This window comes from Gaoshiqia sp. US2 (assembly GCF_059705485.1).
Genome location: NZ_AP048550.1, coordinates 5,997,398 through 6,112,740 on the forward strand (window position 1 = coordinate 5,997,398; position 115,343 = coordinate 6,112,740).

General features: G+C 47.1%; 89 protein-coding genes and 1 riboswitch (2 of these 90 running past the window's edge). Of the genes, 41 read left to right on the forward strand and 48 right to left on the reverse strand.

Going from position 1 to position 115,343, the window contains the following annotated elements:
• The 5 genes from AC6H3C_RS24035 to AC6H3C_RS24055 form a co-directional block, all read left to right on the forward strand.
• Nucleotides 1-1,114 carry the 3' portion of a RagB/SusD family nutrient uptake outer membrane protein gene (locus AC6H3C_RS24035; protein ID WP_497518226.1) on the forward strand. The gene continues 719 nt to the left of window position 1, outside the view, so 1,114 of the gene's 1,833 nt are visible here — the last part of the coding sequence; its start codon lies beyond the left edge, outside the window; the stop codon is at nucleotides 1,112-1,114.
• Between the two features lie 235 nt (nucleotides 1,115-1,349).
• Nucleotides 1,350-2,561, forward strand: a complete 1,212-nt coding sequence (locus AC6H3C_RS24040) for an exo-beta-N-acetylmuramidase NamZ family protein (protein ID WP_497518227.1) — start codon at nucleotides 1,350-1,352, stop codon at nucleotides 2,559-2,561.
• A 3-nt stretch (nucleotides 2,562-2,564) separates the two neighbouring features.
• Nucleotides 2,565-4,403, forward strand: a complete 1,839-nt coding sequence (locus AC6H3C_RS24045) for an outer membrane protein assembly factor BamB family protein (RefSeq protein ID WP_497518228.1) — start codon at nucleotides 2,565-2,567, stop codon at nucleotides 4,401-4,403.
• Between the two features lie 58 nt (nucleotides 4,404-4,461).
• Nucleotides 4,462-5,589, forward strand: a complete 1,128-nt coding sequence (locus tag AC6H3C_RS24050; protein WP_497518229.1) for an NlpC/P60 family protein — start codon at nucleotides 4,462-4,464, stop codon at nucleotides 5,587-5,589.
• Between the two features lie 61 nt (nucleotides 5,590-5,650).
• Nucleotides 5,651-6,805 (forward strand): dipeptide epimerase, encoded by a 1,155-nt coding sequence (locus tag AC6H3C_RS24055; protein WP_497518230.1) that lies wholly within the window; start codon nucleotides 5,651-5,653, stop codon nucleotides 6,803-6,805.
• 40 nt (nucleotides 6,806-6,845) lie between these two features.
• Here the strand turns inward: AC6H3C_RS24055 and AC6H3C_RS24060 are convergent, their stop codons facing one another.
• Nucleotides 6,846-7,820 carry a polyprenyl synthetase family protein gene (locus tag AC6H3C_RS24060; RefSeq protein WP_497518231.1) on the reverse strand — a complete coding sequence of 325 codons (975 nt, stop codon included), beginning with the start codon at nucleotides 7,818-7,820 and terminating at the stop codon, nucleotides 6,846-6,848.
• 227 nt (nucleotides 7,821-8,047) lie between these two features.
• On the opposite strand from AC6H3C_RS24060, the gene AC6H3C_RS24065 reads away from it, so the two are divergent.
• Complete coding sequence (locus AC6H3C_RS24065) at nucleotides 8,048-8,353, forward strand: ArsR/SmtB family transcription factor (RefSeq protein WP_497518233.1); 306 nt, start codon at nucleotides 8,048-8,050, stop codon at nucleotides 8,351-8,353.
• A 231-nt stretch (nucleotides 8,354-8,584) separates the two neighbouring features.
• Here the strand turns inward: AC6H3C_RS24065 and AC6H3C_RS24070 are convergent, their stop codons facing one another.
• Together AC6H3C_RS24070 and galE are read right to left on the reverse strand one after the other, a co-directional pair.
• Nucleotides 8,585-9,505 carry an RluA family pseudouridine synthase gene (locus AC6H3C_RS24070; protein ID WP_497518234.1) on the reverse strand — a complete coding sequence of 307 codons (921 nt, stop codon included), beginning with the start codon at nucleotides 9,503-9,505 and terminating at the stop codon, nucleotides 8,585-8,587.
• Between the two features lie 320 nt (nucleotides 9,506-9,825).
• The gene (gene galE, locus AC6H3C_RS24075; RefSeq protein WP_497518236.1) at nucleotides 9,826-10,854 is read right to left on the reverse strand and encodes a UDP-glucose 4-epimerase GalE; all 1,029 of its coding nucleotides are present in this window, start codon (nucleotides 10,852-10,854) and stop codon (nucleotides 9,826-9,828) included.
• 167 nt (nucleotides 10,855-11,021) lie between these two features.
• Between galE and AC6H3C_RS24080 the strand changes: the two genes are divergently transcribed.
• Entirely contained in the window at nucleotides 11,022-11,939 is a 918-nt protein-coding gene (locus AC6H3C_RS24080) for an HU domain-containing protein (protein ID WP_497518237.1), read from the forward strand.
• 49 nt (nucleotides 11,940-11,988) lie between these two features.
• Here AC6H3C_RS24080 and AC6H3C_RS24085 read toward each other — a convergent pair whose 3' ends face one another.
• Complete coding sequence (locus AC6H3C_RS24085; RefSeq protein ID WP_497518239.1) at nucleotides 11,989-12,639, reverse strand: NADPH-dependent F420 reductase; 651 nt, start codon at nucleotides 12,637-12,639, stop codon at nucleotides 11,989-11,991.
• Between the two features lie 185 nt (nucleotides 12,640-12,824).
• On the opposite strand from AC6H3C_RS24085, the gene AC6H3C_RS24090 reads away from it, so the two are divergent.
• The gene (locus tag AC6H3C_RS24090; protein ID WP_497518240.1) at nucleotides 12,825-13,721 is read left to right on the forward strand and encodes a S66 peptidase family protein; all 897 of its coding nucleotides are present in this window, start codon (nucleotides 12,825-12,827) and stop codon (nucleotides 13,719-13,721) included.
• A 43-nt stretch (nucleotides 13,722-13,764) separates the two neighbouring features.
• Here AC6H3C_RS24090 and AC6H3C_RS24095 read toward each other — a convergent pair whose 3' ends face one another.
• The 3 genes from AC6H3C_RS24095 to AC6H3C_RS24105 are packed head-to-tail and all read right to left on the reverse strand — an operon-like array spanning nucleotide 13,765 to nucleotide 19,325.
• Nucleotides 13,765-16,857 carry an efflux RND transporter permease subunit gene (locus tag AC6H3C_RS24095; RefSeq protein ID WP_497518241.1) on the reverse strand — a complete coding sequence of 1,031 codons (3,093 nt, stop codon included), beginning with the start codon at nucleotides 16,855-16,857 and terminating at the stop codon, nucleotides 13,765-13,767.
• A gap of 16 nt (nucleotides 16,858-16,873) precedes the next feature.
• The gene (locus AC6H3C_RS24100) at nucleotides 16,874-18,076 is read right to left on the reverse strand and encodes an efflux RND transporter periplasmic adaptor subunit (RefSeq protein WP_497518242.1); all 1,203 of its coding nucleotides are present in this window, start codon (nucleotides 18,074-18,076) and stop codon (nucleotides 16,874-16,876) included.
• Between the two features lie 13 nt (nucleotides 18,077-18,089).
• Nucleotides 18,090-19,325, reverse strand: coding sequence for a TolC family protein (locus AC6H3C_RS24105; RefSeq protein WP_497518244.1), 1,236 nt, complete (start codon nucleotides 19,323-19,325; stop codon nucleotides 18,090-18,092).
• Between the two features lie 131 nt (nucleotides 19,326-19,456).
• Between AC6H3C_RS24105 and AC6H3C_RS24110 the strand changes: the two genes are divergently transcribed.
• The 3 genes from AC6H3C_RS24110 to AC6H3C_RS24120 are packed head-to-tail and all read left to right on the forward strand — an operon-like array spanning nucleotide 19,457 to nucleotide 20,431.
• Nucleotides 19,457-19,819, forward strand: coding sequence for a YraN family protein (locus AC6H3C_RS24110; protein WP_497518245.1), 363 nt, complete (start codon nucleotides 19,457-19,459; stop codon nucleotides 19,817-19,819).
• 42 nt (nucleotides 19,820-19,861) lie between these two features.
• A complete protein-coding gene (locus tag AC6H3C_RS24115) occupies nucleotides 19,862-20,215 on the forward strand; it encodes an MmcQ/YjbR family DNA-binding protein (RefSeq protein ID WP_497518246.1) in 354 nt (117 codons plus the stop codon).
• Nucleotides 20,216-20,224: 9 nt separating this feature from the next.
• Entirely contained in the window at nucleotides 20,225-20,431 is a 207-nt protein-coding gene (locus AC6H3C_RS24120) for an RNA-binding S4 domain-containing protein (protein ID WP_497518248.1), read from the forward strand.
• Between the two features lie 215 nt (nucleotides 20,432-20,646).
• Here the strand turns inward: AC6H3C_RS24120 and AC6H3C_RS24125 are convergent, their stop codons facing one another.
• The 13 genes from AC6H3C_RS24125 to AC6H3C_RS24185 form a co-directional block, all read right to left on the reverse strand.
• Nucleotides 20,647-21,468 (reverse strand): mechanosensitive ion channel family protein, encoded by an 822-nt coding sequence (locus tag AC6H3C_RS24125; RefSeq protein ID WP_497518249.1) that lies wholly within the window; start codon nucleotides 21,466-21,468, stop codon nucleotides 20,647-20,649.
• Nucleotides 21,469-21,717: 249 nt separating this feature from the next.
• A complete protein-coding gene (locus AC6H3C_RS24130; protein ID WP_497518250.1) occupies nucleotides 21,718-22,518 on the reverse strand; it encodes an ABC transporter ATP-binding protein in 801 nt (266 codons plus the stop codon).
• Nucleotide 22,519: 1 nt separating this feature from the next.
• Complete coding sequence (locus AC6H3C_RS24135; protein WP_497518251.1) at nucleotides 22,520-23,542, reverse strand: FecCD family ABC transporter permease; 1,023 nt, start codon at nucleotides 23,540-23,542, stop codon at nucleotides 22,520-22,522.
• 25 nt (nucleotides 23,543-23,567) lie between these two features.
• Nucleotides 23,568-24,095 carry a cob(I)yrinic acid a,c-diamide adenosyltransferase gene (locus AC6H3C_RS24140; protein WP_497518252.1) on the reverse strand — a complete coding sequence of 176 codons (528 nt, stop codon included), beginning with the start codon at nucleotides 24,093-24,095 and terminating at the stop codon, nucleotides 23,568-23,570.
• Nucleotides 24,096-24,258: 163 nt separating this feature from the next.
• Complete coding sequence (locus tag AC6H3C_RS24145) at nucleotides 24,259-25,080, reverse strand: ABC transporter substrate-binding protein (RefSeq protein WP_497518253.1); 822 nt, start codon at nucleotides 25,078-25,080, stop codon at nucleotides 24,259-24,261.
• Nucleotides 25,080-25,727 carry a Dph6-related ATP pyrophosphatase gene (locus AC6H3C_RS24150; RefSeq protein WP_497518255.1) on the reverse strand — a complete coding sequence of 216 codons (648 nt, stop codon included), beginning with the start codon at nucleotides 25,725-25,727 and terminating at the stop codon, nucleotides 25,080-25,082. Before AC6H3C_RS24150 ends, AC6H3C_RS24145 begins: the two co-directional genes overlap by 1 nt.
• Nucleotides 25,728-25,809: 82 nt before the next feature.
• A riboswitch (cobalamin riboswitch) is annotated at nucleotides 25,810-26,012 on the reverse strand.
• A 665-nt stretch (nucleotides 26,013-26,677) separates the two neighbouring features.
• On the reverse strand, nucleotides 26,678-27,943 hold the full coding sequence (locus AC6H3C_RS24155; RefSeq protein ID WP_497521293.1) for an ABC transporter permease: 1,266 nt from the start codon (nucleotides 27,941-27,943) through the stop codon (nucleotides 26,678-26,680).
• Nucleotides 27,944-28,026: 83 nt separating this feature from the next.
• The gene (locus AC6H3C_RS24160; RefSeq protein ID WP_497518256.1) at nucleotides 28,027-28,854 is read right to left on the reverse strand and encodes an ABC transporter permease; all 828 of its coding nucleotides are present in this window, start codon (nucleotides 28,852-28,854) and stop codon (nucleotides 28,027-28,029) included.
• 65 nt (nucleotides 28,855-28,919) lie between these two features.
• On the reverse strand, nucleotides 28,920-29,579 hold the full coding sequence (locus AC6H3C_RS24165; RefSeq protein WP_497518257.1) for an ABC transporter ATP-binding protein: 660 nt from the start codon (nucleotides 29,577-29,579) through the stop codon (nucleotides 28,920-28,922).
• A 59-nt stretch (nucleotides 29,580-29,638) separates the two neighbouring features.
• A complete protein-coding gene (locus tag AC6H3C_RS24170; protein ID WP_497518258.1) occupies nucleotides 29,639-30,016 on the reverse strand; it encodes a GxxExxY protein in 378 nt (125 codons plus the stop codon).
• A gap of 65 nt (nucleotides 30,017-30,081) precedes the next feature.
• On the reverse strand, nucleotides 30,082-32,451 hold the full coding sequence (locus AC6H3C_RS24175; protein ID WP_497518259.1) for an ABC transporter permease: 2,370 nt from the start codon (nucleotides 32,449-32,451) through the stop codon (nucleotides 30,082-30,084).
• Nucleotides 32,452-32,635: 184 nt separating this feature from the next.
• Entirely contained in the window at nucleotides 32,636-32,995 is a 360-nt protein-coding gene (locus AC6H3C_RS24180; RefSeq protein ID WP_497518261.1) for a hypothetical protein, read from the reverse strand.
• On the reverse strand, nucleotides 32,985-33,545 hold the full coding sequence (locus AC6H3C_RS24185) for an RNA polymerase sigma factor (protein ID WP_497518263.1): 561 nt from the start codon (nucleotides 33,543-33,545) through the stop codon (nucleotides 32,985-32,987). The genes AC6H3C_RS24180 and AC6H3C_RS24185 overlap by 11 nt, the downstream gene beginning before the upstream one ends.
• Before the next feature lie 155 nt (nucleotides 33,546-33,700).
• Here AC6H3C_RS24185 and AC6H3C_RS24190 point away from each other — a divergent pair, with 155 nt between their 5' ends.
• Nucleotides 33,701-34,108 carry a DUF6249 domain-containing protein gene (locus AC6H3C_RS24190; RefSeq protein WP_497518264.1) on the forward strand — a complete coding sequence of 136 codons (408 nt, stop codon included), beginning with the start codon at nucleotides 33,701-33,703 and terminating at the stop codon, nucleotides 34,106-34,108.
• Nucleotides 34,109-34,321: 213 nt separating this feature from the next.
• On the opposite strand, the gene AC6H3C_RS24195 is transcribed toward AC6H3C_RS24190, so the two are convergent.
• Together AC6H3C_RS24195 and AC6H3C_RS24200 are read right to left on the reverse strand one after the other, a co-directional pair.
• Nucleotides 34,322-34,615 (reverse strand): endonuclease domain-containing protein, encoded by a 294-nt coding sequence (locus tag AC6H3C_RS24195; RefSeq protein WP_497518265.1) that lies wholly within the window; start codon nucleotides 34,613-34,615, stop codon nucleotides 34,322-34,324.
• 43 nt (nucleotides 34,616-34,658) lie between these two features.
• A complete protein-coding gene (locus AC6H3C_RS24200) occupies nucleotides 34,659-37,019 on the reverse strand; it encodes an ABC transporter permease (protein ID WP_497518266.1) in 2,361 nt (786 codons plus the stop codon).
• A 365-nt stretch (nucleotides 37,020-37,384) separates the two neighbouring features.
• On the opposite strand from AC6H3C_RS24200, the gene AC6H3C_RS24205 reads away from it, so the two are divergent.
• Entirely contained in the window at nucleotides 37,385-38,509 is a 1,125-nt protein-coding gene (locus tag AC6H3C_RS24205) for an ATP-binding protein (RefSeq protein WP_497518268.1), read from the forward strand.
• Nucleotides 38,510-38,668: 159 nt separating this feature from the next.
• On the opposite strand, the gene AC6H3C_RS24210 is transcribed toward AC6H3C_RS24205, so the two are convergent.
• The 11 genes from AC6H3C_RS24210 to AC6H3C_RS24260 form a co-directional block, all read right to left on the reverse strand.
• Entirely contained in the window at nucleotides 38,669-39,667 is a 999-nt protein-coding gene (locus tag AC6H3C_RS24210) for an ABC transporter permease (RefSeq protein ID WP_497518269.1), read from the reverse strand.
• Nucleotides 39,668-40,038: 371 nt separating this feature from the next.
• Entirely contained in the window at nucleotides 40,039-40,788 is a 750-nt protein-coding gene (locus AC6H3C_RS24215; RefSeq protein WP_497518270.1) for an ABC transporter permease, read from the reverse strand.
• 149 nt (nucleotides 40,789-40,937) lie between these two features.
• Nucleotides 40,938-43,334, reverse strand: coding sequence for an ABC transporter permease (locus tag AC6H3C_RS24220; protein WP_497518271.1), 2,397 nt, complete (start codon nucleotides 43,332-43,334; stop codon nucleotides 40,938-40,940).
• Nucleotides 43,335-43,738: 404 nt separating this feature from the next.
• Entirely contained in the window at nucleotides 43,739-44,032 is a 294-nt protein-coding gene (locus tag AC6H3C_RS24225) for an endonuclease domain-containing protein (RefSeq protein ID WP_497518272.1), read from the reverse strand.
• Nucleotides 44,033-44,073: 41 nt separating this feature from the next.
• Nucleotides 44,074-45,978: an ABC transporter permease gene (locus AC6H3C_RS24230; RefSeq protein WP_497518273.1), complete on the reverse strand. Its 1,905-nt coding sequence runs from the start codon at nucleotides 45,976-45,978 to the stop codon at nucleotides 44,074-44,076.
• A gap of 84 nt (nucleotides 45,979-46,062) precedes the next feature.
• Complete coding sequence (locus AC6H3C_RS24235; RefSeq protein ID WP_497518274.1) at nucleotides 46,063-48,423, reverse strand: ABC transporter permease; 2,361 nt, start codon at nucleotides 48,421-48,423, stop codon at nucleotides 46,063-46,065.
• A gap of 23 nt (nucleotides 48,424-48,446) precedes the next feature.
• On the reverse strand, nucleotides 48,447-50,912 hold the full coding sequence (locus AC6H3C_RS24240; protein WP_497518276.1) for an ABC transporter permease: 2,466 nt from the start codon (nucleotides 50,910-50,912) through the stop codon (nucleotides 48,447-48,449).
• A gap of 168 nt (nucleotides 50,913-51,080) precedes the next feature.
• The gene (locus AC6H3C_RS24245; protein ID WP_497518277.1) at nucleotides 51,081-51,779 is read right to left on the reverse strand and encodes an ABC transporter ATP-binding protein; all 699 of its coding nucleotides are present in this window, start codon (nucleotides 51,777-51,779) and stop codon (nucleotides 51,081-51,083) included.
• Between the two features lie 59 nt (nucleotides 51,780-51,838).
• Entirely contained in the window at nucleotides 51,839-52,213 is a 375-nt protein-coding gene (locus tag AC6H3C_RS24250) for a four helix bundle protein (RefSeq protein ID WP_497518278.1), read from the reverse strand.
• A gap of 103 nt (nucleotides 52,214-52,316) precedes the next feature.
• Entirely contained in the window at nucleotides 52,317-53,573 is a 1,257-nt protein-coding gene (locus AC6H3C_RS24255; protein ID WP_497518279.1) for an efflux RND transporter periplasmic adaptor subunit, read from the reverse strand.
• A 145-nt stretch (nucleotides 53,574-53,718) separates the two neighbouring features.
• Nucleotides 53,719-55,056 (reverse strand): TolC family protein, encoded by a 1,338-nt coding sequence (locus AC6H3C_RS24260; protein WP_497518281.1) that lies wholly within the window; start codon nucleotides 55,054-55,056, stop codon nucleotides 53,719-53,721.
• A 196-nt stretch (nucleotides 55,057-55,252) separates the two neighbouring features.
• Here AC6H3C_RS24260 and AC6H3C_RS24265 point away from each other — a divergent pair, with 196 nt between their 5' ends.
• From AC6H3C_RS24265 to AC6H3C_RS24275, 3 genes are all read left to right on the forward strand, one after another.
• Nucleotides 55,253-56,620 carry a sigma-54-dependent transcriptional regulator gene (locus AC6H3C_RS24265; protein WP_497518282.1) on the forward strand — a complete coding sequence of 456 codons (1,368 nt, stop codon included), beginning with the start codon at nucleotides 55,253-55,255 and terminating at the stop codon, nucleotides 56,618-56,620.
• Nucleotides 56,617-57,966 carry a sensor histidine kinase gene (locus tag AC6H3C_RS24270; protein WP_497518283.1) on the forward strand — a complete coding sequence of 450 codons (1,350 nt, stop codon included), beginning with the start codon at nucleotides 56,617-56,619 and terminating at the stop codon, nucleotides 57,964-57,966. Before AC6H3C_RS24265 ends, AC6H3C_RS24270 begins: the two co-directional genes overlap by 4 nt.
• Before the next feature lie 264 nt (nucleotides 57,967-58,230).
• A complete protein-coding gene (locus tag AC6H3C_RS24275; protein WP_497518284.1) occupies nucleotides 58,231-60,921 on the forward strand; it encodes a carboxypeptidase-like regulatory domain-containing protein in 2,691 nt (896 codons plus the stop codon).
• Here AC6H3C_RS24275 and AC6H3C_RS24280 read toward each other — a convergent pair.
• Nucleotides 60,909-61,658 (reverse strand): 5'-methylthioadenosine/adenosylhomocysteine nucleosidase, encoded by a 750-nt coding sequence (locus tag AC6H3C_RS24280; protein WP_497518286.1) that lies wholly within the window; start codon nucleotides 61,656-61,658, stop codon nucleotides 60,909-60,911. The genes AC6H3C_RS24275 and AC6H3C_RS24280 overlap by 13 nt on opposite strands.
• 83 nt (nucleotides 61,659-61,741) lie before the next feature.
• On the opposite strand from AC6H3C_RS24280, the gene AC6H3C_RS24285 reads away from it, so the two are divergent.
• The 9 genes from AC6H3C_RS24285 (at nucleotide 61,742) to AC6H3C_RS24325 (ending at nucleotide 78,853) form a co-directional block, all read left to right on the forward strand.
• Entirely contained in the window at nucleotides 61,742-64,645 is a 2,904-nt protein-coding gene (locus AC6H3C_RS24285) for a triple tyrosine motif-containing protein (RefSeq protein ID WP_497518287.1), read from the forward strand.
• Nucleotides 64,646-64,875: 230 nt separating this feature from the next.
• Nucleotides 64,876-67,944: a SusC/RagA family TonB-linked outer membrane protein gene (locus AC6H3C_RS24290; RefSeq protein WP_497518288.1), complete on the forward strand. Its 3,069-nt coding sequence runs from the start codon at nucleotides 64,876-64,878 to the stop codon at nucleotides 67,942-67,944.
• Between the two features lie 26 nt (nucleotides 67,945-67,970).
• Nucleotides 67,971-69,569, forward strand: coding sequence for a RagB/SusD family nutrient uptake outer membrane protein (locus tag AC6H3C_RS24295; protein ID WP_423129686.1), 1,599 nt, complete (start codon nucleotides 67,971-67,973; stop codon nucleotides 69,567-69,569).
• 42 nt (nucleotides 69,570-69,611) lie between these two features.
• Complete coding sequence (locus AC6H3C_RS24300; RefSeq protein WP_497518289.1) at nucleotides 69,612-71,378, forward strand: PKD domain-containing protein; 1,767 nt, start codon at nucleotides 69,612-69,614, stop codon at nucleotides 71,376-71,378.
• 131 nt (nucleotides 71,379-71,509) lie between these two features.
• Nucleotides 71,510-73,759 carry a beta-glucosidase BglX gene (gene bglX, locus AC6H3C_RS24305; protein WP_497518291.1) on the forward strand — a complete coding sequence of 750 codons (2,250 nt, stop codon included), beginning with the start codon at nucleotides 71,510-71,512 and terminating at the stop codon, nucleotides 73,757-73,759.
• A 3-nt stretch (nucleotides 73,760-73,762) separates the two neighbouring features.
• Entirely contained in the window at nucleotides 73,763-75,505 is a 1,743-nt protein-coding gene (locus AC6H3C_RS24310; protein WP_423129689.1) for a cellulase family glycosylhydrolase, read from the forward strand.
• A gap of 52 nt (nucleotides 75,506-75,557) precedes the next feature.
• Nucleotides 75,558-76,379, forward strand: a complete 822-nt coding sequence (locus AC6H3C_RS24315; protein WP_423129690.1) for a glycoside hydrolase family 16 protein — start codon at nucleotides 75,558-75,560, stop codon at nucleotides 76,377-76,379.
• Between the two features lie 6 nt (nucleotides 76,380-76,385).
• The gene (locus AC6H3C_RS24320) at nucleotides 76,386-78,170 is read left to right on the forward strand and encodes a family 16 glycosylhydrolase (protein ID WP_423129691.1); all 1,785 of its coding nucleotides are present in this window, start codon (nucleotides 76,386-76,388) and stop codon (nucleotides 78,168-78,170) included.
• 62 nt (nucleotides 78,171-78,232) lie between these two features.
• Nucleotides 78,233-78,853: an HAD family hydrolase gene (locus tag AC6H3C_RS24325; RefSeq protein WP_497518292.1), complete on the forward strand. Its 621-nt coding sequence runs from the start codon at nucleotides 78,233-78,235 to the stop codon at nucleotides 78,851-78,853.
• 4 nt (nucleotides 78,854-78,857) lie between these two features.
• Here the strand turns inward: AC6H3C_RS24325 and radA are convergent, their stop codons facing one another.
• From radA to panC, 3 genes are all read right to left on the reverse strand, one after another.
• Nucleotides 78,858-80,219 carry a DNA repair protein RadA gene (radA, locus tag AC6H3C_RS24330; RefSeq protein ID WP_423129694.1) on the reverse strand — a complete coding sequence of 454 codons (1,362 nt, stop codon included), beginning with the start codon at nucleotides 80,217-80,219 and terminating at the stop codon, nucleotides 78,858-78,860.
• A gap of 256 nt (nucleotides 80,220-80,475) precedes the next feature.
• Complete coding sequence (panD, locus tag AC6H3C_RS24335) at nucleotides 80,476-80,826, reverse strand: aspartate 1-decarboxylase (protein WP_423129695.1); 351 nt, start codon at nucleotides 80,824-80,826, stop codon at nucleotides 80,476-80,478.
• 6 nt (nucleotides 80,827-80,832) lie between these two features.
• Complete coding sequence (gene panC, locus AC6H3C_RS24340; protein ID WP_497518294.1) at nucleotides 80,833-81,681, reverse strand: pantoate--beta-alanine ligase; 849 nt, start codon at nucleotides 81,679-81,681, stop codon at nucleotides 80,833-80,835.
• Nucleotides 81,682-81,832: 151 nt separating this feature from the next.
• Between panC and AC6H3C_RS24345 the strand changes: the two genes are divergently transcribed.
• The 5 genes from AC6H3C_RS24345 (at nucleotide 81,833) to AC6H3C_RS24365 (ending at nucleotide 87,775) form a co-directional block, all read left to right on the forward strand.
• A complete protein-coding gene (locus tag AC6H3C_RS24345) occupies nucleotides 81,833-82,636 on the forward strand; it encodes a glycogen/starch synthase (protein ID WP_423129697.1) in 804 nt (267 codons plus the stop codon).
• 161 nt (nucleotides 82,637-82,797) lie between these two features.
• A complete protein-coding gene (gene glmS, locus AC6H3C_RS24350) occupies nucleotides 82,798-84,636 on the forward strand; it encodes a glutamine--fructose-6-phosphate transaminase (isomerizing) (protein WP_423129698.1) in 1,839 nt (612 codons plus the stop codon).
• A 114-nt stretch (nucleotides 84,637-84,750) separates the two neighbouring features.
• Nucleotides 84,751-86,592, forward strand: coding sequence for an Ig-like domain-containing domain (locus tag AC6H3C_RS24355; protein WP_497518295.1), 1,842 nt, complete (start codon nucleotides 84,751-84,753; stop codon nucleotides 86,590-86,592).
• On the forward strand, nucleotides 86,531-87,403 hold the full coding sequence (locus AC6H3C_RS24360) for a DUF3108 domain-containing protein (RefSeq protein WP_497518296.1): 873 nt from the start codon (nucleotides 86,531-86,533) through the stop codon (nucleotides 87,401-87,403). The genes AC6H3C_RS24355 and AC6H3C_RS24360 overlap by 62 nt, the downstream gene beginning before the upstream one ends.
• 78 nt (nucleotides 87,404-87,481) lie before the next feature.
• Nucleotides 87,482-87,775 carry a hypothetical protein gene (locus tag AC6H3C_RS24365; protein ID WP_423129701.1) on the forward strand — a complete coding sequence of 98 codons (294 nt, stop codon included), beginning with the start codon at nucleotides 87,482-87,484 and terminating at the stop codon, nucleotides 87,773-87,775.
• 82 nt (nucleotides 87,776-87,857) lie between these two features.
• Here AC6H3C_RS24365 and AC6H3C_RS24370 read toward each other — a convergent pair whose 3' ends face one another.
• From AC6H3C_RS24370 to AC6H3C_RS24380, 3 genes are all read right to left on the reverse strand, one after another.
• The gene (locus AC6H3C_RS24370; RefSeq protein WP_423129702.1) at nucleotides 87,858-88,811 is read right to left on the reverse strand and encodes a helix-turn-helix transcriptional regulator; all 954 of its coding nucleotides are present in this window, start codon (nucleotides 88,809-88,811) and stop codon (nucleotides 87,858-87,860) included.
• Nucleotides 88,812-88,972: 161 nt separating this feature from the next.
• On the reverse strand, nucleotides 88,973-89,425 hold the full coding sequence (locus tag AC6H3C_RS24375; RefSeq protein ID WP_423129703.1) for a GyrI-like domain-containing protein: 453 nt from the start codon (nucleotides 89,423-89,425) through the stop codon (nucleotides 88,973-88,975).
• 95 nt (nucleotides 89,426-89,520) lie between these two features.
• A complete protein-coding gene (locus AC6H3C_RS24380; RefSeq protein WP_423129704.1) occupies nucleotides 89,521-90,525 on the reverse strand; it encodes a bile acid:sodium symporter family protein in 1,005 nt (334 codons plus the stop codon).
• Nucleotides 90,526-90,731: 206 nt separating this feature from the next.
• Between AC6H3C_RS24380 and AC6H3C_RS24385 the strand changes: the two genes are divergently transcribed.
• The 3 genes from AC6H3C_RS24385 (at nucleotide 90,732) to AC6H3C_RS24395 (ending at nucleotide 94,009) form a co-directional block, all read left to right on the forward strand.
• A complete protein-coding gene (locus AC6H3C_RS24385; RefSeq protein ID WP_497518297.1) occupies nucleotides 90,732-91,736 on the forward strand; it encodes a c-type cytochrome in 1,005 nt (334 codons plus the stop codon).
• Between the two features lie 286 nt (nucleotides 91,737-92,022).
• Nucleotides 92,023-92,916, forward strand: a complete 894-nt coding sequence (locus AC6H3C_RS24390; RefSeq protein WP_497518298.1) for a prephenate dehydrogenase — start codon at nucleotides 92,023-92,025, stop codon at nucleotides 92,914-92,916.
• A 1-nt stretch (nucleotide 92,917) separates the two neighbouring features.
• Nucleotides 92,918-94,009, forward strand: a complete 1,092-nt coding sequence (locus AC6H3C_RS24395) for a chorismate mutase (RefSeq protein WP_497518299.1) — start codon at nucleotides 92,918-92,920, stop codon at nucleotides 94,007-94,009.
• Between the two features lie 88 nt (nucleotides 94,010-94,097).
• Here the strand turns inward: AC6H3C_RS24395 and AC6H3C_RS24400 are convergent, their stop codons facing one another.
• The 3 genes from AC6H3C_RS24400 to AC6H3C_RS24410 form a co-directional block, all read right to left on the reverse strand.
• Nucleotides 94,098-94,493, reverse strand: a complete 396-nt coding sequence (locus AC6H3C_RS24400) for a ribonuclease P protein component (protein ID WP_497518301.1) — start codon at nucleotides 94,491-94,493, stop codon at nucleotides 94,098-94,100.
• A 68-nt stretch (nucleotides 94,494-94,561) separates the two neighbouring features.
• Nucleotides 94,562-95,311: a uroporphyrinogen-III synthase gene (locus tag AC6H3C_RS24405; protein ID WP_497518303.1), complete on the reverse strand. Its 750-nt coding sequence runs from the start codon at nucleotides 95,309-95,311 to the stop codon at nucleotides 94,562-94,564.
• A 31-nt stretch (nucleotides 95,312-95,342) separates the two neighbouring features.
• Entirely contained in the window at nucleotides 95,343-96,308 is a 966-nt protein-coding gene (locus tag AC6H3C_RS24410; RefSeq protein WP_497518304.1) for a DUF4271 domain-containing protein, read from the reverse strand.
• A gap of 104 nt (nucleotides 96,309-96,412) precedes the next feature.
• On the opposite strand from AC6H3C_RS24410, the gene AC6H3C_RS24415 reads away from it, so the two are divergent.
• The 7 genes from AC6H3C_RS24415 (at nucleotide 96,413) to AC6H3C_RS24445 (ending at nucleotide 105,066) form a co-directional block, all read left to right on the forward strand.
• Nucleotides 96,413-97,357: a tRNA-dihydrouridine synthase gene (locus AC6H3C_RS24415; RefSeq protein ID WP_497518305.1), complete on the forward strand. Its 945-nt coding sequence runs from the start codon at nucleotides 96,413-96,415 to the stop codon at nucleotides 97,355-97,357.
• A 292-nt stretch (nucleotides 97,358-97,649) separates the two neighbouring features.
• Nucleotides 97,650-98,975 (forward strand): TolC family protein, encoded by a 1,326-nt coding sequence (locus AC6H3C_RS24420; RefSeq protein ID WP_497518306.1) that lies wholly within the window; start codon nucleotides 97,650-97,652, stop codon nucleotides 98,973-98,975.
• A 20-nt stretch (nucleotides 98,976-98,995) separates the two neighbouring features.
• Complete coding sequence (locus tag AC6H3C_RS24425; protein ID WP_497518308.1) at nucleotides 98,996-100,087, forward strand: efflux RND transporter periplasmic adaptor subunit; 1,092 nt, start codon at nucleotides 98,996-98,998, stop codon at nucleotides 100,085-100,087.
• A gap of 12 nt (nucleotides 100,088-100,099) precedes the next feature.
• Nucleotides 100,100-103,324 (forward strand): efflux RND transporter permease subunit, encoded by a 3,225-nt coding sequence (locus AC6H3C_RS24430; protein ID WP_497518310.1) that lies wholly within the window; start codon nucleotides 100,100-100,102, stop codon nucleotides 103,322-103,324.
• Nucleotides 103,321-103,629 (forward strand): hypothetical protein, encoded by a 309-nt coding sequence (locus AC6H3C_RS24435; protein ID WP_497518311.1) that lies wholly within the window; start codon nucleotides 103,321-103,323, stop codon nucleotides 103,627-103,629. The genes AC6H3C_RS24430 and AC6H3C_RS24435 overlap by 4 nt, the downstream gene beginning before the upstream one ends.
• 18 nt (nucleotides 103,630-103,647) lie before the next feature.
• Nucleotides 103,648-103,830, forward strand: a complete 183-nt coding sequence (locus AC6H3C_RS24440) for a YgaP family membrane protein (protein ID WP_497518313.1) — start codon at nucleotides 103,648-103,650, stop codon at nucleotides 103,828-103,830.
• A 207-nt stretch (nucleotides 103,831-104,037) separates the two neighbouring features.
• Nucleotides 104,038-105,066, forward strand: coding sequence for a PorP/SprF family type IX secretion system membrane protein (locus AC6H3C_RS24445; RefSeq protein WP_497518314.1), 1,029 nt, complete (start codon nucleotides 104,038-104,040; stop codon nucleotides 105,064-105,066).
• 33 nt (nucleotides 105,067-105,099) lie between these two features.
• Here AC6H3C_RS24445 and AC6H3C_RS24450 read toward each other — a convergent pair whose 3' ends face one another.
• Both AC6H3C_RS24450 and polA read right to left on the reverse strand, forming a co-directional pair.
• A complete protein-coding gene (locus AC6H3C_RS24450) occupies nucleotides 105,100-108,717 on the reverse strand; it encodes a PKD domain-containing protein (protein ID WP_497518315.1) in 3,618 nt (1,205 codons plus the stop codon).
• A gap of 83 nt (nucleotides 108,718-108,800) precedes the next feature.
• Nucleotides 108,801-111,587 carry a DNA polymerase I gene (polA, locus tag AC6H3C_RS24455; RefSeq protein WP_497518316.1) on the reverse strand — a complete coding sequence of 929 codons (2,787 nt, stop codon included), beginning with the start codon at nucleotides 111,585-111,587 and terminating at the stop codon, nucleotides 108,801-108,803.
• 268 nt (nucleotides 111,588-111,855) lie between these two features.
• Here polA and AC6H3C_RS24460 point away from each other — a divergent pair, with 268 nt between their 5' ends.
• Nucleotides 111,856-112,635, forward strand: coding sequence for a zinc metalloprotease (locus AC6H3C_RS24460; RefSeq protein WP_497518317.1), 780 nt, complete (start codon nucleotides 111,856-111,858; stop codon nucleotides 112,633-112,635).
• A 375-nt stretch (nucleotides 112,636-113,010) separates the two neighbouring features.
• Here AC6H3C_RS24460 and AC6H3C_RS24465 read toward each other — a convergent pair whose 3' ends face one another.
• The 3 genes in view from AC6H3C_RS24465 to AC6H3C_RS24475 are tightly spaced (at most 22 nt apart) and all read right to left on the reverse strand, a layout consistent with a single transcriptional unit that may run on beyond the window.
• Nucleotides 113,011-113,889: a carbohydrate kinase family protein gene (locus AC6H3C_RS24465; protein ID WP_497518318.1), complete on the reverse strand. Its 879-nt coding sequence runs from the start codon at nucleotides 113,887-113,889 to the stop codon at nucleotides 113,011-113,013.
• Between the two features lie 7 nt (nucleotides 113,890-113,896).
• Nucleotides 113,897-114,922: a zinc-dependent alcohol dehydrogenase gene (locus tag AC6H3C_RS24470; protein WP_497518320.1), complete on the reverse strand. Its 1,026-nt coding sequence runs from the start codon at nucleotides 114,920-114,922 to the stop codon at nucleotides 113,897-113,899.
• 22 nt (nucleotides 114,923-114,944) lie between these two features.
• Nucleotides 114,945-115,343: the 3' end of a sodium:solute symporter family transporter gene (locus tag AC6H3C_RS24475; RefSeq protein WP_497518321.1), read on the reverse strand. It continues 1,149 nt past the right edge of the window; 399 of the gene's 1,548 nt are visible here — the last part of the coding sequence; the start codon falls outside the window, past its right edge — the gene reads right to left on this strand; its stop codon occupies nucleotides 114,945-114,947.

A 115,343-nucleotide genomic window follows, 5' to 3' on the forward strand; every position in this document is an offset into this window, starting at 1 on the left:
GAACAATGCGGAAAAAGCAAAAAAATACCTGGAGTTGGCTTTAAGCGCTGCAGATTTCGTAATAGCTTCGGGTAAATATTCATTCACAAGTGATTTCCGTTCGTTGTTTGGCTCGCAGGACCTGGCCGGAAACAAAGAAGTGATTATGTATCGCCATTACGATGCTGCCTTAGGTGTAACACACCATGTTGCTTCGTACTCGAACCTCACCGAAAGTCAGAATCCCGCTCCAAATTTGAGTTTAGCTAAAGCATTTATCTGTAACGACGGCAAACCATATCAATTATCGGAAATTCCCAATGCAGACAAGCTGGATATCAGCAATGTGGTAGCTACCCGGGATCCCCGTTTTGAAGCAACATTCTGGGATGCACCTAAGAAAGAATCGTCGACTTTACTTTATGCCTGTAAATTTATTGACCGGGTTGGAGTGACCTACTATGGAAAAACCTATCCGTCCACCTATGGTTCAAACACCAATACCAACGATGCGCCGGTGATCCGTTTGGCCGAAGTGGTTTTAAACTGGGTTGAAGCGAAAGCTGAATTGGCGATTATGGGTGGCCCGGCCGTCACGCAAGCTGATCTTGATGCCTCCATCAATGCGATTCGCAACCGCCCGCTGGATGCAACTGCAACTTCGAAAGGGATTGTAAAAACAGCTCCTTTAACCATTGCCAATATCCCCGACGATCCGAACCGCGAAACTGATATTCCTGCACTTATCTGGGAAATCAGGCGGGAACGCCGGATGGAGTTTGTCTATGAACACACCCGTTTGATGGATCTTAAAAGATGGAAAAAGATCAATTATATGAGTGGCACGGCAAACCCGGACAACCTGCTTGGCTTATGGATTGATTTTCAGGCTGAGTTCCCTGAATGGTTGGTTACAGCAAAAGAAAATAAACTTAAGGTCAAAAAGGCAGACGGAACCGTTGTCACCTACAACGGTTCCAATGCTGCTAATATGGTCGGCTACTACATCCCGGAAAATGTTTCAGACAGGGACGCCTTTACGGAACGGGTCTACCTGGCCCCGGTAGGAAATACGCAGATCAGCGAATACCTGGACAAAGGTTATACGCTAACCCAGACTCCCGGCTGGAATTAAACAGAACGTTCTTCCCGTATTTCGTATATAGTAAAGAGGCTGCTGCAATCATGTTGCAGCCTCTTTTTAAAATTTCCGAACAATTACTTTCACCTGGCGATTCTTCGGACCAGTTGGCGTTTAACATGGAAAAACACAAAGCATAAAAGCTAAAGCTCATACCATCCGAAGATGTATAAATGGCTATTCCATGAGTACGTTCTGAAGTTCAACAAATTCAAAACGATTTATACGAATGAAATCTTTATTTTGGACTTTGGGGATGTTTCTGATACTAACCACATTTCCCCATTGTGTTTCTGAGAGTAAAACCAATGCCTCCGGCGATGTTGTTCCCGGAGCCGCCCGCGCCGAAATATATCTCCCTTTGTTGAAAAATCAGCGGGTGGGTGTGGTGGTAAATCAGACATCGGTCGTCGACTCGGTTCACCTGGTCGACTATCTTTTGTCAAAAAAAATCAACATTACGGCGATTTATGCACCTGAACATGGTTACATGGGAACCGTTGAGCGGGGAGAATATATCGAAAGCTCAATCGATTCCGTAACCGGTATCCCTGTTTTCTCCATCTACGGGAGAACACGTAAACCCAGTCCGGAAATGCTGCAGGGAATTGATGTGATGCTTTTTGATATTCAGGATATCGGGGTTCGCTTCTTTACAGTCGTTTCGACCTTGAGCAATGTGATGGAAGCATGCGCTGAAAACAATACCCCGCTCATCGTTCTTGACCGCCCCAACCCGTTAGGATATTATGTGGATGGGCCGGTGATGAAGCCGGAGTTCTCCAATTTTATCGGATTGCACCAGGTACCGGTGGTGCACGGGATGACCCTGGGTGAATATGCTATGATGGTCAATGGCGAAGGATGGCTCAAAAATTCGGTGAAATGTGATCTGGAGGTTATAACCGTTGATAATTATACCCATGAGACCAAATACCTGCTGCCGGTCGTCCCATCTCCAAATTTGCCTGACATGAAGTCCGTCTACCTTTATCCGATGGTTTGTTTCTTTGAAGGAGCTGAGGTCAATGAAGGCCGGGGGACCTATAAGCCTTTTCAGCAATTCGGCGCCCCCTGGTTCACACCCCGCGATCATGCCTATGTTCCGGTTTCCATCCCGGTTTTGAGCCTCCATCCGAAATTTGAGAACGATACCTGCTACGGCTATGATCTTTCGAACAAGGATATTGCCGAACTTCAGGAAATAAAACAGGTTCGACTGAATTATCTGATTGAGTTCTATCAAAAGTCTGATCAAAAAGAATTATTTTTTACTGACTTCTTCGAGAATCTGGCCGGCTCGGATACCTTGCGTAAACAAATCATGGCCGGACACACCGAGGAACAAATCAGGGAAAGCTGGAAAGCTGATCTTGAGGTTTATAAAGAAATGAGAAAGAAATACCTGCTTTACGAAGAAACAGTGGTCACAGAAAAATAAGTCATGAAACAAACCGGATTCATTTTATTCATCTTCCTTTTTATTTGCAACGCGCAATCGCAGCCCCTGCGTTTTGCCCATGTTACCGACACCCATATCGGCGGAAATCTGGCCGGCGAAGACCTGCTGCGGACGGTGGCTGACATTAACGCACAAGCCGATATTGATTTTGTAATTTTTTCAGGCGATGTCACCGAGTTTGGATCTGATGAGGAGTTACTGGAAGCCAGGCAAATCATAGATCAACTGAATAAGCCCTGGTATGTGGTTCCGGGAAATCACGATTCGAAATGGTCGGAGAGCGGAAACAACAGTTTTGTACGCATCTTTGGGGCCGAAGAATTTGTATTCGAGAAAAACGATTTTCTTTTTATCGGAACAACAAGCGGCCCAAATATGCGAATGGCCCCGGGACTGGTTCCCCACGAACAAATTGTCTTTCTTGATTCAATTCTTACAAACATGGCTGATCCGAAGCAACCCGTCATTTTTGTCAACCATTATCCGCTGGATGAATCGCTTTCAAACTGGTACAAGATCATTGACCTGTTGAAAACGAGAAATATCCGGGCAACTTTGCTGGGACACGGACACCAAAACAAATTATTCAATTTTGAAGGCATTTCGGGAATCATGGGCCGCTCGAACCTACGGGCCAAAGCCGATACCGGTGGTTATAATATCGCTTCCATCGAACGGGATACCCTGTTTTATGCCGAACGGACACCTGGCGGCAAAACACACAATGTCTGGTGTAAAATCCCGTTGAACCGGGACGATCTTCGAAAAGACACCACCGTTTGGCCACGTCCTGATTATTCAGTCAACGAGCGTTATCCTCAGGTTCGAAAAGTCTGGGAGCTTCAGGACCACAGCGATATCGGAACCGGAATCGCCAATCAGGAAAAATATGCCGTTTATGCCAATACCAAAGGAACGATTGCAGCGCTGGACAGCCGAACCGGAGAAAACATCTGGAAATACCAAACCTCAGGAAAGATCTATGCGACTCCTGCCATCGCCGACGGGAAAGTGGTCTGTGCGTCCACCGATAGTCTAATCTATTGTTTAAGCCTCGGTTCGGGCGAATTACTTTGGAAATTCAGCACAGGAAAGGCGATTGTTGCCTCTCCTGTTATCGATGGTAATGTTGTTTATATCGGTTCGTCAGAAGGGATTTTTCGTTCGCTCGATCTGAGAACAGGTATGCTTAACTGGCAGTTCAGTGAGGTAAATAATTTTGTGGAGTCACGACCTCTGGTTTACCACAACCAGGTTTATTTTGGTTCGTGGGGAAATACATTTTATGCGCTGGATAAAAACAACGGAGAACTAAAATGGAAACGGGAGAAATATTCCAACCGCATGCTTTCGCCGGCGGCTGTATGGCCGGTTGCCGCAAACGGCAAGATTTTCATTGTCGCTCCCGACCGGCGGATGACGGCGCTTGACGCCGCTACCGGGCAGGAAATATGGGACTCGGGAGAATACAGCTGCCGCGAATCCATTGGCATTTCCAACGATGGCGAACTGGTTTATATCAAAAATATGTACGAGGGAAACGTCAATGCTTTTTTCGCCAACTCCAATAAGCAGGAACTTGCCTGGGAATGTCGGGCAGAGCTGGGATATGAAATAGCCCCCTCTCCTATTACGGAATCGGATGAACTGGTTTTTGTCCCCACAACCAACGGAACGGTGTGTGCAATTGACAAAACAACACATCAGCTTGTCTGGAAACACAAGATTTCCAACGCCTTAATCAATCATATCCTTCCCATCGGGAACCGGCAATTACTGGTAACCTTACTGGATGGAAAGATCGCATGCCTGGCTTATTAATTTATCAGCGGATAAGGATGAAAACATTGCTTTCAACATCGTGATAAAACTCTTTCGGATGAATAAAACAACCAGATATCAATACCTGCAAAAAACAGCTGTTCTGTTGATTGTCCTGCAACTGTTCCGGTTCTGTTCGCCGGCTGAACACCCCGATTATACACAACTGATTACTTCCGTGAAATCACGATTTGCCCCGGATAGCCGTACCGCCTTGTTTGATATCGAAATCAGCAGCAAAAACAGCAAACTGGTCTTGACCGGCGAGACAACTGTCCCTGAAGCCCGGTTGGCCTTGCTCGATTCGCTGGGCAAACAATGCTGGCCTGTGACCGACTCCATCCTGGTTTTACCCGATGCAAGTGTAGGTGAGAGCTGTTGGGGGCTGATAAACCTGTCGTGCGCCAATATGCGATCGGGGCCGGTACATTCGTCAGAAATGGTATCGCAGGTATTACTGGGCGCACCGGTGAAAATTTTACAGCGTGCCAGAGGCTGGTACCGCATTCAAACTGCCGACGAATATATTGGCTGGCTCGATAGCAGTGCACTGAAGCCTGTCACAGGGCTGGAATTGGACAACTGGAAGTCAAGTAAACGTTACGTTTACATCAAAACAGAAGGATCTGCCTATTCGTTGCCCAATGAATCAAGTCTGCCTGTTTCCGATCTGGTATTGGGTAACTTATTCTCAGTTACAGACGAAACAGCTGGATTTCTGCACATGCAGTTTCCCGACGGACGGATAGGTTTTGTACTGAAGACAGATTGCCGTTTGTTTACGGAATGGGCCTCCGCCACTCCCAAAATCAGCCGAATCATCGAAACGGCATACAGCCTGCTTGGGCGTCCCTATTTGTGGGGTGGCACATCCGTAAAAGGATTGGATTGTTCCGGATTGATCAAGACGGCTTACTTATCGCAGGGAATAATTCTTGCCCGCGATGCCTCCCAACAAGCGCGGTACGGGGAGATGCTATCGGTTGGCGATTCTGCTGATTATGAAATCGGCGATCTCTTGTTTTTTGGCAGCAATCCGGACCGGATTACCCATGTAGCCATGTATATCGGCGATGATCATTATATTCATGCTGCAGGTTGTGTACGAATCAACAGCCTTAATCCGGAACATGACGATTTCAGCTTGTCACGAAAAATGAACTGGTATCGGCAAGCCGTGTTCTGAATGCCATCTGTCCAACACAAATCGGTTTAATTAAACACCATCCCTGGTATAATTAGAAAACATGACGCAAACACGGAGAAAATTTATTCGTACCACCGGATTGACGACCTTAAGCGGAATGATCGGGATAAATACCATATACGGCACTATGAGCAAACAAAATAAACAGCGAAACACCACAAAAAGCGGTTTGATACTTCGGTTTAGGCCCTATGAACTGCAATTAAAACATGCCTTTACCCTGGCCGGCAGTTCACGGTCGACAACTCCGGTTATGCTAACCGAAATTGAATACGATGGAATCATTGGTTACGGTGAAGCTTCTATGCCCCCCTACCTGGGTGAAAGTCACGAAACCGCCGACAGATTTCTGTCGTCACTCAAGCTGGGCCAGTTTAACGATCCGTTTCAACTGGAAAAAATACTGGATTATGTCGACGGAACAGCGCCGGGAAACTGCGCGGCCAAAGCGGCTGTCGATATCGCTTTGCATGATTTGCTGGGCAGGATCATGCAACAGCCTTGGTACAAAATCTGGGGTTTCGATCCGGCAAACACGCCAAATACTTCTTTCACGATCGGCATCGATACGCCTGAGGTAGTTCGTCTGAAGGTAAAAGAAGCTTCAGCTTATAAAATTTTAAAAGTGAAACTTGGGCGCGACAACGATCAGGAAATGATTGAAACCATCCGTTCGGTGACCGATGTCCCGCTTTGTGTTGACGTGAACCAGGGCTGGACCGACCGGCAACAAGCGCTGGATATGATTTACTGGCTAAAAGAAAAAGGGGTGGTTTTTGTGGAACAACCCATGCCCAAAACCGCTATCGACGATATGGCCTGGCTGAGCCGGCACAGTCCGCTACCAACAATCGCCGATGAAGCTTTGCAGCGCCTGTCCGATGTAAAAAAAGCCTGGGGCGTTTATTCGGGTATAAATATCAAGCTGATGAAATGCGCCGGCATGCGCGAAGCCCATAAAATGCTGACCCTGGCCAGAGCGTTGGATATGAAGGTGATGATCGGTTGCATGACCGAAACTTCCTGTGCGGTATCAGCTGCAGCCCAGCTTTCGCCTATGGCCGACTGGGCCGACCTGGATGGCAACCTGCTGATATCGAACGACCTGTACGAAGGCATTCGGATCATTAACGGGAAAGTGACCCTGCGTGACAAACCCGGAATCGGGATAGCGAAATTAACGATTGCCGATTAAAATTGTTTTTGACGATATACGCACAGCTCGCGGCCCAATATTATTTCCTCCGGGTTGTGATGTAATTTACCAACTCGACCATGGCGTCGCGGGCTTCCGACGGAGGAAATTCGTTTATTTTCGATACGGCCTGGTCGCGGTAAAAATTCATTTGTTCGGTGGCATATTCCAGTCCGCCCCGTTCAACAACCAGCCTGACCAGTTCCTGCACTTTGGCGGTGTTCTTATTTTTCTTTTTCACTTCCTGTAAAATGCGTCGTTTTTCCTTTTCACTTGAATTGCAGAGCACGTACAGCAGAGGGAGGGTAATTTTCTTTTCTTTAATATCGTTCCCGGTTGGTTTTCCGAGTATTCCTTTCGCCTGGTAATCAAAAATATCGTCTTTAATCTGGAATGCAATCCCGGCGTCGATCCCGATCTCAAACATACGTTCAATCACCTCCTGATCGTCGGTAACCGATGCAGCGCCAATGGCCATACTGGTAGCAATCAGCGAGGCCGTCTTTTTGCGAATAATTTCAAAGTAAGTGTCGTAATCAATGTCCAGCTTCCGGCTTTTGCGTAATTGCAGGATCTCGCCTTCACTCATGTCTTTCACCGACCGGCTGATCAGTTGTAAAAAGTTGTATTTGTTATTATCCAGATTGAGCAGGAGGCCTTTGGCCAAAATGTAATCGCCCACCAACACAGCCAGTTTGTTTTTCCACAAGGCGTTAATTGAAAAACTTCCGCGACGCTCGTACGACTCATCCACCACATCGTCGTGAACCAGGGTCGCCGTATGCAACAGTTCGATGGAAGAGGCCGCCATGTAGGTCGATTCGTTGAATTCGCCATGCATCTTTGCCGAAAGAAAAACGAACATCGGACGCATTTGTTTGCCCTTTTTCCGCAGGATATAGTTGACAATGACCGATAACAAAGGGATATCGCTCTGAATAGTTGACCGGAAGTAATCTTCAAATTTTTTTAGTTCTATGTTAACAGGAGCCGTAATGATATCCTTTGAGGTCATATTTTGTCATTTTCAACTATTCAAAAATAGTAATTTATCTTAGTTTTGCAGCTTAATTGGTTAACCCGGTGATTAATAAAAAGATCTAAGCGCCAAATTCAGCTGACACGCAGGGAGCGGATGGCCTGTTTTAGTTAAAATCGATCTAAACAACAGGATAATGATAAACTTTTCTTTTAGAAGAAATTAAATAGTTATATATTTGCATTTTATTTAAACGATTCAAAATGATGGCTATACAGGAATTAGATATTGACCAGTTGGATATGGCTGCAAACATGTTGAAGGCAATTGCCCATCCCATGCGTATAGCCATTTTAAAACACCTCGAAGGCGGCAAAAAACTCACCGTAACCGAAATTCACGAATTGCTGGGCATTGAACAATCTACCACCTCACACCACCTGGGGATTTTAAAAGACAAAGGCGTATTATGCTCGCACCGGGAAGGAAAAAACACGTTTTATTACCTGAAACACGACGTATTAAGCCAGATTGTTGATTGCCTGCAACGTTGCACCTGCGGCGAATAAATCAACGGCAAAGGCCAGACTGAAATCCACTCAGGCAGCTTTCTTCTGATTTTTCAGGATTTCAAGGAGATGATCTTTGATAATTCAGCAGTTGATTTGTTTCTTTCCGTATCGCATTTACTTTTTATGCGTTACTCAGAGAAATACTGTAGAAGTAACTTCACCGTGTTATTCCGGCCGGTTCCTGTTGTCAATCTTTCTGTTTTTAAATTTGAACTGTATGACAACACCTTAAAACAACTGCAAAAAACTGCCGGGGATCGATGTTTCGAAGCGCACTTTTTTGCCGGTGACCGGATGCCTGAAGGCCAGTACCCAGGCATGGAGCCCAAGACGGCCAATCGGGTTCGATTTTGAGCCATACTTCTTATCTCCCACAACCGGGTGTTCCAAATCTTTCAGGTGCACCCGGATTTGGTTTTTTCGGCCGGTTTCGAGGTTTACCTTCAACAGCGAAAACTGGTCGTTGCTTTTGATGGTTTCGTAGTGCGTGACGGCCTTCTGCCCTTTTTCGGGATCCTGGCTGGAGTATACAATGAATACCGAACTTTCGAACAGGTACGAAGTGTATGTTCCCTTCGGCGGATCGAGCCGGCCGTCGATCACGGCCAGATAACTGCGTTCCGAGATCGTTTGTTTCCACGATTCCTGCAACAGTTCCTGCATTTCATTGCTTTTGGCAAACATCATCAAGCCCGATGTTTCGCGGTCGAGACGGTGCACAATAAAGATTTTGTTGTTCGGGTGTGCTTCTTTTACGTAGTTGCTCAACATGCTGTAAACGGTGCTTCGTTTTTCTTTATCGGTAGCCATACTCAGCAAGCCGGCATTTTTATTCACCACAATTAGGTCTTTATCTTCGTAAACGATATTAATACCACGCATTTGCGACACAACGGCTGCCGGCCGCCGGCTCAGTTCCACTTTCATCCCGGGACGTAAAATATGGTTGAATTGTGTTACAGCCTTCCCGTTTACCAAAACCTGTTTCTTTTTAAGCATGGTTTTTATGTTGTTCCGGTTTTTATGCGGAAGCTGGCTGATCAGAAATTTCATCAGTTCATCCTGTTGTTTCACCAAAAAACTGTTATTTTCCGGCTTTTTTGGTTTCGATGCTTTATCACCTTGTTTCTTTTCTTTCTTTTCCTTCATGTTGAGAGTTCGTTATCTGGCAGCCTGCTTGTTTTCAACCACCGTTGCAAAGATAAGGGTATTCCCCGGTTTTTTTGTTGATTGGCATAATTCAATTCGTTCAGATGAAATAGCCATAAGAGCTAAAGTTCATACCATCCGGAATGTATAAATGGCTATTCCATGAGTACGTTTTGAAGTTCAACAAATAAAAAAATTTATTACGAATGAAAACATCCGGAAAGACGAATCATACGAACAAAAAAAGCAGGTTCCACGGTTACGCAGAACCTGCTGTCAACCAGATTATCTGATGATTTTATTCCTGTTTGAGCTTACCACTAATTAATTCCCCGAACCCTTTTTTCCCAGTTCCAGGCCGATAACAGGGTTTCTTCCAGTCCTTTTTCGGCTTTCCAGCCCAGCTCTTCGTTTGCATAAGTGGTATCGGCCCATATTTTTTCGATGTCGCCCGCCCGGCGTTCAACAATTTTGTAGTTCAGTTTTACGCCTGTCGCTTTTTCAAATCCGTTGATGATTTCCAGAACCGAGTAGCCATTTCCGGTCCCGAGATTAAAGACTTCGTAACCGGCTTTGTTTTTGTTTTCAAGCAGGCGTTCAATCGCCACCACGTGGGCTTTGGCCAGGTCTACCACATTGATGTAATCGCGGACAGCCGATCCGTCAATCGTATCGTAATCGTTTCCAAACACGCTCAGTTCGTTCCGTAGGCCTGCAGCTGTTTGGGTGATAAAAGGCACCAGGTTTTGCGGAACACCAAGAGGCAATTCACCAATCAAGGCCGACGGGTGGGCGCCAATCGGATTAAAATAACGTAAGGCAATTCCTTTCAGCTGCGGATATGCCCGGATGCTGTCCTGAAGGATATCTTCGTTGATCCGCTTGGTATTCCCATATGGTGACTCTGCATCTTTACGCGGCGTGCTTTCGGTTACCGGCAGTTTCCCGGGTTGCCCGTACACGGTACACGACGATGAAAAGACCATATTGGTCACGCCATATTTTAGCTGGCAATCCAGCAGGTTCATCAACGATACCAGGTTGTTCCGGTAATAGTGTAAAGGAATTTGCACCGATTCGCCAACAGCTTTCGAAGCTGCAAAATGAATGATGGCTGCCAGGTCGCGGTTACGACTGAAAAATTCATCCGTTTTCGTGGCATCGGCCAGGCTGAATTGCTCGAAATCGGGCTTTATCCCGGTAATTTCTTCAATATTGCCGAGCACGCTGAGACTCGAGTTTGACAGGTCGTCGACAATGATCACGTCATAACCCGCCAGCTGCAGTTCGACGACAGTGTGCGAGCCAATGTAACCGGTTCCGCCGGTTACGAGTATTTTTTTAGTCATAGGTAATTGAGTATTTTGCCCAAAAGTACAAATTTATTTCCCCTCTTATTAATTTAGTCCCGTGAAGGTTACGCCAAAACTGGTTAAAACTTACCCGAATTGTTGAAAACTTTGAGTTGTCAGCCCATTAATTTTTCCTTAATTTTGGTCTTAAACAGTATCTATCCGTGGAATTATTAGCATACATAAAAGAACTCATTCTACTGAATGATTGCGTGATCGTCCCTGGTTTTGGCGGTTTTATAACCACCTACAAACCAGCCGGATTACAATCTTCCCGGTTCACTCCTCCAGGCAAATCCATCAGTTTTAACAGGAAGTTGAATTTTAACGACGGCTTGTTAATTAACTATATTGCCGAAAAAGAAGGGCTGAATTACATTGTTGCCGGCAGAAAAGCCAACCTGCTGGTACAGGAGCTGAACTACCGCCTGACGGATGGGGAAGAAATCAGCATTCCGGGAATTGGCACGCTTCAGTATAACGATCAGGAAAGCCTGATTTTCATACCGAAACCGGAAGGCAACCTGAACCTGGATGCCTTTGGCTTATCTGCTTTTACCTACGAAAGTTTGTTTGCACGGAACTATGTCCAAAAACCTGTCCCTTCGCAAAAGCGGGAAGCCAACCAGGTCATGTTTCAAAAACGCAGCCTGAAAAAAGTATTGGTGGCCGTGCCCCTGTTATTTGCCCTGGCTGTTATTCCTTTAAAAAACAACACGGTAAACCTGCAGCGGTCCAATTTGATCAGCTTTCCTGAAATGATAACGCTGAGCGAGCCCCTTCCTCAGCCACTTACGGAAGAAAGTCCGGAGTTTATTGAAAAAATTCAGGACGAACAAGCAGTTCAGGAAGCACGTCGTTATTTTATGATTGGCGGAAGCTTCAGGAGTGAGGAGAATGCCGGTACCTTCATCTCCATGATGAGCGATCAGGGCTACGAGGCTAAAAACATTGGTTTTATCAAAGGTCTGCACTACATCGCCTTGGACAGCTTTGTCACCTTAGAGGAAGCGAAGTCGGCCCGGGACGATTTTAAACTCAAATCGCCCGACTCAGATGTCTGGATCTATGTAAAAGAATAAATACCGCCCCTCCGCCGAGGGGCATTTTTTTGCCTGGTCACTCAGTCATTCACTTTTTCAGAAACTTAAAGGCATGGTTCCATTCGTGGTTTCTAAGTCCGGGAATACACCACAAGATGGCCAGCGCTTCGATCGGCCGGGATGATTCAACACCACCCATATCTTCACAATCCCAGCCAAACAAGTCAAGTATAATTTTTACATCCGCTTTTGCTTTATCGTTATTTCCGCAAATAAACATCGTTGGTTTTCCATCCTGAAATTCAGGATTAACCATTAAGGCATTTCCCACACTGTTAAATGCTTTCACAAAATGAATGCGCGAATATTTTTGCTGAAGATGCTCCATCAGCGAAAAATTCTGATCGGTAAAATAGCGCAGGACGCCATGATCCGGCGGATCATAACTAATGGGATTACACGTATCAATCACTGTTTTTTCGTGCAGATTGGCCGCCCCGGCCAAATCGAGCACAAACTCGGCAACACTGCCTTTTACAGCCAAAACAACCAGGTCGCCATAACGTGCGGCATCTTCAAAGCTGCCCACCGAACCATGCTCTCCTGCTTGTTCCAGCCAATCGTCCAGATTTCTGACATTGCGGGTTCCTAACCTGACGTTGTATCCGTGTTTCAGAAACCCGTTTGCCAATATCCGGCCAACAATGCCGGAACCCAACACGCCTACCCGTTTTATCATGGCTTTAAAAATTTAAGGGTTACACAATTACGTCTTCCATGATGATCATACGTCGTATTTTAAGTTTAGTTAATTAGTCGCTTGATTTTTTACTCAACAGAGCATTCTGTAAGCAGGTAGTCCTCCGTTGTTGGATTAATCAAAAGAAGATTTGTATCTTCAACTTAAATTCAGAAATTATGCTAATGCCTACTTTTTTAACCGAAGGAGACCTGATTCGTATCGTATCTCCTGCCGGAAAAGCAGACAATGAAAAGGTATTGCCCGCGACAGAGCTACTCCGGAAAACAGGCTTTGATGTTCGCCTGGGAGAACATGTGTTTGACCGCTGGTTTCAGTTTGCCGGAACGGATGACCAGCGCCTGAGCGACCTGCAACAGGCATTGGATGATCCGGACTGCCGGGCTATTATTTGCTCACGAGGCGGCTACGGCGCCATACGCATCGCCGATAAGCTGGATTTTAGCAAATTCCGCTCGTACCCGAAATGGCTGGTTGGATTCAGCGATGTAACCGTTTTACACGCCTTGTTTCAGAAGCAGGGATTTTGCAGCATCCACGGGGCGATGCCTGCTTTCTATTTAAAGGATGACCAGCCAACCGAAAGTTTTACGGAACTGATCCGTTTATTATCGGGAGAAAAGACGGAGCTTAATCTTCCCGTTCACCCGATGAACCGTAACGGAACAGCAGAGGGGCAACTCCTGGGAGGAAATCTTTCCATGCTGTACAGTCTGACAGGAACGCCATTCGAACCGGATACAGAAGGAAAAATCCTGTTTATCGAAGATCTGACAGAATACCTGTACCACCTCGACCGTATGATGCACAGCCTGAAACTGGCCGGCAAACTGAAGAACCTGAACGGACTGATCGTGGGAGGTTTCACGGAGATGAAAGATAACGACTCCCCTTTTGGTCAAAGCGTGGAGGAAATCATCCTGAATGCAGTAAAAGAGTACGATTACCCGGTTTGCTTCGGTTTTCCGGCCGGGCATACAGACCGGAACTTACCCCTGATGTTTGGCGACGACTACGCCCTTAACCTGACAACCGGTCAGGCATCTGTCAGGATGATTTGATTAACGATTTGCTAATATACTCGCTTTACTCATTCCCGTCATCTTATATCCCGGCAACTTTTCTTTTCCCCGGTTTGCGGTTTTCCACCCACAAGTAAACGGTTGGCAACACCAGCAAGGTGAGTAAGGTGGAGGTAATCAGTCCGCCAATGACCACTGTAGCCAACGGCCGCTGTACTTCGGAGCCGGGCCCCGAATTGAAAGCCATGGGAATAAAACCCAGGCTGGCCACCAGCGCCGTCATCAGTACAGGCCGGAGCCGGTCGATTGCGCCATCGATGACCAGCTTCTTCAAAGGTTTGTCGCCTTCTTTTCGTAGTTCATTGATGTGGTCTAACAGGACTATTCCGTTTAACACAGCCACCCCGAACAAAGCCACAAAACCGATACTTGCTGAAACGGAAAGGTACATATTCCGCATCCACAACAGGAAAACGCCGCCCGATAAAGCAAAGGGCAGGTTCAGCAGAATGATCATGGCAAAACGCATCTGTCCGAAATTGAGGTACAATAACCCAATGATGATGAACAACGACAGGGGAACCACCAATAACAGGTGATTCATTGCACGTCGCTGGTTCTCAAACGTACCGCCGTATTCCAGGAAATAACCCGGTGGCATATTGGCCTGTTCGTCGATGGCTTTTTGCAGGTTAGTGACATAAGTACCAATGTCAATGTCTTTGATGTTAATACCGACGATCAGCCGCCGCCAGCCATTTTCGCGCTGAATTTCGCGGGGACCTTCCTGCGCTGAAATCCGGCTCAACCGTTTCAGCGGGATAAACTGCCCGTTGCCCAGTTGCACCGGAATTTCCTGAATTTGCTGTAACTGTGCGCGAATATCTTTCGGATACCGCACCAAAATATCGAAACGGCGTTGTCCTTCATACAGTTGTCCGGCAACCTGCCCCCCAATGCCTGCTTCAATCACCTGCTGCACTTCATCCACATTCAGGCCAAACGACGCAACCGCTTCCCGGTCAATGTCAATGGTCAGGTATGGTTGCCCGATCGGTTGTTCCACAAAATAATTATCTGTAGCTTTCAGGCCGGCCGCTATTTTGGAGACCGTTTCGCCAATCCGGTTCAGTTCTTCCAACTCTTCACCATAAATTTTTACAGCCAGGTCTGATTTTACCCCGCTGGTCAGCTCATCCACCCGCATGGCAATCGGCTGGGTAAAGTTGTATGCCAGCCCGGGTTCGGTTTTCAGGTACGGTTCAATCAGGCTAACAATATCTTCCTTTTCAAGCCCTTTACGCCATACTTTCGGACTTTTGAGCACCACCCAAACATCGGTTTGGTGAACGCCCATCCAGTCGTTTGCCAAATCGGAACGACCTGTTTTGGGAACAACCGTCTCAATTTCAGGAATATTTTCCATGAGCTGAGCAGCCAGCCAGTTCGCATTTTCAATAGATTCTTCCAGCGTAACCGAAGGCATGCGAACCTGCTCCACTAAAATGGAACCCTCATCCAATTCGGGTAAAAACTCGCTTCCCAACCTGAACATAACCACCATAGAAAGAGCAAAAACCAGTATGGCCACAGCCAAAACCAGCACCCTTTTCTGAATATTACGTTCCAAAAACCCCCGGTAAATAGGTTGCAACCAACGAATGAGCCGGTTTTTACGCGGTTTAACGCCGTTTTTGAACACAACAACCGAGATGGAAGGCACAAACACAAGGGCCAGCAATAAAGACCCCAGCACCGCAGCTGCTACCGTGATGGCCATTGGGCGGTACAAAATTCCTTCCATCCCGCTAAAAGTCATAATGGGTACGTATACCATCAGGATGATAAGCACTCCGAAGAAAATCGGCCGGACCACTTGTCGGGCAGCTTTTATGATCATTTCTTCTGCCTTCTCTTTTTTATCGTTTTCGTGCAAACGGTGAATGATGTTTTCGACCATCACCACCGAGCCATCTACCACCATCCCAAAGTCAATAGCTCCCAGGCTCATCAGGTTGGCCGCCAAACCGAACTCCCTCATCCCGATAAAAGCAAACAACATGGAAAAAGGAATCACCATCGCCACAATGAGGGCCCCGGAAAATTCGCCAAGCAGCAACAGTAACACCACAATGACTAAAAATCCGCCTTCGACGAGGTTAGTGGTAATAGTTCCGGTGGTGCGTTTTATCAGATCCGACTGGTCGTAAAATTTTTCAATAACCACGCCTTCGGGCAGGTTTTTATTGATCGACCCGATTTTCTCTTCGATCCCCAAAATAACATCGCGTCCGTTTCCTCCCCGAAGCATCATGACGATGCCGGTTACCACCTCGCCCTTTCCGTCGCGCGTTACACCCCCCTGCCGGATTTGAGTCCCCAACTCCACATCGGCAACATCTTTAATAAATACCGGTGTGTTACCTAACTTGGTGACGACAATGTTCAGAATATCTTCTTTTTTATTAATCTGTCCAAACCCCCGAACGATGTATTGCTCGCGGTTATGCTCAAGAAAATTACCACCCGATACCGAATTATTTCTGGCAATAGCATCAATAATATCCTGAATGTTCACACCGTAAATCCGCATCTTCCCGGGCTGGATGATCACATTGTATTCCTTAACAAAGCCGCCAAACGAGTTGATTTCGGTAACCCCTTTTACCACTTTTAGCTGAGGAGCAATGAGCCAGTCCTGAATTTCCCGCAGTTCGGTGAGCGAATAGTTTTCACCTTTCACTTCATACTGATAGATTTCGCCCAGAGCCGTAGAAATGGGGCCTAACTGCGGCGCCGACACATCGGGAGGCAGTTCGTCGACAATCGACTGCAACCGCTGACTGACCATTTGCCGGGCAAAATAAATGTCGGTATTTTCATCAAACTCAACCGTAACCGCCGATAAGCCAAATTGAGAAACCGAACGGACTTCTTTTACCTCCGGAAGGCCATTCATCGCCGTCTCGATCGGATAGCTAACCAGTTTCTCAACATCGTAGGGTGAGTAACGGCCCGCCTTGGTAATAACAAGGACCTGGACGGGAGTTACGTCAGGGAGCGAGTTGATAGGAATCTGCATCAACGAGTACACCCCTGCGGCAGCCATCAAGATGACCAGGGAGAGGGCCACAAATTTTTGCCTGACTGAAAATTCAATAATTCGGTTTAGCATCGTGCTGATTTTTCTGTTATTCTCCTGCAATCAATTCAAAACGTGAAAGCGCTTTTAAACTAAATACCTGCGAAACAGCCAACTCGTCATTTTCATGGATTCCGCTTTTGGCAACAGCAAACCGGTCGCGTATTTCGGCCACCTCAATCGCGCGTTTCTCAAAGGTGTTATCATCGATCTTCACAAACACGATCGCCTGATTTCCGTCGTACGTGACGGCTTCGAGCGGAACGGCAAACACTTCGCCCAACGAGCTGGTAGCAATTTCGAGGCGGACGTTCTCGCCCGGGCGGGGCCAGTTATTTTCGGGGGTAAGCTCTACATTAACAACCACAGAGCGGTTAGCTTCATCTAAACCCGGATTAACAGAGACTATCCTGGCTTTTATAGTCAGGTTGCTTTCTTCGCGCCGGGTAATGACAACACTGTCGCCCGGATTGACAAAACGGGCGTCGGCCGGATTCAGGTAACCTTTTACCTGCACCCGTTTCAGATCGATGATCCGTCCCAGTTTTTCAAGGGCATTCACCGACTGCCCCAGGTCGACCATCCGCTGATCAAAGCTCCCGCTGATCGGGGCATGGATTTTCAGGCTGGGATCAATTTGTCCGGCACTTTTGAATGCTTCAATTTCGTGGTCGGGTACACCGATGGCTTTTAACTTGGCAAAAGCAGAAATGGAAGCAGCGGTGGCCCGTTGATAATCGGAAACAGCCCGTTCCAGTTCCGACCGCGAACTGATCGTTTGTTCAACCAGTTGTTTCAGCCGTTCCAGCCGGCTGGTCTGAAACTTCTCCTCGGCAATGGCCTGCATATATTCAGCAACCAGGTTTCCAAAAACAAGGCTTTCAATCCTGAACATTTCCTGCCCTTTCCGAACCAATTGCCCTTCGCTCACCATGATCGCGCTGATCTGTCCGTCGATGGGCGTACTGATGATGCTGACGTGGTTTGTAGCCGGAAAAACGACACCGGGAACAAGCAACTTATAGGATTGAATGTTCCGGGTTACCTGGTCTGTTTCAATATTCAGCTCTCCTTTCTCCTTATCCGTAAGACGTACAAACAGTTTGCCTTCGGCCTGACCCGAGATGGATGGCGGTGTTTTCTGGACCTCGGTATGGGCAGGTTCCCGATCGCCTCCTCCCGAACAGGAAACCCAGAACAGGGATAAACCCAACATGAGGAGTGCAGTAAGGTATTTTTTAGACGTTGACATGGCATTTATCATTTTAGTACACTAAATTTTGATTCAGAAATTTCTCCAGTTGCACGAGTTCGAGGTAATAATCCCGCAGCGAATCGAGGTAACGTTTTTGATTGGTCAGAAATGTTTGTTGCGCGTTGAGCAAATTGAGTAGATCAATTTCGCCAAGCCGGTAAGCTTCGAGGCTCAGTTGCAGTAACTTTTGCGACTTTCCGCTCATGGTTTGTCTGTACCGGTCGATCACCTGCTTGCTTGTGATGTAGCCGTGCCAGGCATGCTCAATTTGTTGTTTCATTTCCAGCTCAATGGCCTTTTGTTTCCATTCAATTTCTGTTTGATGCGCTTCGGCCATCCTGATCTTTCCTTTTTGCTCAAACGACAGCCAGACGGGAATGCTGAGCCCAACTTCAAATCCGTTGTAATTGAAACCGTCGCCGTAGTTTTGCCGGTAAAGGTTGAAACGAATGTCGGGCAGGATATTGCTTTTCGCTTCTTTTAATTTGTATTGCGAAGACTGATACTCGTGCAGGGCCGCCACATAAGCTGGTTGTTCGTGTAAAACAGACAAGGCCAGAATCTGGTCAATTTCCACCTCTGTGCTACTCAGGCTATCGGCAAACTGAATACTGTAGCTGATGTCGGACACTTCCATGCCCATCAGGTAAAACAAGCTGTAACGGGCCAGGTGTAACAAGCGCTCTGCCTCGCTCAGTGTATTTTCGGCTTCGGCTACCTGCAGCTCGGCATTTGTCAAATCCATTCCGTTTCCGACACCCGTTTCAAAACGCGCGTAAACCGCATGATACAGTTCAGTGGAAAGCTTTTTTTGCTGCTCGCCCAAATCCTGAAGATAAAGAGCATAAAGAACATCGATATAACGCGATTTTACCTCGCACCTGATCTCGTTTTCTATCGCCCGGATCCGGTGCTCCAGCGCTCCGGCTTCCTCGCGTACGGCTTTGAGCCGGTAAATGGTCGTCAGCGGAAAATCAACCGTCTGAGAAATGGTCCAGCGTCTTTCCTCAAAAGGCCTGGCAGCCTTGTTGTCAATTCCTTCTTCAAAATAACTGATTTCGGGGGTTCCAATGCCGGTTAGGGTCCGCCATTCATTTTCCTTTTGTACAAGCGCTGCCCGTGCCTGGTTCAGACCGGGATTGTTTACCAGGGCCGTGTCAACCGCATGTTCCAGTAATAAAAGCCTTTCCTGACCTAAGATGAAGAGGGGAGCAGACAGCAATAAAGTAAGGATATATTTAAACATGGTTCAAGGTTAATTTGATAAAGAACAAATGTTTGAATAAGAAGACAATCAAAAACGGATATTGTTTTCATTAAATTTACGAAATTTGATTCGGACTGTTAATCAGTTAATTTGATTTAAAATTTAAATAAATGAACCTCCAACAAGAGATCGGCGACAAAGGCGAAGAAATTGCCCGCGAACATTTGCGCTCGTTGGGCTATGTCATCCTGGAAACCAACTGGCATTTCCACCATTACGAGATCGATATTATTGCCCGCGACGGCGATGAATTGGTGATCGTTGAAGTCAAATCGAGAACCGGCACCAACTTCGAACATCCGTCGGAAGCGGTGAGCAACAAAAAAATACGTTACCTGGTAGAAGCAGCCGAAGCCTACATCTTCAAAACAAACAGTAACCGGGATACCCGTTTCGATGTCATCTCCGTCATTTTTTACGGGCAAACATTTGAACTGGAACATTTTAAAGATGCCTTTTACCCCACAGCCTGATATCAGGATTTTATCTCTATTTTTGACTTAATCATTTTTAACATGGATATTGAAGAATTACGCGCTTACTGCATTTCGAAAAAAGGAGTGACCGAAGAGTTCCCTTTTGATGAGACAACACTGGTTTTTAAAGTGATGGGGAAAATGTTCGCCCTGACCGACCTGGAAGGCGATTTGACTGTTAATTTGAAATGTGATCCTGAAAAAGCCATTGAACTGCGCGAAATCTATGCCTGCGTTCAAGCCGGCTATCATATGAATAAAAAACACTGGAACACGGTACGCGTGGACGGATCGGTGAAAGACCAACTGGTTGAAACATGGATTGATCATTCATACCAGCTGGTGGTTGAAAAACTGACCAAAGCACAAAAAGATCAATTAGCCAAACTTTAAATACGAAGTATGATTGAATTTGAACTGCAAACCGAATACATTGAACTAATCAAACTGTTGAAATTGCTCCGGCTGGTCGAATCGGGAGGAATGGCCAAGCTGGTGGTCGAAGACGGCCTGGTTGAATTGAACGGAGAAATTGAATACCGGAAACGGGCAAAGGTCAGGAAAGGCGACCGGATTTGTTTCGACGAGCAGATGATCATCATAAAATAAGAAAGCCGGCAGAGATCCTGCCGGCTTGAAATGCTTGTGTAAAGGTGGAATGAAAGAAAAACTGATTTTAATTAATCATGGTGTTTTAAACCTATCCAAAGGTAACCCATTCAAAAGTATAATGTCAAACTTTTCGCCCGGCTTTGAACGAACGATACTAAATTTTTGACGAAACCTATGTTTTCTATACATGAACGAATGCTTTTTAACCATTTTCACATTTTTTTACTTTTAAGGTGAACATCCAATTGAGGGAAGGGGATATGCAGGCCGGCCTTATCAAACTCTTTGTAGACTTTCTCATTCATACTGAAATACACAGCCCAGTAATCCGTTGACTTTACCCACACCCGTACCGTCAGATTGACCGAACTATCGGCCAGCGCCCCCAAAACAATAAAAGGTTCAGGTTCTGCGTGAATCCGTTCGTCGTCGCCGATCAGTTTCAGTAAAAGTGTTTTGGCCCGGTCAAAATCGTCGCCGTACGAAATGCCAAAAGAAAAATCGACCCGCCGGTTTTCTTCGGATGAATAATTGATTAATGAACCGGTGGATAATCCTCCGTTAGGAATAATAATGGTCTTGTTATCGGGTGTTTTCAAAACGGTAATAAAAATCTGAATTTCCGACACAATCCCGGCGTAGCCTTGCGCCTCGATAAAGTCTCCAACCTTAAAGGGTTTAAAAATCAGGATCATAATTCCGCCGGCAAAGTTCTGGAATGTCCCCGAAAGTGCCATACCAACCGCTAAACCGGCCGCACCAAGAATCGCAATGAATGAGGTCATTTGAACCCCAATCATTCCGATTACGGTAATAAACAACATGATCTTAAGCAAGATACCCGTCAAGCTATTTAAAAATCCTCTTAGCGAGGCGTCGACCTGCCTCTTTTCCATGACTCTTAAAAGTCCCCTGGTTATCAGTTTGATGACCCATAAGCCAATGAATAATACAATGACAGCAATCAATAGTTTTACTCCATAAGCAAGCACTAATTCGGCTGACAAAGCCGATAAATTCTCAAATAATTCCATATGGTTAAGTATTAATTCTTATAAAGTTAAACAGAAATAAACAAAATCGTGCAACGGAGTGTGATTTATTCATAAAAAGACGCGGCATAAAAAGCCCTGAAATACCTCATCTTTTGTTATTAACCTTGGGAGTATTCGCCTGAATTAAACGAAACGAGTTTTTCGCAGTCTAAGTTTTTGCATACAAGAAACGAGTTTTTTTTCATGAATTACCGGAAAGCGTGCAGAGGCAGCTTTCCGGTTTCTTTTTTACCGGGCCTTCATCATCTTTTCGCTCACCAGAAAAACAACCGGCTTTCCCGAATAAGGATTCGTGCGGACGATCACGGGGGTCTTGTACACTTCTTCAATGGTTTCAAATGCCAATACCTCATCGGGTTTGCCCTGGGTGAAGATTTTGCCGTCGTTAAACAACAAGAGGTGATCGCAATATTCCGAAGCCAGATTGAGGTCATGAATCACCATCAATACCGTCAGTCCCAATTCATCGTTTAATTGCCGGAGAAGGTTCAGAATCCGTACCTGGTGCGTAATATCGAGGTGTGAAGTGGGTTCATCCAGCAACAGCAGTTCGGGCTGCTGGGTCAGGGCCCGGGCAATGGCTGCCCGCTGCTGCTCTCCCCCGCTCAGTTCAGTCATCAGTTTATCTTTATGATGAAAAACATCTGTCAGCTGCATGTACCTGCCGGCAATTTCGCGGTCTTTTTTGGTTTCGAAGAACTGAAAACGGGAATAGTACGGAATCCGTCCCATCAATACGTAATCCTCCACGGTAATCTGGTCGGCATCGGCAAATTGAGAAACAATCGCGATGTTTTGTGCCCGTTCCCGTAACGACAGCGATTTCAGGCACTGACCATTCAGTGAAATTTCGCCCGACAGCGAGGCCAACGAACCGGTGATACCCCTGAACAGGGTGGTTTTACCGGAACCGTTGGGCCCGATAATACCGGCAAAGGTGCCTTTATCCAATGAAAGGCCAATACCCGACAATCGAAAGGACGGATAACCGCACGAATAGTTTTCGATCTTAAAAAAAGCCTTTCCCATATCACATTCCTTTCTTCATTTTTTGGCCCATCAACAAAATAAAAACCACGCCCCCGACGATGCCGGTAATCACCCCGATCGGCAGTTCGTTGGGCGAAATGATGGTGCGCGCCACCACATCGGACAGTACCAGGAACGAACCTCCGAGTAAAAAAGAGCTGATCAGCAGGATGCGGTAATCGGTACCCAGAAACAGGCGTAACACATGCGGAATGATCAGGCCCACGAAGCCAATGACGCCGGCTACCGAAACGGAAATACCGGCCAGCAGCGAGGCCAGTAAAAAAAGGATCCTGATGGCTACATTCGTATTTATGCCCAGGTGAAGCGCTTTTTCTTCGCCCAAACGCAGGGCGTTGAGCGGCTGCACAAACAGGTACGACAGGAACAACACCACGAGGGTGACAATCAGTGTCAGCCACACCAGACGGGTATCGGATTCATCGAGCGAACCCATGATCCAAAATACGATGCCGTGCAGGTTTTCGGTGCTGCTTACTGCCATCAGAAACATCATACCCGACGAAGCCACAAAGCTGACCATCACACCGGTTAGCAGCATATGCTGGATATTGATATTTCCACGGCGCGAACTCAGCGTATAAACCAGAAAGATGATCAGAAATGCGCCTAAAAACCCCGAAAGCGGAAGGAAAAAAGTGCCAAACTTTTGGTGCAGTCCCAGCACAATGGTAAACGCCACGCCCAACGAGGCTCCACCGGAGATGCCGAGGGTAAACGGCTCGACCAGCGGATTGCGGTAAATTCCCTGCAGCATCACTCCAGCCAGGCTAAGCGCCCCGCCAACCGAAACGCCCAGTATAATACGCGGCATCCGTACCTGGCTGATGAGCATGTGTTCGAGCGAGCTTTCATCGCCGCCTGAAAACAACAGCCGGAGCGCTTTGCCCAGACCAATTTTCAACTCGCCCGTGCTGAGCGAAACAAGCACAGCTACCAACAGCAAAGCCGACAGGCCCGCCACGACCAGTAACCATTTAAAATATTTCAGTTGATCCTTCACGCTGAATGTTTGTATCCGTTTGTTGTTAGAATTCAATGCCCCTGCGCGACGTAATTCCCTGGTCGAAGGGGTGTTTTATTTTGTTGATTTCGCTCACATAATCAGCCCGCTCAATCAGCTTCGCGGTTGCCCCGCGTCCGGTTAGTACCAGCTCGGTGCCTGCCGGTTTTTGGTTAATGAAGTCCAAAAGTACGTCTTCTTCCAAAAAACCATCGCGGATGGTGATGATTATTTCATCCAGTATCAGCAGGTCGGGTTGGGCTGTTTGCACATAACCCGACAGAAACACCAGCGCTTCGGCCATTTGCTGGCGCAGCATTTCGGGTGTCACTTCCTTATTGAAGAAGGGGTGACCATCAGTAAATCCCATGATGGTAGCGCCCAGCGCTTTCAAACTATCAATTTCGTGATAGCCATACAAGTCGGGGCGCTTCATAAAGTGGCAATAGGTTACTTTAAAACCTTGCCCCAGCGCCCGGGCGCCCAAACCAACCGCGCAGGTGGTTTTTCCTTTCCCGGTTCCGGTATATATATGGACTAATCCTTTTTTCATTTTTTAAAGTTCATAAGTACAACGTATATGGGTACATGGACAACACAATCTCATCTTCTCACTCTCTCAGTGCCCACGCTCTCTTTTTTACCACAGAGTTAAAGGAGTTTTCACGGAGTTTCACAGAGTGCCTGAAAACTGACTGCTACTTTTTCACTCACGACTATTTCCCGTAAATCAACCCAATCATCTGCTCCAGTGCATCGGTAAAATCGAGCGGCGTGGGGCTACAGGTTTTTTCGGAGTCGAGCACAAATATTTTCTTGTTTTTCACGGCATTCAGGCTTTTGTAGGTTTCCCACTTTTCTTTTTCGTCGGCGCTGAGCGAGCCCATAAGAATAACGAAAATCACATCGGGGTTGCGTACGAGTATGCCTTCGCGGGTGATACTGCCAATGGTTAAATCCGACGCGATGCTTTCACAGCCTGAAAAGTCGATAAAATCCTGCATAAAGGTATTGGGTACCACGGTAAACAGCGGATTGGCGCCAATCTGCATAAATACCCGGGGCTTTTTATCCATTTTCGGAACAGTGGACATCACGCCGGCCAGCCGTTCTTTCGATTGTTTCACCAGCTTCTCGGCCAGCTCTTTCCGACCTGTTTTTTCACCCAAACGGATCAGGTACCAGCACATTTCGTCGTACGATTTCGGGTAGGGAAAATACATCACTTCAACCCCCATTTTTTCGAAACTGCGGGTGGTTTCGGGGTTGGTGAGCGAGCTGGTGAGCACCAAGTCGGGCTTCAGCAGCATGGCTTTTTCGAGATTCACTTTCACGGCCGACGCTACTACATCAGCATCTTTCGGGTCTTGGAGGGTACAATAATTGGTGCAGCCCACCAACAAATCTTCGGCGCCCAGCATGTATAAACTTTTGGTGAGCGACGGGGCCAGCGAAATAATACGTTTGGGCACAGCAGCCTGCGTATTAAGCGCCAATATTGAAACTACCAGTGCAAGAATCAGCTTGAAATTTCTCATTAGTTCAGGGGTAAATACCAGTGGTTATTATCGAAATACTGTTCTCCGGTTTCTACGGCAACGGGCTGCTGAAAGATTGGCCCGTCGATGACAAAGCTGTGAAACTCGCCGTTTTCGGCACAAATATCCACACCAGGCATCGCCTCAAGTTCGGCAATCATTGCCGCATCGAAAATACGGCCCAGGTACGATTGCGGCAGCGGCTCCCTGCGAACAGCCACCAGCAACGGTTTAAAGCCTTCGGCAACCAGCTCGCGCGCCAGCCTGCCGGTCGGGTCGCCCCAAATGGGGAATAGGGACTCAATGCCCGTCTCGTTGCACACGCGCTCAATCCAGCTGCGGTGCTCTGTCAGGTAAATATCGCCAAACACACCCCCTTCGATGTTTTCTTTTTTTAACGCCGCGATGGCTGCTTTAAAGTCCTTTTCGTAGTCGTTGCCGCCGGTCTCCTGCTGAATCAGGCGGATTCCCATCGCTACGGCCTGCCGTTGCAGCAGTTCTTTTGTCAATCCGTGCGAGCGCGATAGGTTGGTGCTTCGCTCGCACATGTTCAGTAAGCCCAACATCCGGTGGTTCCCGGTTTTGAGGGTGCGGTGCAAAGCCAGCATACAGTCCTTGCCGCCACTCCACGAAACAAATACATTCATGCGTTAAAGTCGTTATGACCTCGAAGAAAAGAAACAGGATGGAATGTGTATTCCAACGATCTTATTCCCCGAAGACCAGGTTAAACATGTTGTGTTCCCGGCAGGTCTTCTGGCTCACCCTCCTTCGGGCCTTCCCATCCGGCAGTGGCCGGACAGTGGCGTAAGTTCCGAAGAAACATACAGGCTTACAGCAGCGGGGACTGCTCCGGATTTGCACCGGATTCCCTTATTAAGGCGCCTTCCCGTTTAACAGGAAAGAAAGCCACCGAAACAGGGCAAAAGTAGGAAATAATTATGCTTCCTGCAATTTTTGTCTTTCTGCCGGACGGAAAATCGCTTTTAAAAAGATATGCCGGATTTAACCTCACATGGCTCATCAGCCGACGGATCAAAGTCGTGGTACTGATTTCCTGAAACCTTATTTTCATGATCTACCTTAGTAGTCCTGTCCGACCTCATTGCGTCCAACCTTATTTACGGTCATGTTTCAGAAACTGTTCATATTCATCAGAAAAGCGTCAATCTTCATCCGATAGGGTGAATAAGGTTCATGTTTTTTACATTATTGACTACTAAGGTTATAAAGAAACAAATTAGTTTTTTTTAGAAAAAGAATCACAAAAGATATTCATACTCTTGGGTTACGGTTGTCACCCGCTTGCTGTTTTTCTATTTCCGGCTCGCTGTTTTTTTCATCGATATCCCGCATCCTGATGAAAATAAATTGACGTCTAAATACAATGTTAAATTATTTATTAACAAAACTTGACTTATTGAAAACATTGTTATAAATTGTCATTAATTATCAGATAACCAATTTTAGCCAAACTCATCAAGGAAGAATTGAAGAAGGCAAAGTTTAACAAATAGGGCAGAAACGAACCGATTTTTTTATGAGAGATGCGGGCAAATGCCTGCATCTTTCTTTTTATGTGCAGCCTGCCCCTGGTTTATTCGTATTGAATCACCTCTCTCAGGTTCATCCGAAAAACCCGCCGGGCAAGAATGAGGATTACCGAAAAGATCATCAGCGACAAAAGCAGCGCCGGCAACACAAAAAACCAAACATTCAGGTCGATGCGATAAATGTAGGTTTCCAGAAACCAATGTTGATACCCGTAAAATGAAAGAGGAACTGCTACCACAACGGCTACGGCAAATTGCAGCATCAGTTGCTTCGACAGCAGCCCCGCCACCTGGTTCATTTCGGCACCCAGCACTTTCCTGATTCCAAGTTCTTTCAGGTTTTGATTGATGGTGATTAATATCAAACCAACCATGCCGATTACCGCGATGAAAATAGCCAAAACCGAAAATAGAGTGAATACCGACGCAAAGGTTTTATCGGGTTTCAGATCGACCCGCATCTTATCGTCGAGTGAAAAATACTCGAACGGCTGATCGGGGTACACCGCTTCGTACTGGGTGCGCAATTTGGGTATCAGCGAAGCAAAAGTGCCGGCCTGCATACTCCCGAGTTTAAGGGTGATAAAGGTTTTTTGCCGGTCGCTCAGTGAGATAACGGTTGGCACTGGCTCGGTTTTTATCGATTTATAATGAAAATCATCGACCACCCCGATAACCAGCCATTCGCGGTCGGGCCCGTTTACCATCACCTGGTTTACCACCTCTTCGGGATTGCTGTACCCAAAACGTTCCATCGCCAGTTTATTCATCAGGATGGTTTGCCGGCTGGCCTGTTCATTCTGATGAAACTTCCGTCCGGCAAGTAGTTTGATGTTGTAAAAATCGATGAACCGGTCGTCGGCTGCAATCAGAAAATAAGCCTTCGTGTCAGTTCCGTCGTATCCTTTCCGGCGTCCCGAAAACCAGTTATTGATTTCCTGCCCGGGAATGTCGGAAGAAAAGGTAAAGTCGGTCACCTCGGGCAATTCGAGCGCCCGGTTTTTAAACAACATCAGTTTATTGGCGCGTGCATCTTCCTGGTCGGCTGTTCGCGGGGCACGGATCACCAGGCTCGATTGATAATCAACGCCCATTTCCTTTTTCATTAAAAATGAAGCCTGCCGAAAGGTCACCAGGGTTCCGGTGAGCAAGGCGATTGAAATGATAAACTGAACGGTAATTAACCCTTTGCGGAACGTCAGTCCTTGTGCCGTGTTCTTAAACTTTCCTTTTAAAACAGCAACCGGTTTGTACGACGAAAGCGCCAGGGCCGGATATAAACTTGATGCCACAATGCCGGCGGCAAACACCAGCAAGCCGGTCCGGATAAACCCGGGCTCAACCCATAAATTGAAATCGCGGATATTGGTGACCGCCTTGAAGAAAGGATTGATCAGAAAAGATGAATGTCGGGAATTGGCTGGAGAAAATACTGATCGCGCGTTTGGCTGGCCTCCAGGGCCGAAAGGTAGTTTTTGGCAACCATATCGGGCAGGGCCCGCCGGCAAAATTCTTCGTGATTGACCCCCGGCGCCAGTAAAATGTAGGTATGGAATCCGTCGAACGACCAATTGGCGTATAAACCCGGCCGGCTTGATAAATAGGTTTCGAGCGAAAACAGAAAATCGGTTTGAAGGTGCGAGTTAGCGGGAATGTTCTTGTAAACAGCTGTGACCGTATAATTTTCGGTTCCGTTTACCTTCAGAATTTTGCCCAGGGGGTTGTCGCCGGCAAAATACCGTTGCGCAGCCCGCTCTGAAATAGCCACCGTATTGGGTTGTTCGAGGCACGACTTTGTTCCCCGGATCAGGGGAATTGTAAACAGTCTGAAAATTGAACCGGTTGAATTATAGGTTTTTTCTTCGTTGAAAAAAACCTTGTCGCCCACGGCATTTTCGGCGGTTACCGAAACATTGTACTTTCGGGTAATAACGGCCCAATCCTGCACCTCGCTGTAATTCTCCTGCAACCATTTTCCCGAAGGAAAAAATGAATTGGCCGTTTTCCACTGAAGCTTCTCATTCTGGTAGCGGTCATAAACAATGCGGCACACCCGCGATCCGTTTTCGTGATAACGATCGAAACTCCGTTCGAAAAAAACATATTCCAGAATCAACAGCGAACTCAGAATGCCGACGGTTAATCCAACCGTATTGATGATGGAAATGATTTTGTGTTTTGCCAGGTTACGGATAAAAATCTTCAGAAAGTTCAGGTTCATGTCAGTTGTTTTTACTTTTCATTGTCAGTTGCAAGCCGATTCGTGTCTTTTCGTATTTCGCTTGCTCATACGATCCTCCCGTCTTCCAGCCGGATGATGCGTTTTCCGTAGCCGGCAAACTTCTCGTTGTGGGTCACCTGGATGATGGTCATCCCTCCCTGGTTCAATGTTTTCAGCACATCCATAATCATTTCGCCCTGCGATGAATGCAGGTTGCCGGTGGGTTCGTCGGCCAGCAGCAATTTGGGTTTACCGACAATGGCGCGCGCTATTCCAACCAGTTGCTGCTGCCCGCCCGAAAGCTGTGCCGGGAACAAATCTTTTTTAGCCACCATGTTGAAGCGATCAAGCAGATCGGCCACCATCGCCTGGCGGTCGCGGCTTTTTACGCCTTTATAGATCAAGGGGGTTTCAATGTTTTCATAAACGGTCATTTCCTCAATGAGGTGGTAGGCCTGAAAAATAAAGCCCATGAAGTTGCGGTGGTATTCAACCTTTGCTTTTTCTTTCAGGTCGAGTACAGGCTTGCCGAACAACTCATAGCGGCCTTCCGAAGGCTCATCGAGTAAACCAATGATGTTCAGCAAAGTTGATTTTCCCGAGCCGCTGGGGCCCATCACGCTGACAAACTCCCCTTCATTTATTTCGAAGTTGATGTCTTTTAATACGAATGTTCGTTGAAATCTGGAATCGTAGTACTTGTCGATGTGCGATAGTTTGATCATATCATGTGTTTAAATTAATTATCTGAATCAGGATGGCTTGGATTAAAAGATTTTCAGGATTAATGTTTTCGGAATAATCTTTTTACTTCAAGGCTTGTTGATCCAAAGTTTACAAGCAGGCCTTTTTCAATTTGATAAGCCGTTAAATAATTTAAAGCTTGTGCCAGATGAACTTCTTCCAGATGAATCAAAGCTTTTAATTCAACCATCACGTTGCTTTCGACAATAAAATCTGCCCTACGGGTTCCAACTTCTATGTTCTCGTAATAAATCGGCATTTCCCGTTCACGCAGAAATTCCAGCCCGGCCTTGCCAAGTTCTATTGCCAGGCATCTTTGGTAAATCACTTCCTGAAAGCCGTTGCCCAGGGTGTTGTGTACTTTCATTGCGCATCCGATAATTTTGTAGGTCAACTCATCATCAATCTTTTTATCCATAGGTATTGAAGTTTAGTTAGTAATCCTGTTCATCCTTTTATCTTGCAAATCCTGATTCAGACATTCTACTCATACCGCAACGCCTCCACCGGGTTACGCGTAGCGGCTTTAATCGTTTGATAACTGGTTGTCAATAAAATAATAACAAAGAGTATCCCTGCGCCCAAGGCAAACACCCAGGGCTGCACATGTAATTTATTGGCGCCCGGGATCCATTCGTACACCCACCAGGCTGCCGGAATGGCTATTAACAAGGCAAAAAACAGCAGAACAAAATATTCGCGGCTCAGCAGGTAAAAAATGTTGACGGAAGTGCTTCCATTGATTTTGCGTACGCCTATTTCCTTGGTCCGGCGAAACACGGTGAACGAAACCAAGCCGAGCAGCCCGATCATGGCCAGAAAAATATTAAAGACCGTAAAAAACAGAATGGTGCGATTGACCGCGTGATAAATTTTAAAGCTGTTTTCGTTGGCAAAGGCCGTTGGCAGGTCGTTAAACTCGAACGGATCGTTGGGAAATGCTGCTTCGAACTCGCTGGTCAGAATGGCCTTAGCTTCCCGGTAATTGGTTGGATCGACCCGGAAAGCAAAGGTCCAGGTGCCGGCTATTTCTTCGGGCGCCAAAACCAAAATGGAGGGCTCAATGCCATTGTGCATGTCCTTATAAATGTAATTTTTCACCACACCAACAACCGTTAGTTTGTTGTTATTCAGCCGTTTTCCAATGGGGTCGTCCCAGCCAAAACAGTTGGCTGCTGTTTCGTTGATCAGGCAGGCTTTGCCGACGTCGCCCGGGAAGGAGCGCGAGAAATCGCGGCCGCCAATCAGTGAAATGCCCATATTCCGCACATAGTCGTAACCAACATCGTTGAACCGGCAACTGAGCTTTTCCTCCTGATCGGCCCCTTCCCAGTTGGTCATCCCCCCGCCAAAGCTTACAAACGGAATGTGTTTCGACATGGAAGCGTCAACTATTTCGGGATGTTGCAGCAAACGGTCGCGCAGCTGGCCGAAGTTTGTCCCGCTCTTCGAGACCGTCATCTTCGTGTAAAGCATATTCTCTTTGTTAAACCCCAAATCTTTTTCGACCAGATGCTTGATTTGCAGCGATAACGACAGCGTGATTAAAATCAGAAAAACGGAGATGGCAAACTGGGAAGTAACCAGCGCTTTTTTCAGGCTGAACTTCTCACGGGCTTTGCTGAATAAGTCACCTCTAAACAAAGACACGATTTTATTGGATGATAAAAACAAGGCCGGATAAACACCCGATAAAAGGCCAATACTCAACGAAACAAAGATCATCAACCCGACAGACTGCCAGCGCCCTGTTAAGCCAAAATCGAGTTGCCGCCCAACAATCCCGGCAAAAACCGGCAGGAAAATGGCAACCAGTAAAAAGGCCAATCCCAGGGCAAGCAATGAAATGAGCATGGTTTCGCCTAAAAGTTGCGCGATAAGCGTTGCCCGTGTACTGCCGTTTACTTTTTTCACGGCGACCTCTTTCCCCCGGGTAGAAGCATTAGCCGTAGTCAGGTTAATGTAGTTGAAGGCCGACATGATCAGGATAAACAGGCCGATTAACCCGTACAACAACAGCACCACATAGTAGTGGCCATTCCCGTTGAAATCGAGGTAAAGCAAATTCATCGGGCACAGTTGCAGTTCTTCGAACTCAGCTCCGCGAAAGCCGGCGAAAATGGGTTTTATTTTTTGCTCAAGCAACTTGTAATCAGCGCCGGGCCCGAGCAGGGTAAAAGTCATGCAATCGCCGGTGTAGAGGTCGGCGCGGGTAATTCCATCGGTTTGTTTTAAGGTTGAAAATGAGATGATGTAATTGGGCCGGATGGTCGTATTATCGGGCAAATCGGCGTAAACGCCCGTTACTTTCAGGTCGAACTTCTTTTCAACGGTGACGGTTCTTCCCAACGCCTTTTCGCCGTGAAAAAGCTTTTCGGCTAATGTTTCCGACAGCATCATGCTGAATGGTTCCGATAGGGCATTCTGCCGGTTACCCTCGATAAAATGATAGGTAAATACATCAAGATAGCAGCTGTCGGCACAAATACCTTCGTCTTCGTAAACCTGCCGCTCTGGTTCAGAGGCCAGAAATTTACCGCCATTCTCCCGGATCACTGTCACTTTTTCAAATTCGGGGAACTGCCTCTCCAGCAATTGGGCTGTAATCGGGCGCGAATGGGGCGAAATATCATTCCCGTCCATGGCATACCTGGTTCTGGCATAATGCCGCTGCACCCGGTAAATCCGGTCGTAGTTGGTATTCGCCTTGTCCCAGCTTAATTCGTGCTGAATGAACAGCCCGATCAGGATAAAAGCGGTGAAGCCCAGGGCCAGCCCGAATACATTAATTGCTGAATACCCTTTGTGTTTTAAAAGGTTTCGGACCGAGATTTTAAAAATGGTGCGGAACATGGTCAATTATTTTTTGCATAAGCTGAAAACCGGGGCCAAAAAAGATGCCATATCAGTAACCCGTTGATAATATACCGCTTAAGCACAAAGAACCCAGTCATTCTATCAAAATATTTGACAGACGATGTCAATTATTTTGACACAAAAAATCCTGATTTGCCACTTCCCTGCTAATTCTGCCAATTTAATTGTATCCCATCTTCTTCATGATCTTCCGGAACTGGTGGTCGAGCGCAAGCAGAAGCAGTATCAAAACGGCAATAAAAAAGCAGCCGGTATACAAGGGATTATATTCGAACCGGATCCGGCGGGTATTGGAAAAAAGATGAAGGAGGTTAAACGAGAAGAAATACTCCAGAACAAAAAAAGCGCCCCCGATCAGGACGAGTGAAACAGCGCCCGCCAACAGCAGACTCAGGTAATAGTCACGCCGGCTTTTCCTTTCCCTTTCTGCAAGAATGCGGCTCATCACCTGTTCTTCAAACCTTTCAGACAGTTCGTCGGTTCGTTGAACCAGGGTTTTTATCAGCGCTTTATCTTTCATGATTCTTGTTATTAATCAAAAATACAATCTTTTTACGAACCCGAAATAATTTTATTTTGACGTTATCGGCGCTCAGAGCGGTAATGTCCGACAGTTCCTTCACCGATTTACCCTGCGTGTAATAGAGCGAAATCAGCGCTTTATCCTCCGGGCTCAATCGTTCCACGGCCGCCTCAATCAGTTGTATCATCGTCTCGTCATCTTCCCGGTCGAGCAGCTCATCCACAGTTTCGTCCGGAATGTTGTTCAGCGCCTTTTCGTCGATATCGGGGCACCGCAGCTTTTTTTTGCGGGTATACGAAATCGTCGTGTTATAGGCGATGCGGTACAACCAGGTCGACAAACTTGATCCTCCCCGGAAAGAATCGAGCCGGGCAAAGGCTTTGACGAAAACATCCTGGGCCAGTTCCTCCGCATCTTCCCGGCACGAAATCATTTGCCGGATCAAAGCATAAACCGGACGCTGATAACGCTTCAGCAGAACGGAGTACGCCCTCGGCTCTCCGTCCAGCACACATTTGATCAGGTCAGTTTCATTCAGGTGCTCCATGTTATCTGCTTTGACGCAAGCCTGCAGGCTTGGTTACAACCTGCCGGCAAGCCTTTTCAAACCAAAAAATTCAGGCATTTGGCGGTTGTAACCAAATTCAGGAGCCGGCGTCCAACCTCACAAAGAACAAAATTATTGATTTAAAAATTACCGTTATGATGGACTTTATTACGATTCCGCTGGTTGTCGGAATGATCACGCTGGGTATTTATAAATTGTTTGAGCTGTTTGTACACCGCAAAGAACGGCTCACCATGATTGAAAAGATCGGATCGACCTTCGATGCCTCGATGGTACAAAACAAATTCACCTTCCCTGAAAAAAACCGGCCGGTGTTTGGCACACTCAAGATTGCCTGTTTGCTGCTGGGAGTTGGGCTGGGACTGCTGCTTGGGTTTATCCTTTCACAATCTTTTGGGTTAAACGATTTGATGGATGGTAACCACTATATCCGGGAAACGGTTGGTGTCATTTACGGCGCTTCGGTCTTGCTTTTCGGGGGCATCGGGTTATTGGTCGCTTTCATTCTGGAAATGAAGTACTCGAAAAAGTCGGGAGAATAACGCTCCGCCCATCCATCAAAAGGATCTTTCCTGTTGAAAGCCTCTGCCGGGTTCCTGGCGGGGGCTTTCCAGCTTACTTTGTTTTACCCCTAAATCTCATGAGGGGGGACTTAAGAGTTCCAATCTACGCCTTTTGCATATTTCGGATATTTTACTCTTTATCACCTCAATATCTTTTTCAATTTCTTCATTGGTAAAACGAATGACCTTTATTCAACACTCATTCAGTTCTACTTCCAGCCCAAGATCATATTCAGCCTGTGCTTTTGATTTATGGATACCTCCGTCGACTTCAATAACTAACTTCAGCGGATGACAGTAAAAGTCAGCAATAAAAATATCAATCGGGTGTTGCGCCCTGAAGCGAAATCCCGACATTTTCCTGCCCTTTAACTCTTCCCAAATCTTTAGCTCCGACGGAGTCATATGATCCCTCATAAACTTTGCCCGCTCAAAAATGATTGGTTTGGCATTGTAAAACATCGAAACCTGATCTCTTATACTCATGCTTTTTCTTCGTTAAGCCCCTTCAGGGGTTCGGGGTGAAACATCATTCATACCGCAACGCCTCCACCGGGTTCCTCGTAGCGGCTTTCCAGCTTTGCCAGCTTACTGTAAGCAGGGCGGCTACTCCCACCATCAGACCCGAAGCTGCAAAGATCCACCAGCCAATGCTCGCTTTGTTTCCGATGCCCCGCAGCAATTGGATAATAATATACCAGGCGAAAGGGCAGGCAATTACATACGCAATAAGAACACAACGTAAAAAGGAAGCATTTAAAAGCTGAATAATTTCAATACTTTTGGCACCATTCACTTTACGGATACCAATTTCCTTGATCCGGGATTGAGTGGCGTGATAGGTCAGCGCTACAAGTCCCACAAGCGCCATGAATATCGAAATCATACTGGCAAAGCTGAACGTGCTGCTCAGTTGCTTGATTTCATCGATATACTCTTCCGCCTCAGCGCTTGTAAAATGATATTCAAAAGGAAGTCCGTCAGAAAACCGCCCGATTGTCTTTTCAATCTCTTTGATCGTCCGGTTGATATTGCCGGGAGAAATACCCACAAAAAAATACTTGGTAAAGTGCTGATTTCCCGGATGGGCCGACAAGATCAATGGCTTAATCTCGTTAAACAGGAAATTGTTCTGAAAATCTTTCACCACCCCGATAATGATATTATTTTTGCCCCAAAAGCTCACCTCTTTACCAACCGGATTCTCATACCCCATCCGTTTGGCTGCAGTTTCGTTAATAATCACCCCCTTCAGCCCTTCCGTCCGGCCACTGACAAACTCGTCGCCAAGGACCATTTCCATATCAAATGTCTGGGTATAACCATCGCTTACAATGGCAAAGCCAAAGGAGTCTTCTATTTTCTCACCCTGATCGTTGATCCAGCTTACACCCGAATGGTTTGGTATGCCTGCAGGCATCGAAGAGGCGGCGCAGGCATCGCGAACCGAAGGTATCTTTTCCAGTTCGTCTTTTAGACTGGTGTAATTATTTTTTAAGGCATCGCTGAACGGAATTTGCATGACCAGCTCGTTATCAAACCCGAGAGGCAATTTTTCCATGTAGTTGTATTGCCTTCCGATCATTAGCGTAATAATGACCAGCATGATGGAAATGACAAACTGGAATGTAATGATACCGCTTTTCCCGGAAAGTTTTATTTGGGGACGATCTGTTTTGCCTAAAAGCGTCAGCGGTTTTACCCCCGACAAAACGACCGCAGGATAAAAACCGGTCAGCACCGTGCCTGTTATCCAGAGGATCAGACTGCTCATGATGAACAGACGAACATGACTTTTAAAAAACGGAAGCACATCTGATCCGGACAATGCTTTAAACAGGGGCATGGCAAACCAGGTCAGCGCAATTCCGGCAACGATCGCCAGGAAGCAGATTAAAGCCGTTTCCTGCAAAAACTGCAATCCGATCGCAGTCCTGTTTGCCCCCGATATCTTTTTAAGTGCAATTTCGGATGACCGTTTCTGCACGAACGAGGTAGACATGTTGATATAATTCAGGATGCTCACGCCCAATACGACGAAACCGATGAAAACGACAAGATAAAGCGGGTTCTTATTGAAGTACAGCCGGCGTTCGGTCAGCGGGATGAGGCTGAGGGTCAATTGTTCCGGAAAGCGCACTTGCTCAGGTCTGAACTCACTGTAAAAATGTTCGATCTTCTTGTTGAATTCCCGGTAATCGACATGCTTCTTCAGTTTAAAATAAGGCTCACCATTGCTGTCCCAACCCTGTAGGTAAGATTCCGAGCGCAGCGTGTTTAAAGGAGCCAGTACCGAAAATTTAAAAGTGACGTAATCGGGGATATCAACCACACCCGTCACTTTAAAAACCTTGTCCCGGTTTAAGGTCAATGTTTTCCCAAGGGCGGAAGTGTTACCAAAATACTTTTCGGCAGTCTCTTTTGAAAGGACGACGGCATTCAGTTCCTTTAGTGCATTCTCTGGTGAACCCTCAGTAAAAGGATACCGGATGATCTCAAACAGGCTCCTGTCGGCAAGACAAAAAGAAGTCTCATTGAAGCTTTTTATTGTGCTGTCGGAAGAGGACTGCAATGAAACGATGCAACTGCTGAACTGGCTGAAATTCTCCGTCCGGGCGGCGCATTCAATCTCCGGGAAACGCCCGGCAAGCAGCGGCGTCAGCTCATAACTGATCGTGGTATTTCCCAGCGGAGAATCCAGACTTTTCTGTACCAGTTGAAACACCCGTTCGCTGTCGGGGATCTGGCTGTTATAGGAGTATTCCTTGCTCACATGCAAAATGATCAGCATGGCGCATGCAAAACCGAAAGCCAGTCCTGCAATATTCAGCGCTGTAAAAACCCCGTTGCTTCTTAAAAAGCGGAAAAGATCTTTTATTTTGAGGATCATAGCTCTTAAAAACTTCGTTTATAACTAAATGCTGCCCGTCAATGTTCCGGGTTCCGGTTCTGCTTCAATCGGAATGCCCAAAATACAAGTTATTGATTTTTAAATAGCTGTAAAATACCCCATATGCACTTTGTAAAAATATTTTACAATGAATGTTGGATTCTTTAACAGGAAGCTTGAGGTGACAATTGAACTTGCCCACACAAGTTTATGAATTTTGCGGATACCGAGAACATACTGCCGAGCCCGGGCAAAATCTCCGAGGTGATTATTTGTGATTGGTGTATGTAATCCGAAAAAGTTTAAACATATTTGGAATGTAATCCGAAAAAGTTGTATTTTTGATTTCACTAACTCCATTGCAAATGATAACACGCATATTGGAAACCACCATCCGGTCAAAGCTAAATCAATCAAAAGCAATCATTCTGGTTGGGGCGCGTCAAGTCGGCAAAACAACTCTTCTAAAATCACTCTTTCAGAACAGGGATGATACTCTTTGGCTAAATGCAGATGAGTTGGATGTACAAAATTTATTTTCAACCATTTCGTCAAGCAGGCTAAAAGCAATTATTGGAAAGAAAAAAAACATTATCATCGACGAAGCACAACGGATCGGGAATATCGGATTACGACTAAAACTAATCACTGACTCGATACCGGAAGTACAACTGATCGCCACCGGAAGTTCGTCGTTCGACCTGGCAAACAAAGTGAATGAACCTTTGACTGGGAGGAAATGGGAATATCAAATGTTTCCTCTCTCATTCGCCGAGATGGTTAACCATCATGGACTGCTGGAAGAAAAAAGGCTCCTCCCGCACCGGTTGGTTTATGGTTATTATCCCGACGTCGTTATTCATCAAGGGTCAGAAAAGGAAATCTTAAAACAACTGTCTGACAGTTATTTATACAAGGACATTCTTATGTGGGAACAGATTAAAAAACCTGAGAAACTATTAAAACTTCTACAGGCTCTTGCCTTTCAGATCGGTTCGCAAGTCTCATATAATGAATTGGGGCAACTTTGTGGACTAGATTCCAAAACGGTTGAAAAATATGTACAGTTACTGGAACAAACTTTTATCATATTCCGCCTGGGTTCTTTCAGTAAGAATCTGAGGAATGAACTAAAATACAGCAAAAAGATCTATTTTTTTGACAATGGAATAAGAAACGCACTAATTGCCAGGTTTGATCAGCCGGAAAGCAGAACTGATATAGGTGCATTATGGGAAAATTATCTTGTTTCTGAAAGAATCAAATACCTGAATTATTCTAATAAGTGGGTGCATTACTGGTTTTGGCGAACCAGGGAACAAAAAGAAATTGATTTTATTGAAGAATCCGAAGGAAAGACATCAGCATATGAATTCAAGTGGGATTCTGAGACGCGGGTAAAACCACCAAAACAATTCTTAAATAACTACAGCCACAGCACCTTCAAAGTCATACACCGCGACAATTTCGATGAATTCTTAATAGGCTGAGACGGATAGTTTCGAGATTTCAAGCCGTTTGAAGAATACCTTGGCCTGAACACACCCTCTTTAACCGCTGTAGAAAACCCGCATCATAGCCTGCAAATTCACATTATTCTCTCTCTCTCTGGCTACTCTTTTCTACATATTTAAATCAGCACAACTGTGTCACTCATACCGCAACGCCTCCACCGGATTTCTTGTAGCGGCTTTCCAGCTTTGCCAGCTTACTGTCAGCAAAGCAATTCCCAAAGCCAACAAACCGGCCAGAGCGAAGATCCACCAGCTTTGTTCGGTTTTGTAGGCGAAGTTTTCGAGCCATTTGTGCATGGCGTACCAGGCAACAGGTGTGGCAATCAAAAAGGCGATGAGCACCCACCTTACAAAGTCACGGTTCAGCATGATTAAAATCTCAGAGATCCGGGCTCCGTTCACTTTTCTGACACCGATTTCCTTGCTTCGCTGTCCGGCAGTAAATAACGCCAACCCAAAAAGCCCCATACATGCTACGACTATCGTAAGGCTTGCAAAAAAGCCTATTAAAAGCCCAAGTTGCTTTTCTGTCTGATAGGCTTTATCATAATGCTCATCCAGAAAACTGTACGCAAATGGCTCACCAGGGTTAAATTTCACCCATTGTTGCTGAATATATGCGACAAGGGCGACCATATCCGTGGTTTCTGCTTTTACAATTACCGACCCCGCACCACGGTTCAAGACCATGACCAGAGGAGATATCGGTTCACGAAGCGATTTGAAATGAAAATCTTTTACAACACCTATTACCTTAAAGTTTTTCCTTTTGCCACTGTTATCGGAATGAGTTAAGATTTGGCCAACAGCATTGTTCTTCCAGCCCAACGCTTTTGCAGCAGTTTCATTAACAATAATTGAGGCCGAATCAGAAGCGAATTGGGATGAGAGATTGCGGCCTTCGAGAAGGTGCATATTCATCACCTCAAGATAGTGTTCGTCGACATCGTATCGAAGAGCCTTTATTTGCCTGGAAGCGTCGTCATCGGGAAAAATGAAGAAGTTATTGTTAAAAGTTGGCCCTGCCGGCAGATAACCCGATGTGCTTACATTAATAACCCGCGGATCCTGTAACAGCAAATTCCTGAAGGTCCCCTTATTGTCCCTCAGCAGTTCAACGTCCGGAAGTATCATCACCTGCTCCTTTTCGTAACCCAACTGCTTGCTCTGTATGTATTGAAGTTGCAGTTATACTGCCATGGTGCAAATGATAAGACCAATGGAAATAATAAACTGCAAAACCACCAGTCCGCTGCGTATGCCACCCTTGTTGCCTGTGGGAAAACCGGAAAGAGCCCCGCCCTTTAGTATTAAAACGGGTTTAAACAATGAAATAAAAAAACCCGGGTAGCACCCTGCAACTACGCCAACAACAATAGTAATCAGGAAAAGTACCGGAAACAATAAAGGATTTCCGGAAAAATCAGTGTCAATCGGTATAGTTGTCAAGTTGCTGAACCCGGGCAGAGTCACCTTGACTAAAAGTAAAGCAGCAGCTAATGCTATCAGAGCAAGGAGTACTGACTCATATGACGATCTACTACAGCCGGCAATTTCGCTTCCAGGTCTCTATAGTTAGCGCCCTTCGAAAGTACCAGATAGGTGTGAAATTCAGATTCCATCCAGGTTGTATTTTCAGACTCCGGAAAAGTAGCCATGTATGCGAAAAGATCGAATTCGAAATGAGAGTTTTCGGGTACATCTTTCATCACACCCGTAATCGTAAACTCTGCATTCCAATCAGGGAATCCAAGCACTTTTCCGATCGGCTCTTCCTGTCCGAAATATTTAGCTGCAGTGCTTTCCGATATGACCACCGTATTCGGTAGCGTCAGGACGTTTTCAGCATCGCCCTTTATAAGCGGTAAGGAAAACACCCTGAAAAAATTATCGTCCACAAAGGCAAAAGAGTTGTCTCTGAAGATTTTTCCCCCATTTGCAACTTTCGGAGTTCCGTAACTTCGTAGCCGGGTAGCTTCTTCCACTTCCGGAAATTCCGCAAGCAACGTACCCGCAACCGGAGGCATTACATGTGCTTCGTTCATTTTTTCACCTTGTACCGATCCCCGAAAAACCACTCTCACTATCCGATCGGCCTTTTCATGAAACCGGTCGTAGCTTAGTTCATGCCAGATAAACAATATGATCACGATACAGGTGCCCAAACCTATCGTCAGTCCAAAAATATTGATAGCCGAAAAAAGCTTGTTTTTCAATATATTTCTAAATCCGATCTTAAAGAAATTCTTCATCATAGGTAAAAAATTTAAAGATTAACAGCACTCATTAAATGACTGCTGTCTCCTCTTGTTTCCTTCATCACCTGTCTCAACGCTTCTACCGGATTTCGGGTTGCCGCTTTCCAGCTCTGCCAGCTTATCGTAAGCCAGGTTCGGGCATCCTGTTACTCCCGGTGTAAATTCTCAGCGGGATTTGTCAGCGCCGCTTTGACCGATTGAAGGCTTACGGTAAACACAGCAATGACAACGACCAGCAGTCCGGTTGCGGCAAACATCCACCAACTGATCTCGATGCGGTAAACGAAATCCTGCAACCATCGGTTCAGGGCATACCACGACAAAGGAGTGGCTATGATGACCGATATCAAAACCAGCCTGATGAAATCTTTCGATAATAAAGCCATCACACTGGAAACCGAAGCGCCCAGCACTTTGCGAACGCTGATCTCCTTTATCCGCTGCCCGGCGGCATAAGCAGCCAGACCGAATAATCCCAGCGAGGCAATCAGAAACGACAGGATGGTAAAAAAACGGACCATTTCACCCAGCTTCACATCGGTTTTATACAATTGGTCAAAGCTGTTATCCAGGAATTGGTACCCGAACGGATAAGGTGTGGCTTCTTCAACAGCATCCTTAAAAAGGGCAATTGTCCGGGTCAGATTCTCCGGGCGTATCCGCGCAGACAGATACCCTGTCGATTCCCGATCGAGGGTGAGCACCAGCGGTCCAAGTGCGTTGTGAACGGAGTTGTAGTGAAAGTCCTTCACAACGCCTATAATCGTCCTTCTTCCCCGTCCGTCTGAATAACCAAAATCCTTCCCGACAGCTTCCTCCGGTGTCCACCCCAGGCCCTTTGCAGCCGTTTCGTTAATCAGGGCCAGCGGCGCTCCCAGCGTATCGGTGCCAAATTCCCGTGAAAACCCGCGGCCCGCGGCCAGACCGATACCATACACTTCAAGAAAATCGTAGTCCACGCCGCTGGTATGGCTTGGCAGCAACTTCCCGTCACTGCCTTCCCAGTCAAACATATTTTGATTTCTCTCCACACTGGTAGACAGAAAACTCGAGTAGCTCATACCCAAAATATGAGGGTCCTGCAACAGTTTTTCGCGGATTAACGCGTAGCGTTGGCTCAACGCCGGGTCATTCACCTCGATGGTCAGAATATGCTCCCGGTTATAGCCCAGTTCCCTACCCTGCACAAACTGCATCTGCCTGAAAATCACCAGGCTCCCCACGATCAACGCAATGGAAACCGCATATTGGCCCACAATAAGCATACGCTGGATGGTAAACCGGCCTGCGTGTATGCCCTGTCTCCCGGTGAGCGCCAGAACCGGACGGAGGGAGGTTATGATGAAAGCCGGGTAACTTCCGGAGAGCAGGGCCACAAGTGCCGTTAATGACAGCAGTCCCGGCAGAAGGATCGGGTTACTGAAGTAATCCATCCGGATAGGGCGCTCCACCAACTGGCTGAAAAACGGCAGCAGGAGATGTACAAACCCGAGGGCAAGCACCATCGCCAGCAAGGTCATAATCATCGACTCGCCCAGGAACTGACCGACAAGCTGATGACGCCATGCGCCGATCACCTTGCGCAGCCCAATTTCGCGGGTACGCTTAATGGAGCGGGCAACGGCAAGATTCATATAGTTGATGCATGCCAGCAACAGCACCATAAAGCCAATCGACAAAAAGAGCCAGACGTACTTAAAGCTCCCGCTCTTTTCAAAATCAAAAGTAATGAGCTGGCTTGATTTCAGATGGATATCCTTTAAAGGCTGAAACAAAAACGTCATACGGTCCTCCTTCCTCCAGTCAGCAAGGTTCCGGTCAATGTAAGCGCTCATTTTGCCCTCCGCCTGTCGGGCAGTTGCACCTTCAGCCAGAACAGCATAGGTGTACAGGCCATTGTTGAACCAGGCCTCCCTGGTCATACAATCCCGGTAATACTGATCTGACTGAATGGGCAGGATATAACTGAACCTCAAATGGGAAGTTTCGGGCACATCGGGCATGATGCCGGTGACCACATGCGGATGCTGTCCGTGGTACAGCAGCGTATGGCCTATCGGATTTGTGTCTCCAAAGATTTTTCGGGCCAGCGTGCGGGTAAGCACGATACTGCCGGGATCCTTCAGCGCTGTCTTCGGGTTCCCTTCCAGCAGCGGAAATGTAAAAATGCTCAAAAACGCCGTATCGGCCAGTATGCCCTGTTCCCTGAAATGCTGTTCGCCCAGGCTCAGCAAGGGATTGAACGTTTCCATCACGGAGGTGGCGGCTGCGACCTCAGGGAACTCCCGCGTCAGCTTACCTGCCATGGCCGGCGACGTAACAGCCCAGTAATTTGCCCCGTTCGGCGTAGGACGCTTTTGCACAACCCTGTAAATCCGGTCTGCTTTTTTATGGAAACCATCGTACGAAAATTCATGCTGAACAAAAAGCAGGATCAGGATAAAACAGGCCAGACCTGTTGCCAGTCCAAAAATATTGATCAGCGAATACCCGGGACTGCGTCGTATATTTCGCCAGGCTATTTTGAGATAATTTTCAATCATACATGCTCCTTTTTAAAGTTATTATTCATCACACCTCAATGCCACTGTCATTCGTCTTCCCATCACTCATGCCCTTAACGCTTTCACCGGATCAGGTAGCCGCGCGACTCACCGGCAACTCATTCATATCTTAAACTTTCCACCGGGTTCCTCGTAGCGGCTTTCCAGCTTTGCCAGCTTACGGTTAACAGGGCAATTCCTAAAGCCAGTAACCCGGCCAGCGCAAAAATCCACCAGCTTAGCGTGGTTTTGTAGGCGAAGTTTTCGAGCCTTATTCACCCCTAAATCCCCTGAAGGGGACTTAAAAGTTCCAATCTACGCCTTTTGCATATTTCGGATATTTTACTCTTTATCACCTCAATATCTTTTTCAATTTCTTCATTGGTAAAACGAATGACCTTTATTCAACACTCATCCAGTTCTACTTCCAGCCCAAGATCATATTCAGCCTGTGCTTTTGATTTATGGATACCTCCATCGACTTCGATCACCAATCTCAGCGGATGACAGTAAAAATCAGCAATAAAAATATCAATCGGATGTTGCGCCCAAAAGCGTAAGCCCATTACCTGTTTCCTTTTCAGGGACTCCCATAATTTCTTCTCAGACTCTGCCATGTTTTTTCTGACCATTTTTGCCCGCTCAAAAATTACTGGCTTGCCCTTGTAAAACATCGAAAACTGATCTCTTATACTCATCCGTTTTCTTTTAAAGCCCCTTCAGGGGTTTGGGGTGTAACCTATTCATACCGCAACGCCTCCACCGGGTTCCTCGTAGCGGCTTTCCAGCTTTGCCAGCTAACCGTAAGCAGCGTAATTCCCAGGGCCAGCAAACCGGCCAGGGCAAAGATCCACCAGCTTAGCGTGGTTTTGTAGGCAAAGTTTTCGAGCCATTTGTTCATAGCGTACCAGGCAACGGGCGTGGTAATCACAAAAGCAATGACTACCCATTTGACAAAGTCGCGGTTGAGCATGATGATGACCTCTGAAATACGGGCGCCATTGACCTTTCGGATACCGATTTCTTTCGTTCGTTGTCCAAGGGTTGACAAAGCCAGTCCCCACAGTCCCAAACAGGAAATAAAAATTGCGAGTAGGGTTAAGGTAATGGCAATTCGGCCGGTTAACGTCTCAACCTGATACAAATAATGAATATGATCTTCGAGGAACTGGTAATCGAAAGGATCGTCATCAACCCAGTTATAGCCAACTTCCGTTAAGTCAGTTTTATCTTTACCTTCCCATTCAATTGGTCCCGAATTATCCCAACGGGTGAGGTCGGTAAAAGAGACGGTGACATTCCCGATGTTCGGATTCTTCAGCAGTTCCTTTTTAAGCTCAACTGCTTTTTCATTCAATTTTCCCAGGGTAGTTAATTTGATGATGTTCTCACTTCTAAACCCGGTATCCCTGGATTTTAAATAAATCAACTGACGCGATACCAGCAACGTACAACTAATAAAAAAAATCGAAACGGCAAATTGTAAAGTCACCAGCATGTATCTGAGACTAATTCCCCTGGAACCGGATCGTTGACCACTCCGCTGAATAATTTGCTTCGGCATCATGGCCGACAGGTATAAAGCCGGATAGGCCCCTGACACTATTCCCGTAAAAACAGCGATCCCCAAAAGCGCCAGTACAGTATGAAAACTGAATGTCAGACTCAATTCAGTATTCAAAAGATCATTGACCAGCGGGATAAAAACCTTCACCAAAATAATCGCGATAATTAACGAAACCAACGACAGGATCAGGGTTTCGGAAAGGAATTGAAGTGACAGTTTAACCTTTCCTGATCCTGATATTTTCTTCACAAAAATTTCCTTTTGCCGGGATTCGGCACGGGCAGTGGAAAGGTTCATAGAATTGATACAAGCCAGCAGCAATACGATCACAGCCATTACCGTAAAACTCCGGATGTAAACGATTAATCCTCCCCCTTTCAACGCATGTAAATGGCTTTTGGTAAGCGAAACCAGGTAGAGCGTATTCTTCCATGCCGGTTGAAAGTGGTCCAGCACTCCTTTTATCTTCCGGTTAACCGCTTCTACCTGATCTTCATTCTGAAGCATCACGTAAGTCTCCGTCCATTTTGAATCCCAGGTTTTCATCCAATCCTGCGCATCACTAAAAGGCATCAGTAAATCAAAGTTCACTGACGAATTTGAGGGAATATCGCCGATCACCGCACCAACGGTGTAGTTAAGAGTTTCATTTATTTTCACCGGTCTACCAATCGGATCTTCATCACCAAACAGTTTGAATGACAATGACTTTGTAATGACGACAGAGCCTGGGCGCTCCAGTGCGGTTATTGAATCTCCCTGAACAAAGGGGAAAGTAAACATTTTGAAAAATCCTGGATCGGCATAACTACCCATGCAGTAGAAACCTTTATTCTCAAAGGCAATTTTACATTGCCCTTCCTTAAAACTGGTTGCATGAATGATTTCAGGAAATTCTTCCTCCAGGTAGCAGGAAAGCGTTCCGGTTTGCCAATAGCCGTGCAAGTCGCCGGTTTCGTTTGTAAAGGCTACCCTGTAAAGTCGGCTGGAATTCGCGTGAAACTGGTCATAGCTCCGTTCATATCTTACCCAAAGTAGAATGAGGATAAAACAGGCCAGTCCCACCGTAAGTCCCAAGACATGAATTAATGCATAGACCGGCTGTTTAGTGGCACTACGAAAGAATATTTTAAACGTACTATACATTATTATATCGCTCAGTTACTCATATCTTAACGCCTCCACCGGATTCCGTGTCGCTGCCCGCCAGCTTTGCCAGCTTACCGTCAGCAATGCAATTCCCAAAGCCAGCAGGCCGGCCAGGGCAAATATCCACCAGCTTAGCGTGGTTTTATACGCAAAGTTTTCGAGCCACTTGAGCATAGCGTACCAGGCAACGGGGGTGGCAATCACAAAAGCTACAGCTACCCATTTTATAAAGTCGCGATTGAGCATGACCATCACTTCTGCAATATTGGCTCCATTCACTTTCCGGACCCCAATCTCCTTGGTTCTGCGCTCCATCACAAAAAGCGACAGCCCGAACAATCCCAATATGGCTATGGATATGGCGAGAATCATAAAATAGCTGAATATTGTTCTTGTGTATTCCTCCGCCTGGTATAATAATCGAAAACGCTCGTCGATAAACTGATAACTAAACGGAGAGCCCGATTGATTGTACTTTTGCCAGTTTTCTTCAATTAAAGCAATGGTGCTTTTGATGTTTGCCGGAAGTATCCGTATCGAAATCCGGTTGTAACTTGACGGATCGTCATACATGATTATCGGCGAAACGGGGTTGTGTAAGGTCTCATAATGAAAATCACCGACCACGCCAACAATTTTGCCCTTTCTACCGCCGTATTCCATAAACTGGCCAATCGCATTTTCAGGCGTTCCCCAGCCAATTTTCTCAATAGCCGAGCGGTTTACCAAGTATTCAGCGTCTTCCTTTTTTTGATCGCTGATGTTATTTCCAGCGATGAGTTTGATTTTATAGGTCGGTAGAAATTCAGAATCAACCCGGGCATTGGCAAGACGGAACCCGAGCGGTTCAATTTTTCCGCTTTGAATCACCTTGGCTTCGTTACTATCGAACAGTCCCTGCGAAGGAATTCGTTTTGAACCCGAGACGCTGACAACGTTGGGATTGAGCATCAGTTGCTGACGGAAGACATCAAGCTTTTCGATTAACAGCGGCGTCGCGTTAAGCGTAATTACGTTTTCCTTATTCAGCCCCAAATCTTTATTATGAACGTAATTCAGCTGTTTGTTTACCGCAATAAATGACATGATCAGGGCAATTGATACAAAAAACTGGAAAATGACGAGCATATTCCGAAAATTCAAATTTCCGGCTTTTGGACCATTGAGCTTACTTGCATTTGAAGTACTTGCAGATAATGAAAAAATGGCCGGATACAATCCTGACAGCGCTCCAATGGAAATCGTCAACAGAATAAATCCGAAAACCAGATCGAGATTGGAAAAGATGGAAAACGAAAGATGTTCGTTGAAAATCTGGTGCAGGTGATCGATGGTGAATGAAACGATGGTTAAGGCTACGATTAACGCAATAAAACAGAAAGAAACAGATTCGGCAATCAACAAAACGGCAATGCGCAAGCCCGAGGCCCCAACTATTTTTTTGACACGAATTTCGCTGACACGTTTCGTGTAAATGGCTGTATTCAGGTTCATATAATTAATGCTTCCCAAAAACAAAATCAGGAGCGCGATCGACAAAAGGATGTAGATATACGAGCGGTTCCCGTACCAGTTAAAATGAATATCGGTAAGTTTCTCCATCCGGATTTTTGTCCAGTTGGTTCCTTTGTCAAACTGTTTATTGATGAACTGGTCGAGCCGGGCATCCAGCTCCCTGGGCTGTTGACTGAGCAGGGCAAATGTTTCGTAATTGTTGCTACCCCAGTCTTTCATTTCGTTTTCGCCAACATACGATACATAAGTTGAAAACGAGATAAAGACTTCGGGCCGGAAATGGCTGGTTTTCCCCCAATTTTTGAAAACTCCGGTGACCTTTAGATTGTAGCTTTTCCCAGAATCATCGAAGAATTCCAGGTTATTTCCAACGGCATCTTTGCCTTTAAAGAATTTCTGTGCCATATCTTCGGAAATAACCGCAGTGAGAGGTTCATCGATCAAATAACCGCTTTCAGACAATCCCTCAAAAGTGAAAATTTTCAGAATATCGGGTTCCGCAAAACAGACCTCAGGCTCGAAAATTTTTTGATTACCAAGTGCGAAAATCATTCCGGTATGACTTACCCGGGCTATATTTTCGATCTCGGGCAGCCAGTCTTTTAACAATGGAGCAATTGGTGGCGCAACCTGTGATAAATGCAGATTCTCGGTTCCATTGGCATCATAAAAATACCGATGGACGCGGTAAATATGATCTGCTTTCGCATGAAAACGATCGTAGCTCAACTCGTTTTTAATCCAAAACGCGATAAAAATGACGCAAACAAAGCCAATGATTAATCCGGTGATGTTAATGATGTTGTATAAAGGATTTCGTTTCGCCGAACGAACCAGATTTATGAAGAATTTTTTCATTTTTAACGAGTTTAATTGTACAACTATTCATATCTCAGCGCCTCCACCGGATTCCGCGTAGCCGCTTTCCAGCTTTGCCAGCTTACCGTGAGCAGCGCAATTCCCAATGCCAGCAAACCGGCCAGGGCAAAGATCCACCAGCTCAATTCCGTTTTGTAGGCAAAGCTTTCGAGCCATTTGTGCATGGCGTAGTACGCAACGGGTGTGGCAATCACAAATGCAATCACTACCCACTTTACAAAGTCTTTGTTGAGCATTGTGAGTATTTCAGAGATGCGGGCGCCGTTGACTTTACGGATGCCGATTTCTTTTACCCGTAAATTGGTATTAAACATGGCAAGGCTGAGCAAGCCAAGGCTGGAAATGAGCAGAGCCATTATAGCAGAAAATGTCAAAATGCGGTTAAAAGATAAGTCGCTGTTGTATTGCGCTTCGAACTCTTTATCTGAAAAGAAATATAGAAACTCATCCTTCGGATAAAGTTTTTCCCATATTTTGGACAGATCCTGTGCAACTACTCCGGCATTGGCAGCATCAACGCGAAGCGAGTAGTAGCCCACCGACAGTTCCCACTCCAGGTTCTGCAAATAGATAATCGGCTGAATGGGGAAATGCAGCGAAACATGGTGATAATCTTCAATCACACCACGTATTTTATACAGGTGTTCGCCAACAAAAAAAGCTGATCCGATGGCATCAGCCGGATGAACAAATCCCATGGCTTTGGCTGCAGAATGATTCAGCAAAACTTCGTCGGAAATCCAGTTGCTTTGTTGACGAAGGTTTTCGCCTGCAAGCAATTTCAGGTCATAAGTATTCAGAAACTGGTCGTCGATGCTGACTTCGCCAAACGCAGCGGCAAAGGGTTCATCCGAACCGGCAGGTATCACGTTCTCCTGACGACGTTTGATCGCCCTTCCAGGTGCCGACGAGCTGGCGCTGAAGGATTTGACACCGGGTAAGGCGAGCGCTTCATTGCGGAAAGTAGCCAGTTTTAGCGGGATGTCGGGATGATTGGTCATCGACATGGGCGTATAACTAAAAATCGTTTGTCCGCCTGAAAAGCCGAGTTGTTCTTTCATTACAAATTGCATCTGCTTATAAATACCGACGGTTGAGATCAGTAAAACAATCGTAATGGCAAATTGCACAACCACCAGGACTTTCCGTCCTGACCAATTTGCGCCGGCATAATGAACGACGCCTTTCATCAGCAGATGTGCCGGCTGTCTGAAGATAGAAACAAAAGGGATCAGGGTCGCCAGCATAGCGCCTGTTAAAGCTCCCAAACCAACATAAGCGAATATGGTTCCTGAAATTGTTGCATTGGGAAGTTGCCTGTTCACCAACAGAACAGCCAACGGAATGGCCGGCAATAAGGAAATAAAGAACAACAAAAGATTATGCACAAGTAAATTACAGAAAATATTGCTTCGTCCCGACCCGTTGATAAGACGGACAGCGTAATTTTTCCGGTCTTCAAGAGTTGCAATGGTACTCAGGTTCAAATAATTCACAAAACAAACCAGCATAACCACCAGACAAATCACAATCAGAAAATTGACCTGCATATTGCTGCCGCTTGCCCGTAACTCTCCGTCCAGGTTTGAATGCAAATGAATGGAAGCCAGGGGTTGAAAAATGAAATTCATCTTGCTGTCGGCCAGGTTGTCAGGAAAGGCCACTTTAGACAAAGCAGGGGCGACGGCTGCTTCAACTTCGGCAATCCTGGTGTTTTCGTCAAGCCGTATATAACAATACGGGCGGTGCTGCATGGCCGAACGCCACCGGTTGCCCATGTAAGGCGAAGCTTTGCTGTAGGTGTAAGCCGGGTTATCAATCAAAACCTGCGCGCGGTTATCGAAGTTGCGTGAGTAATAGCTCAATGATTGATAACTGCCAAGCACGTCAATCCGGATATGGCTGTTGACCGGAATGTCTTCGAAAACAGCCTTCACCAAAAAACGCCAGCCTTCGTTTAGCCTGATCTCCCGGTTAACCGGGTTCTCCTCGCCAAATAATTTCCGGGCAAACGATTCAGAGATGACAACGCCGTGGACATCGCCAAATAACTGCGCGGATTCGCGATAAAGAATTTTCCGTTCGAAAACACTGAAAAAGGTCGTATCGCTCCAAAACCAATCCACATCCTGAATCACTTGTTCCTGATAGTACACCGTAATCTTATCGGGGGCCATATTGCAATGAGCGACGATCCCGGGCAGTTCCTCATCGAGCAATTCCGATGAACCGTGGAAATTTTTTGCCGAGACCGTGGAACGCCCGTCCAAATGTTTCAAATCGAGCGCCACGCGGTATACTGAGCGGTGATTGTTCCAAAACTTGTCATACGAATGCTCATAACCAATTTTGGCAAACAGAAAAATGACGATGCCAAATCCGGTAACCAGACCGGCAATTTGGACTCCCGGCAAAAAGCGTCGCTTCAGTATGCTGCGAATTAAAACCTTTAGTTGTAACAGGTTCATTAAGGTTTATTTATGTTTTTACTTTTGGACCCATCAAATTGTCTGAATGCACAAGGCGTCGATTTTTCTCTTCTAAAACCGCCGGCAAATTTTGCCCTTCGCGCCATGCCCTTTGCCAAAATAATCCTGTTAATCCTTTAATCACAAAAAATCCTGGTTCAGACATTTTCACAACAACATCTCCCCCAGCTGCATCTTCACTTCTTCGGTGATAATCTGCCCGTCGAACAGGTTGATCACCCGGTGGGCAAATTCAGAGTCGTGCAGCGAGTGGGTTACCATCACGATGGTGGTGCCTTCGCGGTTCAGTTCGGTAAGCAGGTTCATCACTTCCAGGCCGTTTTTCGAGTCGAGGTTACCGGTTGGCTCATCGGCCAAAATCAGCTTCGGGTTGGCCACCACGGCCCGGGCAATGGCCACGCGTTGCTGCTGTCCCCCGGAGAGTTGCTGCGGGAAATGTTTGCGCCGGTGACTGATTTTCATGCGCTCCAGCACCTTTTCGACCATCTCTTTGCGCTCACGGGCTTTCAGCTTCAGGTAAATGAGCGGAAGCTCCACATTTTCGTACACGTTCAGTTCGTCGATCAGGTTGAAACTTTGGAACACAAAGCCGATATTCCCTTTGCGGAGCTGGGTGCGATGCCGCTCTTTTAACTGTCCGGCTTCTTTGCCGTCGAAAAAATACTCACCGCCGGTGGGATTGTCGAGCAGACCGATGATGTTGAGCAAGGTCGACTTGCCGCAACCCGACGGCCCCATAATGGCTACAAATTCGCCTTTCTGCACATGCAGACTGACCTGGTTCAATGCACTGGTTTCAATCTCTTCGGTGCGGAAAATTTTGGTAAGGTTGACTGTTCGTATCATAATTGCAAGATGCTTAGGGCATAGCGCAAAGGGCATGGAGAGCGCTTTGCACAATGCCTTTAATTATTTTTTAATAGCGTTTTTCTAAAGTTTGTAATTTTTCGACTTAATGAATCCAAATCATCCAATATTTGACCTAATTCGCTTTGGTTAATGAACTCTCGCCGGTGGGCAACAAATGAGATGTTTGCTGTTTCAAAAGCAGATCTGCGGGCCATGTTCAAAAAGTTGGCAAAGTCATTTGAAGAGAATGAACCCGAGCCTTCAGCAATGTTGTTTGAGATGCCAAGGGAAGCTCCTCTTAATTGTTCGGCAACCCGAAAACTTTTGGCGGTTCCCATCGCATCAGCCAAATCAAAAAGCTGATCATTTAACGCAATTGACTCTTTCCAGATGTCCAAATCCATAAACCTAAAGTGTGCCATCATATTCATTTTTAGTTTGTCCAGTCCAATTTATGAATTAATGCTGAATTGCCTCTGCCCTTTCCTCTTTGCTTTTCCTCTTCGCCCTTCGCCCCATGCTCTCCACCCTCTGCTACCGCAACACAATCTTATCATTCTCCCCAAACAGCTCGTAACCCGAAGTGATGACTTGTTCGCCGGGGCGAAGCCCTTCCAGCACTTCGTAGTACTGCGGGTTTTGTTTGCCGATGCGAATACTCCGTTTCGTGGCTTCGGTCCCGTTTTCGTTCAGCACATACACCCATTGCCCGCCGGTACTCTGGAAAAAACCGCCCCGTGCAAGCAATACGGCTTTTTCCGATTGGCCCAGTTCGAGTTTAATGTGATAAGTCTGTCCGGTACGGATGTTTTCAGGCATTTCGCCTTCAAAAACCAGATCGATCCGAAACTGTCCTTCGCGCACTTCCGGATACACTTTTTTGACGGTTAACCGATAGTTGACCCCGCTGCGATCGAAGGCTGCCGGCAATTCCCGGCGCACCCGGTCGATATAATGCTCGTCGATTTTTGCGTTGATTTTAAAATCAGTCAGGATATGAATGAGCCCAAGCCGCTGTCCGCGCGAAATGGATTGCCCGATCTCGGCATCCAGTAAACCAAGTTGCCCGGACACCGGCGCTTTTACATGCAGGTTTTCCAGTCGTTCCCGGGCCATTTGCAAGCTGAGCCGTGTATTTTCGAGGCTTTCGTCCATGCTCGTCCTTTGGTTTGTTCTGAAAATGGAGTCCTGTACCATTTTCTGATAAGTCAGTTCCTGTTCTTTTAGCGACAACTCATAATCTTCTTTCGCCTGCAGGTAGTCTTCCCTGGCAACCAGTTCTTCCCGGTACAGTCGTTCGTACTGGTTAAACCTGCGTTTGGCCTGGACAACCTTGAGGTCGATCTGTAATTTTTGCTGTTTATTTTGAATTTGCTGCTGTTCAATCTGGATTTGGGTGTTACGCAGTTCGTTCGCGTGGTAAGCCAGTTGCGACTCGCTGTTCATGATGGTGGTATTCAGGTCGGTATTGCGCAGTTTCAGGATGATGTCGTCTTCTTCCACCATTTCGCCTTCTTCGATATAAATTTCTTCCACTTTACCGCCTTCTTCCACATCGAGGTAAATGGTTGAAATCGGTTCCACCTGCCCGATGATGGTAATGTAATCGTTGAATAAGCCGTCTTCAACCGTACTGATCGTCAGCTTGTCGCGTTCGGCCCGGAAGACCGACTCGTGGCCCGCAAATAAAATCTGGTAAACAAAAAATCCAAAAATGACGATAGCCCCTGCAATATAAAGGTGTTTCATTTTCAGGCCTTTTTTCTTTTCGATAACACGATCCATTGACATATGATGTAGTTTTAAATTCCAAGTTTCAAATTCCAGCGTCAAGCCTTTCCCTGATCGAAGCAAATCCCGAAACAAGTTCGGAATGACTGAGTTCTACAAGCCGGGATGGGGCTTCTTACCCTCCCCTCCGGGGGAGTTGGAGGGGCTACTCCCAAAACCTCACCCCTTTGTAAAAGTCCATTATTTTACTTTTCACCTCCCGTTGCAACTTTGTCGAGAGCAGTTGGCTTTGCGCTTCAGCCAGCCTGTTTTTTACGGTCAGCAGTTCAATCACATCAATCATTCCTTCCCCGTATTTGCGCTCAGCAACGCGGTAGGCCAGTTCGTTGGCTTCGGCCTGTTTTTGCGTTTGCAACTGTTCGCGGAACAACGCGTGCAGATCGCGGGAATTATTCATCAGTTCGTAATAAACCGCCTGCCGGTAATTTTCCAACTGCACTTCGGCTTGTTCTTTTACCAACAGGGCTTTTCGAACCTCGCTGCGAGCCTGGTTTTTATTGAAAATCGGGATGGAAACCGAAGCTCCCAGGTATTGGCTCATGTTGTTTTCCAATTGATCGGCAAACGGAATGGGTTTTCCCTGCTCGTCCTGGTAGGTCTCATAATACCCCGTACTCACCGAAGCACCCAGCGCAATCGTTGGATAATACTGTCCGCGGGCAATGGCAACACTTTTGCCGGCCGTCTGCAGTTCAGCCTCGGCAATTTTCACCTGAGGTGAAAACGACACAAACGATTCGAAAAGGGAATCGGCATCCACCGGACTCATTGGGCTGACAGCCAATTCGCCATTTTCGAATTGAATACCGGCTAATTGTCCGGCGGGCAGGTTCATCTGCCGGGCCAGCTTCAGCCTGGCTGCTTCCAACTTGTTTTCCGACTGAATAAGATTCAGCTTCTCCTTTTCGTAGCTTGCCTGCATCTCAGCCAGATCCATACGGGCTTTCAATCCGGTTTCTATTTGTGCTTCTGTTTTCTTTAAATTGAATTCCGACAGTTGAAGCTGCTCCCGGGCTATCTCAATAAGCCCCTGATAATAAACAACATCGTAAAACAAAACCAGAATCTCAAAGGCCAATTCGTCCTGAAAACTAATTTTCCGCCATTTAGCCGACTCAAGCTGAAATTTTGACCAGGCAATCCGGTTCGTTTGAATGAACCCGTGAAAAATGCCGACTGACGAGTTCAGGCTGTTACTGTTGTTGAAATACTCGTTATTGATCACCTCGTTCGAATATTCATCAACCGAGCGTCCGAAGCTGATCCCTGCCGAAGAACTGGCCGAAAGAGAAGGCAAGAGATTCAGTTTCGATTGTGTCGCGTCAATTCTTGCCTTTTGCTCATCCAAATCGTAAACCTGGCGATCCAGGTTGTGTTCCAGTGCAAAGCGGATGCACTCATTCAGTGTCCGGCTTTCCTGAGCGTTCATTGCCTCCCACGACAAAAGCAACAGAATCAGTATCGCGGTTTTTCTGATATTCATTTCTTTTTTTAATTCGATGCCAACAGCAATTACCAATCCAATGCCAAAACTATAAAACCGCTGAATTTCAATACAATGGAATAAATACAACACAAGTTCTTGTAAAAATTATTGACATTAAAACGTAAAATATTTTGACAGTTTATTGCGTCGGGATTCTGCCTGCCTTAATTTTGAAAGAAATATCAAACCCATCATGTCCAACGGAAACATCCTGATTGTTGATGACAACAAAAGCGTACTGAGCGCGCTGGAGATTTTGCTTTTGCCTGAGTTTAACAAGGTGACCTGTTTGTCGAATCCAAACCTGCTGATTTCAGAACTAAGAAAGACCCCTTACCAGCTTGTTTTGCTCGATATGAACTTCAAAGCCGGCGTAAACACCGGGAATGAGGGGATTTTTTGGCTGCAGCAGATCAAAGAGACCCTTCCCGAGATTTCGGTGGTGCTGATTACTGCTTACGGAGATGTGGAATTAGCCGTGAAAGCCCTGAAAGCCGGCGCCACCGATTTCATTCTGAAGCCTTGGGAGAATACCAAACTACTGGCCACGGTCCGTTCGGCAATCCAGCTTAGCCTGTCGCGCGAAGAAGTGAAACAACTCCGGCTAAAAGAAAAAGAGCTGAAAAAAGTAATCAACCAGGAGGAAAAGTACATGATCGGCTCATCGCCTCAGTTGATGCAGGTGCTGAAAATCGTCCGCAAAGTGGCTAAAACCGATACGAATGTGCTGATCACCGGGGAAAACGGCACCGGCAAGGAGTTGATCGCCCGCGAAATCCACCGCCTGTCGGATCGGAGCAACGAGGTACTGGTGAGCGTGGATATGGGAGCGGTGAGCGAGTCGTTATTCGAAAGCGAGCTCTTCGGCCATGTGAAAGGCGCTTTTACCGATGCCCGCGAAAACCGGGCCGGCAAATTCGAAGTGGCCAACAAAGGCAGCCTGTTCCTCGACGAGATCGGCAACCTGTCGTTTCACCTGCAGGCAAAACTGCTCGCCGCTTTGCAAAACCGCGAGATTACCCGCATTGGCTCCAACCAGCCTGTTTCCATAGACATCCGCCTCATTTGCGCCACCAACAAAGACCTGCCGGAACTGGTCGCCCAGGACTTGTTCCGCGAAGACCTGCTCTACCGCATCAACACCATCCAGATTGAAGTGCCTCCCCTGCGCCAACGTGGAAACGACATCCTGTCGTTAGCCGACTTTTTTCTGAAAAAATACGCGCACAAATACAACAAACCTACCCTGAAAATCAACAGCCATGCGCAGGAGAAACTGATGAAATACAACTGGCCCGGCAACATCCGCGAACTGGAGCACAGTATCGAAAAAGCCGTGATCCTGAGCGAAAACAACATTCTGAAGGCCGACGATTTCTTCTTAAGGCCGGTCAGCGGAATCAAAGCTGAAACGGACACGCTGAAACTTGAAGAAATGGAAAGAAGGCTGATCAGCCTGGCCCTGGACAAAAATCCGGGAAATGTAAGCGCTGCCGCCGAACAACTCGGTATTACCCGTCAAACACTGTATAATAAAATGAAAAAAATCGGGCTCGGATGAAGCACACTTTCCTCCTCCACATTGCCTCCCGGGTTGGATTGATCAGCCTGGTGGCTTTCGGGATCGGCTGGTCGGTCTTTTCAGGTCATTCCCTGCTTATCGGGCTCCTGTTATCAGCGCTTCTCATCAGCCTGATTGGCAACCTGCTTCATTACCAAAACAAGGTCAATCAACGGATCCGGTATTTTTTTGAAGCCATCCGGAACGAAGATTTTACCCAGGCGTTCCCGCTGCAAAAAGGCGACAAAATCCTTCAGCAACTAAATGAAAGCCTCAACGAGATCAACCGGAAAATTCAGCAGATCAGAATTGAGAATGAGCAACAAGAACAATATTTCCGGGCCCTGATTGAACACATTGGCACCGGAATCCTCACCTTTGACGAGCGCGGCTTTGTGATTCACGCCAACAGCGCACTGAAAAAGATGCTGGGTTTCGGGCATTTCACCCACATTCACCAACTGGAAAAGATCGATCCTGCCTTGCTGCATACGCTGAAACAGATGCAGCAACACGAACAAAAGCTGGTTTCTTTCACCGGAAAACAAGGAAGAGTGAATGTTTCGATCCGGTCCGGTTCGTTCAAAAACAAAGACCGGAACCTGAGTTTGCTGACGGTGCAGGATATCAACCGCGAACTGGATGAAAAAGAGCTGGACTCGTGGCTGAAGCTGATCCGGGTGCTGACCCACGAAATCATGAATGCCATCGCGCCGGTCACTTCGTTGTCCGAAAGTCTCGGCAGTTATTTTCAAAAAGAAGGGCAAGCTATCAAACCCGAAGAGGTGAATGAAAAGATCATCAGCACCACCATCCGCGGGCTGGAAGTCATCAAAGAACAAGGCAAAGGGCTGGTGGCTTTTGTTGAATCGTACCGGAAACTTACCCGGTTGCCAAAGCCCGAAAAAAAACCGGTGAGGGTGCAGGACTTACTCGAGAAAGTTATCCTTCTGAACCAGGACGGAAACTTCCGGCCCGGCCTCAGGATACGAATGAATACAGATTCCGAAAATCTGGTTGTCCATGCCGACGAAAAACTCGTGATGCAGGTATTAATCAACCTGGTGAAAAATGCGCGTGAAGCCCTCGCGGGAAACGAAAACGGCCTGATCGAATTGCTGGCCGGACGGAATAAAAACGGAGAAACGGAGATTTGCGTGAAAGATAATGGCCCGGGTATTCCCCGAGAGTTGCTGGACGAAATATTTGTACCGTTTTTCACCACCCGCGAAAACGGTTCGGGAATCGGGCTGAGTCTGTCGCGGCAAATTATGCGGCTACACGGCGGAAGCCTGAAAGTTCATTCCGTTCCCGGCAAAGAAACTATTTTTTGTATGGTATTTTAGTTCGGGCAGGTCATAAAAAAAGCAACCTCGCGGTTGCCTTTTACCTTTTCTCTCTTACTGTATGAAAAAAACCTACTTTTATTTCTGTTTTCTGCTCATGGCTTTGAAGCAGATTGATGTTCGACAAATATCAACTATCATGCCAAAAAACATATAAGGCGATTGATTCAATCATGAAATTCGTATTTTTTTACCCTTCGATACTTCCTTTGCCTTTTGTACGTTCATTAATCGTAGTTTTAAGTTGAAACGATTTTATAAGTCATGAGATCAAAACAGGAACAATGTCACCGGCTTATTCGGCTATGTTCAGCCGGCTTTTTCAAATTGATTTTTACCGGTATCATTTTGGCGACCACCGCCGGTCCGGCCCTGGCACAAAGTTCTCTATCCGGGCAGGTAAGCGACGAGGAACTGGAAGAAGTACTCGAAAAAGCGACCGTTTACATACAAGGCAGCCCCTTAAATACCATGACCGACCGTCACGGGACCTTCAGCCTGAAATATCAGGGCGGTTTTTATCAGCTCGAGGCCATTTACCCCGGTTTTCACAGCGAATTTTATAACGTTTCCTTATTCAGCGGGATTTATACTCCGATGGGAGCCATTCGTCTGGAACCAAAAGCCATTAGCCGACCGGCGCAACGGGACCTGGCCTCCCTGGTCCGTGCCAACCAACATCCGGGCCCGGTAAAAAATTTTTCCTTGCTTGAGTTAATGGATCAATCGGGTTCGGCCGATCTGAATGAACTTTTTCTGCCGGAACCTTCCTTCTACATCCTGGAAAACGGAGGCGGTTATGGCCGGTCAGAACTGAGTGTCAGGGGTTTTGATCCTGACCAAACCGGGGTAGTTTTTAACGGGATCAGTCTGAACGACCCGGAAACAGGGCGGATGAACACACCGCTTTATTCAGGCATGTCCGATTGGGCCGGACAACTACAGCTAAGCGGGGGCCCGCCTTCCGGAAAACAAAGCCGGCTGGGCTACGGAGGTCTGATCAACCTGTTGCCCCTGATGCCGCACAAAGATTCCGGCGTATCACTGTCGGCCAACGTGGGTCACGACGGCTATGTAAAAACGTCGGCGACGGTGCATACCGGCAAAAATGAGAAAGACCTGGCTGCCGTCCTGAAAATTGACCGCAGTTCCGGGGATGGATTTGCCGATCAGACCGGCTTCAAAGCCTATGGATTGTACCTGAACATGTATAAAGAATTCGGGCACCGGCACAGCCTGTTCCTGACAGCCACCCTGAAGACCTGGCAGTCTGACCTGCGAAACCGGCCGGATTCCATCCTGGTTTACGGACGACAAGGATTTACTTACAATAATTCCTGGGGCCTTCGGCAGGATCAACCCGAAAGCTGGGACCGTTCGTTTGGGGTAAACCCGATGGTCATTTTGTCGCACAACTGGCATCTGAGGGTCAATACCCGGCTGGTGAGCCAGCTTTATGTCGCGCTAAACCGTTCGGCAGAAAGTTTTCCGGAAGGAAAAATTAACGGAATGTCTGCCAATGAAATTCCCCGCGATGACCGGGGCCTTATTCCTTTTGACCTGATCGAAAATTGGAACAGAGGGATGAGTGTCGATCTCTTTGGCGAAAACAGGCAGGCCAATCCATCGGGCCGGTACAGCAATACGGAGACGGAAGGTTTATCTCTCCTGGCGGCAACCAACAAATCATCGCGGCTTGGCTTGCAATCGCAGCTGATCCATCACTTCAACAAACAAACGCGCCTTGCTGTTGCATTTGATGCGGAACAATACCAGGCTTCACATGCAGGCACCGTGATGGCTGTTTGGGGAGCCGACGGCTTTCTGACAGACCGTCATGTGAACTATCCTGAAGGACTTGCGGCAGAAAATTACCTGAAACAAAGCTTCTTCCCGAAAATTGACAAGGCTGACAAAGTATCGGCAAATTACGACGCCCTGATCCGGAAAGCCGGAATTTCAGGAAAAATCCAGCAGTCAGGCAGCAAAACGTATACCTATGCCGAAGGAGCAGTATCAGTAAATGCCTACAAACGCGAAGATCAGTTTTCGTACCTCGCCGACGACGAACGAAAAACGACAGACTGGTTCGGACAGCTGGGGTTCCGCTTGGCAACAGGCCTCACCTACCGCTTAAACGAACAACACTCCTTCGGGCTTAATGGCTCGGCGCAAGCCAGTCAAGCGCGGTTTGAGCTGGTATTCCCCTCGGCCAACAACTGGAAAAATGCGGATGCCGGCCCCGAAAATCTCTACCACGCGGAACTTGGTTATCGTTTCTCGCACGAAAAGATTTTTGTTTCGCTAAAGGGATATGCCATGTACCTGCAAAACCATGCCTGGATTCAGCGCAACTACCTGGAAGATGATCAGCAATTCGCCTTTATTCACGATGTTGATCAATTTCACCGGGGACTGGAGCTGAGTAGTAAATTTTATTATTTCAGGCGGTTTATCCTGCACGCCAACGGTTCTGCCGGAAGCTGGACCTATTGGTCGGACGCAAAATCAAGCCTCTATGGCTACGGGAACGAACTGTTGTCGAACCAAACTTTACCCATGTCAGATTACAAAGTGGGCAATGCCCCGCAAGTCAGTTTTTACGTAAAAAATGAAATGAAACTCGTGAAAGGTCTTTTTGTCAATCTGAATTACTATTATGCCGATAAACGTTATGCTCCCCTGATGCTGAACGATTTTGACGAAACCGGCGCTAATTTGCCCGAACAACTGAAACTTGAGCGTTATGACCGTCTTGGCGCCGGCGGCAGCTTTTTTCACGAATTACGGAACAAACACACGCTGCACGTCTCGCTTGACATACAAAACCTGCTGAACAACGAATACATCAACCAGATTTTTACCAATAACACCGGTGACGAGCAAATCCTGGGCAACCAGGTACTTTTTGGCAATGGCCGCAGCTGGCGGGTGGGATTGACCTACTCGTTCTGATCAAACATCAGGCGTGCAATTTCGACCGAAATCCGGCTGATATTTTCAAACAAAAAGCGGGAAAAAGCCTGATGCGCATTTTCGTCGGCCTGATCAGAGATAATGCGGATGACCGAACAAGGCAGTTGATAATCGGCCGCTACCTGGGCAATGGCCGCTCCTTCCATTTCGGTACATAATAAGCCGGGGAACTTACTGCTGATATGGCTTTTCCCCTCGGGCGACGCCACAAACTGATCGCCTGTCCCGATGGGCCCGACATAGATGGAGGGTGCATAATCCGTATTGATGCCTGGGTATCTCTTTTCTTTCAGATTGACGGCAAACCGGCGGACTGCATTTAAGGCGCGCTGCCCGCTTACTGCCCCCACTTCAAATTCAAATTTTTTCCAGAAGGGCGGTTTTACCTGGCCAAATCCACTCAGACTGGATAAATCCACATCATGCTGGATCAGTTTGTCGGCCACCACGATGTCGCCGATATTCAGGTGTGGCTGCATGGAACCGGCCAAGCCAATAAAAATAAGCTGGTCAACGCCATACAGGTTAATCAGGCTGGTAGCCGTTGAGGCAGCGGCTACTTTTCCCCAGCCCGACAGGCACATCACGAGCTCGTTGCCGCCCATGGTCCCGCTGTAAAATTCGCGCGATCCGATTTTTTCAACTTTCAAATTCTCCAGGTCGTCTTTGAGCAAGAGAATCTCTTCGCGCATCGCGCCGATCAGTCCGGTCTTCATCGTACAGTTTTAAAAGTTTGGACAAAAATAATCACTCCTGAGATTTTGAAGGTAAAAAATATGAAATTATCTATATTTGTTAGATGCGTTACACAAACGGAAATATCCTGCTTCTCGTTTTCCTATGCCTGCATTCACTGTCATTCGGACAATTGAAAGATATTGGTATCCCTGATATTCAAAACTTCACAAAACGGGAATATCAGGCCAGCGCACAAAACTGGCAGATTGAAAAGAACAGCAAAAATTTCATGTACTTTGCCAACAACGACGGCTTGCTGGAATTTGACGGGGCGCACTGGCAACTTTACGGTTTACCCAACCGCTCTATTGTTCGTTCTGTGAAAATTGATGATAACGGACGTATTTACGTTGGCCAGCAAAACGACTTTGGCTACATGGAACCCGACAGTACCGGCCGGCTGCAATATCATTCCCTTCTGAAACTGGTTTCGCCCGGCGAAAGAAACTTTGAAGAGGTATGGCGGATTCATTTAACCCATTTCGGAGTGGTTTTTCAAACCTATACCCACCTGTTCATTTACCGGAACAATAACATCTACCAGGTTCCGCTAAAACACCGGCTTCGGTTTTCATTCTATGAAAATGGCCGTTTGTGGGTGCAGGATGAAGAAGAAGGACTGAAGGAATACCGTCAGGGCCGTTTTTTCAACGCAGAGGGACTGGATTCGCTGATCGATAAGGACATTTGGGCAATCCTGCCTGTTAATAACAACCGGATGCTCATCTGCACGGCCACCAACGGGGTTTATAGCTACGATGGGCAGCAACTGATCCCCTGGCAAGGTGAGGCCAATGAATTTCTGTCTGAAAATCAAATCTTTTCGGCCAAAAAATTTAAAGACACTTATTACGCGTTTGGAACGATTCAAAACGGGCTGATGATCACCGATGAAACCGGAAAGATCATTCAGCATGTAAACAAAAAGAAGGGACTTCAAAACAACACGATTTTGAGCATCGGTACCGACCAGGACGAAAACCTCTGGCTGGGACTCGACAACGGGATCGATTACATGGATATCAGTTCCCCTTTTACTTACCTGTTTCATCCCGAAGGTTTAGGCGCTTCATACTCTTCGCTGGTGCATAACGGAAGATTATACGTTGGCACCAATCACGGACTTTTTGTCAAAAAATGGCCGGAACAGGCAAGCATTGAGGTTGAGGGGTTTCGCCTGATCCCAAAAACCGTGGGCCAGATTTGGTACCTGGGCGTTCACCAGGACGTCCTGCTGTGCGGGCATGATAACGGAACCTTTACCATTGAAGAGGAAACAGCCACTCAGATTTCGGACATCAATGGCGCCTGGATTTTTATTGAACCCATTCAAAACACCAACTGCCTGATTGGGGGAAACTACAAAGGTTTGACGCTCTTCAAAAAAACCTCCGACAATAAATCGTGGGAACTCCTCGGTCAGATTAAAGGATTCAGCGAGTCATCCAAACTACTGGCGCAGGACAAAAAGGGTCAACTCTGGATGAGTCACGGGTTCAAAGGCATCTTCCGGATCAAGCTGAACCAGGAGTTGGACAGTGTAACGGAATATGCTTTTTACAATTCAAAAAGCGGTTTACCTTCCGATATTTTTATTAACCTGATGACGGTTGGCGGAAATATCATTTTTACAAGTCCTGCCGGCATTTATGCCTACAACGAAAATACCGATCAATTTGAACGTTCGGCCTATTACAACAACATTTTTGGCCATCAACCCGACATCGATTACCTAAAAGAAGATCAATACCTGAACATTTGGTTTATCGCCGGAGGGGTACCCGGCGTCCTGCGTTTTCAGGAAGACGGAACATACACCCGGGTACAGGCGCCCTTTGAAAAGCTGGCCGGGCGGATCATCTCGGGCTTTCAGCACATCCATGTTGTTGACCAGCAAAATACGTTCATCTCGCTCGAAGACGGTCTGGCCCATTATTCGCCCAGCTACCAGCTGATAACAGACGCTTCTTTTAAAACCTATATCCGCGAAGTGGTGAACCTGCAAAACAACGAGGTTATTTTTCCAAATTCGTTGCCCGCTGAGCCCGCCGCCATATTGCCCGGGTTTGCTTACAAAGGAAATAACCTGAGATTTACCTACTCCAGTCCTGATTATAAAAACAACAAAAAAATCAGGTACAGTTACTTGCTTGAGAATTACAGTACCGGCTGGTCGGCCTGGTCAGCCGAGTCAAGTTGCGAATTTATGAACCTGCGTGAAGGTTATTACACCTTCAGGGTGAAAGCTACAGGGCCGTTTACCAACGAAAGTAATACCGACAGCTTTTCATTTTACATCCGCCCCCCCTGGTACCGTTCGGCGCTGGCCTACAGCGGCTATACCTTGCTGGCCGTAGCGTTTATCGGATTGATTATCTGGTTTGTTTTGTATCGCATCCGTATTTCCAGAAGGAAAGAGCGGCTGAAACACCTGCAGGAATACCGGAAAAAAGTTCAACAATACCAGCGTGACGCGTTGATTTCTGAAAAGGAGATCATCAAACTTCGAAACGAACAGCTTCGCGGTAAAATGATTCACCTGGATAAAGAGCTGGCCAATCAAACCATGACCGTCATTCATAAGAATAAGTTCATGGGCAAGCTAAAATCGGAATTGAAAAATTTGCAGGGACAGGTTTCCGACAGTAACATCAAGTCCCGGATCAGCCTGATCATGAACCGTATTGATAAGGAGTTTGACGATAAACGGCAGAACGAGCTTTTCGAGACTTATTTTGACGAGGTACACGAAGATTTCTTCAAGCGGCTGGCAGAAAAACACCCAAGCCTGACCCCACGTGAACAAAAACTCTGCGCTTACATCAAAATGAACATCTCCTCCAAAGAAATTGCGGCTCTTCTGAATATTTCACAGCGCGGAGTCGAGATATCCCGTTACCGTTTACGGAAAAAACTAAACCTGCCGCAAGAAACCAACCTCGGCGCCTTTATTTCCAATATTTGATACAATATGCTGTACAGCATCCATGCTTGTGATGTAGTTTTATTTTTTGAAAAATCTCATCTATTCGATTGATTATCAATCAAACTATTTATATCGTGTAGTGTTTATGTTGTAGCTGTATAAGCAGGATTGTAGTATTATTGACGTATCTGTTTTTTTGTTGATCTGATCTGTATGGCAGATTTTTGAACTCAGATTTAACTTTAACAAGATCTAAAAAACGTTAACTTATGAAAAGATTGCTATTATTCTTGTATTGTTCATTCTTTGGCATCAGCCTTTTCGCCCAGGAAATATCTGTTTCCGGGAAAATAAGTTCCAAAGAAGACGGACAGCCACTGCCGGGGGTCTCGGTAGTTATTCAGGGAACCACAACAGGTACCATTACTGATTTTGACGGCCTCTATTCTTTAAAAGCACCCGCAAATGCAACACTGGAGATCTCCTATATCGGGATGAAAAAACAGTTGGTGAAATTGAACGGGCAAACTACGTTAAATGTAGTTCTCGAAAATGAAGCATTTGATGTGGACGAAGTGGTTGTGGTGGGATACGGTACCCAGAAAAAAAGCCTGGTTACCGGGGCCATCAGCAAAGTTAGCGGAGAAGAGCTGACCAAAACCTCGGACATGCGGGTGACGCAAGCGCTCCAGGGAAAAACTGCCGGGGTAGTCATCTCCAATAACTCCGGCCAACCCGGCGATCAGGTTTCCATCCGCATCAGGGGGATTGGAACCAATGGAAATGCTGAACCTTTATACATTGTTGACGGACTGCCTATGAGCGGCGCCGGCATCGACTTCCTGAATTCCAACGATGTAGAATCCATCGAAGTATTGAAAGACGCTGCTTCGAGCGCCATATACGGGGCCCGGGGTGCCAACGGGGTCATCCTGATCACCACGAAAAGCGGAAGAAAGGACACGAAGATGGAAATTTCGTACGATGGCTATTACGGCGTACAAAACCCCTGGCGAAAACTTCGCCTGCTGAACAGCCGGGAATATATGATGCTGACCAACGAAGCGGCCATCAACGGCGGACAGTCGCCCAAATTCTCTGCTTCTGATATGACCAACTACTCGGCCACCACCGACTGGCAGGACGAAATGTTCTATTATGATGCTCCCAAGCAGAATCACGCCATCTCGTTAAACGGCGGGAGCGATAAGATCAGCTATTCATCGTCCATCAACTATTTTAAACAGGATGGGATTGTGGCCAAGGGAAAGTCGGAGTTCGAGAAATTCGGCTACCGGCTGAATACCATTGGCGATTTCGGCCTCCTCAAAGTCGGTTCGAACCTGAACATGGCCTACATTACCAACCGGGGTATTGAAACCAACACCCACTTCGGAACGGGTTTGTCGCAGGCGGTAAACATGCCCCCGATTGTGCCGGTAACCAACGAAGACGGTTCGTGGGCCACTCCCGAGCAGTTTGGCATTGGCTTGCAGGAAATTACCAACCCGGTGGCCCTATTAAACAACCTCAATTCGCAAACCCGCACCAGCAAGCTGGTGGGAGGGCTTTTTGCTGAAGTTGATTTTGGCAAGATCGACCCGTCCCTAAAAGGGTTGACCTTTAAATCGACCTTCAGCGGCGAAATGGCTTACGTGACCAACCGCAGCTACACCCCGTTCTATTACCTGGATGCCATGCACTTTACCATTACCGACCGGGCTTCCAAATGGGTAGATCAATACACCAACTGGAACTTCGAGAATGTGCTGACCTATGACAAAACCATCGACGAGCACCATTTTACCGTTATGACGGGAACAACAGCCATAAAAAACCTCAAGGAAACCCTGTCCGGGGAAAAATCGGATGTGATCTTTGATGACTTCGACCACGCATATATCGACAATGCCACCGATCCGGAAAGCGCCAATGCTGGAGGCCTTATAGAGGAGCATACCTTAGCATCGATCTTTGGTCGGATCAATTACGACCTGAAAGACCGTTATATGCTCACTGCCATATTGCGCCGGGATGGATCTTCAAACTTTGGCTCCGAAAACAAATATGGTTATTTCCCCTCGGTAGCTGCCGGCTGGGTGATTTCTCGCGAAGATTTTATGAGCAGTCTTTCCAATACATTTGATCTGCTTAAAATCCGTGCCAGCTGGGGACAAAACGGGAACGAGGACATCGGAAGATTTCGCTACACATCCATCATCGGGAACCAAAACATCTATTACTTTGGCGACGGAAAAACTCAATACAACGGGACCCAGCCAACCCGGATCGCCAACCCCTCCTTAAAGTGGGAAACGTCGGAACAAACCAACATTGGGATCGATCTGACCACTTTTGGAAGCAGCTTACGGGTAACCCTCGACTATTACGTCAAAACCACCAAAGACTGGCTGGTTACCGCTCCCGTGCCCATGCTGGTCGGTAACTCGGCCCCGACCATCAATGGCGGAGAAGTGCGTAATTCAGGCTTCGAGGCTGATATCAGCTACAAAAAACAATTTGGCAAATTCTATTTCAGCGGTTCCATCAACGGGGCTTTCAATAAAAATGAAGTACTGGATATTCAGAACGCCGAAAAACGACTGCAAGGCGGTGACGGTGGGTTTGGACAGGCAGGGGTTCTTTTTGCCGAAGTGGGCACCCCCATGGGCGTTTTTTACGGAATAAAAACCGATGGAATCTTTCAAACCACCGATGAAATCGCCGCCTACGTGAATACCGACGGCGGAAAAATTCAGCCCAATGCCAAACCCGGCGATATCAAGTTTATCGATGCAAACGGCGACGGCTCCATTACCGATGCCGACCGGGTAGAATTGGGTTCTCCTTATCCCGACTTCACCGGCGGTTTAAACCTGAACCTGGAATACAAAGGGTTCGATTTCAATATGTTCCTCTACGCGGCGCTTGGGCAGGAAGTGTATGATGCCACCCGCCGTTACGACATGAATGGGACCAACTACCGCGCCGATTGGCTGAACCGCTGGACGGGACCGGGCACCTCAAACTATTTCCCGCGCGTGACGTTTGTGGATGATAACCAAAACATGAAAACCGTGAGCGACTTCTTTGTACACGATGCCAGCTTCGCCCGCTTACGGAATATCACCCTGGGATACAGTTTGCCCAGAACAGCGCTCAGTTACCTCAACATCAGCAAACTGCGCTTCTACATCTCGGCCGAAAACCTGTTGACGCTCACCAAATACAAAGGTTACGATCCGGAAATCGGCGGCGACGTTCTCAACAACGGGATCGACCACAACATCTATCCGCAGGCACGAACCATCATCGGTGGAGTTAACATTACATTTTAATGACCTCAATTAAAAAATACAGAAAGATGAAAAGAAATTTGCTATATATAAGCTCAATCCTGGCCCTGACGTTCGGAAGCATTTCCTGCTCTGATTCGTTTCTGGAACTGGAACCAAAAACCGGACAGGTTGAAGCCAACTATTACAAAACGGAAGACCAGGCCCTGTTGGCTGTGGCAGCTGTTTACGATGCCTATTCGGTACAAAACTGGCAGTTTGTGCCAACCATGTCTGATATCTTCTCCGACGATGCTTTTTGCGGCGGTTCAAACGTAAACGATATGAGCCAATGGCACGAAATGGAGATGTTTAACATGACTGCCGAAAACAACTCGTCGAGCGACTTATGGAACCGTTGCTATTCGGGCATTTACCGGGCCAACCTGTACCTGCAAAAGCAGGAAGGCGTTGAATGGAAAACCGAGGGAATGAAGGCCAGGCTCGAAGCCGAAACACTGTTTCTTCGCGCTTACTTCTACTGGGACCTGGTCCGTCACTTCGGCTATACGCCAATCATTACGGAGGTTTTACCATCGGTTGAAGATTACAAAAATCTGCCGCAGAATACTCCTGCCGAGCTTTTCACCCAAATAGCCAGCGATTTGCTGAAAGCGGTTGCCGCCCTTCCCGTACAAATACCTTCCTCCGAAAAAGGACGTATTTCCAAGGGAGCTGCTCAGGCATTAATTGCCCGCATTTACCTCTATCACGAAGGTTTTGCCAAACCGGTGATCGGCGTTCCGGCCTGGAGCGACGGCAATACCACCATCGATAAGACCTATGCTCAAACAGCTCTGGAACAGATCATTTCGAGTAATGCCTATATCTTGTTACCGGATTATACCGATCTGTGGGACTGGGAGAACCAGAACAATGCCGAATCGTTGCTCGAGATTCAATATTCGGATAAAGCCAAATCGGGCGACTGGGGCGGCTGGAACATCAACGGAAATTTCTCCTCCGTATGGGTTGGTGTTCGCAACCCGGTGGGCGACAATGGCCGCATTTACCCCGGATGGTCGTTTGCCCAGCCAACCTGGAGTTTGTATAACGAGTTCGAAACCGGCGACCCGCGCCGCGATGCTGCCATTTACAATGCCGATCAGCGATTGACTTCGTATACCAAGGCATTTATGAATACCGGCTTCTTCAACAATAAATACCTGGCGCTGAATGCCTACATCGGTTCCGGCGGCGATCCCAGCCACAACTTCCCGCGCAACTTTGCCGATATCCGCTATGCCGATGTGTTACTGATGGCTTCTGAATTGTTCCTGACCGATAATCCGGCCAAGGCCGTCAATTACTTCAACCTGGTCAGGACCCGTTCGCTGGGAGCAGGCGCTGCCAAGACAAATGTTACTATTGATGATATCTATCACGAACGCCGGGTTGAATTTGCCGGCGAGGGCCTGCGCAAATGGGATTTGCTGCGGCGCGGAAACGATTACGCTGCAGCCCGGATCAATGCCAGTTTCAATGTTCCGTCGGGCCTTCCCAACCAGGCCGACTTTGCGCCCCGTACTTTCAGAGCCGAAACCTGGGGCATGTTCCCGATCCCGGCAAGCGAGATCCGGAATACCAACGACGGTGCGTTATCACAAATGGTACCGGCTTATAAATAAAAGTTCTTAAATCATTTCGAAGAAAAATTAAAACGTATGAAGATGAGAAGCTTTAAATATATCCAACAACTAACCGGGATGGCAGCGCTGATTCTTGCCTTATTTGCCTGTTCGCCGGAAATGGACGACCGGGTTGACATTGGCGCAGCCCCGACCGCAGATCAGCTCGACTTTACCATCACTCCGGGATCAACCGACTTTAAATTTGTATTAACCAACACCTCGTCGATCACAGGCATCGTTTCCTGGGATCTTGGAAACGGCAGCAAATCGACCGATGCCTCGCCTGTAGCCAATTATCCGCTTCCGGGCGACTACACCATCACCATGACGATGATCACGAAAGGAGGATTGGCAACAAAATCAAAAACGCTGACCCAAACCAAAACAGATTATGCCATTTTTACGGATGAAAAATTTATCTTCCTGAGTGGCGGAGCCGATGATACGGATGGAAAAACCTGGGTGCTCGACAGCCTGGCATCAGGGCACCTTGGCGTTGGACCTGCCGGGAGCCCTGGCCTTGAATGGTGGTCGGCAGCCCCCCTGGCCAAGCAGGCCGTAAAGGTACTCTACGACGACGAAATCAATTTTAAGATCACCGGTTTTATTGCCACCCTGATCAACCACGGGAAAAGCTATGTGAAAGGTTTTGTTAACACAAGCCCGGGCTACAGCAATCCGGTAGAAATTGATACCGACTATTCGGTTAACTATAATCCTTCACCCGGCACCTGGTTTATCGAAGAGAGAAACGGCAAAAACTACCTGACACTTAGCGGTCCGACGCCCATGTTCCCCATTTTTGATGTTGGCGCCAAAAATGGCTCATACGAAATTCTGAAACTCGAAGAAAACCTGCTCGAACTGGTAGCCATTGGCGGCGACGGTAATGCCTGGCATTATCAGTTAATCCCGAAAGGCTATGTAAAACCTACGGTCTCGGCCGAACTATCGGTTGTTGCCACTGCCGAAGCCAACACCTACGATGTCTCCCTGGCCAACTTTATCATCCCTGAAGGACAGTCGATTAGCGGCGTTACCTTTAACTTTGGCGAAGGCGATCCGGTCAGCCCCGCTGACTATACATCAGTGGTTTCTCATACCTACATGCGCCAGGGCACCTATGCCATCTCGGCAGTTGTCAGCACGTCGGTTGGCGACCTGAACCTGTCGCATACCCTGGTGGTTTCGTCCAATCACCCGGATTATGTGCCTTTCCTGCTCGACAAAATGATCATGTATAATGATTTCAGTGAAGTATCTTTGGCCCCGGTGCTGGGCGAGGACTGTACCGTCAGTGTGGTAACAAATCCGGATAAGGCTTATCCCAACCGGAGTTCTAATGTGGCATTCTACTCCAAAACGGAGCAGGAATGGGCCAATGCGAATATGAAACTTCTTCCCGGTTACCGCTTCGATTTACGCCTGGTTTCAACCTTCAAAATCATGGTTTATGGCAAAGCCGGCGACGTGGTTTTACTAAAACTGGAAAATACCGACAAGGGCGGCAATGCATGGCAAACAGGCGTAGAGTTGCGATACACCATTCAGGCGGAAAACACCTGGGAAATTGTGGAGTACAATTTCGATGGCGCTCCAACTGCAGACCTTTCGTGGGATCCGGGATTGATTCCTTTAATGGCCAGCGATGTAACCGCCGATGACCGATACAACCATGACTATTACAACATCATCCGGATCATGTTAAATCCGGCCAATAAGGATGTCGGCGTCACCCACGAATTTTATTTCGATGAGCTGTCCGGCCCACATGTAGAAGGAATTAAATCGGCAAAAGTTAATTAATGATCAATCCAACCTGAGCTTGTCTCCAAACCCGTTGAAACAACGCCTGAAACCCGGCCGGCCAGCTGAGTTTCAGGCAGACACAAATGCCTCTCCGGGCTTTTGAGGCAAGCTCTTTACCTGTACGCAAAATGAAAACAACATTTCTATTTTTAATGGTCCTGTTTTTTATAAACTGTTCCCGGGACAGGAACTCCTCTGCCGGGCAAAAACAAACGGAAGAAAAAATTCAGAACCTGATCTCCCGAATGACCCTGGAAGAAAAAATCGGACAGATGTCGCAATTTGACCCGGGACAATTTGGCGGCGATGAAAATATGAAACAGGCGATTAAAGACGGAAAAGTTGGTTCCATCTTAAACCTCATTGGCGCCGAAAAAGTAAATGAACTACAAAAAATAGCCGTTGAAGAAAGCCGGCTGGGTATTCCGCTGATTATTGGCCGCGACGTGATCCACGGTTACCGTACGATTATGCCTATACCTCTCGGTCTGGCAGCCAGCTGGAACGCAGAAGTTACCCGCGAAGCCATGGCTGTTTCTGCACGGGAAGCCGCATCGGAAGGAATTCACTGGACCTTTGCCCCGATGATCGACATCTCTCGTGATCCGCGCTGGGGACGGATTGCCGAGAGCTGCGGCGAAGACAGCTACCTCACCGAAGTGATGGCCGAAGCAATGGTCAAAGGATTTCAGGGCAACAAGCTGAGCGACCCCGAAACAATCGCCGCCTGTGCCAAACATTACGTCGGCTACGGAGCGGCGGAAGGGGGCCGTGACTACAACACCACCTACATTCCCGAAGTGCAACTGCGGAATGACTATTTACCTCCTTTTAAAGCGGCAAAAGAAGCCGGTGTGGCCACTTTCATGTCGGCCTTTAACGACCTGAACGGAATTCCTGCCAGCGGCAATGAATTCACCCTGAAAACAATTTTGCGCGAAGAATGGGGATTCAACGGGATGGTGGTGAGCGACTGGGCTTCTGTCGCCGAGATGATCCCGCACGGTTATGCTGCCAACAAAAAGGAAGCGGCTGAAAAAGCGCTGAAAGCCGGTATTGATATGGAAATGGCCAGCGACTGCTATGTTGAAAATATCCAGGCGTTGCTGGATGAAGGGAAACTGGATATGAAGACCATTGACCGATATGTTGCCAATATCCTGCGTCTTAAATCAGATCTGGGCTTGTTCGATCATCCGTACACGCCTGACGATGCGGCCGCAAAAACACTGCTTGCCCCCAAACACCTCGAAGTGGCGCAAAAAGCTGCCGAAGAAAGTTTTGTCTTGCTCCAAAATAAGCATGAGCTACTTCCGCTCTCCAATCAGATCTCATCAGTAGCCGTTATTGGTCCCCTGGCCGACGCCCCCCATGATCAAATGGGAACTTGGGTTTTCGACGGGAAAAAGGAAAATACCATTACCCCGCTGGTAGCCCTGAGCCAACGTTTAGGCCCCGATAAAGTCCATTTTGCCAAAGGACTTGAACTGAGCCGGACCAAAACCACCGAAGGTTTTTCTGAAGCCGTTGCAGCCGCCCGCAAATCGGATGTTGTCCTGTTATTTTTAGGAGAAGAAGCCATTCTTTCAGGCGAGGCGCATTGCCTGGCCGACCTGAACCTGCAAGGTGCACAAAATGAACTGCTCAACGCCGTCGCCGAAACCGGAAAACCGGTTGTCCTGATCATTATGGCGGGTCGCCCGTTAACCATTGGCCCCGAGCTCGAAAAAGCGGATGCCGTGTTGTATGCCTGGGCTCCGGGAACTATGGGCGGTCCGGCAATTGCCGACATCCTGTTCGGAGACAAAGCGCCATCCGGCAAACTGCCGGTTACCTTCCCAAAAACTGTCGGACAAGTGCCCATCTACTACAACCATAAAAATACAGGCCGCCCGGCAAACCACTCCAACTGGACGGCCATCGACAAAATTCCGGCCGAAGCGGTACAACATTCATTGGGAAATACTTCGCATTACCTTGATGCCGGATTTGAACCGCTGTTTCCTTTTGGTTTTGGGCTGACTTATACTACTTTTGATTATTCAACGCTCGAACTGTCATCCAAATCAATGCCGGTTAACGGGTCAGTTGATGTTTCGGTAACCGTTGAAAATGCCGGGAAACGGGAAGCTCAGGAAGTTGTTCAGCTCTATATCCGCGACCGCGCCGGAACTGTAACCCGGCCGGTGAAACAACTCAGGGGTTTTAAAAAGATCAACCTGAAACCCGGAGAAAAACAACAGGTTACCATCCGGCTTCGGGCCGAAGATCTGTCCTTTTTCAACGGAAGCAACTATGTGATTGAACCAGGCGAGTTTGATATTTGGATGGGACCCAGTTCTGCCGAAGGGCTTCATGCTGAATTTTCAATTAAATAAATTATGAAACAAGTACTGAAACTAACGATCCTGTTTCTGATGATGAACCAACTGGCGGTAGCCCAGTATCTGCACCGTGACGGAAAATATATTGTTGACGGGAACGGGGACGAATTTATCATCCGCAGCATGGGTCTTGGCGGCTGGATGCTGCAAGAGGGCTACATGCTGGGAACCGGAGGATTTGCAGGTACCCAATACAAAATCAGGGCTCTGATGGACGCCTCGATGGGCAAAGAACGGACCGATGAATTTTATGACGCCTGGCTGGCCAACCATTGCACCCAAACCGATATTGACTCCCTGGCTTCGTGGGGTTTCAATGCGGTTCGTCCGGCCCTGCACTACAACCTGTTTACGCTTCCCGTCGAAGAAGAACCGATACCAGGAGAAGATACCTGGCTGGATAAAGGTTTTCTGATGCTCGACGATCTGTTGGAATGGTGTAAAGCACATCACATGTACGTCATCCTCGATTTACATGCCGCTCCGGGCGGACAAGGCAGAAATGCCGATATCTCGGATTACAACCCCGATAAACCATCGTTGTGGGAAAGCGAAGAAAACAAACGTAAAACCGTCGCCCTGTGGCGAAAACTGGCCGAACGTTACGCCGGCGAGAAATATATCGGCGGTTACGATCTGATCAACGAAACCAACTGGAACTTCACCGGATCTCACCCCAATGGCTGCGACAGCCGCAACGAACCGCTCCGCGAACTGATGATCCGGATTACCAATGCCATCCGCGAGGTCGATCAAAACCACCTCATTTTTATTGAAGGAAACTGCTGGGCCAATAATATGAATGATCTGTTCCCGCCCTGGGACGACAACATGGCATACAGTTTCCACAAATACTGGAACGGAACCGGAAAAAACACGATCGATGAGTTTCTGGGCTGGCGCGACGAACACCATATTCCCATTTGGATGGGTGAATCGGGTGAAAACTCAAACCAGTGGTTTTATGAAACCATCCACACGCTCGAATCGGAAAAGATCGGCTGGTCGTGGTGGCCCCTGAAAAAGATCGGTTCGGTGGTCGGACCGCTTACCGTCGTTCAAACACCCGAATACAGCCAGTTATTGAATACCTGGAGAAGTGGCGGGACTCCCGATCCGGATTTTTGTTATCAAACCCTGATGCAAATAACCGAAAACCTGATGATCGAAAATTGCGAATATCATCCGGATGTTATTGACGCCATGTTCCGCCAACAAACCGAAAGCACCACGATTCCTTACAAAAAACAGGAAATTCCGGGAGTGATCCACGCCTCCGATTTTGATATGGGACGACATGAGGCCGCTTATCGTGATCAGGACTTCATCAACACAAGCGGAAATGCCGGCGGAGTAAACTGGAATCATGGCCGCGCCTACCGGAACGACGGCGTGGATATTGAACCATGCAGCGACGAATCACCTCTGGGAAACGGCTACAATATAGGTTGGATCGATGCAGTGGAATGGATGATTTATACAGTGGATGTAAAACAGGCCGGCGCATACCGGGTGACCTTCCGGGTAGCCGGAGCCTCCGGAACCGGGAAATTTCACCTGAGCATCAATGGCCGGAACCTGACCGGGACTGTTGTTGCAAACGCGACAAGCGGTAACCAAAGCTGGACAGACGTAACAGTTGACCAGGTCGTGCTGGAAAAAGGAACTCAGAAACTGAAATTTTACGTGGAAGACGGTAACTTTAACCTGAATTACATCAAATTTTCACGACCACAGTAAACTGATCATTCTGAAAATAGATAACACGCATACATAAAGCAAAAGCATCGTTATGGCAAAGCAAACTCCTTTCATTTTCCTTCTCTTCCTGATCAGTATTTCATGCAACAACATGAGAAATGCGAGTCATGAATTAACCCGTGCCGGATATGAGTTGGTGTGGGCCGATGAGTTTAACTATTCCGGCCTACCCGACACTGCCAAATGGAATTTTGATACCGAAGGAAATGCATGGGGATGGGGAAATAATGAAGCACAATTTTATACCGATGCACGAAAACTGAATGCCCGGGTGAAAAACGGCAAATTGTATATTACCGCAAGAAAAGAAACCTATGAGGGGAAAGAATATACCTCAGCCCGACTGACGACCAAAGGGAAAGGCGACTGGCGTTACGGATGGTTCGAAATCAGGGCCAAATTACCCCGTGGGCGAGGCATGTGGCCGGCCATCTGGATGTTACCTTCGAATTGGGAATACGGCGGCTGGCCGGCCAGCGGCGAAATTGATATCATGGAAAATGTGGGTTACATGCCGGATACCATCCTGGCTACCGTGCATACCCGCAGCTATAACCACAGCATTCAAACTCAGCAACCCGACAGCATCGTCCTCCCCGATTGTTACGATAAATTCCATGTTTACCAAATGGAGTGGGAACCTGACCAAATCAGGATTTTTGTGGACAATCAACACTATTTCACCTTTGCCAACGAAAAAACCTCATCCAACGAATGGCCTTTCGATAAACGCTTTCATTTGCTGCTTAATGTGGCGGTTGGAGGGAGTTGGGGCGGACAAAAAGGCATTGATGACTCTGTCTTCCCGCAAAACATGGTGGTTGACTATGTACGTGTTTACCAGAAGAACTAAGGTATTATGCAAGTCATTAAACCCATTTTTTTATACAGTTTTCTCATTCTTGTTTTGTTCAGCGCCGCTAATCGAAGCCGGGCGCAGCAAGCTGATTGTTTGCAGCCGGTTTGGTTTGATGAATTTGATACCAACGGAGCGCCTTCTGCCGACCGATGGGCTTACGACCTGGGAGGCGGAGGCTGGGGAAATAACGAGCTGCAAACCTATACCGACAACCGCAGCAATTCGTGGATAGAGAACGGCCGCCTTTTTATTCAGGCTGTCAAAACAAACGGAAACTGGACCTCCGCCCGCCTGGTCACACGTCAGAAAGGCGACTGGTTGTACGGCCGAATTGAGGTGAAGGCAAAATTACCTATCGGTAAAGGCACATGGCCGGCCATCTGGATGTTGCCTACCGACTGGGAATACGGTGGCTGGCCGGCCAGCGGCGAAATCGACATCATGGAGCATGTCGGCTACGATCCGGGGGTGATTCACGGCACGGTTCATACCGAAGCCTATTATCATTCAATCGGCACCCAAAAGGGAGCAAGCACAACCGTTCCCGATGCTCAGTCCGCCTTTCATGTTTACGCCATCGAGTGGGAACCTGACAAAATCAAATGGTACATCGACGATCAGTTGTATTTCACCTTCAATAATGAACATAAAACGTACAAAGAATGGCCTTTTGACAAACGCTTTCACCTGCTGCTGAATATTGCTGTTGGCGGTAACTGGGGCGCTGCACAGGGAATTGATCCGAACCTGACCGAAGCGACCATGGAAATTGATTATGTACGGATCTATAAACCCAAGCTGCCAAAACCGGTTATCACCGGGCCGGCCATCCGTGTCAGGAACCAGGTTGGCGAATACGCGGTTGATCCGGTTGAAGGAGCTTCGTACTTTTGGCATTTACCGGAGGGTGTTTCCATCGTCAACGGAGAGGGAACCGCCCGGATTACCGTTCAGTGGAACGATGTCCCGGGAGATCTCCTGCTGGAAATACGTACTGCCTGCGAAACGGTTTTCTCCGACGCTTTTCATGTCGATTATCAATTCAAACCCGAATCCGAACAACTGGAAATACACCCGGCAAATTTCAATGGCGAACTTCTGTGGAAAGCCAGTCCAGGCAACGGTAACACCATTGACCTGTATCATGCCGGTCATATCCTGACCGTTGATTTCCAGGTGCCGGTTCCGTCAATGAACGCCTTCATTTCTTATGATTTTAACGGGATAGCTGATCTTTCAGACCACGGTCAAATGACCTTCGATCTGCAAGTCGACCCGAATAATCCACCAGTCAATTTGCGGATCGACTTGCTCGACATCAACGGGAACATCAACCTCAGCCAAATTTTTAAAATCAGTCAGTTTGCTGCGGATGGGCTGTATCACCCCTATTCGCACGAGTTCAAGGAGAGAGACGACGGTGCATTTCGTCTTGACCAAATCAGGCAAATACGTATCTACATCAATACGGGTGATGCCGGACAAAGCAGCGGCGGCACATTTCAATTGAAAAACCTGATTTTACAGGCGCCCGATCCGTTACCCGATGTTCCGGGGGATGAAACCTCGTGGATTGTTTTCCCAAATCCGGCACACCGCCAAATCACGATCCAATCCATCGATGAAATCAGACAAATTCAGCTTTTTTCAAGCTCCGGACAGTTGGTACTGACAAAACCGGTGGCGCCGGTTAAAAATTATCAGATCACGCTCGGGGCGTTTATCCCGGGAGTTTACTTCCTGAAAGTAAATCAGGAACGAGCCAAAAAGATCATCATTTATTAAGCTATTCTGAAGGTTTCGGAAGGTAAACCAAAAATTGGCCGACTTTATTTAGTTTTGCCAACATGAAACAAACAGACTGGACGATCAGGAATATTATTTTCGATCTGGGCGGGGTGTTGCTCAATATTAACCCCGACTTATCAATTAAAGCCTTTCGGGAAATGGGTATGCCCGATTTGATTAAACCGGGTGGATGGGGATACGAACACGAGGTATTTCTGCAGATGGAGCAGGGCCGGATCAGCGACCAGGCTTTTCGGGACGGCATCAGAAATTTGTTGCCAATCCACGCCCCCGATCGGGAGATTGACCAGGCCTGGTGCGCGATGATCCTTGACTTCAGGGCTGAAAAAATACGGCTTCTCCACCAGCTTAGGTCAACATACCGCCTTTTCCTCTTTTCAAATACCAATGCCATTCATGTAAATCACTTCCGGGATTTGTTTTTGAAGGAATTTGGTTATCCGATCGACGATCTGTTCGACAAAGTGTATTATTCAAACCGGATGGGTGTTCGGAAACCTAAGTTGCAGGCATTTCAGCACGTACTAAACGATGCCGGTTTAAATGCCAACGAAACGCTGTTTATCGACGATTCGGAAGAAAACGTCCAGGGAGCCCGGCAAACCGGAATGCAGGCCATCCACTTTACTGCCGGCACCGATTTGAGTTGTTTGTTGTAAGCCTTTATTTCCGGAACAATTTCCGGAAGAAATCATCCACGCGCGACACCTGTTCGATTTGGATGTTAAATTTTTTCAGGTTCAGGGCTTTCCCGTTTCGCGGAATAAAAATCCGTTTCATTCCGAGTTTTTCGGCTTCGGCAATTCGTTGGTCCAGGCGGTTAACGGCCCGGATTTCACCTGAAAGACCAACTTCGCCGGCAAAACAAATTGATTTTTCAACGGACAGGTCAAAATTGGAGGAAAGGACTGCCGAGATTACAGCCAGGTCAATGGCCGGGTCATCAACTTTTATACCTCCTGCAATATTCAAAAAAACATCCTTGGCGCCCAGCTTAAAGCCTGCCCGCTTTTCCAGCACAGCCAGGAGCATATTCATCCGACGCAGGTCGAAACCGGTAGACGATCGCTGCGGGGTCCCGTAAACGGCGGTACTTACCAACGACTGGATTTCGATCAGCAGCGGGCGGTTTCCCTCAATGGCGCAGGCAATCGCCGTTCCGCTCAGCCCTTCATCATCGCGGTTGATCAGCAGTTCCGAAGGATTGCTCACCTCGCGCATGCCGGTATTGTCCATCTCAAAGATGCCCAGCTCCGAGGTCGATCCAAAGCGGTTTTTAATTGATCGCAGGATCCGGTACATATACTGGTTTTCGCCTTCAAACTGAAGTACCGTGTCTACCATGTGTTCCAGCACCTTGGGGCCGGCCAGGTTTCCCTCTTTGGTGATATGCCCGATCAGGATCACCGGAACCCGGCGTTCTTTGGCAAATTTCATGATTCCGTTGGCGCACTCCCGGATTTGGCTCACCGTACCCGGCGACGATTCGATGTAAGATGTTGCCACTGTCTGGATCGAGTCGACAATCAGTAACTCGGGTTCCAGGTGTTCGCAATGGGTCAGGATGTTTTCGAGCGAGGTTTCGCTGAGAAAGTAGCAGTTGTCATTCTCCCGGTTCAGCCGGTTAGCCCTGATTTTAATCTGCTGAATACTTTCTTCGCCCGAAACATAGAGAATTTTTCGGTCTTTCAGATCCAAAGCCACCTGCAACACCAGGGTAGATTTCCCAATGCCGGGCTCGCCGCCAACCAGCACCAGCGAGCCGGGGACCAGTCCTCCGCCCAGCACCCGGTTGAGCTCGGAGTTAAGGGTGTCAATCCGTTCAACCTGTCCGGCGCCGACTTCCGACAGTTTCTGCGGCTGCGCACCGCTGGCGGTCCGCGATGGCAGCGGACTTTTGATTTCTTTTACCTGAACTTCTTCAATAAAAGTATTCCATTCGCCGCAATTGCTGCAACGGCCTACCCATTTGGGCGACTGGCTGCCACAGCTTTGGCAGGTATAAACGGTTTTTGGTTTTGCCATACAACTGATCTGTCTTTTCATGAAACAAACGAGCCGGAAATTTCCGTATCTCATATCCTCCGGTACCTTACGAATACAGCCAACAAGAAAAAATACTCCTGCCAATGCTTTTCGCAACCGGACAAAACACCTTGTAAAAATAAACTATTCCGTTTTATTAGTTCCCATCTGCACGGATGAATGTGGCAGCCTAACAAGAAGAAACCCCGGAATAATCAATTACCCCGGGGTTTGCTTATTTTTTATTCCTGATCGTTTACACGATCCTGTTTGTTTCAATGTCGGGAAATACCAATTGAGGTTTGAAGGTTTTAGCCTCTTCAAAGTCCATCAGGGCATAGGAGATGATAATAACCACGTCACCAACAGCCACCTTCCGGGCAGCGGGGCCATTCAGACAAATGACACCAGAGCCTCTTTTCCCTTTAATGACATAAGTCTCCAGCCGCTCTCCATTGTTGATGTTCACCACCTGAACTTTTTCGTTTTCGATCAAATTGGCAGCATCCATCAAATCCTCATCGATTGTAATACTTCCTACGTACTGCAAATTTGCTTCAGTAACACTTACCTTGTGTATTTTCGATTTACAAACTTCAATATACATCTTGCATTAATTTATATTGAAAACCAGATTGTCTATTAAACGAACCTCCCCACAGAAAACAGCAATACAACCGACTTTGTTTACCGGTTGGTTCCACTGCGTTACCGGGTTCAGCTCCTCATCGTCAACTATTTCAAAATACTCAGTTTCCAGGTACTCGTTGTCATTAATCCGTTCAACCACCCGGTTTTTAAGTTCTTCTACGCTCATTTCGTTTGCTTTGTTCCTGGCTTCCACTAAGGTTTTATAGATCAAAGCTGCATTTTCCCTTTGTTCTGCTGTCAACCGCTCATTCCGCGAACTCATGGCCAAACCGCTTTTTTCGCGCATGATCGGACAAGCAACAATTTCAACGGGCAAATTTAATTGTTTTACCATTGATTTTACAATGACAAGCTGTTGAAAGTCTTTCAACCCGAAAAAAGCCTTATCCGGTTCAACCATCATAAACAGTTTGCTGACCACCTGCGCCACTCCGTTAAAGTGGCCCGGCCTGAATTGGCCTTCCATCACGGTTTCCAACTGCCCGAAATTGAATTGACGGGTATCAGGTTCCGGATAGATAGTTTCCACTTCGGGAGTAAACACCAGCCGGCAGGCAGTGGAATCCAGTAACTTCAGGTCTGCTTTCAGGTTTTTCGGGTATTTTTTTAAATCGTTCAGATCGTTGAACTGAGTTGGATTTACAAAAATGCTGACCACTACAAAATCTGTTTGTTTACCCGCTTCCTCAACCAGAGAAAGGTGGCCGGCATGAAGCGCCCCCATCGTAGGGACGAAGCCAATCGTCATGCCTTTTTCCTTTTGCCCCTCAATGAGCAACCTTAATTCGCTTATTTCGTTTACTACCAGCATGTGGCAAAAAAATTAGGCTGCAAAGTAAATAAATAAATCAAAATAAAACGAAAGCAGCCAGGTTTCGTCTTCCAACTGAGCTGTAATTAAGCAGAATTGAATATTCACCATATTTTTATTAATTTTGCACAATCAAATTCAGCATTTTTTCATGGAAAAGAAAAGAGTCTTATTCATCTCTCAAGAAATTACACCTTATCTCCCCGAATCCGAAATGTCCGTAAAATCGAGGTATCTACCGCAAGGTATTCAGGAGAAAGGTAGGGAAATTAGGACTTTTATGCCCCGGTATGGAAGTGTTAATGAGCGGCGGAATCAATTACACGAGGTCATCCGTTTATCCGGGATGAACCTGGTAATTAACGATGCAGACCATCCTTTGATCATCAAAGTTGCTTCTATTCAGGCAGCCCGTATGCAGGTTTATTTTATTGATAATGAAGATTATTTCCACCGAAAAAATATCCTGAAAGACAGTAAGGGGAAAGAATTTGACGACAATGATGAACGGGCCGTCTTTTTTGCCCGCGGTGTGCTCGAAACCGTAATTAAGTTACGCTGGGCTCCCGATCTGATTCATTGTCACGGATGGCTCAGCTCATTGGTACCTCTTTATATTAAAAAGGCTTACGACGACGATCCGTTATTTGCCAATTCAAAGGTGATCTATTCGGTTTACAATGAAAACTTTAAGAAACCGTTAAATTCCAACGTGAAACAAAATGTACTGATCGACGGGCTTACCACGAAAGAAATCAGCCTGCTGAATGAACCCAGCTACGAAAATATGTCGAAACTGGCCATTGAGTACGCCGATGGCGTGATCCAGGGAAGCGAAAGTATAAATCCTGAACTCTCAGCCTATATTGCCGACCGGAACAAATTGTTTTTAGGATACCAACCGGAAGAAACCTACATTGACGCCTACGACGATTTTTACGAGAAGGTATTTTAGTTCGGTCACAAAAAGGGTTAAATCACCTGTAAATATTGACGTAATCAGAATTATTGCGGATATTAGCCGAAATTTTATTCAACATACAAAATTAAGTTAATCAGATAAGGGTAGTCTGTCGGCGAATACTCCGAAGCTCTACCCTCTCAAAACAGAAAAACATGTGTGGCATTGTCGGTTATATAGGCGGTCAGCAGGCGTACCCGGTGCTGATCAAAGGCTTGCAGCGGTTGGAATACCGGGGTTACGACTCGGCCGGTATTGCGGTTTACAACTCCTCGCTGAAAGCATATAAAAAGAAAGGCAGAGTAAGCGATCTGGAAGCCTGGGTTGAAGGGAAAGACCTCAGCGGTCAGATGGGCATCGGCCATACGCGCTGGGCCACCCACGGCGAGCCCAACGACATCAATGCCCACCCGCACCAATCCATGAACGGCAAGTTCGTGCTGGTTCACAACGGGATCATCGAGAATTATGCGCAACTAAAAAAAGACCTCCAGGGCAAAGGCTACGTTTTTCAAACCGAAACCGATACCGAAGTGCTGGTGAACCTGATCGAATACTTTTACCAACTGGAAGAAGCGGCTAATGCCGAGATTGCCGTTCGCCTGGCCTTGTCGAAAGTGGTTGGCGCCTACGGTATCGTGGCCCTGTGTTCAGACGAGAACGAACGGATGATTGCCGCCCGCATGGGCAGTCCGTTGGTGATCGGCATCGGGCAGGGCGAATATTTTCTGGCCTCCGATGCCAGCCCGATCGTGGAATACACCGACAGCATGATTTACCTGAACGACGGCGACGTGGCCATTGTTGAAAAAGGCAGCCTGACACTGAAAACCCTGAACAATACGCCGGCCAACTTTAAGGTAACCCGGGTCGATCCGGGCATTGGCGACCTGGACAAGGGCGACTTTGAGCATTACATGCTGAAAGAAATTTTTGAGCAGCCCAAAACCATCCGGGATACTTACCGGGGACGGATCAGGGCCAACCAGGACGAGATTGTGCTGGGCGGCCTGCTGGATGTTTTTCCCCGGATCGTGACTGCCAACCGCATCATCATCATTGGCTGCGGCACCTCCTGGCATGCCGCCCTGGTGGCCGAATACCTGATTGAAGAATATGCCCGTGTGCCGGTTGAGGTGGAATATGCCTCGGAATTTCGTTACCGCAAACCCATCATCCACCCGGGCGATGTGATCATCGCGATCAGCCAGAGCGGCGAAACGGCCGACACGATGGCCGCCCTGAAGATGGCCAAAGAGCAGGGAGCGCTGATCCTGGGTATTTGCAACGTGGTGGGATCGAGCATTGCCCGCGAAACAGATGCCGGCGTTTACACCCATGCCGGAACCGAAATCGGGGTGGCATCAACCAAAGCCTTCACGGCACAGGTGACCGTGCTGACCCTTTTTGCCTTTAAGCTGGCCAAAGAACGCGGACAAATTGACAGGGAAACCTACCACCTGCTGATTGGCGAGATGCTGGCCATCCCCGATAAGGTGCAGACCATCCTGCTGGGGCACCCGCACATCAAACAGGTAGCCGAAAAATACAAGGATGCGGTGAATGCCCTTTACCTGGGCCGCGGATACCTGTTCCCGGTTGCCCTCGAAGGCGCCCTCAAGCTGAAAGAGATTTCGTACATCCACGCCGAAGGTTATGCTGCCGGCGAGATGAAACACGGCCCCATCGCCCTGGTCGACGATAATTTGCCGGTGGTGGTGGTTTCGGCCAAAGACAGTTACTACGAGAAAGTGGTCAGCAACATTCAGGAGGTGAAAGCCCGCAAAGGGAACATCATTGCGGTGGTAACCGAAGGCGACAACGGCCTGCGCAACATGGCCGACGACCTGTTCGAGATCCCGGCGTCGCACCCTGCCGTAGCCGCCCTGCTCACCGTGGTTCCCTTGCAGCTGTTTGCCTACTACATTGCCCTGGCGCGCGGCTGCCATGTCGACCAGCCCCGCAACCTGGCCAAATCGGTCACGGTGGAGTAGTCAATGTCCGGTTTAGATTATTTAACAGCGTAAAACCGATACTTGCAAAATGAATTTGTATGTTTGTGTCCAAACATAATGAGTATTACCGACTTCCGTAAATCGGTTTAAAAGATGAAGAGATTAATTTCCATACTGATCATTGTTTACGTAGCTTACCTGGTTTTTACAACCTCTTGTGCCAACCCGGGTATGCCCACGGGTGGAGATAAAGATACCATTCCGCCGGTTGTTGTAAAAACGATGCCCGAAATGAATGCCCGTAATTATACCGGCAAAGCGATCAACCTCACCTTTGATGAATTTATTATTGCCGATGAGGTCAGCAATAAACTGGTTGTATCTCCGCCTTTAAAAAAGAAACCAGTCATCAAAACCAAATCAAAAACCCTGATCATTGAACTGGGTGAAAACATGAAGCCAAACACGACCTATTCCCTGGACTTCAAAGATGCGCTTGTGGATAACAATGAAAAAAATGCACTGAAGGCTTATCGCTTTTCATTTAGCAACGGGGCCGATTTTGACAGCCTGGAGATCGGGGGCTTCGTGAGAAAGGCGGATAACATGGAGCCCATGAAAGATATTCTGATTTTGCTTCATGCCACCGACAGTACGACGGCCTTCCGCGACAGTATCCCGAATTATATTGCCCGCACCGATGAAGAAGGATTTTACCGGATCACCAACATTGCCGCCGGATCGTACCGATTGTATGCACTCGATGATACCGACAACAGCCTGACCTATAACCAAGCCGGTGAAATGATTGCTTTTCACGATTCGCTGATCATTCCGCAGATACCTGTTGTTCCGGATTCAATACTGACCGACAGTCTCAAACTGGACACCGGGAATCTGCAATTTTCGACACAACCGTATTACCTGTTGTTGTTTGGAGAAAAAATTTATGATCAATATCTCGACAGCTACAAAAGAGACCGGGCCAATTTGTGCAATTTCATCTTTACCGAATCGGTTACCGACTCATTTCAGGTGAACCTGTTAGCTCCCGTACCTTCGCCAAATTGGTCGTACATCGAGTATAATCCAACGCGCGATTCGTTAAAACTGTGGATAAACGACACCATCATCAGCCAACGGGATACCTTAAACCTTCAATTGAAATACCAGGTTCAGGACAGCCTGAAAAACCTGGTCACGAAAGCCGATACCATCAGTTTAATGTACTCTGCGCCGGTTCAACGGGAACGTAAAAGGCGTGAAACAAAGGAAAAAGAGCCGACACCTCTCTTTTCGTTCAAGCTAAACACAAAAGACGGTTTTGATATTTACAACCCGCTTCGAATTGAAGCCCCGGAACCGCTAGCTGAGTTCGACTGGTCGAAAGTACTGTTGTTCCAACTGGTTGACAGCCTTGAGGAAAAACTGCCGGTTCAGTTAACACAGGATACCAGCTCGTTACGGAAGTTTGTCATCGATTTTCCCTGGAAATTTGAGGAACAATACCGTTTGCAGATCGATTCGGCTGCCGCTAAAAATTTCGCCGGGCATCCGTCCAACGCAGTCAATCAGAAGTTTAAAATTCAGAAAGAAGGATTCTATGCCAAAGTAATCCTGATGATTTCAAACCTCCCGGGAACAAGTATCGTGCAGTTACTGAAAAATACGGATAAAGAAGAAGTTGTCCAGCAGATTATGGTCCGGTCTGACGGAGAAATTGAATTTCCGTACCTGAAACCTGAGAAGTTCAAGATCCGCCTGATTGTCGACCGGAATGAGAACGGACGCTGGGATACCGGCAAGCTGGACGAATGGAGTCAGCCGGAACGGGTGGTTTATTATCCAAAGATTTTAAAACTTCGTTCGAACTTTGAGATTCGCGAAAGTTGGGACCTGCCTGCCGATATTCAATTCAAAAAAGAGCTGATTGATGAAGACCAGAAAGATAAGGATGCCAAGAAACCCGGCAGCAAACGATCGCCGGCACGTTAAACCGGCTGCCCTTCTATTGGTTGCTTTCCTGGCTTTTAATTTTTTTCAACTTCGGGCACAGTCACATGAATTGCCTTTCGCCCCCGGCGAAACAGCTCTTTACGGCGCTTACTACAACTGGCATTTCATTTGGGTCCAGGCCGGCGAAGTGTTTTTTTCATGTGATACCATCCGTTACCATAAACAGCCAGCCTGGAACTTCAAAGCAATCGGGAAAACCTACAAGGCATACGACGTCTTCTATTCGGTTCGGGACACCTTCGAATCGATTGTTTCGTTTCCCGATTTTAAACCGGTTTGGTTTCGCCGGTCGGTCAACCACGGGAAAGGTCACTCTTCCCACGAATACCGGTTTTCGCCCCGTACCGGAAAGATCTTCTCGAAAATACACCGGGAAAACAGCTCCCCTTTTACCGATCAGCTGGCCTACAAGGAGGGAGTGTGCGATTTGTTAAGCTCTGCTTATCATTTCCGGGGATACGATTTCGACAACATGACCTCCGGTCAGAAAATAAATTTCACCATGCTGGTCGATAATAAAATAGAAGATCTGTATTTTCGTTATCTTGGCAAAGAAGAAGTTAAAACACGTACCGGCAGGAAATTTCAGTGCCATAAAGTATCGGTTTGGTTGTTGCAGGGCGATTTTTTTCCCGAAGGGGAATACATGAAGGTTTGGTTTACAGCCGACCGGAACCGGCTGCCGGTGATGGTTGAAACAAAGATTCAGATTGGTTCGGTAAAAGCCATTTTGCTTGATGCCGGTAAACTGAAATTTACGTCAACAGCTGAAAACACGGGAAAAAAATAAAGATAATTTTGCAGGTCAACGAAAACATCTGCTTAACCACCGAACGTATAAGTAAAAATCATTTAAAATCTATGGAACATGGCTAACATCCGAAATTTAAAGAAGGACATTGATTACCTGGTTGAACAGGTACTCCTCGATTGCTTCCGGTATATCAATGAGTTTGAAGGAGCCGACCAGGAAGGCGCTTATGAAATTGTGGCAGATGTTTTAAGCCTGCACAACGATCTGCGTAACCGTGCAAACCATCCCGACGGAAAAGACAACAAGACACTGGTTCGGGAACACTACAAAACCATCGGGAAAGATTTGATAGCAGGCTGCGATAAAGCCTATGATCAACTGAACAAGCTGATCGGACCGGCAAAATAAACCGTTGATCCGCGGTTGTGATAAACCGGCAAAAAGGAGTCACCGAAAGAAAGTTGTTGACACCCGTTTTTAGTGAAGAATTCTATTTGCCGTAAAATTCGTTCAGCAGGGCAACTCGCTGACGAATCATTTCATTTAATTCGGCCGGTTCGATGCTGGTTGCGTAAATTCCGCCAGCCACCAGCCATCGCGAAAAACCATTCAGGTCGTTGTTCCCGAAACGGAGAAGGAAATTGCCGTTCGGGAGCAATTCTTCTCCCTGGAATCCGTACCAGAACTTACTTTCTTCGATCAGCTTTTGGACGTCCGGCGAAATTTCGAACCGGATATTTATTTCAGCCGACGAAAACGAATGATTGGCAAAATACTCGTCCATTGAGATGTGTTTGCGCTTTTCAAAACCTTCATCAGTAATCCGGAGCGATTCAATCCGGTCGAGCCTGAAATCGCGGTAACTGCTCCGCAGGCGGCACCAGGCGATTAAATGCCAGCGCGAATCGTAATTACAAAGGCCTATTGGCTCCACCAGTCGGCTGGTGTTTTCGCCGGAATACCTGGCCTGGTAGCCAATCTCCAGCACCTGCTCCCGGGCAATGGCCTGCTGAATCTCGGAAAGATGAAGCTTGTTGAAATTGGGGGAAAGTGTCGCCCAGTTGAAAACCGAAATGGAGTTGGCCAGCGACTCAATGTATTCTTTCTCTGCCGGTTTTAAAATGGCGCGGATCTTAAACACCGCCGACCGGTAAAAATCGCGGGTTTCATGATCCGACATCTTGTCCATCAGCTTCTCTCCCATCAGTAAGGCCGAAGCTTCCGGGGTGGTAAAGCTTACCGGGTGGAGGTGAAAGTTGTCCATCAGGAAATAGCCGACACCGGCTTCCGCCCCGATTGGCACGCCGGCACGTTCAAGAGCGCGAATATCGCGGTAAACCGTGCGCAAACTAATCCCGAACCGGTCGGCCAGCTCGGCCGCTTTTACTACCCGCTTACTTTGCAAGTGAATTAAAATGGCGTTCAAACGTTCAATCCGGTTCATTGCTGTCTAAATAAAAAATAAGCGGATGCCCTTCCGGACATTCCGCTTATAAAGATAATGGCTTTCAATTGTTTTCATGGCTTCTTTTTCAATACCGATTGATTACTGTTTTGATCAACATCGGTTTCTCAACTGAATATCTGCCCGAACCGGTTTCATGGCTACCTAACTTCGACCAGGATTTCCGTCACATTGTTCTCCGGCTTATCCATATCCCAATGGTGGTAAACTTCGCGCGAGTAGCCAGTAAAATGTAGATTCTTCTTTTCGAGTTCCCGCATTAATCCGGTATAGGTTTCGCCGATCTGATCCCATCCTCCCTTGTGAATGGTGGCACAAGCCTTCAACTCCGGTAATTTTTCGAAGCTAAATTTGCCGGGAGAACCTTTTTCAGCAACAACAGGCACCGCAATGGTCAGCTCGAACGGTTTGTCCGCTTCGCCGTAACAATCCTTATAAATCCAGGTTTGCGGCCCGGAAAGTTGCAATCCGAGAGAGCTTGCTTGATCCATAATTTCGAATGGCAGGTTCCCCGCATCAGCGATCATATTCTGCAGGGTTGTTTCAAGCGTGTACGTTAGCGCACTCATTTCAGAAATTGTCTTTGTTTCCATGTTTTCTGGTTTTGATGTTTAATCTGAAACAAAGGAAACAGGCGCAAGTGACAACAGTATGTCAGCAGCCATTTAATTTTTTCAAAAAAATGAATTTATTCTGAAAGAGGCCTCAGTTCATTCCCGTAACGACGGGCAACAATACTGATGTAAAAAAGCTGAAAAGCATGGTAAATCATCACCGGAACCAAAAATAAGGAGCCCAACCCGGAACCGGCAAACAATACGCTGGCCATCACCGAACCATGAACCAACGATTTCTTGGAACCGCAAAACAAAACCGTGATCCGGTCTTCCCGCTTGAAGGGGAGCAGGCGGGTAAGTAGTTTGGTTCCTTCAAAAATAAGAAAGAAAAGCAGGATCACACTCGCCGATAAGCCCAGCAAATCACTCATCCGGATGCTGCTGAAAATATCGCTCATAAAGGCATTGCTGAAGCTGTGGTAAACGATGAGCAGAATCACCGACCGGTCGAATTTACTGATATAGCTGTTGTAACGCCTGGCCCAGCCTCCCCAGAACCGGTGCAAGAAAAGACCCAGACAAAGCGGGATCAGTATTTGCAGCGCCAGGTCCTTCAAAACGCCGGCAAAGGCAAATGCCTCATTTTGTTTTTCAAGGAACAAGCCCATCCAGGCTGGCGTAATCAGGATCCCGATGACCCCTGAGATGCTGGCATTAAAAATAGCGCTCGGTATATTTCCTTTGGCAATCGAAACCATCACCACTGATGAGGATACCGTGGAAGGCAACACCGCCAAAAAGAAAACCGACAACCATAAAATCTCCCCTTCAGCGCCTTTCAGTAAAGGACGAAACAGCAAGACGACAAGCGGAAAAACAAGAAAGGTGATTAACTGAATCAGCACATGTAACCGCCAGTTGCTCAGGTCGTTTTTTAATTTTTCGGGGCTTAAGCGCAATCCGTAGAAAAAAAACAACAAACTGTTTCCGTACCGGATCAGCGCCTTCAACTCGATGGCGCTGCCTGCTTTTCCAATTCCCGGAATCAGCCAGGCCAAAAAAATCATCAGGATCATACTGCTGATGAACCCATCGGGTAAGTATTTTCTGACCGACTTTAAACTGATTACTGCCATAAAAATGCTGTCGCCTTAATTTTCGGAAAACAAAGATGAAATTAATTTGCCGAATAGGAGAAGATATCCGGTCAGAAATTGAAATATTCCGCGCGGACAACTTGTAAAGATCTATAATATAGGATATCTTTGTCTTTTATTTATCCTCCTTTATACTCACCCAAAGCAAGATTATACCTTTATTAATCATTTAAATATTTATTTGTATGAAAAAGAGACTACTTAAAATCTTGCTCTCTCTTACCGGGATTGTGATCCTGGGTTTGATAACCTTAATCGGTTACCTGAAAATCATGCTTCCCGACGTTGGCCCGGCCCCGGATATGAAGGTGGAAATCACACCGGAGCGGGTTGAACGCGGCCACTACCTGGCCCATCATGTGATGATGTGCATGGACTGCCACTCACAGAGAAACTATTCCTTATTTTCAGCTCCCCTGATTCCGCATACCCTGGGGCAGGGAGGCGAAGTGTTTGACCAAAGCATGGGCTTACCCGGAAAATTTGTTGCCCCAAACATCACGCCTCAGAATTTGGCCGGCTGGACCGACGGCGAAATTTTCCGGGCCATCACCTCCGGAGTTTCAAAAGACGGCCGGGCTTTGTTCCCGATCATGCCGTACCCAAACTACGGGCAAATGGACGAGGAAGATATCAAATCCGTGATTGCCTACCTGAGGACTCTGGAACCAATTGAACACAAAGTGGAACTATCAAAACCCGATTTCCCGGTAAACATCATCATCAGTACCATTCCTAAAAAAGCCATTTTAGGACAGATGCCAGCAAAGTCAGATCTGATCAGCTACGGAAAATACATGACCACGGCCGCATCGTGTGCCGATTGCCACACGTTGATGGGGCCTGACGGACCTTTGGGGAAACCATACGCGGGAGGACTGGAGTTTCATTTACCCGACGGATCGGTGATCAGATCGGCCAACATCACGCCGCATCCTGCCACGGGCATTGGCAGCTGGACCGAAGAACAATTCGTCGCCCGCTTTAAAGCCTATGCCGACTCGTCGTTTATCGCGCCTAAAGTGGGGCCGGATGATTTTAAAACCGTGATGCCCTGGACATTGTACGGCCATATGGACGATGATGACCTGAAAGCGATTTATGCGTATTTGAAATCCTTAAGTCCGGCTGAGAACCCGATCGTTCGTTTCTCCCCTCCGGGTAGCGCCACGCAACTGGCTGGCAAATAGTATGCTGAAACCAAATGATCAGATGAAATGACGTGAAGTAAGAGCCGGCCCCGGGAAATTATAAAAACAAATCCCGTAAAAATTTTGATCTTAAAATAAATCCTTATATTTGCTCGCAAATTAAAAGTGCTAAGACATGTTTTTTAACAACTCATTTTATTACTGGTTTTATTATTTCGGTTCATCAAGCGGGGTCGAGCAGTAATGTTTTGTTAAAAAGTGAAAAAACATAACAGACAGGAAGGTCCCGATTAAATCGGGACCTTTTTTTTTAATCCTATACAACATGAATGTAACCATTATCGGACTTGGACTCATTGGCGGATCGATTGCCAGGGATTTACGAAGAACCAAATTTGCCACCCGGCTTACCGGGGTTGAAGTCAGCCCCGAACACGCGGCAAAAGCCCTCGAAATTCATCTGGTGGATGAAATATTACCCCTGGAGGAAGCCCTCCTGAAAGCGGACCTCGTTATTTTGGCTATTCCGGTCGACAAGATCCGGGACTTGCTGCCTGCCGTGCTCGACCTGGTTTCGGACCGGACCACCGTAACAGATATGGGATCAACCAAAAAAGAAATTGCCAGAATGATTGAAGACCACCCCAAACGCCGGAATTACATCGCGGCACACCCCATGTCGGGAACAGAAAACTCAGGGCCGGAAGCAGCCCTCGAAGGCCTATTCGACGGTAAAATCACCATCATCTGCGATCACGAGAAAAGCGCGCCTCAACATCTCGCCCTGATTGAAAAGATGTTTCAGGCTATCGGGATGAACATGGCCTACATGTCGTCGGATGAACAGGACCACAGCACGGCCTTCATTTCACACTTGCCCCATGCCGCCGCTTATGCCCTGGCAAATGCGGTTCAGACCAAAGAAGACCGGTCGATCATTTTTGACCTGGCCAGTGGCGGTTTTCGTTCGACCGTTCGCCTGGCAAAAAGTTCGCCAGCCATGTGGGGACCAATTTTTCAACAAAACAAGGATTACGTTGTTGAATCGCTCGAAGTGTACATCAAACACCTGATTGAATTTAAGGAAAGCATAGCCCATGACGAGGAAAGAATGTACGAACTCATGGAGAATGCCAATAAAATCAGGGAAATCCTGGCCGGGAACAACCCGTCGCTCAGAAAAAACGAAGAAACGATTGTTAAATTTTACACAAAATAAGATGGGAATAGAATTAGACATCAGGCCAATAAAAGCCTGGCTGCCCAAGCTGAACAACCCGCTGTTGATTTCAGGACCATGCAGCCTCGAGTCGGAAGAACAAACACTTGAAACAGCGCATCTGCTGGCAAAAGATCCGCGGGTCTTCGTATTCCGGGGCGGCGTATGGAAACCAAGAACACGGCCGGGTAGTTTTGAAGGAGTAGGATCAATCGGGCTAAAATGGTTGCAGCAAGTGAAAAAAGAAACCGGCTTGCCTGTAGGAACAGAAGTGGCCAACGCGCAACACACCGAAGAAGCCCTGAATGCGGGACTGGATGTATTATGGATTGGAGCGCGTTCAACGGCCAGCCCGTTTGTGGTGCAGGAAATTGCCGACGTGGTAAAAGGAACCGATGCCGTCGTGATGGTGAAAAACCCGGTTAATCCGGATGCCCAGCTTTGGATCGGCGCATTTGAACGGCTCAGCCAGGCCGGCATTAAAAACCTGGTGGGAATTCACCGCGGGTTTACGCCCATGGGCGAAAGCAAATACCGGAACTACCCGGGCTGGAAAACATTCATCGAGCTAAGACGCTTAATGCCAAACCTGCCGGTGATTTGCGACCCGAGCCACATTGCCGGAAAACGCGAATACCTGTACGAAATCGCACAAAAAGCCTTTGATATGGGCATGGAAGGGCTGATGTTGGAATCGCACCGCGACCCTTCGTGCGCTTTAAGCGATAAGGAGCAGCAGGTAACCCCGGCCGAACTGGCAAAAATTCTGGATAAACTGATCATCCGTCATACCTCTGTCGAGAACAAACAATTTGAAAATCAGCTGGAGTTGCTTCGCGGACGCATTGACGCGCTGGATGCCGAATTATTGGAAGTGCTGGCTTCGCGAATGAATATTGCCCGCCAAATTGGTCTGTATAAAAAAGAAAATAATGTTACTGCGCTGCAAATCAGCCGGTGGACCGAGTTGATGAACAATCGCCTGGCGTTGGGCGAGAAACTCAACCTCAACCGCACATTTGTACAAATTCTGTTTCAGCTTATCCACGAAGATTCCGTGCGTATGCAAACAGAGATCATGGATGAAGAATAAAAATACGGTATGAAAAGCATCCGGGAGGGTATCAAAAAAGTTGGAAAGAACAACCTTGATCTGACTTTTTTGATCCTTTCCTTTTTTATCAATCCTGCTTTTTTTGTTTGGCCAACTCCGCCAGGCGGGCAAGGACTTTCTTCATCGTCTTTTCAATCAACCCGTATTCTTTGATCTCTTTTGCCGCGTAAATAAACATCAGAGAAAGTTGCTCACCTTCAGGTACCGCCTGGTATAAGCCGTGTTTGTTTAAGCGGTAAGCTTCGCGCATTCGCCGTTTGAGGAAGTTGCGTTTAACAGCCCGCTTAAAATTCTTCTTCGAAACCGAAAAAGCAGCCTGAACCGGGTAAGCGGCCGGAATTGATGTTCTCAGGTAAACCACTTTCACGGGAAAGATAAAAAAAGTCTCTCCCTCAGAAAACAATGTTTCGATGGCTTTCCGGCTGCAAAGCCGTTCTTCCCTTTTTAAGCTGAATTCGCTCATTGAACGTCTAAAATACAATAAAAAAAGGGGAAGCGATTTCCCCTCTTTCTGATTATTTGTTTTTCCGGCTATTTCGCTTTGTTATGCTTTTTGATAAATTGCTCCAGGGCCATGGTCATGGATGGCGCCTGGGCCGTAGGGGCTTCAATATCCAGCCTGAAACCGGCTTCTTTTACGGCTGCTGCCGTACTTGGTCCAAACGAAGCTATTTTGGTGTCGTTTTGTTTAAAGTCGGGAAAATTCTGCTGCAGGGATTTTATTCCCGAAGGGCTGAAGAACACCAGGATATCATAGTTCACATCTTTTAAATCGGACAGGTCGCTGCTTACCGTGCGGTAAAGAATGGCTTTGGTATATTTAAAACCACCCTTATCCAGCAATTCAGGAATTTCCTGCTTGTGAATATGCGAAAGCGGTACAAGAAATTTATCATCCTTGTGCTTTTTCATCATATCGGTCAAATCGGCAAACTTTCCGTTTCCGTAAAATATTTTCCTTTTCCGGTAAATAATGTACTTCTGCAGATAAAAAGCGGTTGCTTCGGAGATGCAGAAATATTTCATCGTATCCGGAACGGTAATACGCATATCCTGGCAAATCCGGAAAAAATGATCAATGGCTGTACGACTGGTAAAGATGACGGCCGAATGATCCAGGACCTGGATTCGCGTCTGCCTGAATTCTTTAGCAGAGACTCCCTCCACCTGAATGAACGGACGGAAGTCAACCTGGATGCTTGTTTTCTCTGCTAAATCAAAATATGGGGATTTTGCGGACTCAGGCTTTGGCTGTGAAACTAAAATTTTCTTGATTTTCAAGATATCTTCCTTTTAAAAGTTATAAACTAACTTATACCAACACCAATTTGTAGATGAATATTAATGGTAAAATTTCAAGGGTACAAAGGTATAAAATCAAATAAAATATTGAAAAATGTTTTCTTAATAAAATACTTGTCCCCCGAAATAGTAGCAAAATGTAAAAGAATCCGACGACAATTAGCCCAAAAACGATGAGCAAGTCCGGATTGGACAATGGTGCAAAAGCAACAACAAGGCTAACGGGCAATAAAACCAAACCCACCAACCTGTTATAAAGGTTCATATGATAGATATACTCCTGCGTTTCGGGCAAACACTCACTGATGCTGCCCTGCAGGTAATAAGCCAGCTGTTTCAGTCCGAAATAAACCAAAACTCCGGCCAAAGTAAACAAATAAGTCAGGATACTGTGTTTGTGAAAATCAAAGTAAAACTCCTCCAGGGTTTGAAACATGAACAAACTGAAAACCAGGTAAAAAATCACATCAAGCCTGAATGAGGCGTGCGTGAGACTAACAGATCGTTCCCGGAACATGCGCGAGGCTGTTGAGAAGTTTACCGACGAGCTAAACAACTGTCCCAGGTATTTACCAAAGAATAAACGTACGGATGCAAAGATAACCAGCACAATAATGATGAGCCCGGTCACCCAGTCGGGCGTATCGCGTTCAATTTTTCTTTCGGGCAGCATCAGCCGGGGCATTTCGGTTTGTTGGGTCAACAGAACGATTTCATTGGGCTGAATCGGTGAAACCGGTGGCAGTGCGACGGATTTTTCCTTTTCTATCGTAAGACGTCTCATCCATGCAGCCGGCGATATCTCTGCGGTTTTCGCCTTTTGATGAAGCTCTCCCGACTGGCCAGCCGAATCAATACGAACCTCTGCCGGGGCAACAAGTTGCCTGGAAACGTCAAGCGATTGGGAAGATTCAATTTCAACTGCCTGGTGAAGTTGCTTTAACAAAGTATCTTTGGGAAGTGATGTTTGTAACATTCCAGCCAAGTTGTCATTTTCTTTCTTTAATTTCCTGCAAAAATAACTATTTCTCAGGTCAAAAAAGAGAAGCTGTTACCTTTGATATAAAAATTTATTAACCGATGCCCTTGAGCCACTCCTTTTTACTTGCCCCTTTACAGGGTTTTACCGATTTCGTGTTCCGGAAATGTTACCATCAAACATTTGGAAATATCGGCGAATACTATATTCCCTACCTGACCATCGGGCCGGGAGATAAAATCAGGAACAGCCAATACCGCGACATACTGCCCGAAAATAACGCAGACGTGCCGGTTGTTCCCCAGATTTTATGCGGGAGCCCGGCCGAATTGAGAAAGTTGGCCGACATCATCAAAAGTTTTGGCTACAAAAAGATAAACCTGAACCTGGGCTGCCCCTACCCGATGGCCACCAATAAAGGGAAAGGAACCGGTTTACTGGAAAAAAAAGACCTGCTTAAACAGGTACTGGATGTTCTGTTCGAAGAATATGATTTTAGCGTATCCGTCAAGTTCAGGTCGGGGCTCGCCAACGATCAAACCATTTTCGAACGGATTGAACTGCTGACAGCCTACCCTTTCGAGAAGCTGATCTTTCACCCAAGAACTGTGCGGCAACTGTATAAGGGAAAAGCCAACCGGAAACTTTTCGCAGATCTCTCGGTCGCCATACAGCGCCCGCTTGTTTACAACGGCGACATTCAGACCACCGAAGATCTGGACGAAGTATTGTTATTGGCGCCGAAACAAGAGGTTTGGATGATCGGCCGGGGTATTCTTACCGATCCTTTCCTGGTTGACAAACTACTGGGAATAAATCCCGACTCCCAAACGCAACTGGAAATCAAGCAGGCATTTCACCAACAAATCTTAGAAAGCTATCTCCGCACCTTTACCGACGACGGCCAGGTATTGATGAAGATGAAACAATTCTGGTCGTATTTTTCCGGAAGTTTTCCCGATCCGCACAAAACATGGAAGCCAATCAAAAAAGCAAGCAAATTGTCAACCTTCCTGGAAGTTTACCCGGCAAATTTCAGAAACTAACTCGCCGATAGCCCGTATATCCCTGTTGTTAATCAGTTGCGACAAAAAAACAGGACTGGCAGGTAATGAAAATTTAACATTTACCCGCAACCATCCTTACGTTCAAGAGATATTCTTTTTATGTTGATAATAAGGCATTTATGTCTTATTAGTTCCTGTTCAGGCATTCGATATGTCTGAATTGAGGATCAGCTCATGCAATTATTTATATTCATATATCTATATTTTTATATATTTGCATTTGAAAATTCATTTTAACAAAATCGAAAACCATTAAATTAGAATACTAGGTATGCAAAAAAGAGTAAAAATTTTAGTCTTGCTGGCAATTCTGGGATTACCCTACGCGGCTTTCAGTCAAACGATGGAATTAAGCCTGGAAGAAGCGCTGACCCTCGCCGGGAACAACAACCTGACGGCACAAAGCGCCGAAGCCAGGCAATTGGCTGCCCGAAGCTCCTACCGGATGACCAATTCGGTGTTTCTTCCCGGCTTATCGGTGAGCCATACCGGAGTTTCGACCAACGATCCGCTGACAACATTTGGGTTCAAACTGAAACAGGAAATCGTAGGTCAGGCCGACTTTGACCCTTCGGTATTGAACCACCCGGACGGGATTGAAAACTTCAACACCAAAATAGAACTTAGCCAGCCCCTGCTTAATCTGGACGGCATTTATGCCCGGAAGGCGGCAAAGAGTCAGTACGAAGCGGCAAGTCTGCAGACAAACCGGATTAAAGAAAACATCCGCTACGAAGTGAAAACCGCTTACTATTTGCTCGAACTGGCCCAATCATCGGTTAGGGTTCTCCATCAATCGGTGAATTTAGCCGAAGAAGCCTTAAAATTAACCAAAGACAACGAAGCTCAGGGGTTTGTAAGGCAAGCAGACGTACTTGAAGCGGCAGTTAGGCTGGAAGAACGCCAAAATCAATTGCTGGAGGCCGAAAATCAGTACCGCTCGGCCAATGAATACCTGGCCCATTTGCTTGGGCTGGATCTGGGAACCACCATTGCCACCACCGACAGCCTGGTGATCAGCCCGGCGCAACTTGTTGCCGACGTCCATCCCGAAGCCATTCAACACCGCTCCGACCTGAAAGCCTGGCAAAAACAAATTGAAGCCGGCGAAAACATGCTGAAATCAGAAAAAACGAAATTTCTTCCCCGGCTGAATGCGTTTGGAAGTTACGAGTGGAACGATAAAAAGTTTATGGGAACTTCGGCCGAAAACTACCTGGTAGGCGCCAGTTTGAGCTGGAACCTGTTCAGCGGTTACAAAAATGCCGGAAGCGTACAACTGGCCACCTCCCGGCTCGATGAAGCCCGCCTCGGATACAACGATTACCTGTCTCAAAGCCAAATGCAATTAAACCGGGCAAACAGAAAACTGGAGCTCAGCTACCGGCAAATCCAATCAAGTAAATTAGCCAAAGAACAGGCAGAAGAATCGCTCCGCATCCGGACAGATCGTTTTAAACAAGGCCTGGAAAAAACCACCGACCTGCTGATCTCGGAGGCTTTATCGTCTCAAAAAAAATTGGAATACATTCAAGCCATCTACAATTACAAACAAGCCATTTTCGAAATGGAACTTTTACTTGAAAAAGATATTTAATGAATAAACGCTACTTTAAAATGAAAACAATTACTCAAAAGCATAATCTGCTCTTCCTGTTTGTTGCAGCAGGAATAATCACCTTCTCCTCCTGCGGAAGTAAAAAGCAGGAACCTAAAGAAGCCAATACCCGGGTTTCGGCCAACGTGGCTGTAGCAACGGTTAAGGAATACCCGGTAACATACAGTTTTTCCGGCAAGCTGGAAGCCGAAAGCCAATCTATGCTGAGTACCCGGATCATGGGACAAATCGAAAAAATTTATGTTCACCCGGGTCAGGCGGTCAAAAAAGGCGATCTGCTGCTGCAAGTCCGCAACCAGGACATCCAGGCCAAAAAAGCACAGGTTGAAGCCAGTATTCTCGAAGCCACCACCGCTTTCGAAAGTGCCGAGAAGGACCTGAAGCGTTTCGAAGCGCTTCATGCCACCAACAGCGCTACCGACAAAGAATTGGACGATATCCGCACGCAGTACCGGATGATTAAAGCTCGGCTGGAAGCTGCCCGCCAAATGCAGGCGGAAGTCACAGAATCGCTCCGTTATACCGATCTTCGGGCTCCTTATCATGGAGTCATTACGGGGAAGTTTGTCCGCGAAGGGGATATGGCCAACCCGGGCATGCCCTTGCTGGCCATTGAAAACCCCGGACAATGGAAAGTACTCGCCCGTATCCCGGAAAGAAGCATTACTCAACTTGAGTTAAATGACCCGGTAAAAGTTCAGTTCAATGCCCTGAATAATCTAACCGTTAACGGCGCCATCACCGAAATTAACCCCTCCTCCACCAGCACCGGCAGCCAGTTCGAAGCAAAAATTATACTAAGCCCAACCCCGGACCAGGAAGGTCTTCTTTTCAGCGGTATGTTTGCCCGGGTAATCTACGAAAAAGGAACACAGTCATCCCTGTTGGTGCCTCAGCAAGCTTTGGTAAACCGCGGACAACTCACCGGACTTTATACCATTAGCCAAAATGAAACCGCCCTGCTACGCTGGATCAGAACCGGGAAAACACACGGAGATTCGATCGAGGTCCTTTCCGGACTATCAGACGGGGAGAAATTCATTTTGTCGGTCGACGGAAAGTTGCACGACGGAGCCTTAGTACAATATTAAACCACAAAAAACATGAAGACAGGAATTGCAGGCAGTATTGCCAAACAATTTATAAACTCGAAGCTGACGCCCCTGCTGATGATCGCTTTTCTGGTGATTGGCATGTACAGCTCTTACTTAACCCCCCGGGAAGAAGAACCCCAGATTGATGTACCCATTGCCGATATCTTTTTCAGGTATCCCGGGGCCAGTCCCGAAGAAATTGAATCACGGGTTATTCAGCCGCTTGAAAAGGTGGTGTCAAATATTACAGGCGTCGAATACGTTTACTCCACCTCCATGCCCGGACAGGCCATGCTGATTGTTCAGTTTTATGTGGGTGAAGATGTGGAACGTTCGTTGGTGAAAATGTACAACGAAATCATGAAACACATGGACCAAATGCCGCAGGGAACCAATTTCCCTCTGATCAAAACACGTTCGATTGACGATGTTCCGGTGCTTGGACTGACATTTTGGAGCGAAACGTACGACGACTACGACCTGAAAAGAATTGCCCAGGAAGTGAACAACGAGATCGAACAGATTGGCGATGTATCGGGCACAAAGATTATCGGTGGCCGTTCCCGGCAAATCCGGGTGGTGCTGAATAACGAACAGATGGCTGGTTTTGGGGTCGATGCCCTCGGCATTGCCCAACAAATTCAACTGGCCAATGCCCAGTTTCAGGCAGGTTCGTTTAATAAGAATGACCGGGAATACCTGGTTGAAGCCGGCGCATTTCTGAAAACATCCGATGACGTTGCCAACCTGGTCGTCGGCGTTTATCGCGATCATCCGGTTTACCTGAAACAGGTGGCTGAGGTTGTCGACGGTCCGGAAGAACCCGTTCAGTATGTTGAATTTGGATATGCCCAAATCGATTCCCGAAAATCGGCCTTCCCGGGCGAATACCCGGCCGTGACGATTTCGGTGGCTAAACGGCGTGGCGCCGATGCCATGCATGTTGCCGATGAAATCCTTTCAAAAATTGAGATCCTGGAGAAAACCCTGGTTCCCGAAGAGGTGAAGATAGAAGTAACACGAAACTATGGCGAAACCGCTTCGCACAAGGTATCGGAGCTGTTGATGCACCTGTTTGGCGCTATTATTTCGGTCACCTTCGTGGTGATGCTGGCCATGGGCTGGCGCGGCGGCCTGGTGGTGTTCCTTTCGGTTCCCATCACCTTTGCCCTAACCATGTTCAGCTATTATTTCATGGATTATACCCTCAACCGGATCACCTTGTTTGCCCTGGTTTTTGTCACCGGTATTGTGGTCGACGATTCCATTATTATCACCGAAAATATGCATCGCCATTTCAAAATGAAAAAACTACCGTTTATTCAGGCAGCTATCCGGTCGATCGACGAGGTGGGTAACCCCACCATTCTGGCCACATTCACGGTGATTGCAGCCGTGTTGCCGATGGTTTTTGTATCGGGATTGATGGGCCCGTACATGAGCCCCATGCCAATCGGAGCGTCTATTGCCATGATCTTCTCCCTGCTGGTTGCGTTAACCATCACGCCTTATCTGGCTTACCGCCTCCTTCGCACGAAAGAGAAAGAAGACCATACGTACAAAAAAGCCTTCCGCCTCGAAGATTCACTCATCTACAAATTGTATTCGAAAACGATCAGTCCCCTGCTGGAATCAGCTTGGAAACGTTGGATTTTCATCCTGGGAGTCACTTTGCTGCTTTTAGCCTCGATGACCCTGCTTTATTTTAAAATGGTTGCGGTTAAAATGCTTCCGTTTGACAATAAGAACGAGTTTCAGGTGATTATTGACATGCCCGAAGGAACCACGCTGGAACGTACGGCTGTGGTTGCCAAAGAGCTGGCCGCTTTTATTGCCCGACAGGAAAATGTTGTGAATTATCAGACCTATGTCGGAACGGCTTCGCCAATGAACTTCAACGGCCTGGTCAGGCATTACGACCTGCGCCAAGGGCCGAATGTGGCCGACATCCAGGTTAACCTGGCCGACAAGGGCGACCGGAAACTTCAGAGTCACGATATTGCCAAAGCCATGCGCCCTCACTTGCAGGAACTGGGTAAAAAATATCAGGCCAATGTAAAAGTGGTTGAAGTTCCCCCGGGCCCGCCGGTCATGTCGACCCTGGTTGCCGAAATTTACGGCCCCGACCGTGATGTTCAAATCGACGTAGCCCGCCAGGTAAAAGCTATTTTTGCCGGAACAACCGACGTGGTGGACATCGACTGGCACATGGAGGACGACCAGACCGAATACCGCTTCAATGTACTGAAAGAAAAAGCAGCACTGAACGGACTTTCGAGCCAACAGGTGCTGCAAAGCCTGCAAATTGCTTTGGGCGGATACGAAGTCGCTCAGCTTTACCAGGAAAAAGAACAGGAGCAGGTGGGTATTTCGCTTCGTCTGGACGAAGAAAACCGTTCCGGTCTGAACGAGCTAAAAAAGCTGAGCATCATGAGCCAATCAGGTAAAGCCGTTGCCCTGGGCGATGTAATTGAGATTGAAGAAGGTTTACAGGGAAAAAGCATCTACCGGAAAAACCAAAAGCGCGTAGTGTATGTCACCGCCGATGTTGCCGGAAAGCTGGAAAGCCCGGTTTATGCCATCCTCGATATGTCGAAAAAGCTGGAAACCGTTCAGCTGCCCGAAGGCTACAAGCTCAGTGAAGAATACAACCAACAACCCTTCACCCAGGAAGATTACAGCCTGAAATGGGACGGCGAGTGGCAGATTACCTACGAGGTATTCCGCGACCTGGGAACAGCCTTTGCTGTTGTCCTTTTGGTCATTTACATGTTGATTATCGGCTGGTTCCAAAATTTTAAAGTGCCTTTTGTGATGATGATCGCCATTCCGTTGTCGCTGGTTGGCATTCTGGTCGGACACTGGCTGATGGGCGCTTTCTTCACCGCGACATCTATGATCGGATTAATCGCCCTGGCAGGGATTATGGTCCGAAACTCCATCTTGCTGATCGACTTTATTAACCTGCGGCTCAACGACGGCATCCCGCTGAAAGAAGCGGTGATTGAGGCAGGGGCCGTTCGGACAACGCCCATCCTGCTCACCGCCGGAACCGTGGTCATCGGCGCGGTAGTCATCCTGTTTGATCCTATTTTTCAGGGACTGGCCATATCACTGATGGGCGGAACGATTGCTTCGACCGTTTTAACCCTGATCATTGTCCCCCTGATTTACTTTATGACTGAAAGAAAAAAATACCAATCTGATAAAACCCTTAATACCGAAGAAAAATGAAATTTGTAATTATCCAATGCGTGAAAGCATACCACGAGGAACTGAATAAAATACTGAATTCCATTCAGATCAATGCCTACAGCGAGTTTAATGTGGAAGGTTTTATGAAAAACGTGGAAAGCGAATCGGACCTGACCAACTGGTTCGCATCGACAAAAAACCCGTACAGCTATATGGTTTCCTTTACCTTTTTGGCGGCCGATAAGGCGGATGAGTTGCTTAAACGAATTGAGCAGTTTAATCAAACCGTTGAAGACATCAGCCCTATAAACGCCTACATTGTTGGAGTTGAAAAGTTTGTTTAATCTAATACCAAATGAAAGATGAGAGAGAGAATTATTCGCGCCGTAGCCGGAACATTAGTGAGCCTGAGTGTTTTATTGGCCGTTTTTGTTGATCAGGACTGGCTGATCCTGGCCGGTTTCGTAGGTTTTAACCTGCTCCAGTCGTCATTTACCAAATTTTGTCCGCTGGAATATATCCTGATAAAATCGGGCGTGAAATAAGCGCGGTTTAACACAAAACACCAATGAAAGCAGAAGGTGAAAGAGACAAATCTCTGATCCTTCTGCTTTTGCATTTCGGCTTATCACCAATTTTTCAAAAAGAATCAGCCGGTTGATTGAATACGGGTATTCAACCCTCTCTGAAATAATCGTTTCTTTTTTACCGCTTTCCGTTGGCTGTATTTCACATTTGATTATTTTTAAGCAATGAGGAACCCCCAAAAAAACCGGAGATTTAATCAAACAGGGCTAATTGTTTTGCTTCTGTTGCTGTCTGGCTTTCCGGTTGTATTCGGGCAGGATGTTTCGTTCTCTCAGTATTATGCCAACCCCTTATACCTGAATCCGGCTTTTGCAGGTTCGGCAGGCGTTCCAAGGGTTGCCCTGCAATACCGCGACCAGTGGCATCAGTTTGACCATGCTTATACCACTTATAGCGCAGCGGTCGATTTTCCGGTTAATTTTTTACAAGGAGGCATTGGTATTCATGTTTTAAATGATGCCCAGGCCGGAAACCTGTTGAATTCGTTTCAAATTAATGGTTCCTATTCCGTTTACATCCGGTTGAACGAAGCGTTTAAACTGCACGGCGCGCTTCAAAGCGGGTACAACCAAAACTCGATTGATGTGAATGAACTGGTGTTTGCCGATAACCTGGATGTGAATTATGGCCATCATGGCTCCACGGCCGAGGTCATCACGGAGCCAAATTATTCCTTTGTTGACTTTTCTACCGGATTATTGGTCTATAGCAAACGGCTGTTCTTTGGAGGAGCAGTACATCACCTGACTGAGCCAAAACAGTCATATTTTACCGGAAGCGACCAGCAAGGGAAACTTGACCGAAAATATACGGCACATCTTGGCGCCAGGCTTCCCGTTTTCAGATACGGTCACCTACGCAGGAAATTTGATGTATCGCCCCAGTTGATTGCCCAAAAACAAGGGATCTCAACGCAAATGAATTACGGCATGTTTGCCATGAAGCGCGGTTTAACGGCCGGGGCATGGTTTCGGCAGAATTTTGGAATCCGCTATGATGCCCTGATTTTGTTGATGGGTTTTGTGAATAAACGGATGCAATTTACTTATAGCTACGACTGGACATTATCCGGGCTTTCGGGCAACTCCGGAGGTACCAGCGAAATTTCACTTACCTTTCTACTGAAAGAATCCCGTAAGGATTACGAACTTCCGTTTTTTAGCCCTTATGACGACAGCTTTGGGGTTCAATAATCGTTCGGGTATCATTGCCCGTTGTCTCCCCGGTCAACGAATTAAAAGAATTTGCCCTTTTTGGTTATGCTCATAACCCTGAATATCATGAAAAGTGGCCACCCAGACATAGTTGCCCATAGGCGCAGGTTTCCCGTTTTTGTTTGTTCCATCCCAGGGATGGTCCGGCGTACCGGTTTCAAAAACAATTTGGCCCCAACGGTCGTAAATCCGCAGGTTAAACCGTAAATTATCAGCGCCCAGGCCCACCGGCATAAATGTGCGGTTTTCAGGAATATCGCTGTCGGGGCGAAAGGCATTGGGCGTGTAAACGTTAAATGGGATGATTTTAATGAGCAGGTTGGCTGTGTCCTTGCACCCAAAATCAGATTCAGCAATCAGTTGCGAATGATAGTCCCCAAGCTCTGCATAAGTGTGAGCCGGGTTTGGATCGGCCGATACGCTGCCGTCGCCAAAGTCCCAGGAATAGGAATCACTGTTTACCGAATGGTTATAGAACAATATATCGGCATTCTCAATGGTTGCGATCGGAAAATTCACATCAAAATCAGCCTTGGGTTTCGGATGAACCCATAGCCAGCCGGATTTGTAGAGCGTATCGGAGCAGCCTGTTACCGATGACAGCCCGATAAGGCCAATATCATATTTACCGGGATCAGGTAAGCTCAGCGACAGGGTTTCACCGGTCAGATTGGTTGCATGGTCAGTCATCCACAGAAAGCTTAAATCGCTGTCTTTCGCATCAGCAAAGATTTCAACAGCATAGGGTTGGCACCCTTGTTCATTTTCAGTAAAAAAATCGAACCGGGGTTTTCTTTTTAAGCCGATTTCTGCAGTTTGGCTGATGCAGCCATATTCTTCGACCCGTAAACGGACAGTTGCCATCGGTTCTTCCAATAAAATGGTAACCGCATCATTATCGCCGCCCAGGTGCCGGGCCCCGTCAAATTCCCAGTAGCAAAACGACGAGTCATTCGCATTGGCATAAAAAATACGGGCAGAGTCATCGTAACAAATACCGGGGTCTGCAACAATCGACGCCTGGGGTGTTGGAAATACCTGAATCATGCTGTCAAGCGTAAACCCGTTTTGACATTGGGTAACAGGATTGGTAATTATAAGGCTAACAGGATAAAAACCCGGAGATTCGTATGTTTTCGTGGCGTGCTGACTGTTTATAATTTCCCCGTCGTCGAACTTCCATTGAAAATTCACAAAGTCATCGGTTAGCAAGATGGCTGAAAAATTAACCGTTAAGCTGTCACAACCTCTTAGCTGGTCGGCCTGCATGATAAAATTGGGTTTTGCTCCCAAGGGTTGTATTGTGGTATCGCTCAGGCAACCGTGGTCATCAATAAACAGACTGATGTAAGGCGGTTTGCTTAAAAATGCCCCAACCGAAACACGATATTGCCCCCAGCCCAGGGTATCCGTAAATATACACCCGCCCAGGTCCCAGTAAAACGAGGCGCTGTCGGTCGCCAAACCGGTAAAAAGCATTTTTTTGCTGTACCCCTCGCATACGGCATCATCTTCAAAACGGAAGCTGGATGTGGGCTGTTGATGAAAACGCACCCGAAATGTATCAGCCACCTCGCACCCGTCGATGGTTTTCAGGCGGTAATAAATTTCATAGGTCCCCCATTCGGAAGCAGTAAGTTTAACCGATGTCAGTTGCTCTTCCGAGAAAGTCAGCAAAGCAGGTTTGTTGGCAGACCAGCTGTAACTTCCTTCATAATTCCAAAGCGATTCAGAGGCTCCCGTAACCGAAACGGTAAGTTGGCTATTCTGCTCCCCGCACAGCAATTGTTCTCCGGCAATTTTCACCGTCGGCACCGGAAATACCACCAGCTTCATCGTATCGCGAGCCATGCAGTTGTACTTATCCGAAACCGTAATCCGGAATTCGCCGGTATAGTTGGCCTCAAATATTTGTGAGTTTGACAGCGTATCTCCAAGCTCATTCTGCCACAAATACTTTTTAAACCCTTCGCTTCCATCCAGTTTGACAGAGTAGGGGAAACATCCGGTATCCTTATCAATTCCCAAATCAATCTCCGGATGACTGACATATACGATGATAGAGTCTTCCAACTCGCAACCATCGATCGTTGTGGTTTTCACGGCATATTTTCCTCCCGTTGTAACGGTCAGGGTCTGGGTTGAATCACCCGTACTCCAGCGATAGGTGTCGAAATAAGGCCCTGCATCCAGCGTTCGCGATTCGCCGTAACAAAGCAAAAGCGTATCTCCATGAAAATCGACACTCTCTCCCAGATCAAGGACCAGATCAAGATTAAAACCAACCCCGTAACCATACGACTCAACTCCCCCAAATCCGTAGACATAAGCAAGGAAACCACGACTTTGATTGGTGTTTTGAAGCCGATAGGTGCCCGGATTTATATCTAATTGCGCCCAGGAATATTTGCCGTCAGAGAAAGGGGTAAAAGAGCTTTGAACAGATGTGCCGTTGAGCAAGATATTGCCGGTTTCCCCGGTTAGGGTAATGACATTAACAAAGTACTTCTTAATTTGATCTGAATCATACGCGACAAAGGTAACATCATTTTTCGCCTGGTTGGTTGAACTGAGAATGGTCATAAACGGGTCGCCGTTCCCCCCGGTAAAATTGTAGTCGACCGACTGGGATTGGCTGTACTGGGCAACCAAAATGGGTTTTTCGGCATATATTCTTCGGGCCTGGTTATGAAACAGGACGATTTCCTCAAACTCGCCCCGGTTTAACAAGATTGGAGGAAAACCGTCGATGTAAACCGTTGTGCCATCCCGGGCCGCCATGATGCGGTAAACATCCTGTTCCCGCGATTTTAATGGGACCGCATAATATTCTCTTCCCCACGAATAAACCGGAGGAATTTGTTCATACAGGTGATCCCAGGCCGAAACACCCGGCTGTACCGGAACGGTTGTCGCCAATGCACCCGAATAGAATGCCACCGGTTTGCTGGCTAAAATATAACTTCCTGTTAAATCACCCTGCCCCGGACGATTCACGCGGTTCATCGATTGTACCTGAAAAATTTCGCCTTTGTTAAGGACTATCTTAAGGGTATCACCTGCATTGACTAACTTATCGGTAACTTTTGACGGCACGATGGAAACCTGGGTATGGTCTTCGCAGGCCACAATCAAAAACTGGCTGTTTCTCCCGTTTCCGTAATTTCCGCCGTTCTCGTGAATATGGGGTTCGTAACACATGGCAAAGTATTCTTTTCCAAGCGATTCAACCGGATAGATCACGGCAACATCCGACGAATTGATGTCCCAGTTAAGCGCATAAAGGTTAACCGGTTTTTCAGATACCAAACGTATCCCCTTATTCTCAATTTGTTCTGAGCCGATCGCCTCCACCATGCCCCAGGGAATCTCAATGCGCAGGCTGTTGTTGGCCTGAACCGTGTAAACGCCATTAAACGGAGTTTCATCTTTCCCGATGAAAACCTGAAAATTGGTGGTCTCTCTGGCTGTAACGGTTATTTCAATAACGTGTTTGACGTTATAATTCCGGCTTTCCATAAAACCAAACCAGAAGTTGGTGCCTTCAGTCGATTTTCGGCAAAAATCGGTTTGCCCCGTTACAAGGGTAACATTGAAAATCAGTAAAAGCGCGTGTATCAGTTTTTTCACTCAGCATTCCGGATAAATGAAGATTTAAAACTAATGATTAAATCAATCATACAGAAATTTTAATGCAGAATGTCTTTCATCTTTTAATGCGCTTCGAGCCAGTTGGGCGCGGCATTCATTTCAACGGTCAGCGGCAAACCAATGTCTACGGCGTGTTCCATCTGTTCTTTCACAATTTGTTTCACCTGTTCCAACTCTGTTTTGGGCACATCAAAGTTCAATTCGTCATGTACCTGCAAAATCATTTTAGCCTGAAGCTTCTGACGGCGTAATTCGCGCCAGATGTTGATCATGGCCAGTTTGATGATATCGGCAGCCGAGCCCTGAATCGGGGCATTAATGGCATTTCGCTCGGCAACGCCGCGCACCACGGCATTGGCCGAATTGATGTCATTCAAATACCGGCGGCGTCCTTTGATGGTTTCCACATAACCATGATCGCGGGCAACGCGAATGCTTTCGTCCATGTATTGCTTCACCTGACTGAAATTGGCAAAATAGCCATCGATCAGTTCTTTGGCTTCCGTGCGCGAAATATTCAGCCTTTCGGAAAGCCCGAAGGCCGAAATACCGTAAATAATCCCAAAATTGGCGGTCTTGGCTTTTCGACGCATATCGGAGGTCACCTCGCTTAAAGGTATCTTGTAAATTTTTGCCGCGGTAATGGCATGAATGTCCTGGTTATCCCGAAAAGCCCCGATCATTTGCTCGTCCTTGCTCAAGGCCGCCATAATGCGTAATTCAATTTGCGAATAGTCGGCCGACAGGAACAGATGGTTCTCATCGGATGCCGTAAAAGCCTTACGGATCTCGCGGCCGTTCTCATCGCGGATGGGGATGTTTTGCAGGTTTGGATTGGTCGAACTTAACCGCCCGGTAGCGGCAATCGCCTGGTTATATGATGTGTGAACTTTACCGGTTCGGGGATTAACCAGTTGGGGTAATGTTTCCACATAGGTCGACAGCAGCTTCTTCAGTCCTCTGAAATCGAGAATTTTGCCCACTATCGGGTGTTTATCAACCAATTTGGCCAATACTTCTTCGGAGGTGGAATACTGCCTGGTCTTGGTTTTCTTCGCGTTGCTGTCGATTTTTAATTTTTCAAAAAGAATCGGTCCCAACTGCTTGGGCGAAGACAGGTTAAAATCTTCACCGGCCAGTTCCCTGATTTCGTTTTCAAGTTCGGCAAGTTGTACACGAAGCACTTTGGCGTATGCATCCAACTCGTTGGTATTTAGCGTTACCCCGGCCATTTCCATGTCGGCCAGCACCGGGATCAGGGGCATTTCAATTTCTTCAAAAACAGCGCGTACACCAGTCCTGTCCAGTTCCGGGTCAATGGCGAGCTTCAGTTGCAGGGTCAGGTCGGCATCCTCGCAGGCATAATCCTTTAATTTTTCCAGCGACGCCTGCCGCATGGTCTGTTGGCTTTTGCCCTTCTTGCCGATCAGGCTTTCCGTTTCAACCTTCAGGTAACCGAGGTACGTTTCGCACAGGTAATCCAGGTTGTGTCTCAACTCGGGCTGAATCAGGTAATGGGCAATCATGGTATCGTACAAGGGTCCTTTAACTTCTACGCCGTATGCCAGCAGCATCAGGATGTCGTATTTGATATTCTGCCCGATTTTACGGATTTTTTCATCTTCAAAAACCAGCCGAAACTCCCGGACAATTTTGGTTGCTTCTTCGCGATTTTCCGGAAGGGTCACACAAAAAGCCTCGCCTTTACGAAACGAAAACGACAGGCAAACCAATTCAGCCAGGTGGGTATCCAGCCCCGTGGTTTCAGTATCGAAACAAAACTCTTCCTGCACAGATAACTCGGCACGCAGGCTGGCACGTTGCATGGCATTTTCGACCAGATAATACTCGTGCGGTGTGTTTTCGATGTTTGCCAGGTCGGTTCGCACAACCGGTACAGTCGGCTCAGCCGCTCCGAATAAAGTTCCCTGCTCAAAATTGGGGGTTGCCTGCGGTTGTTGCGCAGGACCCAGCTTTTGCACCAGGTTGCGAAACTCCAGTTCGGTGAAGATTTCTTTCAGTTTTTTCCAGTCCGGATCTTCCATAATCAGCCTGGATTCGTCGAATTCGACCGGCACATCCTGAATAATTTCTGCCAGTTTGCGCGACAAGCGGACCTGTTCTTCAAACTCAATCAGGTTTTCTTTCAGCTTGCCTTTCAATTCGTCGATATGCTCATACAAACCGTCGACCGATCCGTAACTTGAAATCAGTTTCATGGCCGTTTTGGGTCCGACACCGGGGCAACCCGGAATATTGTCGGCCGTATCGCCCATCAGCGCCAGAATATCAATCACCTGTTCCGGATCCTGAACTTCAAAATTCTCCTGCACTTCCGGAATTCCCCAAATTTCATTCTCATTGGTCCCGCGCCCCGGTTTATACATGAAAATATGTTCTGAAACCAACTGGGCGTAATCTTTGTCGGGCGTCATCATAAACACCGTGTAACCTTCTCTTTCAGCCTTTTTGGCAAGGGTCCCGATCACATCGTCGGCCTCAAACCCCTCTTTCTCGAGAATGGGTATATGGTACGCTTCGGTGATTTTACGCACCCAGGGAATGGCCTTGCGCAAATCTTCGGGCATCTCCTCGCGGGTAGCTTTGTATGCTTCAAACATCTCGTGCCTGAATGTCGGGGCGTGTACATCAAAAACCACGGCCAGGTGCGTGGGATTTTCTTTACTCAGCAGTTGTTCCAGCGTATTGGTAAAACCAAGCATCGCCGAAGTGTTCAGGCCTTTTGAGTTAAACCGGGGATTCTTAATGAAGGCAAAATACGAACGGTAGATCAACGCGTAAGCATCCAGCAAAAAAAGCCGTTTTTGTTGATTATTGTTTTCAGGCATAGTGTTGTTTTTATGATGTTCGAACAAAAACTGATCATTCAGCCAACGTTTAGTTAAACGGTAAAAAGTTCATGATGTTCAGCTTCTGCCCAAATTTTCACCGAATATAAAAACAAAAAAGCGAACAGCACATACAGCTTTGCAAACATTTACAGCAATTGGGTTTCATGATAAAAATCTTACCTTTAAATTTCTATTTTATTAATATTGATCAATGAAATGAGATACGCTGCCGCTTAGCGGCAGCATTAAAAAAACATACGAAAAAATGAAACAGCTATTCAAATTATTCCTGATATTCGGAATTGGAACGATCCTTTTTCCCCAATGCGGACAGGACGATTCCATCTTAAACGGTACTGACGGCTCCCCGTCTCCAAAGGAAGTGGCGATCAGGCCCAACGATTTTCTTTCAGGAGAAAATTATGACCGGTTGACTGTGGAAATAACCAGTGTACAGGGATTTGAGCCAACAGGGGAGGCGCTCAACAATCTCAAAACATTCCTGGAATCCCGGTTGTACAAGAACGGCGGGATCGGGTTTGTCCACGCTTCAATTCCCCCGCCGGGCAAAACGGTATATTCGCTCGACGATGTAAAAAAAATCGAACAGGGATACCGTACGCTCTTTCCTAATCCGAAAGAAAAAAAACTGACGGCATGGTTTTTCTTTGCCAATGCGGATTACGCCGGAAATGAGGGCGACTCGAAAGTGCTTGGCATCGCGTACGGCCCCACTTCCATGGTTATTTTTGAAAAAACGGTCAGGGAATTCAGCGGTGAGCCCGGGCAACCGTCAACGCCGGTGCTGGAAACGACTGTCACGGAACATGAATTTGGCCATATCCTGGGGCTGGTCAATAATGGTTCAGGAATGATTGTAAACCATCAGGATGCAACCCACGGGAAACACTGCAATAATCAGGATTGCTTAATGTATTGGGCTGCCGAACACAGCGGCTTTATCATTAACTTTTTATCCGGGGGCAAAATCCCGGCCTTGGACCAAAACTGTCTGAATGATTTAAAAAATAACGGGGGAAGATGAACACAATCACCGTTGGCCAATACTCTGACCTCCCAAGTTATCTGGTCCCCAATAATAATCCAATTCGTAAAAAAAAGAACAATTGGGATACCGGTTCGAACGGACAATATTCCCGGTGGAAATACCCTTTTTTTGAACCCATATGTAAATCCGTCGTTGGGTTGGTCACTGAAATATACCTGCCCGTCAGGAGCCACAGCAGGTCCTTCTGTAAAAGTAAAGCCGGTTCCAACCTTTTTTATCCTGTTGCTTTTTTCAACAACATTAGATTTTACAGATTGAGCAGATGCTTTCAGTCCAACTGCGGCCATCAACAACAAGAAAAGCAAAAAGTATTTTTTCATTTTTTATTCAATAATCTTGTTAATATTTTATTTATGAAATCATTTCTCCCGGCAATAAGGGTGTTGCCCCTTTTTGCGTACATACATAAGCAGCGGCTTCGTTTGCTTTTTGATGCACCTCCCGTATAGGTTTTTCCTGAAGTATCCCGGCCACCAGAAAAGCAGTAAACGAATCCCCCGCACCAACTGTGTCGACCACTTTTACAGTTGGTGCGTTCAAAACAGAGTATTCCTCCGGAGAGATCAATATACTTCCTTTGCTTCCCATCGTATAGGCGATATATTTCAGGTTGAACTTTAGAATCAACTGACGAAGTTGTTCAACGGGTTCGCCCTGTAATCCAAAATAACCGGCCACTATTGGCAATTCGTCTTCGTTCAGTTTTAATATGTCAGTAAAATAGAGCGATTGCCTGACCGTTTCTTGGTCGAAATAGTCCTGGCGGAGGTTGATATCAAATACTTTTATACATCCCGGCTTTAGCCCTTCCAGGAATGAACGTATGGTCATCCTTGATTCGTGGTTGCGTTGTGCAAGGCTACCAAAACAAACAGCATCCAGTTCTACGGCAAGACCTTTCAACTCCGGGTTCCATTGAATATAGTCCCAGGCTACCTGTTCGTGGACCGTGTAAACAGGATTTCCTTGCTCCGTTAAAGCGACTGTTACCGTGCCTGTCGGGAATTTATTGTTCTGAATGTACCGTTCCCCGATTCCACTGTTCTTTACTTTGCCGGAAATTTCAATTCCTAACGGATCATTCCCAACGGCACTGATGATATAGGATTCACAATTCGCCTGCCACGCATGGAACGCGAAATTGAAAGGGGCGCCACCCAATTGCTTTCCGGAGGGAAGGATGTCCCAAAGCAATTCGCCGATCCCCGCCACTTTATATCTTTGTTTCATATTTTCATTACTCCATATCAATAATTACTTTCATCGATCTGTCGTTCTGTTCCTTGATGAACCGGTAAGCCTCATCATATTTTTCAAAAGGGAAATGATTACTGATCAGAGGTTCAAGCCTGATCTTATTTAAAGAGATAGCTTCCACTGCTTCCAGGTAATCTTCATGCCGGTACATCAGGGAGCCGATGACTTTCAGCTCGTGTTCCCCTACATGGAACATGTTGATCCTCGGGTTTTCGGCATATACCCCCAAAATAACTACTTCACCCCCTTTTTCGACATTTTTTAACAGCACATCCAGGGAAGCCTGTACCCCGGCAGCTTCAAAACCGATCTGAAAACCTTCTTCCCCAAAAAAAGTGTTAGTTCTTTCTTCAAACGGGGATTGAGTAACATTCAAAGCCGCGTCAATCCCGCAAACTTTTGCAATATTTAACCGATAGTCGCTTACATCGGTAATCAGTACCTTTTTGGCGCCCCTGGCTTTGGCAAACTGGGCCACCAGGTTACCGATGGTCCCCGCACCTGATACCACCACATTTTTACCTTCCAGTGTGGTTGCCCGGTTGGTGGAATGGGCTGCTACGGCAACCGGCTCGATCATGGCACCGTAATCTAAACCTATATGGTCAGGAATAATTACCACCCTTTCTTCCGGGACTACAAACAAATCCTGTGCAACACCGGGAGCCTGGAACCCCTGAACTTTTAATTCCTGGCATACATTGTATTGCCCGCGTTTACAGGGGGCACATTTCCCGCAAACCAACTGCGGACGTGCCGTTGCCCTCATGCCCGGTTTGATGTTTCTGACTTGTTTTCCCACTGCCTCTACAATTGCGGAATACTCATGGCCTTGCACGACAGGGTAGGGCGTGGCCGGGTGTTCACCATGATATACGTGGATATCCGAACCGCAAATGCCAATTTTTTGAATTCGAAGCAACACCTCATTTTCCTTTAATGATCCCGGTAGAGGAACGTCCCTGTATTCGATTGTTCCGGGGGATATCATTACTGCTTGTCTCATAGTTAAATGGTATTTGTTTAATTTAATTCGATGATTTTCTCTTTCCCATACTGCAAACGGCAAAACTGATGCTGCCACCGATAACGGTCCACCACGGCCAGGCAATCCTTACGGGGGTGCCTAAAAGTGCATCCGACCACCAGGTCAGGATATAGGGTTGGAGTAAAAGGACTGTCGAACACCCTGCGGCCAGGGCTGCGACAACACTTTTTACGTTCCCTCTTTTTGTCAGTACGGCACATAGGAAAACGCCGAGCATCCCTGCATACGAAAAGCTCATCACTCCTAAAGCAAAATCGACAAGTGATTGCCCTCCAGCGCTTTGCATAATCGCGGCGATTACTGCAAAGGCTGTTAAAGCAACACCCATAAACACAACCATTATACGGGATTCTTTCAGTTGGCTTCCTCCACTTTTAGA

What these genes read in the sequence shown, in the direction of transcription:
- AC6H3C_RS24040 (WP_497518227.1), top strand. Translation starts at nt 1,350, where the DNA reads ATGAAATCTTTATTTTGGACTTTGGGGATGTTTCTGATACTAACCACA.
- AC6H3C_RS24045 (WP_497518228.1), top strand. Translation starts at nt 2,565, where the DNA reads ATGAAACAAACCGGATTCATTTTATTCATCTTCCTTTTTATTTGCAAC.
- AC6H3C_RS24050 (WP_497518229.1), top strand. Translation starts at nt 4,462, where the DNA reads ATGAATAAAACAACCAGATATCAATACCTGCAAAAAACAGCTGTTCTG.
- AC6H3C_RS24055 (WP_497518230.1), top strand. Translation starts at nt 5,651, where the DNA reads ATGACGCAAACACGGAGAAAATTTATTCGTACCACCGGATTGACGACC.
- AC6H3C_RS24060 (WP_497518231.1), bottom strand. Translation starts at nt 7,820, where the DNA reads ATGACCTCAAAGGATATCATTACGGCTCCTGTTAACATAGAACTAAAA.
- AC6H3C_RS24065 (WP_497518233.1), top strand. Translation starts at nt 8,048, where the DNA reads ATGATGGCTATACAGGAATTAGATATTGACCAGTTGGATATGGCTGCA.
- AC6H3C_RS24070 (WP_497518234.1), bottom strand. Translation starts at nt 9,505, where the DNA reads ATGAAGGAAAAGAAAGAAAAGAAACAAGGTGATAAAGCATCGAAACCA.
- galE (WP_497518236.1), bottom strand. Translation starts at nt 10,854, where the DNA reads ATGACTAAAAAAATACTCGTAACCGGCGGAACCGGTTACATTGGCTCG.
- AC6H3C_RS24085 (WP_497518239.1), bottom strand. Translation starts at nt 12,639, where the DNA reads ATGATAAAACGGGTAGGCGTGTTGGGTTCCGGCATTGTTGGCCGGATA.
- AC6H3C_RS24090 (WP_497518240.1), top strand. Translation starts at nt 12,825, where the DNA reads ATGCCTACTTTTTTAACCGAAGGAGACCTGATTCGTATCGTATCTCCT.
- AC6H3C_RS24095 (WP_497518241.1), bottom strand. Translation starts at nt 16,857, where the DNA reads ATGCTAAACCGAATTATTGAATTTTCAGTCAGGCAAAAATTTGTGGCC.
- AC6H3C_RS24100 (WP_497518242.1), bottom strand. Translation starts at nt 18,076, where the DNA reads ATGTCAACGTCTAAAAAATACCTTACTGCACTCCTCATGTTGGGTTTA.
- AC6H3C_RS24105 (WP_497518244.1), bottom strand. Translation starts at nt 19,325, where the DNA reads ATGTTTAAATATATCCTTACTTTATTGCTGTCTGCTCCCCTCTTCATC.
- AC6H3C_RS24110 (WP_497518245.1), top strand. Translation starts at nt 19,457, where the DNA reads ATGAACCTCCAACAAGAGATCGGCGACAAAGGCGAAGAAATTGCCCGC.
- AC6H3C_RS24115 (WP_497518246.1), top strand. Translation starts at nt 19,862, where the DNA reads ATGGATATTGAAGAATTACGCGCTTACTGCATTTCGAAAAAAGGAGTG.
- AC6H3C_RS24120 (WP_497518248.1), top strand. Translation starts at nt 20,225, where the DNA reads ATGATTGAATTTGAACTGCAAACCGAATACATTGAACTAATCAAACTG.
- AC6H3C_RS24125 (WP_497518249.1), bottom strand. Translation starts at nt 21,468, where the DNA reads ATGGAATTATTTGAGAATTTATCGGCTTTGTCAGCCGAATTAGTGCTT.
- AC6H3C_RS24130 (WP_497518250.1), bottom strand. Translation starts at nt 22,518, where the DNA reads ATGGGAAAGGCTTTTTTTAAGATCGAAAACTATTCGTGCGGTTATCCG.
- AC6H3C_RS24140 (WP_497518252.1), bottom strand. Translation starts at nt 24,095, where the DNA reads ATGAAAAAAGGATTAGTCCATATATATACCGGAACCGGGAAAGGAAAA.
- AC6H3C_RS24145 (WP_497518253.1), bottom strand. Translation starts at nt 25,080, where the DNA reads ATGAGAAATTTCAAGCTGATTCTTGCACTGGTAGTTTCAATATTGGCG.
- AC6H3C_RS24150 (WP_497518255.1), bottom strand. Translation starts at nt 25,727, where the DNA reads ATGAATGTATTTGTTTCGTGGAGTGGCGGCAAGGACTGTATGCTGGCT.
- AC6H3C_RS24160 (WP_497518256.1), bottom strand. Translation starts at nt 28,854, where the DNA reads ATGAACCTGAACTTTCTGAAGATTTTTATCCGTAACCTGGCAAAACAC.
- AC6H3C_RS24165 (WP_497518257.1), bottom strand. Translation starts at nt 29,579, where the DNA reads ATGATCAAACTATCGCACATCGACAAGTACTACGATTCCAGATTTCAA.
- AC6H3C_RS24170 (WP_497518258.1), bottom strand. Translation starts at nt 30,016, where the DNA reads ATGGATAAAAAGATTGATGATGAGTTGACCTACAAAATTATCGGATGC.
- AC6H3C_RS24175 (WP_497518259.1), bottom strand. Translation starts at nt 32,451, where the DNA reads ATGTTCCGCACCATTTTTAAAATCTCGGTCCGAAACCTTTTAAAACAC.
- AC6H3C_RS24180 (WP_497518261.1), bottom strand. Translation starts at nt 32,995, where the DNA reads ATGAAAGATAAAGCGCTGATAAAAACCCTGGTTCAACGAACCGACGAA.
- AC6H3C_RS24185 (WP_497518263.1), bottom strand. Translation starts at nt 33,545, where the DNA reads ATGGAGCACCTGAATGAAACTGACCTGATCAAATGTGTGCTGGACGGA.
- AC6H3C_RS24190 (WP_497518264.1), top strand. Translation starts at nt 33,701, where the DNA reads ATGATGGACTTTATTACGATTCCGCTGGTTGTCGGAATGATCACGCTG.
- AC6H3C_RS24195 (WP_497518265.1), bottom strand. Translation starts at nt 34,615, where the DNA reads ATGAGTATAAGAGATCAGGTTTCGATGTTTTACAATGCCAAACCAATC.
- AC6H3C_RS24200 (WP_497518266.1), bottom strand. Translation starts at nt 37,019, where the DNA reads ATGATCCTCAAAATAAAAGATCTTTTCCGCTTTTTAAGAAGCAACGGG.
- AC6H3C_RS24205 (WP_497518268.1), top strand. Translation starts at nt 37,385, where the DNA reads ATGATAACACGCATATTGGAAACCACCATCCGGTCAAAGCTAAATCAA.
- AC6H3C_RS24210 (WP_497518269.1), bottom strand. Translation starts at nt 39,667, where the DNA reads ATGATACTTCCGGACGTTGAACTGCTGAGGGACAATAAGGGGACCTTC.
- AC6H3C_RS24215 (WP_497518270.1), bottom strand. Translation starts at nt 40,788, where the DNA reads ATGATGAAGAATTTCTTTAAGATCGGATTTAGAAATATATTGAAAAAC.
- AC6H3C_RS24220 (WP_497518271.1), bottom strand. Translation starts at nt 43,334, where the DNA reads ATGATTGAAAATTATCTCAAAATAGCCTGGCGAAATATACGACGCAGT.
- AC6H3C_RS24225 (WP_497518272.1), bottom strand. Translation starts at nt 44,032, where the DNA reads ATGAGTATAAGAGATCAGTTTTCGATGTTTTACAAGGGCAAGCCAGTA.
- AC6H3C_RS24235 (WP_497518274.1), bottom strand. Translation starts at nt 48,423, where the DNA reads ATGAAAAAATTCTTCATAAATCTGGTTCGTTCGGCGAAACGAAATCCT.
- AC6H3C_RS24240 (WP_497518276.1), bottom strand. Translation starts at nt 50,912, where the DNA reads ATGAACCTGTTACAACTAAAGGTTTTAATTCGCAGCATACTGAAGCGA.
- AC6H3C_RS24245 (WP_497518277.1), bottom strand. Translation starts at nt 51,779, where the DNA reads ATGATACGAACAGTCAACCTTACCAAAATTTTCCGCACCGAAGAGATT.
- AC6H3C_RS24250 (WP_497518278.1), bottom strand. Translation starts at nt 52,213, where the DNA reads ATGAATATGATGGCACACTTTAGGTTTATGGATTTGGACATCTGGAAA.
- AC6H3C_RS24255 (WP_497518279.1), bottom strand. Translation starts at nt 53,573, where the DNA reads ATGTCAATGGATCGTGTTATCGAAAAGAAAAAAGGCCTGAAAATGAAA.
- AC6H3C_RS24260 (WP_497518281.1), bottom strand. Translation starts at nt 55,056, where the DNA reads ATGAATATCAGAAAAACCGCGATACTGATTCTGTTGCTTTTGTCGTGG.
- AC6H3C_RS24265 (WP_497518282.1), top strand. Translation starts at nt 55,253, where the DNA reads ATGTCCAACGGAAACATCCTGATTGTTGATGACAACAAAAGCGTACTG.
- AC6H3C_RS24270 (WP_497518283.1), top strand. Translation starts at nt 56,617, where the DNA reads ATGAAGCACACTTTCCTCCTCCACATTGCCTCCCGGGTTGGATTGATC.
- AC6H3C_RS24275 (WP_497518284.1), top strand. Translation starts at nt 58,231, where the DNA reads ATGAGATCAAAACAGGAACAATGTCACCGGCTTATTCGGCTATGTTCA.
- AC6H3C_RS24280 (WP_497518286.1), bottom strand. Translation starts at nt 61,658, where the DNA reads ATGAAGACCGGACTGATCGGCGCGATGCGCGAAGAGATTCTCTTGCTC.
- AC6H3C_RS24285 (WP_497518287.1), top strand. Translation starts at nt 61,742, where the DNA reads ATGCGTTACACAAACGGAAATATCCTGCTTCTCGTTTTCCTATGCCTG.
- AC6H3C_RS24290 (WP_497518288.1), top strand. Translation starts at nt 64,876, where the DNA reads ATGAAAAGATTGCTATTATTCTTGTATTGTTCATTCTTTGGCATCAGC.
- AC6H3C_RS24295 (WP_423129686.1), top strand. Translation starts at nt 67,971, where the DNA reads ATGAAAAGAAATTTGCTATATATAAGCTCAATCCTGGCCCTGACGTTC.
- AC6H3C_RS24300 (WP_497518289.1), top strand. Translation starts at nt 69,612, where the DNA reads ATGAGAAGCTTTAAATATATCCAACAACTAACCGGGATGGCAGCGCTG.
- bglX (WP_497518291.1), top strand. Translation starts at nt 71,510, where the DNA reads ATGAAAACAACATTTCTATTTTTAATGGTCCTGTTTTTTATAAACTGT.
- AC6H3C_RS24310 (WP_423129689.1), top strand. Translation starts at nt 73,763, where the DNA reads ATGAAACAAGTACTGAAACTAACGATCCTGTTTCTGATGATGAACCAA.
- AC6H3C_RS24315 (WP_423129690.1), top strand. Translation starts at nt 75,558, where the DNA reads ATGGCAAAGCAAACTCCTTTCATTTTCCTTCTCTTCCTGATCAGTATT.
- AC6H3C_RS24320 (WP_423129691.1), top strand. Translation starts at nt 76,386, where the DNA reads ATGCAAGTCATTAAACCCATTTTTTTATACAGTTTTCTCATTCTTGTT.
- AC6H3C_RS24325 (WP_497518292.1), top strand. Translation starts at nt 78,233, where the DNA reads ATGAAACAAACAGACTGGACGATCAGGAATATTATTTTCGATCTGGGC.
- radA (WP_423129694.1), bottom strand. Translation starts at nt 80,219, where the DNA reads ATGGCAAAACCAAAAACCGTTTATACCTGCCAAAGCTGTGGCAGCCAG.
- panD (WP_423129695.1), bottom strand. Translation starts at nt 80,826, where the DNA reads ATGTATATTGAAGTTTGTAAATCGAAAATACACAAGGTAAGTGTTACT.
- panC (WP_497518294.1), bottom strand. Translation starts at nt 81,681, where the DNA reads ATGCTGGTAGTAAACGAAATAAGCGAATTAAGGTTGCTCATTGAGGGG.
- AC6H3C_RS24345 (WP_423129697.1), top strand. Translation starts at nt 81,833, where the DNA reads ATGGAAAAGAAAAGAGTCTTATTCATCTCTCAAGAAATTACACCTTAT.
- glmS (WP_423129698.1), top strand. Translation starts at nt 82,798, where the DNA reads ATGTGTGGCATTGTCGGTTATATAGGCGGTCAGCAGGCGTACCCGGTG.
- AC6H3C_RS24355 (WP_497518295.1), top strand. Translation starts at nt 84,751, where the DNA reads ATGAAGAGATTAATTTCCATACTGATCATTGTTTACGTAGCTTACCTG.
- AC6H3C_RS24360 (WP_497518296.1), top strand. Translation starts at nt 86,531, where the DNA reads ATGAAGACCAGAAAGATAAGGATGCCAAGAAACCCGGCAGCAAACGAT.
- AC6H3C_RS24365 (WP_423129701.1), top strand. Translation starts at nt 87,482, where the DNA reads ATGGCTAACATCCGAAATTTAAAGAAGGACATTGATTACCTGGTTGAA.
- AC6H3C_RS24370 (WP_423129702.1), bottom strand. Translation starts at nt 88,811, where the DNA reads ATGAACCGGATTGAACGTTTGAACGCCATTTTAATTCACTTGCAAAGT.
- AC6H3C_RS24375 (WP_423129703.1), bottom strand. Translation starts at nt 89,425, where the DNA reads ATGGAAACAAAGACAATTTCTGAAATGAGTGCGCTAACGTACACGCTT.
- AC6H3C_RS24380 (WP_423129704.1), bottom strand. Translation starts at nt 90,525, where the DNA reads ATGGCAGTAATCAGTTTAAAGTCGGTCAGAAAATACTTACCCGATGGG.
- AC6H3C_RS24385 (WP_497518297.1), top strand. Translation starts at nt 90,732, where the DNA reads ATGAAAAAGAGACTACTTAAAATCTTGCTCTCTCTTACCGGGATTGTG.
- AC6H3C_RS24390 (WP_497518298.1), top strand. Translation starts at nt 92,023, where the DNA reads ATGAATGTAACCATTATCGGACTTGGACTCATTGGCGGATCGATTGCC.
- AC6H3C_RS24395 (WP_497518299.1), top strand. Translation starts at nt 92,918, where the DNA reads ATGGGAATAGAATTAGACATCAGGCCAATAAAAGCCTGGCTGCCCAAG.
- AC6H3C_RS24400 (WP_497518301.1), bottom strand. Translation starts at nt 94,493, where the DNA reads ATGAGCGAATTCAGCTTAAAAAGGGAAGAACGGCTTTGCAGCCGGAAA.
- AC6H3C_RS24410 (WP_497518304.1), bottom strand. Translation starts at nt 96,308, where the DNA reads ATGTTACAAACATCACTTCCCAAAGATACTTTGTTAAAGCAACTTCAC.
- AC6H3C_RS24415 (WP_497518305.1), top strand. Translation starts at nt 96,413, where the DNA reads ATGCCCTTGAGCCACTCCTTTTTACTTGCCCCTTTACAGGGTTTTACC.
- AC6H3C_RS24420 (WP_497518306.1), top strand. Translation starts at nt 97,650, where the DNA reads ATGCAAAAAAGAGTAAAAATTTTAGTCTTGCTGGCAATTCTGGGATTA.
- AC6H3C_RS24425 (WP_497518308.1), top strand. Translation starts at nt 98,996, where the DNA reads ATGAAAACAATTACTCAAAAGCATAATCTGCTCTTCCTGTTTGTTGCA.
- AC6H3C_RS24430 (WP_497518310.1), top strand. Translation starts at nt 100,100, where the DNA reads ATGAAGACAGGAATTGCAGGCAGTATTGCCAAACAATTTATAAACTCG.
- AC6H3C_RS24435 (WP_497518311.1), top strand. Translation starts at nt 103,321, where the DNA reads ATGAAATTTGTAATTATCCAATGCGTGAAAGCATACCACGAGGAACTG.
- AC6H3C_RS24440 (WP_497518313.1), top strand. Translation starts at nt 103,648, where the DNA reads ATGAGAGAGAGAATTATTCGCGCCGTAGCCGGAACATTAGTGAGCCTG.
- AC6H3C_RS24445 (WP_497518314.1), top strand. Translation starts at nt 104,038, where the DNA reads ATGAGGAACCCCCAAAAAAACCGGAGATTTAATCAAACAGGGCTAATT.
- polA (WP_497518316.1), bottom strand. Translation starts at nt 111,587, where the DNA reads ATGCCTGAAAACAATAATCAACAAAAACGGCTTTTTTTGCTGGATGCT.
- AC6H3C_RS24460 (WP_497518317.1), top strand. Translation starts at nt 111,856, where the DNA reads ATGAAACAGCTATTCAAATTATTCCTGATATTCGGAATTGGAACGATC.
- AC6H3C_RS24465 (WP_497518318.1), bottom strand. Translation starts at nt 113,889, where the DNA reads ATGAAACAAAGATATAAAGTGGCGGGGATCGGCGAATTGCTTTGGGAC.
- AC6H3C_RS24470 (WP_497518320.1), bottom strand. Translation starts at nt 114,922, where the DNA reads ATGAGACAAGCAGTAATGATATCCCCCGGAACAATCGAATACAGGGAC.